Origin of the sequence: Mycobacterium sp. 4D054 (genome assembly GCF_052245755.1) — a bacterium.
GTDB lineage: Bacteria > Actinomycetota > Actinomycetes > Mycobacteriales > Mycobacteriaceae > Mycobacterium.
This window is the reverse complement of sequence record NZ_JBQQCF010000014.1, coordinates 1-111259: the sequence shown is the minus strand read 5'-3', so window position 1 is coordinate 111259 and position 111259 is coordinate 1. Positions and strand designations below refer to the sequence as shown.

General features: G+C 68.9%; 119 protein-coding genes, 1 tRNA gene, 3 pseudogenes and 1 riboswitch (1 of these 124 cut by a window edge). Of the genes and pseudogenes, 53 read left to right on the top strand and 70 right to left on the bottom strand.

From position 1 onward, the window contains the following. Both ACTWP6_RS12945 and ACTWP6_RS12940 read left to right on the top strand, forming a co-directional pair. Window positions 1–572: the 3' end of an MMPL family transporter gene (locus tag ACTWP6_RS12945; RefSeq protein ID WP_443187896.1), read on the top strand. The gene continues 1624 nt to the left of window position 1, outside the view; the window shows 572 of its 2196 coding nt (coding positions 1625–2196); its start codon lies beyond the left edge, outside the window; the stop codon is at window positions 570–572. 51 nt (window positions 573–623) lie between these two features. Next, window positions 624–1061 carry an ATP-binding protein gene (locus ACTWP6_RS12940; protein WP_443187895.1) on the top strand — a complete coding sequence of 146 codons (438 nt, stop codon included), beginning with the start codon at window positions 624–626 and terminating at the stop codon, window positions 1059–1061. On the opposite strand, the gene ACTWP6_RS12935 is transcribed toward ACTWP6_RS12940, so the two are convergent. The 5 genes from ACTWP6_RS12935 to ACTWP6_RS12915 form a co-directional block, all read right to left on the bottom strand. Continuing rightward, window positions 1058–1297 (bottom strand): DUF6480 family protein, encoded by a 240-nt coding sequence (locus tag ACTWP6_RS12935; RefSeq protein WP_443187894.1) that lies wholly within the window; start codon window positions 1295–1297, stop codon window positions 1058–1060. The genes ACTWP6_RS12940 and ACTWP6_RS12935 overlap by 4 nt on opposite strands. Beyond that, a complete protein-coding gene (locus tag ACTWP6_RS12930) occupies window positions 1294–1971 on the bottom strand; it encodes an IF2 family translation initiation factor (protein ID WP_443187893.1) in 678 nt (225 codons plus the stop codon). The genes ACTWP6_RS12935 and ACTWP6_RS12930 overlap by 4 nt, the downstream gene beginning before the upstream one ends. Before the next feature lie 24 nt (window positions 1972–1995). Beyond that, the gene (locus tag ACTWP6_RS12925; RefSeq protein ID WP_443187892.1) at window positions 1996–2532 is read right to left on the bottom strand and encodes a CsbD family protein; all 537 of its coding nucleotides are present in this window, start codon (window positions 2530–2532) and stop codon (window positions 1996–1998) included. A 73-nt stretch (window positions 2533–2605) separates the two neighbouring features. Continuing rightward, the gene (locus ACTWP6_RS12920) at window positions 2606–4363 is read right to left on the bottom strand and encodes a bifunctional serine/threonine-protein kinase/transporter substrate-binding domain-containing protein (RefSeq protein ID WP_260757005.1); all 1758 of its coding nucleotides are present in this window, start codon (window positions 4361–4363) and stop codon (window positions 2606–2608) included. A 301-nt stretch (window positions 4364–4664) separates the two neighbouring features. Continuing rightward, entirely contained in the window at window positions 4665–4862 is a 198-nt protein-coding gene (locus ACTWP6_RS12915; protein ID WP_260757004.1) for a hypothetical protein, read from the bottom strand. Between the two features lie 315 nt (window positions 4863–5177). Between ACTWP6_RS12915 and ACTWP6_RS12910 the strand changes: the two genes are divergently transcribed. From ACTWP6_RS12910 to ACTWP6_RS12895, 4 genes are all read left to right on the top strand, one after another. Then, window positions 5178–5846 carry a winged helix-turn-helix transcriptional regulator gene (locus tag ACTWP6_RS12910; protein WP_260757003.1) on the top strand — a complete coding sequence of 223 codons (669 nt, stop codon included), beginning with the start codon at window positions 5178–5180 and terminating at the stop codon, window positions 5844–5846. Window positions 5847–5979: 133 nt separating this feature from the next. Then, window positions 5980–7578 (top strand): aldehyde dehydrogenase (NADP(+)), encoded by a 1599-nt coding sequence (locus ACTWP6_RS12905; protein WP_443187891.1) that lies wholly within the window; start codon window positions 5980–5982, stop codon window positions 7576–7578. A gap of 32 nt (window positions 7579–7610) precedes the next feature. Continuing rightward, the gene (locus ACTWP6_RS12900; RefSeq protein WP_260757001.1) at window positions 7611–8540 is read left to right on the top strand and encodes a 5-dehydro-4-deoxyglucarate dehydratase; all 930 of its coding nucleotides are present in this window, start codon (window positions 7611–7613) and stop codon (window positions 8538–8540) included. 3 nt (window positions 8541–8543) lie between these two features. Beyond that, a complete protein-coding gene (locus tag ACTWP6_RS12895) occupies window positions 8544–9803 on the top strand; it encodes a glucarate dehydratase family protein (protein ID WP_443187890.1) in 1260 nt (419 codons plus the stop codon). A 28-nt stretch (window positions 9804–9831) separates the two neighbouring features. On the opposite strand, the gene ACTWP6_RS12890 is transcribed toward ACTWP6_RS12895, so the two are convergent. Then, a complete protein-coding gene (locus tag ACTWP6_RS12890) occupies window positions 9832–10734 on the bottom strand; it encodes a metal-dependent hydrolase (RefSeq protein ID WP_443187889.1) in 903 nt (300 codons plus the stop codon). 138 nt (window positions 10735–10872) lie between these two features. Here ACTWP6_RS12890 and ACTWP6_RS12885 point away from each other — a divergent pair, with 138 nt between their 5' ends. The 4 genes and pseudogenes from ACTWP6_RS12885 (at window position 10873) to ACTWP6_RS12870 (ending at window position 13511) form a co-directional block, all read left to right on the top strand. Then, window positions 10873–11265: a hypothetical protein gene (locus ACTWP6_RS12885; RefSeq protein ID WP_443187888.1), complete on the top strand. Its 393-nt coding sequence runs from the start codon at window positions 10873–10875 to the stop codon at window positions 11263–11265. Then, the gene (locus tag ACTWP6_RS12880) at window positions 11262–11891 is read left to right on the top strand and encodes a hypothetical protein (RefSeq protein ID WP_443187887.1); all 630 of its coding nucleotides are present in this window, start codon (window positions 11262–11264) and stop codon (window positions 11889–11891) included. Before ACTWP6_RS12885 ends, ACTWP6_RS12880 begins: the two co-directional genes overlap by 4 nt. A gap of 33 nt (window positions 11892–11924) precedes the next feature. Then, window positions 11925–12521, top strand: a pseudogene (locus ACTWP6_RS12875) (TetR/AcrR family transcriptional regulator). 90 nt (window positions 12522–12611) lie between these two features. Next, window positions 12612–13511: a LysR substrate-binding domain-containing protein gene (locus ACTWP6_RS12870; RefSeq protein WP_443187886.1), complete on the top strand. Its 900-nt coding sequence runs from the start codon at window positions 12612–12614 to the stop codon at window positions 13509–13511. A gap of 308 nt (window positions 13512–13819) precedes the next feature. On the opposite strand, the gene ACTWP6_RS12865 is transcribed toward ACTWP6_RS12870, so the two are convergent. After that, on the bottom strand, window positions 13820–14773 hold the full coding sequence (locus ACTWP6_RS12865) for a 2-hydroxyacid dehydrogenase (protein ID WP_443187885.1): 954 nt from the start codon (window positions 14771–14773) through the stop codon (window positions 13820–13822). A gap of 309 nt (window positions 14774–15082) precedes the next feature. Between ACTWP6_RS12865 and ACTWP6_RS12860 the strand changes: the two genes are divergently transcribed. Genes ACTWP6_RS12860 through ACTWP6_RS12820 form a run of 9 tightly spaced genes read left to right on the top strand, consistent with a single transcriptional unit; the run spans window position 15083 to window position 24516 of the window. After that, window positions 15083–16657 carry an ABC transporter substrate-binding protein gene (locus ACTWP6_RS12860; RefSeq protein WP_443187884.1) on the top strand — a complete coding sequence of 525 codons (1575 nt, stop codon included), beginning with the start codon at window positions 15083–15085 and terminating at the stop codon, window positions 16655–16657. A 27-nt stretch (window positions 16658–16684) separates the two neighbouring features. Further along, window positions 16685–17614 (top strand): ABC transporter permease, encoded by a 930-nt coding sequence (locus ACTWP6_RS12855; protein WP_260756991.1) that lies wholly within the window; start codon window positions 16685–16687, stop codon window positions 17612–17614. 21 nt (window positions 17615–17635) lie between these two features. Further along, complete coding sequence (locus tag ACTWP6_RS12850; RefSeq protein WP_260756990.1) at window positions 17636–18625, top strand: ABC transporter permease; 990 nt, start codon at window positions 17636–17638, stop codon at window positions 18623–18625. A gap of 11 nt (window positions 18626–18636) precedes the next feature. Next, on the top strand, window positions 18637–19659 hold the full coding sequence (locus ACTWP6_RS12845) for an ABC transporter ATP-binding protein (RefSeq protein ID WP_443187883.1): 1023 nt from the start codon (window positions 18637–18639) through the stop codon (window positions 19657–19659). Continuing rightward, window positions 19652–20665, top strand: a complete 1014-nt coding sequence (locus ACTWP6_RS12840; RefSeq protein WP_443187882.1) for an ABC transporter ATP-binding protein — start codon at window positions 19652–19654, stop codon at window positions 20663–20665. The genes ACTWP6_RS12845 and ACTWP6_RS12840 overlap by 8 nt, the downstream gene beginning before the upstream one ends. After that, window positions 20662–21384: a sulfite exporter TauE/SafE family protein gene (locus tag ACTWP6_RS12835; protein WP_443187881.1), complete on the top strand. Its 723-nt coding sequence runs from the start codon at window positions 20662–20664 to the stop codon at window positions 21382–21384. The genes ACTWP6_RS12840 and ACTWP6_RS12835 overlap by 4 nt, the downstream gene beginning before the upstream one ends. Window positions 21385–21394: 10 nt before the next feature. Continuing rightward, on the top strand, window positions 21395–22195 hold the full coding sequence (locus ACTWP6_RS12830; protein WP_443187880.1) for an IclR family transcriptional regulator: 801 nt from the start codon (window positions 21395–21397) through the stop codon (window positions 22193–22195). Between the two features lie 16 nt (window positions 22196–22211). Continuing rightward, window positions 22212–23549: an enolase C-terminal domain-like protein gene (locus ACTWP6_RS12825; protein ID WP_443187879.1), complete on the top strand. Its 1338-nt coding sequence runs from the start codon at window positions 22212–22214 to the stop codon at window positions 23547–23549. A 1-nt stretch (window position 23550) separates the two neighbouring features. Continuing rightward, window positions 23551–24516, top strand: coding sequence for a 2-hydroxyacid dehydrogenase (locus tag ACTWP6_RS12820; protein ID WP_443187878.1), 966 nt, complete (start codon window positions 23551–23553; stop codon window positions 24514–24516). Window positions 24517–24594: 78 nt separating this feature from the next. Here ACTWP6_RS12820 and ACTWP6_RS12815 read toward each other — a convergent pair whose 3' ends face one another. After that, on the bottom strand, window positions 24595–25764 hold the full coding sequence (locus ACTWP6_RS12815; protein WP_443187877.1) for a DUF7159 family protein: 1170 nt from the start codon (window positions 25762–25764) through the stop codon (window positions 24595–24597). Between the two features lie 103 nt (window positions 25765–25867). Between ACTWP6_RS12815 and ACTWP6_RS12810 the strand changes: the two genes are divergently transcribed. Next, window positions 25868–26953, top strand: a complete 1086-nt coding sequence (locus ACTWP6_RS12810; protein WP_443187876.1) for a DUF2855 family protein — start codon at window positions 25868–25870, stop codon at window positions 26951–26953. Here ACTWP6_RS12810 and ACTWP6_RS12805 read toward each other — a convergent pair. Next, window positions 26903–27861, bottom strand: a pseudogene (locus ACTWP6_RS12805) (AraC family transcriptional regulator). The gene ACTWP6_RS12810 and the pseudogene ACTWP6_RS12805 overlap by 51 nt on opposite strands. 165 nt (window positions 27862–28026) lie before the next feature. Between ACTWP6_RS12805 and ACTWP6_RS12800 the strand changes: the two are divergent. Further along, complete coding sequence (locus ACTWP6_RS12800; RefSeq protein ID WP_260756978.1) at window positions 28027–28248, top strand: hypothetical protein; 222 nt, start codon at window positions 28027–28029, stop codon at window positions 28246–28248. A gap of 17 nt (window positions 28249–28265) precedes the next feature. Here the strand turns inward: ACTWP6_RS12800 and ACTWP6_RS12795 are convergent, their stop codons facing one another. The 4 genes from ACTWP6_RS12795 to ACTWP6_RS12780 form a co-directional block, all read right to left on the bottom strand. Beyond that, the gene (locus ACTWP6_RS12795) at window positions 28266–29006 is read right to left on the bottom strand and encodes an SDR family oxidoreductase (protein WP_443187875.1); all 741 of its coding nucleotides are present in this window, start codon (window positions 29004–29006) and stop codon (window positions 28266–28268) included. Between the two features lie 87 nt (window positions 29007–29093). After that, the gene (locus ACTWP6_RS12790; protein ID WP_443187874.1) at window positions 29094–30533 is read right to left on the bottom strand and encodes a UDP-glucose dehydrogenase family protein; all 1440 of its coding nucleotides are present in this window, start codon (window positions 30531–30533) and stop codon (window positions 29094–29096) included. A 207-nt stretch (window positions 30534–30740) separates the two neighbouring features. Beyond that, window positions 30741–31565, bottom strand: coding sequence for a response regulator transcription factor (locus tag ACTWP6_RS12785; RefSeq protein ID WP_260756975.1), 825 nt, complete (start codon window positions 31563–31565; stop codon window positions 30741–30743). Between the two features lie 595 nt (window positions 31566–32160). Beyond that, window positions 32161–33456, bottom strand: coding sequence for a PE-PPE domain-containing protein (locus tag ACTWP6_RS12780; RefSeq protein ID WP_260756974.1), 1296 nt, complete (start codon window positions 33454–33456; stop codon window positions 32161–32163). 188 nt (window positions 33457–33644) lie between these two features. Between ACTWP6_RS12780 and ACTWP6_RS12775 the strand changes: the two genes are divergently transcribed. Then, on the top strand, window positions 33645–35417 hold the full coding sequence (locus ACTWP6_RS12775; protein WP_443187873.1) for a PQQ-dependent sugar dehydrogenase: 1773 nt from the start codon (window positions 33645–33647) through the stop codon (window positions 35415–35417). Between the two features lie 53 nt (window positions 35418–35470). Further along, entirely contained in the window at window positions 35471–35629 is a 159-nt protein-coding gene (locus tag ACTWP6_RS12770) for a DUF3349 domain-containing protein (protein ID WP_260756972.1), read from the top strand. Here the strand turns inward: ACTWP6_RS12770 and ACTWP6_RS12765 are convergent. Together ACTWP6_RS12765 and ACTWP6_RS12760 are read right to left on the bottom strand one after the other, a co-directional pair. After that, window positions 35595–36017, bottom strand: coding sequence for a nitroreductase family deazaflavin-dependent oxidoreductase (locus ACTWP6_RS12765; RefSeq protein ID WP_443187872.1), 423 nt, complete (start codon window positions 36015–36017; stop codon window positions 35595–35597). The genes ACTWP6_RS12770 and ACTWP6_RS12765 overlap by 35 nt on opposite strands. 80 nt (window positions 36018–36097) lie before the next feature. Continuing rightward, a tRNA-Tyr gene (locus ACTWP6_RS12760) sits at window positions 36098–36180 on the bottom strand. A 154-nt stretch (window positions 36181–36334) separates the two neighbouring features. On the opposite strand from ACTWP6_RS12760, the gene ACTWP6_RS12755 reads away from it, so the two are divergent. Then, the gene (locus ACTWP6_RS12755) at window positions 36335–36826 is read left to right on the top strand and encodes a YajQ family cyclic di-GMP-binding protein (RefSeq protein ID WP_260756970.1); all 492 of its coding nucleotides are present in this window, start codon (window positions 36335–36337) and stop codon (window positions 36824–36826) included. 8 nt (window positions 36827–36834) lie between these two features. On the opposite strand, the gene ACTWP6_RS12750 is transcribed toward ACTWP6_RS12755, so the two are convergent. Next, window positions 36835–37311: a WXG100 family type VII secretion target gene (locus ACTWP6_RS12750; protein WP_260756969.1), complete on the bottom strand. Its 477-nt coding sequence runs from the start codon at window positions 37309–37311 to the stop codon at window positions 36835–36837. 111 nt (window positions 37312–37422) lie between these two features. On the opposite strand from ACTWP6_RS12750, the gene ACTWP6_RS12745 reads away from it, so the two are divergent. Continuing rightward, window positions 37423–38448, top strand: a complete 1026-nt coding sequence (locus tag ACTWP6_RS12745; protein ID WP_260756968.1) for an NAD(P)H-dependent glycerol-3-phosphate dehydrogenase — start codon at window positions 37423–37425, stop codon at window positions 38446–38448. A gap of 2 nt (window positions 38449–38450) precedes the next feature. Here the strand turns inward: ACTWP6_RS12745 and ACTWP6_RS12740 are convergent, their stop codons facing one another. The 3 genes from ACTWP6_RS12740 to grcC1 all read right to left on the bottom strand — a co-directional run bounded on the left by ACTWP6_RS12740 (window position 38451) and on the right by grcC1 (window position 41029). Beyond that, a complete protein-coding gene (locus tag ACTWP6_RS12740) occupies window positions 38451–38987 on the bottom strand; it encodes a hypothetical protein (protein WP_260756966.1) in 537 nt (178 codons plus the stop codon). Between the two features lie 77 nt (window positions 38988–39064). Next, on the bottom strand, window positions 39065–39943 hold the full coding sequence (gene htpX / locus ACTWP6_RS12735) for a zinc metalloprotease HtpX (protein WP_260756965.1): 879 nt from the start codon (window positions 39941–39943) through the stop codon (window positions 39065–39067). 78 nt (window positions 39944–40021) lie between these two features. Next, on the bottom strand, window positions 40022–41029 hold the full coding sequence (gene grcC1 / locus ACTWP6_RS12730) for a nonaprenyl/(2E,6E)-farnesyl/geranylgeranyl diphosphat synthase (RefSeq protein ID WP_260756963.1): 1008 nt from the start codon (window positions 41027–41029) through the stop codon (window positions 40022–40024). Between the two features lie 21 nt (window positions 41030–41050). Here grcC1 and menJ point away from each other — a divergent pair, with 21 nt between their 5' ends. Both menJ and ACTWP6_RS12720 read left to right on the top strand, forming a co-directional pair. Continuing rightward, entirely contained in the window at window positions 41051–42307 is a 1257-nt protein-coding gene (gene menJ, locus ACTWP6_RS12725; RefSeq protein ID WP_443187871.1) for a menaquinone reductase, read from the top strand. An 88-nt stretch (window positions 42308–42395) separates the two neighbouring features. Next, window positions 42396–42812: a GAF domain-containing protein gene (locus tag ACTWP6_RS12720; protein ID WP_443187870.1), complete on the top strand. Its 417-nt coding sequence runs from the start codon at window positions 42396–42398 to the stop codon at window positions 42810–42812. Window positions 42813–42918: 106 nt separating this feature from the next. Here the strand turns inward: ACTWP6_RS12720 and ACTWP6_RS12715 are convergent, their stop codons facing one another. After that, complete coding sequence (locus tag ACTWP6_RS12715; RefSeq protein WP_443187869.1) at window positions 42919–43605, bottom strand: demethylmenaquinone methyltransferase; 687 nt, start codon at window positions 43603–43605, stop codon at window positions 42919–42921. Window positions 43606–43696: 91 nt separating this feature from the next. Here ACTWP6_RS12715 and ACTWP6_RS12710 point away from each other — a divergent pair, with 91 nt between their 5' ends. Next, the gene (locus tag ACTWP6_RS12710) at window positions 43697–44521 is read left to right on the top strand and encodes an SDR family oxidoreductase (protein ID WP_443187868.1); all 825 of its coding nucleotides are present in this window, start codon (window positions 43697–43699) and stop codon (window positions 44519–44521) included. Window positions 44522–44550: 29 nt separating this feature from the next. Here the strand turns inward: ACTWP6_RS12710 and ACTWP6_RS12705 are convergent, their stop codons facing one another. After that, window positions 44551–45678 carry a glycosyltransferase family 4 protein gene (locus ACTWP6_RS12705; protein ID WP_443187867.1) on the bottom strand — a complete coding sequence of 376 codons (1128 nt, stop codon included), beginning with the start codon at window positions 45676–45678 and terminating at the stop codon, window positions 44551–44553. A 117-nt stretch (window positions 45679–45795) separates the two neighbouring features. Here ACTWP6_RS12705 and ACTWP6_RS12700 point away from each other — a divergent pair, with 117 nt between their 5' ends. After that, on the top strand, window positions 45796–46482 hold the full coding sequence (locus tag ACTWP6_RS12700) for a DsbA family protein (protein ID WP_443187866.1): 687 nt from the start codon (window positions 45796–45798) through the stop codon (window positions 46480–46482). On the opposite strand, the gene ACTWP6_RS12695 is transcribed toward ACTWP6_RS12700, so the two are convergent. From ACTWP6_RS12695 to ACTWP6_RS12585, 23 genes are all read right to left on the bottom strand, one after another. Further along, window positions 46443–46970, bottom strand: a complete 528-nt coding sequence (locus tag ACTWP6_RS12695; protein WP_443187865.1) for a DUF3592 domain-containing protein — start codon at window positions 46968–46970, stop codon at window positions 46443–46445. The two genes, ACTWP6_RS12700 and ACTWP6_RS12695, sit on opposite strands and share 40 nt — an antisense overlap. Beyond that, window positions 46967–48604, bottom strand: coding sequence for a 2-succinyl-5-enolpyruvyl-6-hydroxy-3-cyclohexene-1-carboxylic-acid synthase (gene menD / locus ACTWP6_RS12690; protein ID WP_443187864.1), 1638 nt, complete (start codon window positions 48602–48604; stop codon window positions 46967–46969). Before menD ends, ACTWP6_RS12695 begins: the two co-directional genes overlap by 4 nt. Window positions 48605–48606: 2 nt before the next feature. Next, a complete protein-coding gene (locus ACTWP6_RS12685) occupies window positions 48607–49389 on the bottom strand; it encodes an alpha/beta fold hydrolase (RefSeq protein WP_260756953.1) in 783 nt (260 codons plus the stop codon). A 75-nt stretch (window positions 49390–49464) separates the two neighbouring features. Further along, the gene (locus ACTWP6_RS12680; RefSeq protein ID WP_443187863.1) at window positions 49465–50196 is read right to left on the bottom strand and encodes a DJ-1/PfpI family protein; all 732 of its coding nucleotides are present in this window, start codon (window positions 50194–50196) and stop codon (window positions 49465–49467) included. 17 nt (window positions 50197–50213) lie between these two features. After that, window positions 50214–51179 (bottom strand): GlxA family transcriptional regulator, encoded by a 966-nt coding sequence (locus ACTWP6_RS12675; RefSeq protein WP_443187906.1) that lies wholly within the window; start codon window positions 51177–51179, stop codon window positions 50214–50216. 53 nt (window positions 51180–51232) lie between these two features. Further along, window positions 51233–52189, bottom strand: a complete 957-nt coding sequence (locus ACTWP6_RS12670) for an o-succinylbenzoate synthase (RefSeq protein WP_443187862.1) — start codon at window positions 52187–52189, stop codon at window positions 51233–51235. 14 nt (window positions 52190–52203) lie between these two features. Then, window positions 52204–52578, bottom strand: coding sequence for a DMT family transporter (locus tag ACTWP6_RS12665; RefSeq protein WP_443187861.1), 375 nt, complete (start codon window positions 52576–52578; stop codon window positions 52204–52206). Between the two features lies 1 nt (window position 52579). Further along, window positions 52580–52894: a DMT family transporter gene (locus ACTWP6_RS12660; RefSeq protein ID WP_443187860.1), complete on the bottom strand. Its 315-nt coding sequence runs from the start codon at window positions 52892–52894 to the stop codon at window positions 52580–52582. An 11-nt stretch (window positions 52895–52905) separates the two neighbouring features. Next, a riboswitch (guanidine-III (ykkC-III) riboswitch) is annotated at window positions 52906–52973 on the bottom strand. Between the two features lie 134 nt (window positions 52974–53107). Beyond that, window positions 53108–54670, bottom strand: coding sequence for a long-chain-fatty-acid--CoA ligase (locus ACTWP6_RS12655; RefSeq protein WP_443187859.1), 1563 nt, complete (start codon window positions 54668–54670; stop codon window positions 53108–53110). A gap of 73 nt (window positions 54671–54743) precedes the next feature. Then, a complete protein-coding gene (locus ACTWP6_RS12650) occupies window positions 54744–55331 on the bottom strand; it encodes a TetR/AcrR family transcriptional regulator (protein WP_443187858.1) in 588 nt (195 codons plus the stop codon). A 7-nt stretch (window positions 55332–55338) separates the two neighbouring features. After that, on the bottom strand, window positions 55339–56298 hold the full coding sequence (locus ACTWP6_RS12645) for an oxygenase MpaB family protein (protein WP_443187857.1): 960 nt from the start codon (window positions 56296–56298) through the stop codon (window positions 55339–55341). Window positions 56299–56503: 205 nt separating this feature from the next. After that, entirely contained in the window at window positions 56504–57064 is a 561-nt protein-coding gene (locus tag ACTWP6_RS12640; protein ID WP_260757928.1) for a hypothetical protein, read from the bottom strand. Window positions 57065–57087: 23 nt separating this feature from the next. Next, window positions 57088–57831, bottom strand: coding sequence for a mannan-binding protein (locus ACTWP6_RS12635; protein ID WP_443187905.1), 744 nt, complete (start codon window positions 57829–57831; stop codon window positions 57088–57090). A gap of 71 nt (window positions 57832–57902) precedes the next feature. Beyond that, window positions 57903–58514 (bottom strand): tetratricopeptide repeat protein, encoded by a 612-nt coding sequence (locus ACTWP6_RS12630; RefSeq protein ID WP_260756944.1) that lies wholly within the window; start codon window positions 58512–58514, stop codon window positions 57903–57905. Between the two features lie 27 nt (window positions 58515–58541). Beyond that, window positions 58542–59792 (bottom strand): MlaD family protein, encoded by a 1251-nt coding sequence (locus tag ACTWP6_RS12625; RefSeq protein WP_260756943.1) that lies wholly within the window; start codon window positions 59790–59792, stop codon window positions 58542–58544. Continuing rightward, window positions 59789–61057, bottom strand: coding sequence for an MCE family protein (locus ACTWP6_RS12620; protein WP_396885057.1), 1269 nt, complete (start codon window positions 61055–61057; stop codon window positions 59789–59791). The genes ACTWP6_RS12625 and ACTWP6_RS12620 overlap by 4 nt, the downstream gene beginning before the upstream one ends. Further along, a complete protein-coding gene (locus ACTWP6_RS12615) occupies window positions 61057–62175 on the bottom strand; it encodes an MCE family protein (RefSeq protein ID WP_260756942.1) in 1119 nt (372 codons plus the stop codon). The genes ACTWP6_RS12620 and ACTWP6_RS12615 overlap by 1 nt, the downstream gene beginning before the upstream one ends. Before the next feature lie 22 nt (window positions 62176–62197). Next, a complete protein-coding gene (locus tag ACTWP6_RS12610; protein ID WP_260756941.1) occupies window positions 62198–63244 on the bottom strand; it encodes an MCE family protein in 1047 nt (348 codons plus the stop codon). Continuing rightward, the gene (locus ACTWP6_RS12605) at window positions 63237–64292 is read right to left on the bottom strand and encodes an MCE family protein (RefSeq protein ID WP_260756940.1); all 1056 of its coding nucleotides are present in this window, start codon (window positions 64290–64292) and stop codon (window positions 63237–63239) included. The genes ACTWP6_RS12610 and ACTWP6_RS12605 overlap by 8 nt, the downstream gene beginning before the upstream one ends. Next, complete coding sequence (locus ACTWP6_RS12600) at window positions 64289–65962, bottom strand: MlaD family protein (protein ID WP_260756939.1); 1674 nt, start codon at window positions 65960–65962, stop codon at window positions 64289–64291. The genes ACTWP6_RS12605 and ACTWP6_RS12600 overlap by 4 nt, the downstream gene beginning before the upstream one ends. Next, window positions 65963–66730, bottom strand: a complete 768-nt coding sequence (locus ACTWP6_RS12595; protein WP_396885385.1) for an ABC transporter permease — start codon at window positions 66728–66730, stop codon at window positions 65963–65965. An 88-nt stretch (window positions 66731–66818) separates the two neighbouring features. Then, window positions 66819–67664, bottom strand: coding sequence for an MlaE family ABC transporter permease (locus ACTWP6_RS12590; protein ID WP_260756937.1), 846 nt, complete (start codon window positions 67662–67664; stop codon window positions 66819–66821). A gap of 255 nt (window positions 67665–67919) precedes the next feature. Then, the gene (locus tag ACTWP6_RS12585) at window positions 67920–68573 is read right to left on the bottom strand and encodes a TetR/AcrR family transcriptional regulator (RefSeq protein WP_260756936.1); all 654 of its coding nucleotides are present in this window, start codon (window positions 68571–68573) and stop codon (window positions 67920–67922) included. 47 nt (window positions 68574–68620) lie between these two features. Between ACTWP6_RS12585 and ACTWP6_RS12580 the strand changes: the two genes are divergently transcribed. Genes ACTWP6_RS12580 through fadD8 form a run of 3 tightly spaced genes read left to right on the top strand, consistent with a single transcriptional unit; the run spans window position 68621 to window position 72440 of the window. Beyond that, entirely contained in the window at window positions 68621–69841 is a 1221-nt protein-coding gene (locus ACTWP6_RS12580) for an oxygenase MpaB family protein (protein WP_260756935.1), read from the top strand. Further along, entirely contained in the window at window positions 69816–70718 is a 903-nt protein-coding gene (locus ACTWP6_RS12575; protein ID WP_443187856.1) for an oxygenase MpaB family protein, read from the top strand. The genes ACTWP6_RS12580 and ACTWP6_RS12575 overlap by 26 nt, the downstream gene beginning before the upstream one ends. Window positions 70719–70775: 57 nt before the next feature. Continuing rightward, window positions 70776–72440, top strand: a complete 1665-nt coding sequence (gene fadD8 / locus ACTWP6_RS12570; RefSeq protein WP_443187855.1) for a fatty-acid--CoA ligase FadD8 — start codon at window positions 70776–70778, stop codon at window positions 72438–72440. Here the strand turns inward: fadD8 and ACTWP6_RS12565 are convergent. Next, entirely contained in the window at window positions 72429–73100 is a 672-nt protein-coding gene (locus tag ACTWP6_RS12565) for a FadR/GntR family transcriptional regulator (protein ID WP_443187854.1), read from the bottom strand. The genes fadD8 and ACTWP6_RS12565 overlap by 12 nt on opposite strands. 47 nt (window positions 73101–73147) lie before the next feature. On the opposite strand from ACTWP6_RS12565, the gene ACTWP6_RS12560 reads away from it, so the two are divergent. Continuing rightward, window positions 73148–74371, top strand: coding sequence for a CynX/NimT family MFS transporter (locus ACTWP6_RS12560; RefSeq protein ID WP_260756931.1), 1224 nt, complete (start codon window positions 73148–73150; stop codon window positions 74369–74371). 172 nt (window positions 74372–74543) lie between these two features. Here the strand turns inward: ACTWP6_RS12560 and ACTWP6_RS12555 are convergent, their stop codons facing one another. The 4 genes from ACTWP6_RS12555 to ACTWP6_RS12540 are packed head-to-tail and all read right to left on the bottom strand — an operon-like array spanning window position 74544 to window position 77621. Further along, a complete protein-coding gene (locus ACTWP6_RS12555) occupies window positions 74544–75131 on the bottom strand; it encodes an SAM-dependent methyltransferase (RefSeq protein WP_443187853.1) in 588 nt (195 codons plus the stop codon). A gap of 32 nt (window positions 75132–75163) precedes the next feature. Beyond that, window positions 75164–75931, bottom strand: coding sequence for a PIG-L deacetylase family protein (locus ACTWP6_RS12550; protein WP_443187852.1), 768 nt, complete (start codon window positions 75929–75931; stop codon window positions 75164–75166). Next, window positions 75928–76869, bottom strand: coding sequence for an acyl-CoA dehydrogenase (locus ACTWP6_RS12545; RefSeq protein ID WP_443187904.1), 942 nt, complete (start codon window positions 76867–76869; stop codon window positions 75928–75930). Before ACTWP6_RS12545 ends, ACTWP6_RS12550 begins: the two co-directional genes overlap by 4 nt. Next, a complete protein-coding gene (locus tag ACTWP6_RS12540; RefSeq protein ID WP_443187851.1) occupies window positions 76866–77621 on the bottom strand; it encodes a glycosyltransferase in 756 nt (251 codons plus the stop codon). The genes ACTWP6_RS12545 and ACTWP6_RS12540 overlap by 4 nt, the downstream gene beginning before the upstream one ends. Window positions 77622–77672: 51 nt before the next feature. Here ACTWP6_RS12540 and ACTWP6_RS12535 point away from each other — a divergent pair, with 51 nt between their 5' ends. The 6 genes and pseudogenes from ACTWP6_RS12535 to ACTWP6_RS12510 all read left to right on the top strand — a co-directional run bounded on the left by ACTWP6_RS12535 (window position 77673) and on the right by ACTWP6_RS12510 (window position 82287). After that, window positions 77673–78380: an HAD family hydrolase gene (locus ACTWP6_RS12535; RefSeq protein ID WP_443187850.1), complete on the top strand. Its 708-nt coding sequence runs from the start codon at window positions 77673–77675 to the stop codon at window positions 78378–78380. A 10-nt stretch (window positions 78381–78390) separates the two neighbouring features. Further along, window positions 78391–78468: pseudogene (locus ACTWP6_RS12530) on the top strand (deazaflavin-dependent nitroreductase); the annotation flags it as partial. A gap of 3 nt (window positions 78469–78471) precedes the next feature. Beyond that, window positions 78472–79395, top strand: a complete 924-nt coding sequence (locus ACTWP6_RS12525) for a 1,4-dihydroxy-2-naphthoyl-CoA synthase (protein ID WP_443187849.1) — start codon at window positions 78472–78474, stop codon at window positions 79393–79395. A gap of 56 nt (window positions 79396–79451) precedes the next feature. Then, window positions 79452–80336, top strand: a complete 885-nt coding sequence (locus ACTWP6_RS12520; protein WP_396885048.1) for an SDR family oxidoreductase — start codon at window positions 79452–79454, stop codon at window positions 80334–80336. Between the two features lie 6 nt (window positions 80337–80342). Further along, the gene (locus tag ACTWP6_RS12515) at window positions 80343–81878 is read left to right on the top strand and encodes a long-chain-fatty-acid--CoA ligase (RefSeq protein ID WP_443187848.1); all 1536 of its coding nucleotides are present in this window, start codon (window positions 80343–80345) and stop codon (window positions 81876–81878) included. 22 nt (window positions 81879–81900) lie between these two features. Continuing rightward, window positions 81901–82287 carry a VOC family protein gene (locus tag ACTWP6_RS12510; RefSeq protein WP_443187847.1) on the top strand — a complete coding sequence of 129 codons (387 nt, stop codon included), beginning with the start codon at window positions 81901–81903 and terminating at the stop codon, window positions 82285–82287. A gap of 107 nt (window positions 82288–82394) precedes the next feature. Here ACTWP6_RS12510 and ACTWP6_RS12505 read toward each other — a convergent pair whose 3' ends face one another. Genes ACTWP6_RS12505 through ACTWP6_RS12495 form a run of 3 tightly spaced genes read right to left on the bottom strand, consistent with a single transcriptional unit; the run spans window position 82395 to window position 84267 of the window. Further along, the gene (locus ACTWP6_RS12505) at window positions 82395–82694 is read right to left on the bottom strand and encodes a DUF3349 domain-containing protein (RefSeq protein ID WP_260757925.1); all 300 of its coding nucleotides are present in this window, start codon (window positions 82692–82694) and stop codon (window positions 82395–82397) included. An 11-nt stretch (window positions 82695–82705) separates the two neighbouring features. Beyond that, window positions 82706–82993 carry a hypothetical protein gene (locus ACTWP6_RS12500; RefSeq protein ID WP_443187846.1) on the bottom strand — a complete coding sequence of 96 codons (288 nt, stop codon included), beginning with the start codon at window positions 82991–82993 and terminating at the stop codon, window positions 82706–82708. Next, window positions 82990–84267: an inorganic phosphate transporter gene (locus ACTWP6_RS12495; protein ID WP_260756919.1), complete on the bottom strand. Its 1278-nt coding sequence runs from the start codon at window positions 84265–84267 to the stop codon at window positions 82990–82992. Before ACTWP6_RS12495 ends, ACTWP6_RS12500 begins: the two co-directional genes overlap by 4 nt. 224 nt (window positions 84268–84491) lie before the next feature. Between ACTWP6_RS12495 and ACTWP6_RS12490 the strand changes: the two genes are divergently transcribed. The 4 genes from ACTWP6_RS12490 (at window position 84492) to ACTWP6_RS12475 (ending at window position 88030) form a co-directional block, all read left to right on the top strand. Further along, window positions 84492–84821 (top strand): DUF3349 domain-containing protein, encoded by a 330-nt coding sequence (locus tag ACTWP6_RS12490; RefSeq protein WP_260756917.1) that lies wholly within the window; start codon window positions 84492–84494, stop codon window positions 84819–84821. A 44-nt stretch (window positions 84822–84865) separates the two neighbouring features. Then, complete coding sequence (gene menE / locus ACTWP6_RS12485; protein ID WP_443187903.1) at window positions 84866–85945, top strand: o-succinylbenzoate--CoA ligase; 1080 nt, start codon at window positions 84866–84868, stop codon at window positions 85943–85945. A gap of 42 nt (window positions 85946–85987) precedes the next feature. Further along, complete coding sequence (locus tag ACTWP6_RS12480) at window positions 85988–86602, top strand: MSMEG_1061 family FMN-dependent PPOX-type flavoprotein (RefSeq protein ID WP_443187845.1); 615 nt, start codon at window positions 85988–85990, stop codon at window positions 86600–86602. A gap of 81 nt (window positions 86603–86683) precedes the next feature. Next, a complete protein-coding gene (locus ACTWP6_RS12475) occupies window positions 86684–88030 on the top strand; it encodes a hypothetical protein (RefSeq protein WP_260756914.1) in 1347 nt (448 codons plus the stop codon). A 4-nt stretch (window positions 88031–88034) separates the two neighbouring features. Here the strand turns inward: ACTWP6_RS12475 and ACTWP6_RS12470 are convergent, their stop codons facing one another. Genes ACTWP6_RS12470 through ACTWP6_RS12460 form a run of 3 tightly spaced genes read right to left on the bottom strand, consistent with a single transcriptional unit; the run spans window position 88035 to window position 89983 of the window. Beyond that, the gene (locus ACTWP6_RS12470) at window positions 88035–88661 is read right to left on the bottom strand and encodes a class I SAM-dependent methyltransferase (protein WP_260756912.1); all 627 of its coding nucleotides are present in this window, start codon (window positions 88659–88661) and stop codon (window positions 88035–88037) included. Further along, window positions 88662–89330: a TIGR04282 family arsenosugar biosynthesis glycosyltransferase gene (locus ACTWP6_RS12465; RefSeq protein WP_260756911.1), complete on the bottom strand. Its 669-nt coding sequence runs from the start codon at window positions 89328–89330 to the stop codon at window positions 88662–88664. Continuing rightward, entirely contained in the window at window positions 89327–89983 is a 657-nt protein-coding gene (locus tag ACTWP6_RS12460) for a glycosyltransferase family 2 protein (protein ID WP_260756910.1), read from the bottom strand. Before ACTWP6_RS12460 ends, ACTWP6_RS12465 begins: the two co-directional genes overlap by 4 nt. Before the next feature lie 102 nt (window positions 89984–90085). Here ACTWP6_RS12460 and ACTWP6_RS12455 point away from each other — a divergent pair, with 102 nt between their 5' ends. Both ACTWP6_RS12455 and ACTWP6_RS12450 read left to right on the top strand, forming a co-directional pair. After that, on the top strand, window positions 90086–90769 hold the full coding sequence (locus tag ACTWP6_RS12455) for a response regulator transcription factor (RefSeq protein WP_260756908.1): 684 nt from the start codon (window positions 90086–90088) through the stop codon (window positions 90767–90769). Then, complete coding sequence (locus tag ACTWP6_RS12450) at window positions 90756–91781, top strand: sensor histidine kinase (RefSeq protein WP_443187844.1); 1026 nt, start codon at window positions 90756–90758, stop codon at window positions 91779–91781. The genes ACTWP6_RS12455 and ACTWP6_RS12450 overlap by 14 nt, the downstream gene beginning before the upstream one ends. Before the next feature lie 81 nt (window positions 91782–91862). Here ACTWP6_RS12450 and ACTWP6_RS12445 read toward each other — a convergent pair whose 3' ends face one another. The 4 genes from ACTWP6_RS12445 to ACTWP6_RS12430 form a co-directional block, all read right to left on the bottom strand. After that, entirely contained in the window at window positions 91863–92993 is a 1131-nt protein-coding gene (locus ACTWP6_RS12445) for an NAD(P)H-dependent flavin oxidoreductase (RefSeq protein ID WP_260756906.1), read from the bottom strand. 87 nt (window positions 92994–93080) lie between these two features. Continuing rightward, window positions 93081–94127, bottom strand: coding sequence for an NAD-dependent epimerase/dehydratase family protein (locus ACTWP6_RS12440; RefSeq protein WP_443187843.1), 1047 nt, complete (start codon window positions 94125–94127; stop codon window positions 93081–93083). After that, on the bottom strand, window positions 94124–94900 hold the full coding sequence (locus ACTWP6_RS12435; protein ID WP_260756902.1) for an S-methyl-5'-thioadenosine phosphorylase: 777 nt from the start codon (window positions 94898–94900) through the stop codon (window positions 94124–94126). Before ACTWP6_RS12435 ends, ACTWP6_RS12440 begins: the two co-directional genes overlap by 4 nt. A gap of 4 nt (window positions 94901–94904) precedes the next feature. Beyond that, a complete protein-coding gene (locus ACTWP6_RS12430; protein ID WP_260756901.1) occupies window positions 94905–95117 on the bottom strand; it encodes a hypothetical protein in 213 nt (70 codons plus the stop codon). 42 nt (window positions 95118–95159) lie between these two features. Between ACTWP6_RS12430 and ACTWP6_RS12425 the strand changes: the two genes are divergently transcribed. The 7 genes from ACTWP6_RS12425 (at window position 95160) to ACTWP6_RS12395 (ending at window position 101011) form a co-directional block, all read left to right on the top strand. After that, window positions 95160–96029: a 1,4-dihydroxy-2-naphthoate polyprenyltransferase gene (locus ACTWP6_RS12425; protein ID WP_443187842.1), complete on the top strand. Its 870-nt coding sequence runs from the start codon at window positions 95160–95162 to the stop codon at window positions 96027–96029. A gap of 84 nt (window positions 96030–96113) precedes the next feature. Further along, a complete protein-coding gene (locus ACTWP6_RS12420) occupies window positions 96114–97103 on the top strand; it encodes an AAA family ATPase (RefSeq protein ID WP_260756898.1) in 990 nt (329 codons plus the stop codon). 13 nt (window positions 97104–97116) lie between these two features. Further along, entirely contained in the window at window positions 97117–97977 is an 861-nt protein-coding gene (locus tag ACTWP6_RS12415; protein WP_260756897.1) for a DUF58 domain-containing protein, read from the top strand. After that, a complete protein-coding gene (locus ACTWP6_RS12410) occupies window positions 97967–98440 on the top strand; it encodes a hypothetical protein (protein WP_260756896.1) in 474 nt (157 codons plus the stop codon). The genes ACTWP6_RS12415 and ACTWP6_RS12410 overlap by 11 nt, the downstream gene beginning before the upstream one ends. Next, window positions 98431–99390: a hypothetical protein gene (locus tag ACTWP6_RS12405; RefSeq protein ID WP_260756895.1), complete on the top strand. Its 960-nt coding sequence runs from the start codon at window positions 98431–98433 to the stop codon at window positions 99388–99390. Before ACTWP6_RS12410 ends, ACTWP6_RS12405 begins: the two co-directional genes overlap by 10 nt. Beyond that, window positions 99387–100298 carry a VWA domain-containing protein gene (locus tag ACTWP6_RS12400; RefSeq protein ID WP_443187841.1) on the top strand — a complete coding sequence of 304 codons (912 nt, stop codon included), beginning with the start codon at window positions 99387–99389 and terminating at the stop codon, window positions 100296–100298. Before ACTWP6_RS12405 ends, ACTWP6_RS12400 begins: the two co-directional genes overlap by 4 nt. After that, on the top strand, window positions 100295–101011 hold the full coding sequence (locus ACTWP6_RS12395; RefSeq protein WP_443187840.1) for a hypothetical protein: 717 nt from the start codon (window positions 100295–100297) through the stop codon (window positions 101009–101011). Before ACTWP6_RS12400 ends, ACTWP6_RS12395 begins: the two co-directional genes overlap by 4 nt. Window positions 101012–101023: 12 nt before the next feature. Here ACTWP6_RS12395 and ACTWP6_RS12390 read toward each other — a convergent pair whose 3' ends face one another. Together ACTWP6_RS12390 and ACTWP6_RS12385 are read right to left on the bottom strand one after the other, a co-directional pair. Continuing rightward, entirely contained in the window at window positions 101024–101401 is a 378-nt protein-coding gene (locus tag ACTWP6_RS12390) for an ester cyclase (protein WP_443187839.1), read from the bottom strand. Window positions 101402–101513: 112 nt separating this feature from the next. Continuing rightward, window positions 101514–101852 (bottom strand): DUF4229 domain-containing protein, encoded by a 339-nt coding sequence (locus ACTWP6_RS12385; RefSeq protein WP_443187838.1) that lies wholly within the window; start codon window positions 101850–101852, stop codon window positions 101514–101516. Window positions 101853–101901: 49 nt separating this feature from the next. Here ACTWP6_RS12385 and ACTWP6_RS12380 point away from each other — a divergent pair, with 49 nt between their 5' ends. Then, window positions 101902–102081, top strand: coding sequence for a hypothetical protein (locus ACTWP6_RS12380; RefSeq protein ID WP_260756889.1), 180 nt, complete (start codon window positions 101902–101904; stop codon window positions 102079–102081). 25 nt (window positions 102082–102106) lie between these two features. Here the strand turns inward: ACTWP6_RS12380 and ACTWP6_RS12375 are convergent, their stop codons facing one another. From ACTWP6_RS12375 to ACTWP6_RS12335, 9 genes are all read right to left on the bottom strand, one after another. Then, the gene (locus tag ACTWP6_RS12375) at window positions 102107–103159 is read right to left on the bottom strand and encodes a MinD/ParA family ATP-binding protein (RefSeq protein WP_443187837.1); all 1053 of its coding nucleotides are present in this window, start codon (window positions 103157–103159) and stop codon (window positions 102107–102109) included. A 72-nt stretch (window positions 103160–103231) separates the two neighbouring features. Continuing rightward, window positions 103232–104206, bottom strand: coding sequence for a c-type cytochrome biogenesis protein CcsB (gene ccsB / locus ACTWP6_RS12370; RefSeq protein WP_260756887.1), 975 nt, complete (start codon window positions 104204–104206; stop codon window positions 103232–103234). A 28-nt stretch (window positions 104207–104234) separates the two neighbouring features. Continuing rightward, window positions 104235–105827, bottom strand: coding sequence for a cytochrome c biogenesis protein ResB (gene resB, locus ACTWP6_RS12365; protein ID WP_443187836.1), 1593 nt, complete (start codon window positions 105825–105827; stop codon window positions 104235–104237). Continuing rightward, the gene (locus ACTWP6_RS12360; protein ID WP_260756885.1) at window positions 105827–106615 is read right to left on the bottom strand and encodes a cytochrome c biogenesis CcdA family protein; all 789 of its coding nucleotides are present in this window, start codon (window positions 106613–106615) and stop codon (window positions 105827–105829) included. Before ACTWP6_RS12360 ends, resB begins: the two co-directional genes overlap by 1 nt. Beyond that, window positions 106612–107193 (bottom strand): TlpA disulfide reductase family protein, encoded by a 582-nt coding sequence (locus tag ACTWP6_RS12355; protein ID WP_443187902.1) that lies wholly within the window; start codon window positions 107191–107193, stop codon window positions 106612–106614. Before ACTWP6_RS12355 ends, ACTWP6_RS12360 begins: the two co-directional genes overlap by 4 nt. A 17-nt stretch (window positions 107194–107210) precedes the next feature. Further along, window positions 107211–107822 (bottom strand): histidine phosphatase family protein, encoded by a 612-nt coding sequence (locus ACTWP6_RS12350; protein ID WP_260756883.1) that lies wholly within the window; start codon window positions 107820–107822, stop codon window positions 107211–107213. Beyond that, window positions 107819–109117 carry a glutamate-1-semialdehyde 2,1-aminomutase gene (gene hemL, locus ACTWP6_RS12345; protein WP_443187835.1) on the bottom strand — a complete coding sequence of 433 codons (1299 nt, stop codon included), beginning with the start codon at window positions 109115–109117 and terminating at the stop codon, window positions 107819–107821. The genes ACTWP6_RS12350 and hemL overlap by 4 nt, the downstream gene beginning before the upstream one ends. 52 nt (window positions 109118–109169) lie before the next feature. Then, window positions 109170–109550 carry a nitroreductase/quinone reductase family protein gene (locus tag ACTWP6_RS12340; protein ID WP_443187834.1) on the bottom strand — a complete coding sequence of 127 codons (381 nt, stop codon included), beginning with the start codon at window positions 109548–109550 and terminating at the stop codon, window positions 109170–109172. A 54-nt stretch (window positions 109551–109604) separates the two neighbouring features. Continuing rightward, a complete protein-coding gene (locus ACTWP6_RS12335; RefSeq protein ID WP_443187833.1) occupies window positions 109605–111053 on the bottom strand; it encodes a cytosine permease in 1449 nt (482 codons plus the stop codon). Between the last annotated feature and the right edge of the window lie 206 nt (window positions 111054–111259).

The window sequence follows — 111259 nt, the reverse complement described above, 5'->3', positions numbered from 1 at the left end:
TCGCGTTCCGAGCGGCGATGGTGCCGCTGACCTCGATCGCCGGATTCCTGCTGTCGGTGTTCGCCGCACTCGGCGTGCAGGTGGCGGTGTTCCAATGGGGTTGGGGTGCCGGCCTTCTCGGCATCACGCCCGGGGAGACGATCAGCTTCCTGCCGATCATCGTGCTGGCCATCATTTTTGGGCTGTCCAGCGACTACGAGGTGTTCGTGGTGTCGCGGATCAAAGAAGAGCTCGGCACCCATTCCGGGCCGGACGCCGCGCTGGCCGCGGTCCGCACCGGGGTGGGCCTGTCGGCGCGGGTGGTGACGGCCGCGGCGCTGATCATGTTCGGGGTCTTCATCGCGTTCCTGGCCGGCAGCGACCCCATCATCAAATCGGTTGGCCTGACCTTGGCCGTGGGGGTGTTCCTGGACGCATTCGTGGTGCGGCTGACCCTGATTCCGGCGGTGATGGCGATGCTCGGCGACAAGATGTGGGCGCATTCGAAGTGGTTCGACAAGTACGTGCCTGACCTCGACATCGAGGGCACCGCACTGGAGGCCAAGCATCGCAGCCCGGTGACGACGTCTTGAAGTGACGAAATCCGTTGTCTGATCTTGCGAGAAGTCGGGTAGCCCCAAAACATGACTGTTATCTCGCCGCTGACGTCACAGACCTCCGAGCAACTGACGGTCAGCCGCGCGGCGACAGCGACCAACGCCGCCGAGCTGCGGCAGCGGTTCAGCGAATGGCTGCGTGAGCTCGGTGTCTCCGACGTCCAGCGCAACGACATCCTGATGGCCGTCAACGAGGCCCTGGCCAACTGCGTCGACCACGCCTACGCCGACCAGTCGGCGGCCGGGTCGATGACCGTGCGCGCCGACTTCGAACCCACCAACCAGTGCCTGAGTGTATGCATCACCGACCACGGCAGCTGGCGTGCGCCCAAACCCGGCCCGCAACCTCAGCACGACCGCCGCGGGCGCGGGGTGGCGCTGATGCAGGCGCTCGCCGACCACTGCACGATCAGCGGGCGCCGCGAGGGCACCACGGTGTGCCTGGACTACCGCTGCTGTTCCTAGCCCACCACGTCGATCAACAGAAAAATCGCCGTCGCCACGAACAACAGCACGAACAGCCCCACCACGACGAACGTGATGATCGCTCTCGGCGTCAGGTTGCGTCCGGCCGCGGGATCGGGGTTGGCCGTCGCCCGCGTCTGAGCAGAATCCGGAGGGGTGTCGCCCGGGGAAACACCCCCGGCACGCTCGGTGCCGGGGGTGTCCTTGGGATCGGGATCGGGAGGTAGCGCGGTCACAGGTCGCGCTTTCCGGCCGCCTGCCGCTTCTCCTTCTCGGTTTCGCTGAACTCCTCCAACCGGTCGGCGTGCGCCCGGGCCCCCGCGGCCGCACTGCGCTTGGACGCCGCGTCGTCGAGCTGCTTGTCGGCCGCCGAGGTGACGACCTTCTCGGCGGCACGGCTGCGGTTCTGTGCGCTGCGCTTGGCCTGTTCGGCGGCTTCGACCTTCTGGCCGGCCGCCTGGTCAACCTCCCGCTTGGCCTCCGCGGTACGGGAGGCGACGCTCTGCGCCACGTCCTGGGTGCGCTTGTCGGCCTTCTCCTGCGCGTTCTGCATCCGCTGACGGGCTTGCCGTCCGGCTTCCTGCGGTGCGGTGGCGGCCTTCTCGCGCTTTTCGCGCAGTTCGTCGGCGGCCTGCTGCTTCTTCTGGTCGGCCACCTCGTCGAGGCGCAGCGCCTCCCCGAGTGCGGCGGCCTTCTCGATCCGCACGATGCCCTGCTGCTCCAGTTCGCTGTCGCGCAGGAAACTCCCGGCGCTCGCGTCGACGGCGCCGATGGCACGCTCATAGAGCAGCTTTGCGGGTGCTTCGTCGTCGAACCGTGTCATGACCGTGTTTTCGAGCAGCCGCAGCGGCGTGCGCGCCAACCGGTACTGGAATCGCAGCACGGCGAACGGAAGGTCGGTGATCCTCATCGTCAACTCCTTGGTGTCGTCTGCTTAGTCGGTGCCCTCGGCGCGGGCCCGCAGCCGCTCAGCCTGGGCCTCGGCACTTTCGGCTTCCGCCGTCTGCTGCTGGTAGTCCGCAGCGGCCTCGTGGTACTCCTCGGCGGCCTCGGCGACCTGGGCCCGGCGCTCCGCGTCGGCCTGTCTGGCCTCCCGTTCGGCCGCAGCCTCGATCGTGTCCTGCGCCCGGGCCATGTCCTGGTGACCGGCCTGCTCGACCCGCTGCCGTTGCGCGGCCTGCTCGTTGCGCACCGCGCTCTCGGCGGAGGCGGCTTTCACCTCGGCCGCGGCGCGCTGCTGGGCGCCCTCGAGCTCGGCTTCACGGGCCACCTCGCGAGCCTCGGCGGCCTGCGCGTCGGCTTCGGCCTCGGTGCGGCTGGCTTCGCGGCGTTCTTTGGCCTCGGACTGCTGCAGCTGTCCCTCGGCGGTCAGGGAATCGTTGCCGGTGACCGCGCCGGCCACCTCTTTGGCCTTGCCCTTCACCGAATCCACGAAACTCTGTCGTGTCTGGGCGGCCTTGTCGTCGCTCATCGGCGTCTCCTTCGGATCGTCGTGAACCGCCGACGTACCCGCCCCGCGCCCGTTTACACCGGGGTGTGACGTATCACCTGGTGGCGCCGTTGACGACCGGCTCGTCGATCATGCCGCGCTCGACGCCCCACATCGTGGCGATGGCCCGGTACTCGCCGGTCTCCATCAGGTGCTCCAGCGCCAGCCGCAGCGGCTCGATCAATTCCGAGCCCTTGGCCACCGGCCACCCGTACGGGGCCGAGTCGAACACGTCCCCGGCGGAAACCAGGTCGCCGCGGCTGAGTTTGATCGCGAAACCGGTCACCGGGGAGTCGGCGGACATCGCGTCCACCTCACCCTTGATCAGCGCGGTGGTGACTTCGTCCTGGCTCTTGAAGACCACCATGTCGATCGGAGCCATCCCGGCCGCCGTGCACTGATCGCTCTTGCTCGGCAGTTCCTCGGTTTCCTGCAGGGTGGCTTCTGCCACACCGACTTTCAGTCCGCATGCCGATGCCGGCCCCAGCGCGGTGCCCGGCCTGCGGGCCCACTGGGTGCCGGCCTGGAAGTAGGTGATGAAGTCGACGAGCTCCTCACGCTCCTTGGTGTCGGTGACCGAGGACATCCCGACGTCGAACGTCCCGTCCACCACCGCGGGCAGGATCGCGTCGAACGTGGTGTCGCGGTAGTCGGGCACCAGGCCGAGTACCCGCGTCACCGCATTCATCAGCTCGACGTCGAACCCGACGAGCTGACCGTCGGCGTTCTTGAACTCCATCGGCGCATACGGCACGTTCACACCGATGACCAGGCGTCCGGACCCGCGCACGTCCGCGGGCACCATCGACGCGATCTCCGGCACCGCGCCGGCGGGCAGCTCGGAGGCGTCGTCGTCCTTCCACGGCGACCACGCCCACATCCCGACCGCGGCCACCGCGACCGCCAGCGTCGTGGCCGCCGCGACCAGCAGCGCCCTGCGCGGCTTTCTGGGTTGCGACCGGGCCGCGTGCCGCGAGCTGCCGGCACCCCGGCGGACCGGCGCGTTGAGCGCCCGCTTGGCCGCCTGGGCGAGTTCCCCGGCGCTCTGGTAGCGCTGGGCCGGCTTCTTGGCCATGCCTTTGGCGATCACCTCGTCGAACGCCGACAGCCGAGAATCGACGTCGGACGGCCGCGGGATCGGCGAGACCATGTGCCCGGCGATCTGCTGCTCCAGGCTGTCGGCGGGGTAAGGCCTTGACCCGGTGAGACATTCGTAGAGCACGCAGGTCAGCGCGTAGATGTCGGAACGGGCGTCGACCTCGCCGCCTTCGAACCGCTCCGGCGCCATGTAGGCCAGCGTGCCCAGCGTGCTGCCCGCGGTGGTCAACCCCTGTTCACCCGCGCTGCGGGCCAGCCCGAAGTCGATCAGGTACACGAAGTCGCGTCCGGTGATCAAGATGTTGGAGGGCTTGATGTCGCGGTGGATCAGGCCCAGCTTGTGTGCGGAGTCCAGGCCGTTGGCAACCTGCTCGACGATCGACACCGCGAACGCCGGGCCCAGCGGCTTGTCGGATTCCTGCAGCATGGTGCCGAGGTTGCGGCCCTCGATGAGCCGCATGTCCAGGTAGAGACGGCCGTCGATCTCGCCGTACCCATGGATCGGGACGACATGCGGGTCGTTGATGCCCGCGGCGGCCTGCGACTCGCGGCGGAACCGGGCCTGGAACGTCTCGTCCTGGGCCATGCTGTGCGGCAGCACCTTGAGTGCGACGACGCGGTCGGTCTTGGTGTCGTAGGCCTGGTAGACCTCACCCATGCCGCCCCGGCCGATCAACTTCTGGAGCCGATAGCGCCCGAATGTTGTCGCATTCACCGGTGCTCTCCTCGGCTGCGGCCAAACGGACTGTCGGTCGACGCTACGTGACGTTTGCCGGGGCTGCCCGGACGCATGTCAGTCGCCTTCCGTCCCGTTGCCCGATTTGAACGGCCCGGTCCAAGACGACGCCGACGGCGTGCTTCATGGGTGCAGCATTCTTACCACGATGCGGTGTCAGACGACACGCTCTGCCACATGGTTCACGCGCGACTACGCGCACGTTCGGGTATTCCGCTACGCCTTCCGTCCGACCGAAACGCCTCTGCCTCGCGTTTTGGTGCCGCCGAACCGGGCAGGGTCAGAGCCGGTACATCTCCCGGGCCATCGCCGAGCTCTCCATGAAACGGTCCCGCTGCGGCGGGTAGTGGCGCCTGCTGCGCAACTCCGGTCGCCCCGCGGCCGCGTCCTCGGCGTGGCCGACGGTGGTCGTGGAACGTTGCCAGAACCACGTCCAGCGCCAGCGTGGCCAGGGCCGCAAACCTGCGATCGATGCCATGTCGTTCACCCTTCTGTCGTGTGGTTTGTCCACGGGTCTGCGGTGGGGCTTCTCCACGGGTAATGCGGCAGCGCCGACTTCGATTCGCTTCGGGCGGCAATAGATGGCGCAACCGGGCCGACCACGCGGTAGGTCGCGGTCGGTGACGTCACCTCGTGGGCGATCTGGGCCCGCGCCAGTGCGTTCATCGCGAGGCCTTTCTGCAGGTTCAAGGCTTGCGCTTTCTGATGTTGAACGTAACATAAAATTTAGAAGTGCCCAACAGATATATGAGTTTTAGTAGGAATCGTGAGTGAAGTGGCTAGGATCGGGTCTGTGTCCCGACGCACCTACGCGCAGTTCTGCGGTCTCGCCCATGCCCTTGACGTGGTCGGCGAGCGCTGGACGCTGCTGATCGTCCGTGAGCTCGCCTCCGGGCCGAAGCGCTACACCGAACTCGCCGACGCGCTCGCCGGCATCGGGACGAGCCTGCTGGCCTCCCGGGTGCGCCAACTCGAGGCCGACGGTGTGGTGGTCCGCAAGCTCGCGCTCGATCAGCCCGGATCCGCCGTCGTGTACGAATTGTCAGATGCCGGAAGGGAACTCGCGGCCGCGGTGGTGCCGCTGGCCATGTGGGGCGCGCGCCATCAGATGACCGACGCCGACGTCGACGCCGAGATGTTCCGCGCCGAGTGGCTGCTGAGCTTCCTGGCCGCCGACATCCGCAAGGACGGGCCGCACGACCTCGATGCCGTCTTCGAGTTTCACGTCGACGACAGCACCGCCTGTCTGCGACTGCGCGACGGGCGGGCTCGCGTGACGCCGGGCCCGAGCGCGACCCCGAGCGCGGTCACGGTGCGTTGCTCGGCGGCCACCATCGCCGCGGTCGTCGGGCGGCGCACGACGGTCGCCGACGCGCTGACCGACGGGCGCCTCGAGGTGACCGGGGACCCGGCCGCGGTCACGGCGCTGCTCGGCGTGATCGAGCGCGTGCTCGCCCGCTGATTTCTCCGGCGAACGTGCATTCCAGCCTGCCGGAACGCAATTTCGCGGATGTAGAGCATTGATTCAAGGCTGGTATCAGTGATCGGGGAATCGGTCTTGGACAGGCATGGATATGCCTCCTACGGTCGAAGGCATGACTGCCACGATCTCCGGCACCGCCAGCCTCACCGGCCAGATGCTGATCGCCGGGACACCGGTGCGCGGCACCGGCACGGAAATCCGCGCGTTCGACCCGGCGGCGGGCACCGACCTGGATCCGGTGTACCGCTACGGCGACGCCACGCACGTCGACGCGGCCTGCGCCGCGGCCGCCGCCGCGTTCGGCACGTACCGGGCCACCACCGCCGAGCAGCGCGCCCGGTTCCTGGAGGCGATCGCCGCCAACATCGAGGCCGTCGGCGAGACGCTGATCGCGCGCGCAGTCGCCGAATCCGGCCTCCCGCAGGCCCGCATCACCGGCGAGGTGGGCCGCACCACCGGCCAGCTGCGGTTGTTCGCCGAGGTGCTGCGCGAGGGCAGCTGGAACGGCGCCCGCATCGACACCGCGCTGCCCGACCGCACCCCGCTGCCCCGCCCCGATCTGCGTCAGCGATTCGTTCCGTTGGGGCCGGTCGCGGTGTTCAGCGCGTCGAACTTCCCGCTGGCGTTCTCGGTGGCCGGGGGTGACACCGCGTCCGCGCTGGCCGCGGGTTGCCCCGTGATCGTCAAGGGACATGACGCCCACCCCGGCACCTCCGAGCTCGTCGGCCGCGCCATCAGCGACGCCGTCGCCGCGTCCGGCCTGCCCGCGGGCACGTTCTCGCTCCTGTTCGGCGCAGGCCCCGACCTCGGCATCGCGCTGGTCACCGACCCGCGCATCAAGGCCGTCGGATTCACGGGGTCACGCTCCGGCGGGCTTGCTCTCGTCGCCGCCGCGGCGGCCCGGCCCGAACCGATCCCGGTGTACGCGGAGATGAGCGCGATCAACCCGGTGTTCCTCCTCGAGGGTGCCTTGACCGGCCGCGGCGACGAACTGGGCCGGGCGTTCGTCGCGTCGCTGACGATGGGCTCGGGCCAGTTCTGCACCAACCCGGGCCTCGTGGTCGCGGTCGACGGGCCGGGACTGGACTCGTTCGTCGCTGCCGCCCGCGATGCGCTGGCCACCTCGCCGGCCACGCCGATGCTGAGCCCGAACATCGCCCGCAACTACGCCTCCGGGGTCCAGGCACTGGCCGGCACGGCCGAGCTGGTCGGCCGCGGTGAGCCCAGTATCAGCGAAACCTCCTGCCATGCCGCGCTGTTCACCACCGACGCGCAGACCTTCCTGGCCTCCGAGGCGCTGCAGGCCGAGGTGTTCGGCTCGTCGAGCCTGATCGTGCGCTGCGCCGACGTCGAGCAGATGCGGGCCGTCGCCGAGGGCATCGAAGGCCAGCTGACCGCCACCGTGCACGCCGACGACTCCGACCTCGAGGAGGCGGCCCGGTTGTTGCCGCTGTTGGAACTCAAGGCCGGCCGGATCCTGTTCGACGGCTGGCCGACCGGGGTGGAGGTGTGCCACGCGATGGTGCACGGCGGACCGTTCCCGGCCACGTCGGACTCGCGCACCACGTCGGTCGGCTCCCGGGCGATCGAGCGCTTTTTGCGGCCCGTCTGCTATCAGAACGTCCCGAAGTCGTTGCTGCCCAGCGCGATCGCCGACGGCAACCCCGACAACCTGTGGCGGCGGATCGACGGCCGACTCACCCAAGCCTGACCTCTTACCTCCCCACCTCCGAAAGGCCCGTCATGCGTCCGACCTTTGACAGTGTGCTGTTCTTCCCCGTCACCCCGATGACCGAGTCCGGAACCGTCGACCTCGACGCGCTGGCCCGCCACCTTTCCAAGGGCGTGGAGGCCGGTCCGGGCGGGGTATTCATCGCTTGTGGCACAGGGGAATTCCACGCCCTGGAGGTGCAGGAGTACACCGAGGTGGTGCGTACCGCCGTCGACGTGGTCGCCGGGCGCGTTCCGGTCTACGCCGGCGCCGGCGGCGCGGTGGCCCAGGCCAAGCGATTCGCGGCAGCGGCCGAGCAGGCGGGCGCCGACGGCCTGCTGCTGATGCCGCCCTACCTGGTCGAGGTGCCGCAGGCGGGACTGGTCGACTACACGCGGGAGGTCGCCGCGGCCGCCGATCTGCCCGTCATCGTCTACAACCGCAACAACGCCCGCTTCACCGAGGAATCCGCGGTCGCCGTCGCACAGATCCCCAACGTGGTCGGGTTCAAGGACGGCACAGGGAATTTCGACCTGGTCGCGCGCATCGTGCAGGCCGTCAAGACCAATGTCGACCCGGACTTCCTGTTCTTCAACGGGCTGCCCACCGCCGAGACCACACAGCTGGCCTACCGGGCCATCGGCGTTCCGCTGTACTCGTCGGCGACGTTCGCGTTCGCCCCTGATCTCGCGCTGGCCTTCTACAACGCGCTGGACTCGGGCAACGAGCAGCTCGCCGACGCGCTGCTCAACGCGTTCTTCATTCCGCTGGTCCGCCTGCGTGACACGGTGCCCGGCTACGCGGTGTCGCTGGTCAAGGCCGGCGTCACGATGGAGGGCGTCCCCGCCGGGCCGGTGCGCCCGCCGCTGGTGATGCCGAGCACCGACGACGTCGCCGAGCTCGCCGCGATCGTCGAGGCCGGCCGAGCGGTGCTGTCCGGTGCGCTGGCCCACGCGGTCTGACCGGTGACCGCGATCCGCATCACCGGCGCGCGCATCACCCCGGTCGCGTTCGCCGACCCACCGCTGCTGAACACCGTCGGGGTGCACCAACCGTACGCGTTACGGGCGATCATCCGACTCGACACCGATGCCGGGCTGGTGGGGCTCGGCGAAACTTACGCCGACACCCGCCACCTGGTCCGCCTCCAGGCCGCCGCCGACGCGATCACCGGTCTGGATGTGTTCGCGTTGAACGGTATTCGCGCGGCAATCGCTGACCGGCTGGAAGGCGACACCGCTGCTGTCGGCACCGCCGGGATGATCACCACGGCCAGCGCGGTAGACCAGGTGCTCTCACCGTTCGAGGTGGCGTGCCTGGACGTGCAGGGGCACGCGCTGGGACGGCCGGTGTCGGACTTGCTGGGCGGCAGAGTGCGTGACGCGGTGCCGTTCAGCGCCTACCTGTTCTACAAGTGGGCGGCCCACCCCGGCGCCGAGCCCGACGGGTTCGGTGAGGCACTCGACCCGGACGGGCTCGTCGCGCAGGCGCGGCGCATCGTCGGCGAATACGGCTTCACCGCAATCAAACTCAAGGGCGGGGTGTTCCCGCCCGAGGAGGAGATGGCCGCGGTCGAGGCGCTCTCGCGTGCCTTCCCGGGAACGCCGCTGCGGCTGGACCCGAACGCGGCGTGGACCCCGCAGACGTCGGTGAAGGTGGCGACCGGATTGGCCGGCATCGTGGAGTATCTGGAAGACCCGACGCCCGGGCTGGACGGGATGGCGGAGGTGGCCAGGCAGGCTCCGATGCCGCTGGCGACCAACATGTGTGTCGTCGCCTTCGACCAGCTGAAGCCCGCCGTGGCCAAAGACTCCGTCCGGGTGGTGCTTTCGGACCACCACTATTGGGGCGGACTACAGCGCTCCCGGCTGCTGGCCGGTATCTGCGACACGTTCGGGCTGGGGCTGTCGATGCACTCGAACTCGCACCTGGGCATCAGCCTGGCCGCGATGGTGCACCTGGCCGGCGCCACGCCGAACCTCACCTACGCCTGTGACACGCACTGGCCGTGGAAGACCGAAGACGTCGTCCGGGCCGGCACGCTGAGGTTCGTCGACGGGTCCGTACCGGTGCCCACCTCTCCCGGCCTAGGCGTCGAGATCGACGACGACGCTCTCGCCGCGCTGCACGAGCAGTACCTGCGCTGCGGGATCCGCGAGCGCGACGACACCGGGTACATGCGCACCGTCGAACCGTCGTTCGAGTTGCTCAGCCCCCGTTGGTGAATCGGCCCCGGGGTGCGTCGCCCGGGTTTTACCGTGAATACCACCGGGCCACAGCGGCGGGCTCGTCGTCGTACCTGCGGAGCCACCGCGCCGCGAAGGAGGGCAGAGTCTCGCGGTCGGGGTCGTGCCCGGGCGCCTGGGAGCGCACAAGGCCCAACAGCATCGCCGCCAGTTCGCGGCGCGGCACACCCGCATAGGTCGGCGTTTTGTTGACTTCTCTTGCCGCCGCGAGGCTTTCACGGATTGCGTGGTAGGACAGCCCCTTTGGCATCAAACGGCCGAGGTCGCCGCCGTCCTCGGCCGGCACGTGTGCCTGGAAGCCCTGGGAGACGATCGCAAGGATCTGAGCCAGGTGCCGAACCACGCCGGGCACCGCCTGTAACCGGTACAGGTAGCTGTCATGCACGGCGTTGTACACGATCAACGCCGAACTGCGGTGTTCGATCTCCTCGACGAAGTGCCAGAGGAACAGCGAGGCGACCCGGTCGTCGCTGGGACGAAAGAGTTTGTCCTCGTGATCGAGGAACACCTTGAAGTACGGCGTGAACGTTGCTTCGACGATTGCGGCGTAGGCCAGGCGCCAGGCGAGCGGCTTGGTCGCCGTCAGCCGATCGTAGGACTCGACGACCGCGTCGCGCGTCGCCTGCAACCCGGGCCACCGCTTGATCAGTGCTCTCAGATGACTTGCGTGCGCCGCCGAATGCTGCGCTTCCTGTCTGAGATAAGCCTCGGCTTCCTCGACATCGGCGGGACTGCGCATCAGCGGGATGGCCTCGCGGGTCGCATCGACGATGAACTTCTCGAACCCCGGCGCGAAGAAGGAGATCAGGTTGCACTGCATGCCGAATGCCGGGCGGTGCGGCTGCCAGTTGAAGGGCACCTCAGTGCTCGCGAAATCGAAGCGGACGCGCCTTACCCGTAGGTCCGTCATGAGTTTGAGGCTAAACAGACGGCCGACTCTTGACAAGACGTTATTCGATTTATGTATGGTCTATCTGTTTGGTCCTCCCTCCCAGAAGGACGCATTTGTCATACGTTGTGCAACTTTCGTCCAGGCAGGCAGGTAACCGTGGACCTCATCGTCTTCAACAACCCGGCCGAACTTCCGTGGCAGACCACCGTGTGGGATCTGATGCTGGTGACGATCTTCGCCGCAGCGGCGGTGTACAGCATCGACCAGTTCCGGCGAGGCCGAAGGATCTACAGCGTGGTACTCATTGCCGCGACGATCTACGGCCTGGTGCTGGAATTGGCGGGCATGGCCCTGCTGGACATGTATCAGCAGGGTGACTTCATGATCATGCTGAACTGGGAGGCTTTCCCGCTCTGGCACGACACCACCATGATGCCTGCGTACGTCGTCATCTTCTACCCGGTGTTCCTGTTCACCGGGTTCAAGGTGGTCGAGTCACTCGGAGTCCAAAGCGTTGGCAGGCAGCAGTTGTGGGCGGCCTCTTCATGATCGCGTTCGACGCTCCCTACATCATCGAAGGCAACCTGCGCCATGTCGTCTGGTGGACCTGGGATCCCGATTTCGATCTGTTTCAGTACTGGGTCGGCTGGCCGCTGGTCGACCTGTGCTGGCAAGGCATCTGGGACGCGCTGTTCATCTATCTCATGCTGTGGGCGATGCCACGGATCGACACGACCGCAGAAGGATTCATGCCACGCTGGTCATATGCGAAGGCACTGTTCGCGTTTCCGCCACTGGCAGCGCTCACGGTGTTGATCGTCGGACCTATTCTGATGTCACCGGTCACCGTTGCCACTGCGCTCGGCCTACCCCAATGGCCTGTCGTCGTCGCCCTGATCGCGGGTTATGTGATCGTCGCCGCCATCGCGCTGCGCACGGCGAGGCCTCTTCCTGCAGAGAGATTCACGCTCGCCATCGTGTTCATCTACGTGGGTACGATGGCCGCGATGGCGAGCGGCAACATCGTCCACGAACGCGGGCTCACTCAGTACATCGTGGTCCAGGCCGTGGGGCTTGCGGTCGTGGCCGGCCTTGCGCTGCTGCCGGTGAGTCTCCGGCGCCGCGTGATCGCATCCGACCTCCGCGAGAAGGCGGAAACCGTTGATGGGACTTAGCGAACCGACAACCCTGCCCATAGAAACTCATCGGTGCGTAGTCACGGCTGGTCGGGGAACGCACCCGCGACCGAGGAGGAGGACATCCGACGCATCCTCGATGCGACGGACGAGCGTGGCCGAAAAGGGCTCGGCGATGCGGATCGCCGACATCGCGCGGGCTCTCCGCGTCACCCGACAGACCGTCTACCGCTACTTCCCCGGCACCGAGTCACTCCTCGTCGCGAGTGCGATGCGCACAGCCCACGGTTTCCTCGACCAGTTGGCTGACCACACAGCGGCCTCACTGAGCCCGCAGCCGCCCTCGTCGAAGGCGTGGCATTCGCCGCCGAGGCACTCAGCGGGGACCGCCAGATCGAGCACCTCCTGCGCACGCGCAGCGACGGTGGGTGGTCGGTGTCACTGACGTCGGAAACCGCGCGGGTGTTCAGCCGCGCGATGTTGCATCGCCTCGACGTGGACTGGAAGAAGAACGGGTGTGACGAGGCCGCGCTGGATGAACGCGCCGAGAGCGGTCTGCGCCCGCTGGCTGGGGCCTGCGATCATCTTCCCGCGCTGGCCTGTGCGATGGATGCGTTGCGTCCACCCACAGGCACGCCGACCTCGCCTCGCCACGACACGGCATGCTGACGACCGAATCCGATTCTGTGGCCATCGGCCGCACCTACACTGATGCTCGCTCGCGGCGCTTCGCGCGCCGCTGATACGAGGAGTGCATCAGTGTTTTCCCTGGCGAGGTTGTCCTGCTTCGTCGCCGTCGCCGAAGAGCTGCACTTCGGCCGCGCCGCGGAACGGCTGCACATGACCCAGCCGCCGCTGAGCCGTCAGGTCCAGCAGTTGGAGAACGAACTGGGGGTGCAGCTGATCGACCGCACCACCCGTGCCGTCACGTTGACGCCGGCGGGCGCGGCGTTCCTGCCCGACGCGCGGCGCATCCTGCAGCTCGCCGAGGGGGCCGCCCAGACCGTCAAACGCATTCCGGCCGGCGATCTCGGCACCGTCGTCGTCGGCTTCACGGCGGCCTCGGCGCATGCGGTGCTGCCCCGGCTGCTGGAGCGCGCCCGAGAGCGGCTCCCGGATGTGAAGCTCGACCTGCGCGAGATGGTCACCGCCGCGCAGATCGACGGATTGATGACCGGCGAGCTCGATCTGGGGATGGCCCGCCCCCCGCTGAAACGCCCCGGTCTGGTGTCACGGCCGCTGCTGCACGAGCAGTTGCTGGCCGCGCTGCCCGAAGGACACCCGCTGGCCGACATGACGCGGGAGCTGACGCTGATCGACCTGGACGGGCAGGACTTCGTCATGTATTCGCCCGTGCAGGCCCGGTATTTCAACGAGCTGCTGATCTCGACGTTCACCATCGCGGGCACCACGCCGCGGTATGTGCAGTACGTGACGCAGGTGCACACCATGCTGGTGCTGGTCCGCTCGGGCATCGGTATCGCGTTGGTGCCGGCGTCGGCGGCGACACTGCATCCCGAGGGCGTGGTGTTCCGGACCATCGGCGCGTTCCGCGAGCGTCCGGTGGAGCTGGACGCGGTGTGGCGCGGCGACTCGACCAACCCGGCGCTGCTTCGGGTGCTCAGAGACGTGCTCCCGCAACAGGAATGGACCACCTGATACCCCGCCGAAATCGCATTCCATGCGGCCATTTCGGGGTTTGACACGCGTGGAATGCGATTTCGGCGATTACCGGAGCAGAGTGTTGAGCGCAGGTTCGGCGAGGTCTAGCGTCAAGAGGAGCCCAACAAAGGAGTTCGTCATGGCCTCCAACAGTTCGAATCAACCAGTGAAGAATCGCGACAACAAGCGTCCGGCGCCTCAGAACGACGGTCACTGCCGGTGCCAGTGCAGCAACTGCAGATCCTCGGCGCACTGCCGCAACGTGGCCGCCGGCTGCGCCATGCGTGGCTGATCTCGGCGGATTCTCAGACGGGTGTGACGAGCGTGCCCGTCTTGAGAAAGCTGTCCAGGTTGCGCAGGGTGAGCGCTTCCATCGCGGCGCGGGTCTGCACGGTCCCGCTGGCCACATGCGGTAGCAGCACGACGTTGTCCAGCCCGAACAGTTCCTCGGGCACCTGCGGCTCGTCAGCGAAGACGTCCAGACCGGCGCCGGCGAGCCGGCCCTGCACCAGCGCCGCGACCAGTGCCTCCTGATCGACGACGCTGCCGCGAGCGATGTTGATCAGATAGCCCTGCGGACCGAGCGCGTCCAGCACCTCGCTGCTCACCAGCCCCCGGGTGCCCGCACCACCGGCGGCCGCGACGATCAGCACGTCCACCCGCGAGGCCAGCTCCACCGGTGACGCCGCGTAGGTGTACGGCGAATCCGTCACCTCGTGCCGGTTGTGGTAGCTGATGGTGCAGCCGAAAGCGCTGAGCCGCACCGCGATTGCGGTGCCGATCCGGCCGAGACCGATGATGCCGACGTCGCTGTTGCTGACCTGACGGGTCAACGGGTACATGCCGTCGACGGGCCAGCGGCCGGCCCGCACGTAGCGATCGGCCGCCGAGAATTGGCGCAGCGTGTCGATCATCAGACCGACGGCGGTGTCGGCGACGCAGTCGGTCAGCACCTCGGGGGTGTTACTCACCCCGATACCGCGGGTGGCCGCGGCGTCGACGTCGGTGGTGTCGTAGCCGACGCCGAAGTTGACCACCGCGCCCAGATTGGGGAGCGCGTCCATCAGCACCGCGTCCACCCCGGTGCGTCCCGACGTCACGACCGCGGTGATCTCGGCGCCGTGTTCGGCGAGGAACGCCGTCCGCTCGGCCGCCTCGATGGGCAGCCGGCGGGCGGCGTAATTCTCGGCGAGCGTGCGCGTCAGCGACGACATCAACGGCCCCACCTGCAACACGGAGCGGTTCTGTGCGGTGCTCATAGTGGTTTTCACGGTACGGCGAGCTGCGGATACCGGTCCACGTCCAAATTGGCATGGACTTATGCCCAAAGCGCATGCCTGCGCCGATGGCTCGCAGCTGTGCGCGGCGCAAGCCCCCGCCTCGGCAATAATCTGCAGGTCAGAGCGTATTTCTCGGGATGCTGTGAGAATGCCCGGTGACCTTGCTGACCCGAAAAAGCGCCGTTTGAGCGGGGTTGACGCTGTTTTCCCGGCGCTCCTACGGTGTGGTTGCCATCACAGCCCGCATCTACATACGTAGACGTCACTATCCCCGGCCCGGGAGGATCGATGAACCCCAGCACCGTGTTCGAGCCCCGGCGGCAGGTCGCCGTGCTGGCCCTCGCGGCGGCCACCATCGCGGCCGGCGGCTGCACCGTCGCCAACTCCGGCGGCGGCGGGTACGACCCCGAGACCCTACGCATCGTGCTCCAGCAGGAACCCCCGACACTGGAACCCTGCGAGAGCTCGCTGACATCGACCGGCATCGTGGTCCGCTCCAACATCACCGAGCCACTGCTCGAGCGCGACGCCAACACCGGCGATTTGAATCCGCTGCTGGCCACTGAATGGCAGCAGACCAGCCCCACCGAATGGACGTTCACCCTGCGCGATGGGGTGACCTTCTCCGACGGCGCCCCGTTCACCTCCGAGGACGCCGCGTTCTCGATCGACCGGGCGGTCAACTCCGATCTACAGTGCAACGTCGACGGCTACGTCTTCGGTGACGAGGAGCTGAGCCTGCGCACCCCCGACCCCACCACCGTGGTGGTCGGCACCACCGAGCCCGATCCGATTCTGCCGCTGCGTATCTCGTTCATCGAGATGGTGCCGCGCACCACCAGCACCACCGAGAAGGTCCGCGAACCCATCGGCACCGGGCCCTACGCGATCGCGCGCTGGGAGTACGGCCAGAAGCTCACCCTGGCCCGCAATCCGGGCTACTGGGGCAGCCCACCCGCCTTCGCCAAGGCCGAATACCAGTGGCGCAGTGAGGGAAGCGTCCGGGCGGCGATGATCACCAACGACGAGGCCGACATCGCGGTCGGCCTGGGCCCCGAAGACGGTGCCGGCGATCTCGGAGTGCCGTTCCAGAACAACGAGACCACCGCGCTGCGCATGCAGGCCACCGAACCGCCACTCGACGACATCCGGGTGCGCCAGGCGATCAACTACGCGGTCAACCGCACCGGCATCGTCAAGGCGTTGTTCCGCGACCTCGGCCAGCCCGCCGCGCAACTCATCCCCTCCGGCGTCGTCGGATACAACGACGAGCTGCAGCTGTGGCCCCACGACCTGGACAAGGCCAGGGCGCTGATCGACGAGGCCCGGGCCGACGGGGTGCCCGTCGACCGCCGGATCCGGCTGATCGGGCGCACCGCGCAGTTCCCGAAGATCACCGAGACCATCGAGGTGCTGCAGAGTGAGTTCACCGAGATCGGGCTCAACGTCTCGATCGAGATGATGGACACCGCATCGCAATTGGAGTATCAGTTGCGGCCGTTCCCTCCGGACACCGGCCCGTATCTGCTGATGATCATGCACGGCAACCAGGCCGGCGACGCCGCGTTCACCCTCGACCAGTACATGCTGTCCGACGGCCCGCAGGCCGCGTACGGCACACCGGAATTCGACGCCAAGATCCGGGCGGCCGAGGCGCTGACCGGTCAGGCCCGCCAGGACGCGTTCGCCACGCTGTTCGCCGAGGAACCGCAGGAGATCACGCAGATGGCCTATATCGCCCACATGAAGGGGATCCTCGGCAAGTCCCGGCGCATCGACTACACCCCCAATCCGGCGACCGGCGACGAAATGCTGCTGGCCGCAATGACTCCGGTCGGCACCGACCGCACCGACCAGTCCTGACTCCGACGTTCAAGAAGGGCCGCCCTCATGTTCTCCTTCGTCCGGCGCCGGATGTACACCAGCGCACTGCCGTTGATCATCGTGTTGCTCGGCGTGTTCCTGCTCGCCCGGCTCACCGGTGACCCCACCAACCTGTACCTGCCCGAATCCGCGACGCAGGAACAGCGCGAGGCGTTCGCGGCCGCCAACGGGTTCAACGATCCGCTGATCACCCAGCTGGCTGACTACTTCTCCGGCGTCATCCACCTCGACTTCGGCTCCTCGCTGCGCACCGGCGAGTCCGCAGCCGAGATGGCGCTGCGCGCGTTCCCGGCGACCCTGCAGCTCGCACTGACCACGATGCTGCTCGCGATCGTCGGCGCCATCGTGATCGGCTGCTGGGCCGCCTACCGCCCGAACTCGCTCGCCGACCGGTTCTCGTCGCTGCTGTCGATGACGGCCGCGAGCATCCCCGACTTCTGGTTCGCCATCACCGGGGTGTGGCTGTTCGCGGTGCTGCTCGGCTGGCTGCCCACCTCGGGCACCGACGCCGGCATGCTGTCGTGGATTCTGCCGATCGCGACGCTGATGATCCGTCCGCTCGGCGTGCTGACCCAAGTCGTGCGCGGTGCAATGGTTTCCGCGCTGTCGGCGCCATACGTGCGGTTGGCGCGCAGCAAGGGCGCCGGCGACTTCCGAGTGGTCACCCATCACGCGCTGCGCAACGCCGCGGCACCCGCACTGACCGTCGCCGGCGACCTCGCGGTCGGCCTGATCAACGGCGCGGTCGTCGTCGAGGCCATCTTCGGCTGGCCCGGCATCGGCAAGCTGATGATCGACGCGATCCTGCAACGCGACTTCGCGGTGCTGCAGGCCGCCGTCCTGCTCACCGCGGTCAGCATCTTCCTGCTCAACATCGTCATCGACGCCTGCTACGCGCTGCTCGACGCGCGGGTGCGCGAGCCCGCCCGAGTCTGAGACGGCATAGGAGACCCCACCATGACTCAGATCGACCTTGTCCCGGTCAAGCCGACCACCGCGATCCTCGGCGCGGACGACACCGAAACCTCCCGCAAGCGGGGCGGATCCCCGTGGTTGCGGCTGCTGGTCCACGACCGCGTCGCCGCCGCAGCGGCCTGCATCCTCGGATTGGTGTTCCTCACCGCGATCTTCGGGCCGATGCTCGTCGGCGACCTGGCGACGAAGATCGACCTGGACAACTCCAACCAGCCCCCGTTCACGCTGACACACGGCTGGGCCAATGTCCTTGGCACCGACCCGCTGGGTCGCAGCATGCTCGCTCGCCTGATCGTGGCCTGCCAGACCACGCTGTCGGTGGCCGTTCCCGCGGTGATCATCTCGGCGGTCGTGGGCTCGGCGATCGGCATGTGGGCCGGCTACTACCGCGGCTGGCGGGAGACACTGGCGATGCGCGTGGCCGACGTGATCATGAGCTTCCCGTCGCTGCTGCTCGCCGTCGTCGTGCTCTACGTGTTCTCCCCCAGCGCCGCGAACATCGTGCTGGTGCTGGCGATCACCCGCATCCCGGTCTACCTGCGCACCGCCCGCGCCGAATCGGCCGAGTTGCAGAGTCGGGTGTTCGTCGACGCCGCGCGCACCTTCGGCGCCGGCGCCAACTCGATCATCTGGCGCCACGTGCTTCCGATCGTGCTGCCGACGCTGTTGACCGTCGCGACGTTGGACTTCTGCTACGTGATGCTGGCGGAAAGCTCCTTGAGTTTCTTGGGCATCGGCATCCAGCCGCCCGACGTCAGTTGGGGTCTGATGGTCTCGCAGGGCCGCACCTATCTGCACAGCGCGTGGTGGCTGTCCTTCTTCCCCGGCCTGGCCATCGTGATCACCACGGTGTCGGCGACGATCCTTGCCGCGTGGGCCCGGATCGCGACCGACCCCGCCCAGCGGTGGCGGCTGACCGTCCCGCAGAAGCGTCTGAGCACGTTCACCAAAACCGGAAAGCGCCTGCCATGAAAGGTCCGAGCATGACCGCACTCGTTGATCGCGACGTTCCCGTGGACTCCGTGGACGCCACACCCGTGCTCGACGTCGAGGGCCTGACCGTCGAGGTGCGTACCATCACCGGAACCCTGCGCGCCGTCGACGGCGTCTCCTTCCAGGCCCGCCGCGGTGAAACCCTGGCGCTGCTGGGGGAATCCGGCTGCGGCAAGTCCATGACGGCCACCGCGCTGGTGGGGCTGCTCGAGCCCGTCGCCGACATCGTCAGTGGCACAGCCAGGCTCGCGGACGTCGACCTGCTCAGCGCCGGCCGCAAGAAGCGCCGCGAGATGGCCGGCACCGAGCTGGCGATCGTGTTCCAGGACGCGCTCACCGCGCTCAACCCGCTCTATACCGTGGGAACCCAACTGGCCGAGCCGTTCCGGATTCACCACGGCCTCGGCGCCAAGGAAGCCAAAGGCAAGGCCGTCGAACTGATGACGCGCGTCGGGATCCCCCAACCCGAAACCCGGCTCAACTCCTACCCGCACCAGTTCTCCGGCGGCATGCGGCAGCGCCTGCTCATCGCGATGGCGGTGGCGCTGAACCCGAGCGTGCTGATCGCCGACGAACCCACCACCGCACTCGACGTGACGGTGCAGGCGCAGATCATGGCGCTGCTGCGGGATCTGCGCACCGAGTACCGCATGGCCGTCGTGCTGATCACCCACGACCTCGCGCTGGTCGCCGAGGAAGCCGACCGCGTGGCGATCATGTACGCCGGCAACATCATCGAGACCGGCACCGTGGCCGAGGTTTTCGCCGACCCCAAGCATCCCTACACCAAGGGCCTGCTGAACTCCGTGCCCGTCGACGCCCGTCGCGGTGACGCGCTCAAATCCATCGGAGGCACCCCGCCGGACCTGCACTCCATCCCTGAGGGTTGCGTCTACCAGGCCCGCTGCCCGCTGGCCGCCGACGTGTGCCGCACCACCCGCCCGGCGCTGACGGGCGTGGGTGCAGATCGCAAAGCCGCCTGTCACTTCCCGGAAGAGGTCTGCAATGTCTGAGATTCCCGACACCTTGCTCGAGGTCCGCGACGTCCGCAAGAGCTTCCGCGTGCCGCACGCCGGCAAGAACAAGCTGTGCGCGCTCGACGGCGTCACGTTTGACCTGCGGCGCGGCGAGACACTCGGGCTGGTCGGCGAGTCCGGCTGCGGAAAGTCCACGCTGGCGCGCACTTTGCTGATGCTCGAGCGTCCTGATGAGGGCAGCGTGCGGTTCGACGGGGTCGACCCGTTCAGCCTCAAAGGCGCCGACCTGCTCACGTTCCGCCGCCGCGTGCAGATGGTGTTCCAGGATCCCTACGCGTCGCTGAACTCCCGGATGTCGGCCGCCGAGATCATCGCCGAGCCGTGGCGCAGTCACAAGGGCATCATCAAGAATCGCCAGGACCGCGACATGCGGGTCCGGGGTCTGCTCGATCTGGTCGGCCTGGGCGCCAAGGCGGCAGACAAATACCCGCAGGAGTTCTCCGGAGGCCAGCGTCAGCGCATCGGCATCGCCCGCGCCCTGGCCCTGAACCCAGACGTGATCATCTGCGACGAGCCGGTTTCCGCGCTCGACCTGTCGGTGCAGGCCCAGGTGCTCAACCTGCTCAACGACCTCCAGGAGCAGCTGCAGATCTCCTACATCTTCATCTCGCACGACCTGTCGGTGGTGCGCCATGTCGCCGACCGGGTCGCGGTGATGTACCTGGGCCGGATCATCGAGAACGGGCCCACCGAGGCGGTCTTCGAGCGGTCCAACCATCCCTATACCGCCGCACTGATGTCGGCGGCGCCGACGCTGGACGGCACCCGGCGCAGACAGCGGATCCTGCTCCAGGGCGAGGTGCCTTCCCCGATCAACCCGCCGTCGGGTTGCCGGTTCCGGACCCGCTGCTGGAAGGCCACCGACGTGTGCGCGACGGCGACGCCCGCCGCCGCTGTGGACACCGGTGTCCCCGGCCACAGCGCGCTGTGCCACCACCCGCTGCCGCTGGAAGGGAGTGCCCGTGAAACCGTACCGGCATGAGTGTCACGGCCTATTGCGTTCTCGCGACGGCGATCCTGCTCGCCTCTGCGCTGCAGGCGTCGATCGGATTCGGCATCGGGATGTTCGCCGCTCCGGTCGTCGCGCTGGTGGACCCGGCGCTGATTCCCGCCACACTGATCATGGTGGCGACGCTCGTCACGCTGATCGTCGTGGTGCGCGAACGGGAGTCGATCGACCTGCGGGGCACGGGCTGGGCGCTGGTCGGCCGGGTTCCGGGGACCGTCGCCGGGGCGCTGCTGCTCGCTGCGCTTCCGCACCGCGCGTTATCGATCCTGCTCGCCGGCGTGGTGCTGGGCGGCGTGGTCCTGACCAGCAGCGGGTGGATCCCCTCGCCGCGGAGGCGCAATGTCGTGGCCGCCGGTGCGGCGTCCGGACTGCTCGGTACCGCGACCGCGATCGGTGGTCCGCCGATGGCGCTGGTGTGGCAACGCAGCAGCGGCGCGCAGCTGCGCGGCACGATGAGCGGCTTCTTCCTGGTCGGTTCGCTGCTGTCGCTGGGGATGCTGGGCCTCACCGGCGCGGTCGACCACCGCACCTGGTGGGGCTTCGCGGTGATGGCACCCGCCGCGGTGGCCGGTTACCTACTTTCCACCGTCATGAACCGGCATCTGAATCCGCAGCGGTTGCGCTGGTTGGCGATCGGGGTGTCGGCGACGGGCGCCGTGGTGCTGATCGCGCGGGAGCTGCTCTCGATGTGAGGGGTGCGGCGTGACCGAACCCGACCTGTCGGTGCGCAAGGTCAAGTCCGCGGTCCGCACGGTGGAACTGCTCGAGTACCTGGCCGCCCGGCCCGATGAGCCGGCGCGGCTGCGCGAGATCAGCGACACACTGGGTATGCCCCGCAGCAGCGCCCACGCGTTGCTACGCACCCTGGTCCGCGAAGGCTGGGTGCGCTCAGATCCCACGGGAACGCTGTACGGCATCGGGATTCGCGCTCTTCTGGTGGGCACCAGTTACCTTGACAGCGACCCGTACCTGCCGTTGATCATCCCGTTCCTCGACGAGCTGCGCGCCGAGTTGGACGAGACGTTCCACCTCGGTCGCCTCGACGGCACGGACATCGTGTACCTGGCGACCCGCGAATCCACCAAGTACACCCGCACATCCAGCCGCGTGGGCAGGAGGCTGCCGGCCTACGCCACGTCGCTCGGTAAGGCGTTGCTGGCCGAACGATTCGGCGCCCGGCGTGACGAGCATGTCCCGTCCACCCTGAAAAGCCTGACACCGCGCACCATCACCGACCGCTCGCTTCTCGACGATGTCCTCGACGAGGTCAGGATCCGGGGCTACGCGTGTGATGACGAGGAGAACACCGTAGGCCTACGTTGTTTCGCGGTGCCGTTGCGCTACTGCAAGCCCGCCCAGGACGCCATCAGCGCGTCGGTGCCGGTGGGACGGCTCGACCCGCAACGTGAACGTGACATCGTCGACGCGCTGCGCACCATGGGAGACAAGGTGTCTCGCGTGGTGCGCCCGTTGGCCAACGGCGACAAGTGGTTCGCGTCATGACAATCGGAGGAAACGCATGAGCACACCCGTCGTCACCGACGTCACCGTCATCCCCATCGCGGGTCATGACAGCATGCTGCTGAACCTGTCCGGCGCCCACGGACCGTTCTTCACGCGAAACCTGGTGATCATCCAAGACTCGTCGGGGAACACCGGTGTCGGCGAGGTGCCGGGCGGCGAAGCGATCCGCGCCACCCTGGAGGAGGCGCGCGCGATCGTCACCGGCCGCCGCATCGGGGACTACCATGCCGTGCTCGGTGACATCCGCCGGGTGTTCGCCGATCGTGACGCCGGCGGCCGCGGCGCCCAGACGTTCGACCTGCGCGTCACCGTGCACGCCGTCACCGCAGTGGAATCCGCGCTGCTGGACCTGCTGGGTCAACACTTGGAGGTCCCGGTGGCCGCGCTGCTCGGCGACGGGCAGCAGCGTGAGCGGGTGCAGGCGCTGGGCTACCTGTTCTTCGTCGGTGACCGCGCCCGGACCGACCTGGCCTACCGCTCCCCCGCCGATGAGGCGCCCGACGCGGACGAGTGGTTCACCGTCCGCCACGAGGAGGCACTGACCCCGGAGGCGGTGGTGCGGCTTGCCGAGGCCGCCCACACCCGATACGGTTTCGCCGACTTCAAGCTCAAGGGCGGTGTGCTGCCCGCGCCCGAGGAGGCCAAGGCCGTCATCGCACTCGCCGAGCGTTTCCCGGACGCCCGGATCACGCTGGACCCCAACGGTGGATGGCTTCTCACCGATGCGATCAGAACCTGCCGTGAGCTGACAGACGTGCTGGCCTACGCCGAGGATCCGGTGGGGCCCGAGGGCGGATTCTCCGGGCGCGAGGTGATGGCGGAGTTCAAGCGGGCGACCGGGCTGCCGACCGCGACCAACATGATCGCCACGGACTGGCGGGAGATGGGTCACGCCATCCGTTCCGGGGCCGTGGACATTCCGCTGGCCGATCCGCACTTCTGGACGATGGCGGGGTCGGTGCGCGTCGCGCAGCTCTGCGATGCCTGGGGACTGACGTGGGGTTCGCACTCCAACAACCACTTTGACGTGTCGTTGGCGATGTTCACCCACGTCGCCGCTGCCGCGCCCGGTGACATCACCGCGATCGACACGCACTGGATCTGGCAGGATGGTCAGGCGATCACCACCGACCCGTACCGCATCGTCGACGGCTACCTGACCGTGCCGGACGCTGCGGGCCTGGGCGTGCGGCTCGATGAGGCCGCGGTGGCTGCGGCCCATGAGCTGTATCGACGCGAAGGTTTGGGTGGCCGGGACGACGCGGTCGCGATGCAGTACCTGATACCCGGGTGGACGTTCGACGCCAAGCGGCCCGCGCTGGACCGGGACTGACGTGAACATCGTTGTCGCGGACCCCAACCTGGTACCGCATCGCGAACGCTTCGAAACGGCGGTGCCGTCGGGGTCCGAGGTGCACTGGCACATCGGTGGCGTGCCGGATCAAGCGCTGCGCGACGCCGAGGTGTTCATCGGTTCGCGATTCACCGCAGACATGGCCGCGATGGCCAAGACCCTGCGGCTGGTGCACCCCGCGGCCGCGGGGACCGACAAGATCGATCTGGCTGCACTGCCCTCGGACATACTGGTGGCCAATACTTTCCACCACGAGCGGTCAATCGCCGAGTACGTGGCGGGCGCTACGGTGATGCTGCGCCGAGGATTCCTCGCCCAGGATGCGCAGCTGCGGCGGGGTGTCTGGGCCACCTCGGTGTACGACCGGTCGATTCCGCAACCCACCACACTGAGCGGCGCCCGCATCGGGTTCGTGGGCTTCGGGCACATCGGGCGGTACTCGTGGAAACTGCTGCGCGCGTTCGGATGTACGGCTGCGGCAGTGACCGGTTCAGGCCGCGTCGCCGATGAGTGCGGGTTGGACTGGGTGGGCGACACCGGCCAGTTGCAGCGGCTGCTGCGCGACTGCGACGTTGCCGTGGTATCAGCGCCGCTGAACCGTCACACCGAGGGCATGATCGGCGCAGTCGAACTGGAGGCGCTCGGCCCGGACGGGGCATTGATCAACGTGGGCCGCGGCGCGCTGGTCCAGGAGCGGGCACTGTACGACGCGCTGACCGGCGGCGCCATCAAGGGTGCGGCCATCGACGTCTGGTACCGGTATCCAGCCGACGGATCAGGTTGCCCGCCAAGCGTTCTCCCGTTCGGTGAGCTGTCCAACATTCTGATGACGCCGCATTCTTCGGGTGTCACCACCGACACGTTCACCGGCCGCGTCGACGACGTCGCCGCCAACATCGGGCGGCTGCAGCGCGGCGAACCGCTGCACAACCTCATCCCCCACTGACCGCCGAGATTGCGTCCAGCGCGGGATTTTCCCGACTTGACGCGCGTGGAATGCGATTTCGGCGAACTAGTGCCGTGATCAGTACTGCGGTTCGTGGAAGCGGTTGATGATCGGGAGGCGCTCGATGATGCGATCGCGCAGACGCGGCTGCGGAGCCGGCGGCACCTGCGGCACCACGGCCGGCACCTGCGCGGGCGGGGCGGCCGGCGGCACGTAGGCCGGCGCAGCGGGAGCCGGCGGCAGGTAATTGGCCGGCGGCGCAGGCGGCACATAGGCCGGTGCGGGCGGGATCACCGGCGCCGGCGCGGCGGGCTCCTCGTATACCGGGGGCGGGGCCTCGGGCAGTGGGGGCGCGACGGCCTCGGGGGCCGGCAGCTCGACGGCGACGGGCTCGGCCACCGGCGGCGGGGGCGGCGGGGCCTCCGGCTCGGGCGCCTGCGGGGCGGCCTTGGCGGGCTTGGGTGGTGCCACGGGCTCGGCGGTCGGCTCGGTCACCGCGCGCGCCATCTCCGGGGCCGGATCGTCGGGGGTCAGGCTCATGCCGACCGCCACCGACAGCGACACCACGAACGTCACCACCGCGGCGGCCAGCACCGAGACCAGCGTCGCCGTCGGTGACAACCTGCGCCGCCGCGGTGCGGCCTCCGCGTCGAGGAGCGACACCGCCGATCCGGCCGCCAGCGCCGCACCGCGGGCCAGCGCGAGGTCGGCCTCGTCGGCGGAGACCACCGGCACCTGCAGCCGCTGCTGCAGCGCGGCCACCACGTCGGCGACGTCGCCGGAACCGAGCACGAAGACGGCGTCGGGATCCAACCCGTCGACCTCGGCGAGCGCGGACGGGTCCACCCGGTCGGCCGTCACGCCGTCCGGTGTCACCGCGGCGATCAGCGAGGTTCCGGGCTCGGCGATGCACACCACCACCCGCTCCAGGCCGGCCAGGTCGGCGATACCGCAGGCCAGAGCCTCGGCGGCCTCGACGTCGGACACCGCGATGACGTTCTCGACCGCGCGGTCGGTCAGCGCCTGCCACACCGCGCTGGCGGTGCTCTCCGCTTCGATGGTCCAGGTCAAACCGATCGCGTGCACCGGCCGGTCCAGCAGCCGAACCACCAGAGCGGCGGCGCTGAAGGCGTCGTCGACGGGCACGGTGCCGCGGTCAACAGTGCGGCTTTCCCCGCTCGTCGCATCGTCGACGAGGACCCAGCGGATCGATGACGCCGTCATCGACAAACCGAGTACGAGGTCCATAGTTGAGCTACCAATCTTCCTGAGACTGGTTCTCGACATTACCGCGACAGATCGCCACGGCACAGCCGCCGCCGATCAGGCCCTCGGGGTTACCATCGCTGCGGTGACGACGCGGCTCGTGATCCAGCGGCACGACATTCGGCAAACCCGCTGGCAGGACACCCCTTCGCCGGCTCTGGGCGACGGTGCGGCGCGGCTGCGCATCGACAAGTTCGCGCTCACTGCGAACAACATCACTTACGCCACGTTCGGCGAGCTGATGAACTACTGGCAGTTCTTCCCCACCGGCGATCCGGCCACCGGCTCGCTGCCGGTCTGGGGCTTTGCGGCGGTGGCCGAGTCGCACTGCCCGGGTGTGGCGGTCGGTGACCGGTTCTACGGCTACTACCCCGTCGCCGACGAGGTGGTGCTGTATCCGGAGCCGGTCGACAATGGCGGGTTCACCGACGCCGCCGGCCACCGCAGCGGTCTGCACCCGGTCTACAACCGGTATGTGCGATGCAGCGCCGACCCCGGCTATGTCGCCGAGTTCGAGGAGCAGCAGGCGTTGTTGCGGCCGCTGTTCTCCACGTCGTTTCTGCTCGACGACTTCCTGGCCGACAGCCGCTTCTTCGGCGCCGACACCGTGATCCTGTCCAGCGCGTCGAGTAAGACGGCCTACGGCACCGCGTTCTGCCTGTCGCGGCGTGCGGGGGACGTACGCACCGTCGGGCTGACGTCCCCGGCCAACCTGGATTTCACTCGCTCACTGGGCTGCTACGACAATGTCCTGACCTACGACGACGTCGAAGCGCTGCCCGAGTCGCCGGCGGTGTACGTCGACTTCAGCGGCAGCGCATCGGTGCGGGCCGCGGTGCATCACCGGTTGGGCGAGCGACTGGTCTACGACTGCGCGGTCGGCGGCACCCACTGGGACGCGCTCGGCGGCGACGCCGGCCTGCCCGGTCCGGCCCCGATGCTGTTCTTCGTTCCGGACTGGGCCGCCAAGCGTGTCTCTGAATGGGGCCAGGCGGCGCTGCTGGAGCGCGTCGCGGCAACCTGGATCGCATTCATGGAACCGGTGAGCCACGCCGAGGACCCGTGGCTGACGGTGGTGTCCGGCCATGGCCGCGACGCCGTCGACGCGTGTTACGCAGCGCTACTGGACGGCACGGTTCCCGCCCGCGAGGGCCACGTCCTGTCGCTCTGACCGCCCGCGGGCGAACTCCGTCGGCGAGCAGCCCGCCGCCCGGTTGAACGCGGTGGTGAACGCCGTCGCCGACTGGTAGCCGACCCGCCGCGCCACCTGCGCCACCGACGGTCCTCCGCTGCGCAACAGATCCTTGGCCATCGCCACGCGCCACTCCAGCAGGTACTGCATGGGCGTCATTCCCATTGTGCGCGTGAACCTTTGGGCGAACACCGCTCGGGACACCGCCGCCGCCCGGGCGAGTTGCTCGACGGTCCAGCCGTGCGCGATGTCGGCGTGCAACTGCTGCAGCGCGGGGGCGAGCACCGGGTCGGCGAGCCCCGCAACCAGCCCGCGTCGGGGACGGTCGAGATCCGTCGCGGTGTGCACCCGGACCGCCTCGATCAGAAGCACTTCGACGAGCCGCGGAGGATGGCGTCCCGGCACGGGCCGTTGGCATCGGCTTCCTCGATGATCAGCTCAGCGAGGCGGTGCAAGCGCTGCGCGCCGGCCTGGTCGGCCCGCACCAGGATCAGTGGCGGCAACAAGGCGACCAGCAGCGTCGCGTTGGCGGGATCGAAGCGGAAGTAGCCGCCCAGCATGCGCATCGTGACCGGTTCCATGGCGCCGCCGTGCCGGGTGTGGCGGGAATGGTCGAGCGTGCTCGGCGTCGGGGCGATGCCGCTGTCCGCGCCGAGCGTGAACTCCGGGGTCTGAGGCAGCAGCAGGAAATCGCCCTGGTGCAGCTCGACAGGGTCAAGCCCGTCGGCATCGAGCAGGCACGAGCCCTGCAGCATCAGGCAGAATGCGGGGCCGCCGTACCGAGGTTTGCGAACACTCCATCGACCGCCGCCGGTGATGACCTTCGACAGCACGGCCTCCGGGCTCAGCAGGGACATCAACTCGTCCATCGGCTCGGCGTTGCCCACACGCAGACGCTAGCGCGCCGTCCACCGATCGGGGGACAAACGTTTCCACCGGCGCATCCACCGGTAGGCGGACAGACGCCGCGGCGCCGGGCGGGCATTCTTGGTTCATCGCCGGAACACTCCGGCCGACAACCTCAACGATCAACTCGCACAGGAGAATCCACTATGAACAAGCTCACCCGCATCATCGCACTGCCGCTGGTCTCGGCCGGCATCCTCGCCGGAACGCTCGGTCTGGCCGGCACCGCCGGCGCGGCGGTGAGCTCCAACAGCACCAACGGCAGCCACTCCATCGTCGCCACCCCCGACAAGCACAGCAACAACCCGACCATCAACACCTGGAAGCAGCGGCACCGCCACCACCACAACAACCACTGGCGCCACTGAGGGCCGCGCCGGTTCGGCTAGCGGGCGGCCAGGGCGACGGCGTCCGCTCCGGCGGCGTACCGGAGCCGATCGGAGGGATCGGTGGCCGCTTCGAGAACGACGTCGGCGACATCGCCCGGGGTGGTCACCGCCCCGGGCGATTCGAATGCCGCCAGGATCGGCGCGGCGAAGGCCTGGTAGTCGGCGGGGATCAGGCCGGCCATCCGCTGGGACCCGTTGCCCGCGAACTGCGTCGACGGCCCGTAGCCCGGCTCGACGAGCTTGGCGCGCACGCCGAAGTACGCGAGTTCCAACGCGAGGGACCCCGTGAACCCTTCGATCGCGGTCTTGCTCGCGGTGTAGGCGGCTGCCAGTGGCATCGCCGCCAGGGTCACACTGGAGGTGACGTTGATGATGACGCCCGACCGCTGGGCCCGCATCTGCGGTATCACCGCCTGTGTCATCGCCATCACGCCGAACGTGTTGGTTTCGAACAACTCTCGGACGGTCCGCGCCGGGGTGGCTTCGAAGGCGCCAACCGCACCGATTCCGGCGTTGTTGACCAGCACGTCGACCGGGCCCGCGGCCTCGACGGCGGCGGCGATGCTGTCCGGTTCGGTCACATCGAGCGCGAGGATTCGCAGCCGGTCGGACCGGGGGAGCACGTCGACGCGCGGGGATCGCATGGTGGCGACGACCTGCCAGCCTTCGACGAGGAAGCGCCGGGCCGTGGCGAGGCCGTAACCGGACGAGCAGCCGGTGATGAGAACGGTGTTCATGATTGAGAAGTCAAGCCGTCGTGCGGCCGCCGCTCAACGCCGCGGCGTCTGGAAGTTCTTCGCGATCGTCTCGGCTCCGATAATCGACTATCCGGTGTCGGCCACGTCGCCCCACGACCGGAGCCGCTGCATGACGATCTCACTCCACACCTTGGACGACGAAATCGACTGGGTCTGTACGGGGTGGCCGCCTTCGGGATAGGTGACACCCCTGCCCATTCCGCGGTACTGCCATCCCGCACCGCGCCACCGTTGCGGGTCCAGGCAATTCCGTCCGTCGATGATCCGGCGTTTGTGCACCACCGGCTCCAGGTCCGCGGGCCGGAGCTCCCGGAACTGCTGCCACTCGGTCAGGACCAGCACGACGTCGGCGTCCCGGCACGCCTCGACCGCATCTGGCGCGTAGTCGAAGTTCGGGAACACCGCGCGGGCGTTGTCCATGGCGTGGGGGTCGAACACGCAGATCGAGGCGCCCTCCGCGTGCAGCTGGCCGGCGATGTTCAGCGCGGGTGAGTCGCCGACGTCGTCCGAATCGGGGGTGAACGACGCTCCGAGCACGGCGACGCGGGCACCCGCGAGCCCGCCCCCGAGCATGTCGCGGGCCAGACCCACCATCCTTGACCGGCGCCGCACGTTGATGCTGTCCACCTCGCGCATCAGCATCAACATCTGATCCGCTCCCGCCTCGCCGGCGCGGGCCATCACCGCGCGAACGTCCTTCGGCAGCGCTCCCCCGAACCCGACGCCGGCGTCGAGCAGGTCGCGGCCGATCCGCGGGTCGCGCCCGACCGCGTCGGCCACGAAGCAGACGTCCGCACCGACCGCATCACACATCTCCGAGACCGCGTTGATGAACGAGATCTTGGCAGCCACAAAAGAGTTCGCCGTCGCCTTGACCATCTCGGCGGTGGTCAGGTCGGTCACCAGCAGCGGCACGCCGGCGTCGACGAACGTGGCGTACACACCCCGCAGCACCCGTTCGGCATAGTTCAACCGATCGGTCTCGACGCCGAGCACGATCCGGTCGGGGGCCAGGGCGTCCTGAACCGCGTGTCCCTTGCGCAGGAAGTCGGGATTCCAGCCCAGATTGACGGCGTATCCCGCCGGGGCGAGCTGGCGGAGCCGGGCACTGACCTGCCTGGCGGTACCCACCGGCACCGTCGACTTACCGAAGACCACCGCCGGCTTGGTCAACCGGGGCGCCAGGTGGTCGACGACGGTGTGCAGCGCGGTGAGGTCGGCGCCGAGTTCCCCGGCCTTCTGCGGCGTGCCGACGGTGATGAAGTGAACACGGGCGAACGTCGTGGCCTCGTCGTAGGAGGAGGTGAATAGCACGGCTCCGCGCTGGACGTGCCGTCGCAGCAGTTCTGCCAATCCCGGTTCGTAGAACGGTGTTTCGCCTGCCTGCAGGCGAGTCAATCTGGGCAGGTCGACGTCGACGACCATGACGTCGTGGCCGAGCTCGGCCATGCACGCCGCATGGGTGACACCGAGATGCCCTGCCCCGAAGACCGCGATCCGAGCCACTTCCGTCAAACCCCTTCGGCATAGCTCGGCAAACACCTGTGACGACTCATGTTGACCGCAGCCCCTCTCCCGCGAGTGGTGCCGGCCGGATCGAAGCGACGATCCCGTGGAGGCCGTAGCTAACGATCCGACCGACGTGCTCCACTATCCGGTGGCACCCGCAGGCGGTACATAGACCGTTGGAGCCAATTTCGGCTCAGATCTGGACTAGTCCGCCGGTTCCGTCTCGGTCACACGGACCGTCCGGAACCGCGCGGCGGCCTCCGCTCGATTGGCCACCCCGAGCTTGGTGAGGACGCTGTGGACATGGTTTTTCACGGTGTGGACCGCGATGCAGAGCCTGTCGGCGATGTCGCGGTTGGAAAGACCTTGCTCGAGCATCCGAAGGATCTGGACCTCGCGGGCGGTGAGGACTAGTTCCTTGGCCGCCGGTTCCCGTTGAGAGGCCAGGCTGGAAAGCCGGCGCAGCAGGATCGCCGACACTTTCGGCGAACAGAGCATCTCCCCTTGAGCAACCCGGCTCATGACGGTGAGCAGGTCGTCGAGTGATTCGTTGCGCAGGTGGTATCCGGCGACGCCGGCCTCCGCGCAGGCGACGATGCCGTCGTCATCGTCCTCGGCCATGCCGAGCACGATCACCCTTGTGCGCGGGTCGACCTCGAACACCGCGTGCAACAGCACCACACTGTCGCGGGTGTTGATGTTCAGCAGCACCAGTGCCGGCGGGCTGGCGGTCAGAGCGGTGAACAGCGAAGGCAGATCCCACGCCACGCACACCGAGCCCGCACCGTTCCTGCTGAACACCGCCGCCAGGTTCTCCCGGTTCAGTGTGCAGTCATCGATGATCAGCACACTCGAATCACACAACGACCGGCACTCGGCGCCGGACGCCGCGGCGACCGGCGAACCATTGGTGGTTGCCGGGGCCGGTGCCGGCTGCGTCGGCGGCGACTGCCATGCCACCCCGTCGCGCAGCGCATCCCGCAACGGGCTCGGCGACAGCGGGCGTTGATACACGCATTCGGTCGACATACCCCGCCCGTCTCGCCCCGGCCGGCGGCGCACCGCGATCACCGCCGAGCGCGACCCCCAGCCAGCTGGATTTGCTGATGATTGCTCAGTTCCTACAAGTTTCGCCGGCATTCCTAACCCCCGATAGGTCAAACCAACGTCCTGACATCATCGGACGCAACGTAATTGTGGCCCACGCAGGAGGTGGCTGCGCCGCTTTCGCTGCCGCCATTTTGCAGGTAGTTGCACATGATGCTTAGTTGCCAGATATTCCCATTAGCGTATGCATATCCGGTTGACGCCGGATGATACGGACATATTTGTATCTGGGATTGTCGTTACACACAGTGGTTGAACTGCAGAAATAGTGTTCAGCAGGTAGGTCCAGTACCAGATCTGCGGCCTCGATCAGATGTCCCAGATCCGATCTAGCTCTTGAGAAATGTTTGCCAGATTTGCAATCATCCGCACAAAATCGAGAGAAGCGGCGGGCGTTGCACCTTAGCCCCGCGGCTGGGAGCGGCCCCGGTGGGCAAGCCTGGAAGCCACCACAGCGACCATCCAGCAAGTCTGCAGGGCTCTGGCAGGTGCAATCGTTGCTCGTGGACCTGTGCCCTCAGGCGGCCTCGCCGGCGTCGGCACCGGTGTCCGACGGCGCCGTCGCCGGTTCGTCGTCCTCGGTCGACTCCTCCGGCCCGTCCTGCCCGTCGCTCTCCCCGGCCCCGTCATCGACCGGGGTGGTCTCCGACTCTTCGTCGACCACCGCCGACGTGTCGATGTCGTCCGCAACGTCGTCATCGTCGGCCTCGATCGCCTCGGTGGCGCTGTCGTCGCCGGGCTCTCGGACCTCGTCGCTGAGGTTCTGGACCTCGCTGATCTCGACGGCCTCGTCATCGCGGCGGCGCTGGGTGTCTTCGTCGGTATCTGCCGCCGGACCTTCGGGCACCTCGGACTGCTCCTCGACCACAGGCTCGGTCTTGGTCGGCGGCGTGAGCGGCGCGAAGAACGTGGAGCGCTTCGGCACGCTGTAATCGCTTCTGTCGTAGGCGAGTTCGATGAACTTGCGCAGCGGGGCGTCCAGCGCGGCGATGACCGGATCGGGCAGCCACGCCACCGGCATCAGCAGCGGCACCGGATAGGTCTTGAGCACGTAGTAGTGGGTGTTGGAGTCCGCGTCGAACTGGTAGTAATCCGAATCCCCGGACTCCTTGGCGTCTTCCAGCTCCCCGGCGGTCAGGTCAAGCTGAATGTTGCCGTGTACGAAGATGATTCCCATGATCGCGTTCGCGATTGCCACTGGGTTCCACAAATAGGTCGGGAAGTCGGCCCACCCGTCGTACTGGCGCACGACGTCGTGGGTGAGGTCCCCGTTGTTCGGGGTGGCGCCGTCGAAGGTCAAGTCCACGATCGGGACAGTGATCCCCTTGAAGCGCTGCATCACACCGCCGTTGGGCCGGTTCGGGTTCGCGACGAGAACGTAGGTGTTGCCGGTGTGCGCGCCCTTGTACTGAGATGCGACGACCGCGCCCTGGGAGAATCCGAAGATCACATCACCGGCGGCCGGGTCCCGGGCTTCCAGCGCCCCAACACCCTGGCGCACCGACTTGTTGAACGTCAGGTCGCGGAAACCGCCGTGTGAGACAGGCCAGAAACCGCCGTTGTAATCGACTTTCTGGTAAGGCGAGTCCGGCGGCGTCACTCCGGCGCCGTCGATCACCCTCCCGATGAAGTCCTGGTACATCTGCTCGCTGGGCAGGTAGCCGATGCTGGTGCCGCGCAGATAATGCAGTGACGCCGTCAGCGCAGGAGCGACCGACACCGCGGGCGCGACGCCGATCGCGGCGGCGCCGGCCAGTGCGACGCCGGCGGTACCGACCGCCGATACCGCTGCCTTGATGCTCTTCTTGCCCATATGTCCCCCTCCAGCGCCGCCGCTGTTCTGCAAGCCCACCGAGTGTAGGCAGATCAATTTGCTGACGCCAAGGACGGATTTTTGCTGGAACGCGGCGAAACGCAGTGATCTAGAAGCTCGGTGCCTAGAGTTCGATGAGTTGTGTACGTCGTGCTCGGACAGGCGGTGTGCTTTCGCGAGGAGGCGGCATGGGGGGATCGGGCGGGTACGCGCGGCACGTGGGGCGGATCGGTGGTCTGGCGTTTGCTCTCGGGGTGGGCACTGCGCTGCTGACCGGCACGGCGGTGGCGGCCGCGGGAACGGGTGAGCCGGGGACGCCGACGACGAACTCGTCGGCATCGGCACCGGACGGCACGGATTCGGGACCGGCCACCGACTCCCCGACAGCGTCGCTCGGCGGGTCCGAGGAGCCCGACGACGTCGAGGACGACACCGACGTCGCGGCCGACGATGCCGATGCCGAGGCCGAGTCGGAGGACACGAAGGCCGACGACGCTGCCGAACCCGAACCCGAAACTGACAGCGAGACGGAGCCGGAAGCCGAGGGCGAGGGTCCGGATACGACGTCGCGTGCCGAGGGCGGGTCACCGGACCCGTCGTCCCGCACCGCCGCCGGAGTCGCCGCCGAGGTCGAGGAGCCGAGTTTCTTCGAGAAGCTGTTCTCCAACACGTCGCCCACACTGGATCACCGGCCCGCCGAGGACACCGTGATCGAGGGCCGGGTCGTCGGCGACCTGCGGGCCCACGACCCGGACTCGTCACGGCTGACCTATACCGCGACCAGGCCCCAGCACGGCTCCGTCGTCGTCAACGCCGACGGCACCTTCCTTTACACACCCGGCGACGATTACCCGGGGCAGGACACGTTCCAGGTCACGGTCAGCGACGCTCGCAGCGGCTTCCACATCCACGGCGCCGCAGGTCTGCTCAACTTGTTCACCTTCGGGCTGCTCGGTAGCAGCGGGCACCGCACCACACAGACCGTGTTCATCGGCTACGACCGCGCCACGGTCGTCGACGGCCTGGCCTCGCCGGTGGATTTCCGCTTCCTGCCCGACAGTCGCATCCTCGTCGCCGAGAAGGCCGGCGCGATCCGGGTCGTGGAGAACGGCGTGCTGCGCGCGGACCCCCTGATTCAACTGGCGGTGCGCACGGATTCCGAACGCGGCATCGCCGGGCTGGCCGTCGATCCGGCGTTCGCGACCAACGGCCGGCTCTACGTGGCGTACGTCGCGGCCGACACCACCCGAAACACGTTGGCCCGGTTGGTCGTCACCGGTGACACCGCGACCCTGGACAAGGTCCTGGTCGAGTCCTCGCTGTCAGCGGCGCCCAACCACCACGGCGGCGCGCTCGACTTCGGCCCCGACGGCGCGCTGTACTGGGGTGTCGGTGACAACGCCGTCGGCGCCAACGCCCAGAACCTCGGCAACATTCACGGCAAGATCCTGCGGCTGCACACCGACGGCAGCGTCCCCGCCGACAACCCCGTGATCAACGGCGCGCGCACGCACATCTACGCGTACGGGTTGCGCAACCCGTTCCGGCTCACGTTCACCCCGACCGGGCAGCTGCTGGTGGCCGACGTCGGGAACGCGGCCTTCGAAGAGGTCAACCGCATCACCGCGGGCGGCAACTACGGCTGGCCGAGCTCGGAGGGCGTGTGCACCGCCGGGTGCGCAGGTAAGTCGGATCCGGTGTTCACCTATCCGCGCGGCGGCGGCGCGGCGATCACATCGGTGGCCGTCTACCAGGGCCGGGTGTTCATCGCCGACACCGTTCAGGGCTGGATTCGGACGCTGACCTGCACACCGGACTACACCTCGTGCGGGGACGTGCGAACCTTCGACCCCACGGCGGGTGCCACCGTCGTGCTGGCTGCGGGGCCCGACGGCAATCTGTACCAACTCACGTACTCACCGGGCCGGCTCGTCACGATCACACCGGCGACGTCGGTTTGACGACGGCCGTCGGCGGGAACAATGGCGCCACATTCGACCCGCAGGAGGTGGACATGCCAGGCCCGTTGCTCAAGGTGCTCGACTTCTGCCGCGCCGGATATCCGCCCACGGGCGTTCCGGCGCACGGGTACGTCCCGCTGATCGCGCTGTACGGACGCCGCGACGCCGACGCTGCGATCAGCTCGACCGCACCAGCTCGACGACGGGGATGACCCGGGAAGTCAACGTCTGGTAGTCACCGAACTGCGGTTCCGCGGCGACCTGCTTGGCGTAGATCTCGTCACGCTCAGCGCCCGTCAATGTGCGTGCCGTGGCCTGAAACGTCTCGGCGCCCAGCTCGATGGTGACGTGGGGATGCGCGACCAGGTTGCGGTACCAGTCGGGGTCGGTGTCGGAGCCGCCCTTGCTGGCGAAGACGAAAATGCGGCCGTCGTCGAGCAGCGGGACCAGCGGCGCGATGCGTTCGATGCCCGACCTGGCGCCGATGTGGTGGACGAGCACGAGCGGCTTGCCCTCGAATATGCCGCCGGCCATGCCGCCGGTGGCGCGGAACTCGTCGATCACCGCGCGGTTCATCTCGTCGAACGCTGCTTTATCCATGTCCGGTATGGACGCCTCGGCCTGCGGTCGATATTCCCGGCGACGAAATCAGGCCCCCTCGAAAGGGGGCCTGACCAGCGTGGCAGGTAGTGGATTCGAACCACTGTAGGCGTAAGCCGACGGATTTACAGTCCGCTCCCATTGGCCGCTCGGGCAACCTGCCGGGGTACTGCATGTGCGCTGCACAGCGCGCTCAGCAGGATACAACGAGGACGGTGCCCGACTACAAATCGCCGGGTGGGGGGCGGTGTCCGGCAGGTCGCGGGCAGCGGCCAAGATGGACCCCAGCACCGACACCCGAGGGAGGGACGAGTCCAATGGCGGATTCATCGTTCGACGTCGTCAGCAAGGTCGACCGCCAGGAAGTCGACAACGCGCTCAACCAGGCTGCCAAGGAGCTGTCGACCCGCTTCGACTTCCGCGGCACCGACACCAGCATCGCCTGGAAGGGCGAGGAGGCCATCGAGATCGTCTCCTCCACCGAGGAACGGGTGAAGGCCGCCGTCGACGTGTTCAAGGAGAAGCTGGTCCGTCGGGACATCTCGATGAAGGCCTTCGATGCCGGCGAGCCGCAGCCCAGTGGCAAGACCTACAAGGTCAGCGGCACCCTCAAGCAGGGCATCTCCAGCGAGGACGCCAAGAAGATCACCAAGATCATCCGCGACGAGGGCCCCAAGGGCGTCAAGGCGCAGATCCAGGGCGACGAGATCCGCGTCAGCTCGAAGAAGCGGGACGACCTGCAGGCCGTCATCGCGCTGCTCAAAGGCTCCGACCTCGACGTCGCGCTGCAGTTCGTCAACTACCGCTGACGACCCACTCAGCGCAGCACGCCGCGCAGGCCGGCCGCGGTGCCGGCATCGATCCGGTCGAACAACTGCAACAGCCGCCGGATCAGCGCGGTGAAGCCCGGCTCGAACCCGCGGAGCAGCGACGGGAACTGCGGGGCGATCGCGTGACCGGCGTCGGTCACCGTCCACCCCGACGCCCGTAACGCCTCCACCAGCCCGGTCAGCCCGTCGCGCGCCTGAGCCAATTGCGCGCCACCGGAATCCAGTGTGCGGCGCACCGCCTCCAGCCGCTCTCGAAGTCGCACCTGCGCGGCCAGATTCTGTTCGGCCTGATCGACGGTCACCTCACCAGAGGCACCGCGCCACGCACCACGCAGCCGTTGCACGGACCGGCGCTGCTGCGCGATCAGCTCGTCGAGCTCACCGATCTTGGCGCCCAGATCGGCCGCCGCGCCCGTCAGGCTCCGCGGATCGAAACCCTCGACCGTCGACACCGTGAACGGCACCAGCAACCCCCTCAGCAGTCGAGTCCCATTATCGCCGCCGCGAGGGCGGGGTTGGTGCACGTATTCCAAACCAGCCCTCGCACCGGGGGTCTCGTCCTAATGTGATGTCCCATGGCACCAGCGCAACGTGAGCCCAGAGTCGTCGTTCTCGGAGGGGGTTCGTGGGGCACCACCGTCGCCTCTATCTGCGCCCGGCGCGGGCCGACACTGCAATGGGTGCGCTCGGAGGAGACTGCGGCCGACATCAACGAGAACCACCGCAACTCGAAATACCTTGGCGACGAAGTGGAATTGGCGCACACGCTGCGCGCCACCACCGACTTCACCGAGGCCGCCGAGTGCGCCGACGTGATCGTCATGGGGGTGCCGTCGCACGGGTTCCGCGGGGTGCTGACCGAGCTGGCCGCGCACCTGCGGCCATGGGTGCCGGTCGTGTCGCTGGTCAAAGGCCTCGAGCAGGGCACCAACTACCGGATGAGCCAGATCGTCGACGAGGTCCTGCCCGGGCATCCGGCCGGAATCCTGGCCGGTCCCAACATCGCCCGCGAGGTCGCCGAGGGCTACGCCGCGGCCGCGGTGCTCGCGATGCCCGACCAGCATCTGGCCGCCAACCTCGCACAGTTGTTCCGCACCAAGCGGTTCCGGACCTACACCACCGACGACGTGGTCGGGGTCGAGATGGCCGGGGCGCTCAAGAACGTCTATGCGATCGCGGTCGGCATGGGCTACTCCCTCGGGATCGGCGAGAACACCCGGGCGATGGTGATGGCTCGAGCGGTGGCCGAGATGTCCAAGCTCGGGGTCGCGGTCGGCGGTAACCGCGACACGTTCGCCGGCCTGGCCGGCATGGGCGACCTCATCGTGACGTGCACGTCGCAGCGCAGCCGCAACCGGCACGTCGGCGAGCAGCTCGGGCAGGGCAAGTCCGTCGAGGAGATCATCGCGGCGATGAACCAGGTCGCCGAGGGCGTGAAGGCCGCCAGCGTGATCATGGAGTTCGCCGACAAGTTCGGCATCGCGATGCCGATCGCGCGCGAGGTGGACGGCGTGGTCAACCACGGTTCGACCGTCGAGCAGGCCTACCGCGGGTTGGTGGCCGAGAAGCCCGGCCACGAGGTGCACGGCACGGGGTTCTAGGCCTAGTTGAAGTACGGGTTGGTGCCCTCGGGCCGCGCCAGCAGCGGGTTCACCTGGTTGACGATCCAGGAGCCGCCCGGGCTGACGACGAAGCCGGCCTGGTTGCGGCTGTCGACGCAGGAGGTCAGGGTGCCGTCGCCGCCGCAGCTGACGGTGCCGAAGCTCAGTCGCGTGTTCGGTGGCAGCTCGTTGACCGGCCCGCCGAAGATCGGCGCCGGCGCCGACGCCCAGCCCGGCACTGAACCGGAGACACCGCTGACCAGGTTCGCGCCCTGCGGCGCGCCCGGCAGCACGCCGTTGCAGCCGTAACCGCCGGAGCGCTGCAACATGCAGGTCAGGCCGTTGGAGCTGAACGCGTACGCGGTGCCTTCGAGCACGGCGTAGTCCTTCGGGTTGGCCGGCGGATAGGCGTTGATGTTCGGGGCGGGCGGAGGCGGTGGGGGCGGTGCCGGCTGCGCCGCGGCCACACCCGACGCACTGAGGACACCGGCCGCGGCCACACCCAGGGCACCCACGACGATTCTGCTGCGCACGCTCACAGCCTAGATGTCGCCGGAAACCCCGGCAGCGTTAGCGGAGGTAGTGAGCACAGGGTCGGCAGTGGGTGGCCGGTGTGTCAGTACTGACCCGGTCCGCGTCCGGCCATCGCTTCCAGCCGCGCGATTCGATCGGCGACCGGCGGGTGGGTCGAGAACATCTTGCCGATCTTCTCGCCGGCCCGGAACGGGTTGGCGATCATCAGGTGGGCCTGGTCGGCCAGCTGTGGCTCGGGCGGCAGCGGGGCGCGCTCCACGCCGGCGCTGATCTTGCGCAGCGCGCTGGCCAGCGCCAGCGGATCGCCCGTCAGCTCGGCGCCGGACTGGTCGGCCTGGTATTCGCGAGACCGGGACACCGCCAGCCGGATCACCGTCGCGGCGATCGGTCCGAGCAGTGAAACCAGAAGAATAGCAAAGGGATTGGTGCCGCCGTCCCGGTTGCCGCCGAACATGCTCGCGAAGAACGCCAGGTTGGCCAGCGCGGTGATCACCGACGCCATCGCGCCGGCCACACATGAGATGAGAATGTCGCGGTTGTACACGTGGGACAGCTCGTGGCCCAGCACCGCGCGCAGCTCGCGCTCGTTGAGGAGCTGCAGGATGCCGGTGGTGCAGCACACCGCAGCGTTGCGCGGATTGCGTCCGGTGGCGAACGCGTTGGGCGCCGCGGTGTCACTGATGTAGAGCCGGGGCATCGGCTGACGCGCCGTGGTGGCGAGCTCGCGCACGATTCTGTACATCGCCGGCGCCTGCATCTCGTTGACGGGCTGGGCGTGCATCGCCCGCAGGGCCAGCTTGTCGCTGTTGAAGTAGACGTAGGCGTTCATGCCGATGGCGAACAGCACCGCCAGGAACATGATGTTGCGCCCGAACATGGCGCCGACACCGACGATCAGACCTGAGAACAGCACCAGCAACAGAAACGTCTTGGCCCTGTTGGCGTGCGGATGCCAAGTCATCTAGCGAGCCCTCCTCAACACCACCTGCATGATCTTCGTCCAGACAACGACCGACCACCCCGCCCGGGTTCCGCGCGGTCAACCGTGCCGATTGATGGTGTACTGCACCAGCGTGGCCAGCGCCTGGCGGCCGGGTCCGTCGGGCAGCAGCGCGAGCTCATCCTCGGCCTCGCGGGCGTAGGCCGCCACAGTCTCCTTGGCTTTCCGGATGCCGTCGGACGCGCGCAGCAGCCGCAACGCCTCGGCGAGATCGCCGTCGTCGGTGACCGGCTGAGCCAGCAACTCCCGCAGCCGGTCGGCGTCGGGCCCGGTCTCGCGCAGCGCGTACAGAACCGGCAACGTGTGCACACCTTCACGCAGGTCGGTACCCGGCACCTTGCCGGACTCGTCCGGGTCGCTGTCGATGTCGATGATGTCGTCGGAGATCTGGAACGCGGTGCCGACGATGCCGCCGAGGCGGGCCAGCCGCTCGATCTGCTCCTCGTCGGCGCCGGAGAAGGTGGCCCCGAACCGGCCGGAGGCCGAGATCAGGCAGGCCGTCTTCTCGTAGACCACCTTCAGGTAGTGGTCGACCTCGTCGACATGGTCGGCGGCGCCGCGGGTCTCCCGCATCTGACCGGTGACCAGCAGCGCGAAGGTGTCGGCGATGATCCGCACGGCGTCGGGTCCCAGCCGGCTGACCAGCCGGGACGCGGTCGCGAACAGATAGTCGCCGGCCAGGATCGCGATGTTGTTGCCCCAGCGGGCGTTGGCGCTGGGGGCACCGCGACGGACCTGCGCCTCGTCCATGACGTCGTCGTGGTACAGCGTGGCGAGGTGCACCAGTTCGATGACAGAACCGGCGACGGTGACCTGCCAGGCGTCCGGCTCGGGGCCCAGTTGCGCGGACAGCACGGTGAACAGCGGTCGGAAGCGCTTGCCGCCGGCCTGGAACAGATGCTGCACCGCCTCGGCCATCAGCACGTCGGCCTTGCCGAGCTCTTCGGACATCAGTGCTTCGATACGGTCAACTCCGTCGCGGACATCCTGGGCGAACTCCGCGTCGCCGAAGTCCACTCCCGCCACCACGTTCGCCGGTGTCCTCACACAGCCAACATACTGGGAACCATGAACTCAGCGGCGGGCAGTAGCGAAGCGACCCGGGGTTCGGTCGCGGCCGATGTGGTCGTGGTCGGGGCCGGGCCCGCCGGCTCGTCGGCGGCGGCCTGGGCTGCCCGTGCCGGTCGCGAGGTGCTGGTGATCGACTCCGCGCAGTTCCCCCGCGACAAGGCGTGCGGCGACGGACTGACCCCGCGCGCGGTCGCCGAACTGCGCCGACTGGGGTTGCAGCCCTGGCTGGACGGCCGGATCGCCCACCGCGGGCTGCGGATGTCCGGGTTCGGCGCCGATGTGGAGGTGGCATGGCCCGGGCCGTCGTTTCCGTCGTTCAGCAGCGCAGTGCCGCGCACGGAACTCGACGAGCGGATCCGGCTGGTCGCCGTCGACGAGGGCGCGAAGATGATGCTCGGGGTCAAGGCCGTCTCGGTGGAGAAGGACACCTCGGGCCGGGTGACGGGTGTGGTGCTCGACTCCGGCGAGGTGGTGCGCTGCGCGGATCTGATCGTCGCCGACGGCGCCCGCTCGACGCTGGGGCGGGCGCTGGGTCGCGAGTGGCACAAGGAGACCGTGTACGGGGTGGCGATCCGCGGCTACATCGCGTCGCCGCGCAGCGACGAGCCGTGGATCACGTCGCACCTGGAACTGCGCTCCCCCGCCGGAGAGGTGCTGCCCGGATACGGCTGGATCTTCCCGCTGGGCAACGGCGAGGTGAACATCGGCGTCGGCGCGCTGGCGACCTCGAAGCGTCCCGCCGACGCCGCGCTGCGGCCCCTGATGAACTACTACACCGGGCTGCGCCGCGACGAGTGGGGATTCTCCGGCGATCCCCGGGCCGGGCTGTCGGCGCTGCTGCCGATGGGCGGTGCCGTGTCGGGGGTGGCCGGCCCGAACTGGATGCTGATCGGCGATGCGGCGGCGTGTGTGAACCCGCTCAACGGCGAGGGGATCGACTACGGGTTGGAGACGGGCCGACTCGCGGCCGAGATGTTGGGTACGGGCCCGTACACCGCGGCCTGGCCGGCGATGCTGCACGAGCACTACGCCCGCGGGTTCTCGATCGCGCGGCGGCTGGCGCTGCTGCTGACGTTCCCGCGGTTCCTGCCCGCGGCGGGGCCGGTGGCGATGAGGTCGTCGGCGTTGATGAAGATCGCGGTCCGGGTGATGGGCAACTTCGTCACCGACGAGGACGCCGATGCGGTGGCGCGGGTCTGGCGGGGTGCGGGCACGCTGTCGCGCCGGATGGACGCCCGCCGCCCGTTCACGTGACACCCCCTCCCGTTGCGCGAGCGTGCGTGTCTGCGGGCGACACGCCGTCATCATCGGTAACTTCGCGCACGCTCGTCGGGCGACGGCCGTGACGTCCGTCTACCGCGCACCGTTGCGGTCGCGTCGCGACGACATCGATCCCGCGCTGACGTTCGAGCGCGCGCTGTCGTTGGGGCTGTGCGGGTTCGGCGGTCACGGCGACGCCGAGCGGGTGGCGCGGCGGGTCGAGCGATTCGCGGCGGTGCCGGACGGTTCGCTGGTGTGGACCCGCGGGCCCGAAGGGCTGTATCGGCTGGGACGCCTCGACGGTTCCTACTTCTACGACGCCGACGGCGAGGACGTCGACCTCGTCCACGTCCGGCCGTGCCGGTGGCTGGACTCCCCGGTCGACGAATCCCGTTGCCCGGCAGCCGTCGTCGCGACGTTCGGGCGCGGAGGACGCAACTTCCAGCAGATCCACGACGACCGCGTCGGCGAGGAGTCGATGCGCCTGTGGCGGGACTGAGCGGCGCGGGGCGCGGCTGCGCGAGCGTGCGTGTTGTCGTGTTTTTTCGCGGCGTGTCGGCCGCAGACACGCACGCTCGCGGGAAAGGAGGGCGGGGTAAGCGGGTTCAGGATTTGGTGGCGGCGTGCAGCGCGACGATCCCGCCCGTCAGATTGCGCCAGCGCACCTTCGACCAGCCGGCCGCCTCGATGCGCCGGGCCAGCTCGCGCTGATCCGGCCAGGCCCTGATCGACTCGGCCAGATACACATACGCATCCGGATTGGACGACACCGCCGACGCCATCGCCGGCAGCGCCCGCATCAGGTACTCCTTGTACACCGTCGCGAAGAGCCCGTTGGTCGGCGTGGAGAACTCACACACCACCAGCCGTCCGCCCGGACGGGTCACCCGCGCCATCTCCCGCAGCCCCGCCGAATGGTCGACGACATTGCGCAGTCCGAAGCTGATCGTCACCGCGTCGAACACCCCGTCGGCGAACGGCAGCCGGGTGGCGTCCCCGGCGACCTTGGGCACGTCGCGTGACGCGCCGGCCGCCAGCATGCCCACGGAGAAGTCCCCGGCCACACACCACGCGCCGGAGCCGGCCAGTTCGACCGTCGACACCGCCGTCCCGGCGGCCAGGTCCAGCACCTTGTCCGACGGGCTCAGCCGCAGCGCCTCGCGGGTGGCGCGGCGCCAGAACCGGTCCTGTCCCAGCGACAGCACGGTGTTGGTCAGGTCGTAGCGGCGTGCGACCCCGTCGAACATCGACGCCACTTCATGGGGATCCTTCTCCAGCGACGCGCGGTTCACGCAGCCGAACGTATCAGGCAGACCGCTGGCAGTTGGCTGTGCGCTCGGTGCCCCGGGAATGGTTGGCGACCCGCCGGGCATTGATCCGGGCATGAGCGAAAAAGTCTGGTTCATCACCGGTGCGTCGCGCGGCTTCGGACGCGAGTGGGCGATCGCGGCGCTTGAACGCGGTGACAAGGTGGCCGCCACCGCCCGTGACCTGTCCACCCTCGACGACGTGGCCGCCGAGTACGGCGACGCGCTGCTGCCGCTGAAGCTCGACGTCACCGATCACGACGCCGACTTCGCCGCGGTCGCGCGGGCCCACGACCACTTCGGTCGGCTCGACATCGTCGTCAACAACGCCGGCTACGGACAGTTCGGGTTCATCGAGGAGCTCTCGGAGAAGCAGGCCCGCGACCAGATCGAGACGAACGTGTTCGGCGCGCTCTGGATCACCCAGGCCGCACTGCCCTACCTGCGCGAACAGCGCAGCGGCCACATCATCCAGGTGTCCTCGATCGGCGGGGTCGTGGCCTTCCCCAACCTCGGCGCCTACCACGCGTCCAAGTGGGCGCTGGAAGGGTTCTCCCAGGCGTTGGCCCAGGAGGTCGCCGAGTTCGGCGTACACGTCACCCTGATCGAACCGGGGGGTTTCGCCACCGACTGGGCCGGGCCGTCGGCCAAACACGCCACCGCGCTGCCGGCCTACGCCGACGGGCACGCCAGGAACGAGCAGATGCGCGCGTCACGGACGGCACGCCCGGGCGATCCGCAGGCGTCGGCCCGCGCGCTGCGCAAGATCGTCGACAGCCCCGACCCGCCGCTGCGGGTGTTCTTCGGGGAGCTGCCGCTGGAGCTGGCCAAGGCCGACTACCAGAGCAGGCTGGCGGAGTGGGAGAAGTGGCAGCCGGTGGCGATCGAAGCCCAGGGGTGAGGGCGCGGCGCGCGATGTGACCGGGCCGCCTACGCCGCGCGCAGGCGGCGGGCCCCCAGCACCGCGTCGTAGTGCCCGAGCAGCTCGTCGCAGATCGCCGGCCAGGTGCGGCCCAGCACGCTGCGGCGGGCGGCCACCGAGTAGCGGCGACGTTCGGCGATCAGGTGATCGACCGATGCCGAGAGCCGGTTCTCGAATTCGGTTACCGGGAGCAGGAATCCAGTGCGGTACGGGGTGACCAGATCGCGAGGCCCGCCGGCGTCCGGCGCGACCACCGGCAGTCCGGAGGCCATCGCCTCCTGAACCGCCTGACAGAAGGTCTCGTGCTCACCGGGATGAACGAACACGTCCATGCTGGCGTAGGCGGCCGCCAACTCGTGCCCGTACAGGGCACCGGTGAAATGCGCTCGGGGAAGGAGGTTTTCGAGTTTCGCGCGGTCCACGCCGTCACCGACCACGACGAGCTGCAGATCGTCGCGCGCGTGTAGTGCGGCCAGCCGCTCGACGTGCTTCTCGGGCGCCAACCGGCCGACGAAACCGATGACGGGCTTGCCGTCGGGCGACCACGAGCGGCGTAGCTGCTCGTCGCGTGCCGATGGCGCGAAGCCCGTCACATCGACCCCACGGGCCCATTTGTGGACTCGGGGAATCTGATGTGCGGCAAGGCTTTCGATCGCTGCACTGGACGGCGCCAGGGTGCGGTCGGCCTTGGCGTGCAGTCGGCGGGTCCAGGCCCATGATGCCTGCGAGAGCATGCCCACCCCGTAGCTCTGCGCGAAGCCGGCGACGTCGGTCTGGAAGACGGCCACCGTCGGGACACCGAGACGCCGCGCGGCGTGCACCCCACCCCACCCGAGCAAGGCCGGGGAGGCCAGATGCACCACGTCAGGCGCGAATCCGCGCAGCACCCCGACCATCCGCGGCCGCGGGACCCCCAGCGGCAGCGAGGTGACCTTTGGGAGCATCATCGACGGAACCCGGTGCACTCGGACCCCGTCGTGCACCTTGTCGGCGGCCGGGTGCCCGCGCGGGGTGTCCGGAGCGATCACCAGCGCCTCGTGGCCGGTGCGACGCAGATGTTCGATCACGCGGAGCACCGAGTTGGTGACCCCGTTGACATTCGGCAGGAACGATTCGGCGACGATGGCAACGCGCACACGCCGACGGTGACATCGTCAGCTGTCGGCGAGGTTGCGCGCAGGGATATGTCACACGAATTGCCGGTGCGCGGCCAAAAGCGGGCCCCGGACCGTCATCGCGACAAGGATGGGCCCATGCACTGGACACGACCTCTGGCCGCGCTTGCGGCGCTCGGGTTGCTGACGACGGCGCTCGGATGCACCACCGAGGTCAGCGGCGCCGCCCGCGTCGACGCGACCGCGACGCCGCTGGCGCTGACCGAGGACGGGTTCGGCATCGTCGCAGGCTTCGACGACGCGCCCGCCAAGATCGAGATCTACACCGAGCCGCAGTGCACGCACTGCGGCGACCTGCAGTACGACTTCGGCGACCAGCTCGCCTACCAGATCACCGTCGGCGCGCTGCAGGTCACCTACCGGCCGCTGACGTTCCTCGACACCAGCTACGACGGGTACTCGGCGCAGGTGGCCAACGCGCTGTTCCTGGCCGCCGACGCCGTCGACAACTCCGCGGCCACCGGCACCCAGCTGCAGCGCTTCGTCCACGAGCTGTGGGTCAACCAGCAGCCCGGCGGCCCGGAGTTCACCGGCCAGCAGCTGCGCGACATGGCCGGCAGCGCGGGTATCGCCGATGCCGTGGCCGACCACATCGCCAGCGGCTCGGAGGCCGTCGACGTCGTCGAGATGGACGACACCAACTTCGATCTGCTGTTCGACATCGACCGCACCGAGACCGGCACCCCGACCGTGTTCGACCTCAACGCCGGCAAGAAGCTCGACATCTACGACGACGACTGGCTGACCGACCTGGTCGCGCGGTAGCGGCGTTCGATCAGCGCGGTGGCGCCCAGCGCGGTACCCGCGACCAGCCAGCCGAGCACCGCGATAGACCCCGCCGGGATGATGGCCAGCGCGGCATTCCGGTCCTGCACCCGCACCAGATCCGGGTCGTTGACGTCGTATTCGACGTAGATGCGCATGCCGTCCTCGAGTTTGGACGGGTACAGAACACCGAGTTCGGGTCGGTAGGTAATCCGGTCCGGGGTGACGAACTCGATGGTCGAGCGCCGGTCACCCGCGTCGAGCACGGTGGCTTCGGCCACTCCGAGATGCCGTTCGATCTGGCGGTCGTTGCGCCACGCGCCGAGCACCAGCAGCACCGACTGAAGCGTCACCAGACACGCGACGACGACGATGCCGATCCTGACCCGGCGCACGATCCGCGCCCGCCGCGGCTCCCCCGGATCGCCGTACAGGTGCGGAAGAACGAACTGCCACAACGCCTTCAGGCGTCGCACCAGGTCGGTCACAGCAGGGCAGCCCGGATCGACGCGTGCAGCTCCCGCAACGAAGACCTGTCCGCCTTGACCTCCAGGACGCGCATTCCGTCGACGTCCTCGTCCAGCGCGTCGGCGAGCTGACCGGCGTCGATCTGGCGGCTCTCCACGTGATAGGCCCGGCACAGCGCACCGACGTCGACATCGTGCGGTGTGCCGAAGATGCGCGAGGACACGTCGAAGAACCGCGGGTCGCCCTGCTCCAACAGCTCGAAGATGCCGCCGCCGTTGTCGTTGGACACCACGATGGTCAGGTTCTGAGGGGTCGGCTCGGTGGGCCCGATCAGCAGACCGGAACTGTCATGCACGAACGTCAGGTCGCCGATCAGCGCGACCGTGCGCCCGCCGCCGCGCTCGTGGGCGAGCGCCGCGCCGATCGCCGTCGAGACGGTCCCGTCGATACCCGCGACGCCGCGGTTGGAGCGCACCTTCACCTCGGCGGTGTTGAAGCCGACCAGCGCGATGTCGCGAACCGGGTTCGACGCGCCGAGCACCAGCTGATCGCCGGGCCGCACCGTGTCGGCGACGGCGGCGGCCACGTGCAGACCCGTCGTCAACGGATGCGCGGCGAGCTGCCCGCGCACCGCATCGACGGCGCGCCGGCCGGCCTCGGCACACCGGCGCAGCCAGTCCTGCGACGGCGCGCCAGAGGTGATCGCGCGGGTGCCGGTGGCCTGCGAGTTACCCGACACGTCGGGCCAGCGCGGACCGGTGGTGAGCGCGAACACCGGCACCGCCGGGTCGGCGAGCAGCGCCGAGACCGGCCGGTGCAGCGTGGGCCGGCCCAGCATGATGACCTGCTTGGGGCGCAGCAGCCGCAACGCCAGCGGATGCAGCGGATTCTGCGCGTACGGAGCCGTCGGCTCGGCGACCGTCGGCAGGTGGGCCAGGTTCGGGTGCACACCCGCGCCGTGCCCGGCGATCACCACGGTGTCCGGCGTCAGGTCGATGTCCAGGGGTTGGTCGAACGTGACCGGAGGTGTGTAGGTCCACGGCTTGCCGTCGGGGCGGCCGTCCGGCGCGTAGGGCGTGGCGGGGTCCTGCGCGTCGGGCACCAGCGGCTCACGCAGCGGGATGTCGAACTGGACCGGCCCCGCGTTCGCCGACCGGGATCCGGTGGCCGCCACCAGGACTCGGCATGTCGCCGAGCGCCATTGGGCGTTGAGCGAATCCATGTCGGCCAAGTCCTCGGCCAGGCCGAGGCTGATGTTGGCGCGCACCTGGGTGCCGAAGTAGCCGAGTTGCTCGAAGGTCTGGTTGGCGCCGGTGCCCAGCAGTTCATAGGGCCGGTTGGCCGACAGCACGATCAGCGGCACCCGCGCGTAGTTCGCCTCGACCACCGCCGGGCCCAGGTTGGCGACCGCGGTGCCGGACGTCATCGCCACACACACCGGGGCCCGCTCGGCTACGGCGAGCCCGATCGCCAGGAAACCGGCCGTCCGCTCGTCGATCCGCACGTGCAGCCGCAGCCGGCCGGCCCGGTCGGCGTCGTGCAGCGCGAAGGCCAGCGGCGCGTTGCGCGAGCCGGGGCACAGCACAACGTCGCGGACGCCGCCGCGGATCAGTTCGTCGACGACCACCCGGGCCTGCGCCGTCGAGGGGTTCACCACTACAGGGTATCGGCGAAGAAATTGAGGATCGCGGTGTTGACGACCTGCGGCTTCTCGATGAAGCCCAGGTGGCCGGTGCCCGGGATCTCCAGGAACTGCCCGTTGGGCAGCGCGTTGGCGACCTCGCGACCCAGGTGGGACGGCAGCACGACGTCGTCGGCGAACCCGATCACCAGGGCCGGGGTGGTGACGTTCTGGTAGGCCGCCAGCCGGCTGCCCTGCGGGGCGATGTCGAGCTGGGTGCGGATACCGGGGGTGGGCTTCTGCGGCCACATGGTGAACATGTCGATCCAGTCCCGCACGGCGTTGTCATCGTTCAAGGTTTTCGGTGAAAAGCTCTCCAGCAGACGCACTTTCGCCTCGAACTCGACCGGGAGCGGGGCGCCGGCCTGGGCCAGTGCCCGCTCGCCCTGCCAGAAGAAGTCGCGGGTGCGGTCGTGGCGGCCGCGGGTGGCCATCAGCACCGCCGATCGGACCAGCTCGGGGCGGGCCACCATCAGCTCCTGGGCGATATAGGAGCCCATCGAGACCGCCACGATCCGCACCGGGCCGAGCCCGAGGTGCTCGATCAGCGCAGCGGTGTCGCCGACCATCGTCTCGGTGGTGAACCCCGATGCGTTCTCGGTCGCGCCGATGCCGCGGTTGTCGAACGTCACACACCGGTAACCGGCGCGGGCGAAGACGGGCACCTGGTGCAGATGCCATGTGCGCCCGGCGCCGCCACGGCCTGCGATGAACAGCACCGGCTCCCCCGAGCCGCGATCGTCGAATGCCAGATTCACCCCGCCGACGCTACTGGAAGCCCGCGAGGCGCCGAGAGTGCGCTCGACAGTGCCGGTCGGGCCGTCATCACGCTCTCAGCGCACTTTCGCGACCGGCTTTCCACGCCGAATCCGCTTGAGCGCGGCGTCCCACAGCAGCGCGGTGGAGGTGGCCAGCGCCGCCGGTTTGACCATCTCCTTGCCCATCAGCGCGGTGGCCAGCGCCTTGGTCGACGCCGAGGCCTTCGACATGTGCCCGGAGTCGAACGGCGGCTGCGGGTCGTACTCCATCGACAGCTGGATGGCCTTGGCTCTGGCCTCGCCGGCGATGCGCCCGGCCAGCCACAGGCCCAGGTCGATGCCCGCCGACACTCCCGCCGCGGTGACGGTCTTCTCGTCGGCGACCACGATCCGCTGGTCGCCGACCGGCTGCGCGCCGAGCGTCTTGAGCACCGGCAGCGCCGCCCAGTGCGACGTGGCGCGCTTGCCGTCGAGCACCCCCGCGGCGGCCAGGATCACCGACCCCGAGCACACCGACGTCGTCCACGTCGACGTGCGGTGCGCCCGCCGCACCCAGTCGAGCACCTTCTGGTCGCGGGCGTGCTCCATGGTGGCGAAGCCGCCGGGGATCAGGATGATGTCCGGCGACGGCGTCTCGTCGAAGCTGTGGGTGGCGCCGATGAGCAGCACGTGCGAATCGGCGGCGATCGGACCCGGCTCGTGCCAGACGAATCGGACCTCGACGTCGGGCAGCCAGCGGAGGCTCTCGTAGGGTCCGATGAAGTCCAGGGCGGTATACCCGGGATACAGCATGATGGCGACCTGCATGGTCCCTCCTCGATCTCTCAGGCGAATGTTCTGCGGTACCGGTCAGGTGATACGCCCAAACGGCGAACGAAGCTGCGGCGCAACGTCTCCGCCGACCCGAAGCCGCAGCGCGCGGCGATCACCGTGACGGTGTCGTCGGTCTCCTCCAGTTGGCGGCGCGCCGCTTCGGTGCGGACCCGTTCCACATACGCGCCGGGCGCCTCCCCGACCTCGTCGGTGAACACCCGGGTGAAGTGGCGCGGGCTCATCGCGGCGCGCCGGGCGAGCTCCGAGATGCTGTGCGCACCACCGGGTTCGGACTCGATCGCCTCCTGCACGTCGCGAATCGGGGTGCGCCGGGCGCGGGGCATCCACACCGGCGCGGCGAACTGGGTCTGGCCGCCGGGCCTGCGCAGGTACATCACCAGGTAGCGGGCGATGGTCTGTGCGGCCTCGGTGCCGTGATCCTCCTCGACCAGCGCCAGCGCGAGGTCGATACCGGAGGTGACGCCCGCGGCGGTCCACACCTTCTCCGAACTGCGCACGAAGATCGGATCGGGATCGACGGTGACCGCCGGGAACTCGGCGGCCATGTGGGAGGCCGACGCCCAGTGCGTGGTGGCCACGCAACCGTCGAGCAGTCCTGCCTGTGCGGCCAGCACGGCGCCGTTGCATACGCTGACCACCCGGCGGGCGTTCGGTGTGACAGCCGCGACCCAGTCGATCAGCGCCGGGTCCCGGCGCGCCGTCTCGACACCCCAGCCGCCCGGCAGCACGACGGTGTCGACCGGGTCGCCGGGGTCGGGCAGCGGCTCGGCGACCAGGGTCAATCCGGTGCCGGTGCTGACCGCGACACCGTCGACGGACACGACCCGGACCGCGTATCCGTCACCGAGGCCCTGCCCGCTGACGTACACCGAGGCACTGGTGAACACGTCGAAGGGGCCGACGAGGTCGAGCGCCTGCACGCCGGGGAATCCGACGATCAGCACGGTGCGCGCCATGCCCCCAGTGTCGGCCAGGGACGGGATGGCGTCCAGGTCATGCACCCCACAGATCAGGACAGCAGCGGAAAGCACTCCCGGACCCGGTCGATCCACCACTGCCTGCGGTCCGGCGGGGCGGCCAGCGCCGCGACCCGGTCGGGGTCGGGGGTGACGGTCGCGGCGGGCAGGTAGCCGTCGGCCGGGATGACGGACGCGGCGACGTCCTCGACGAACAGTCCGCCGGTGCCGAGCCCGCAGGCGTGCCCGAGTGCGGGCAGCGCGGCCGCGGCGACCAGCCCGACCCCGATGCCGACCGCGGAGTCCAGCGCGCTGGAGACCACGACGGGGATGTCGATCTGCGCGGCGATCTGCAGCATCGCGTGGACACCGCCCAGCGGGGCGACCTTGAGCACGGCGACGTCGGCGGCGCCGCTGCGGACGACGTGCAGTGGGTCGTCGGCCTTACGGATGCTCTCGTCGGCGGCGACGGGGACGTCGACCCGGCGGCGTACCTCGGCCAGCTCGGACACGGTGCGGCACGGTTGTTCCAGGTACTCGAGCGGACCGTCGGCCGTCAACGCCCGCGCCGCCGCGACCGCTTCCTCGACGGTCCAGCCACCGTTGGCGTCCACCCGCACCGTCGGCACCACGGCGCGCACGGCGTCGACCCGGGCCACGTCGTCGGCCAGCGTCTGGCCGGGTTCGGCGACCTTCACCTTCGCGGTGCGCGCGCCGGGGAAGCGCGCGAGCACGTCGGTGACCTGCGCCGCCGGGACGGCCGGCACCGTCGCGTTGATCGGGATGCGGGCACGGCGCGGCGCGGGCAGCGGGCGATAGGCGGCCTCGATGCCGGCGGCCAGCCAGTGCGCGGCCTCCGGCGGCCGGTATTCGACGAACGCACCGAACTCGCCCCAGCCGGTGGGGCCCTCGATCAGGGCGAGTTCGCGGGTGGTGATGCCGCGGAAGCGGACCCGCATCGGCAGCGCCACGATGTGCAGCCGCTCAAGGACGTCGGCGAGTTCCACCACCGCTTCATCGTGCCTCAGCGGCCGGCCTGCTCCAGCACCAGCGGCAGGGGTTCGGCGTCGGGCCTGTCGGCGCCCGACGGCAGCATCTTGAGGCCGACGACGGCGACGATGATGCCGCTCACGAAGATCAACTTGGCGGCGGAGACGTCCTCGGCACCGGTGGCCATCGCATAACCGACGGTCAGGGCCGCACCCAGGCCGGTCCACACCGCATAGGCCGAGCCGATCGGGATGTGCTTGACCGCCCAGCCGAGGCCCCAGATGCTCAGCACCATCGCCACCAGGAACACCACGGTCGGGCCCGGCCGGGTGAAACCGTCGGACTCGCCGAGCGCGGTCGCCCACACCGCTTCCATCACCGCGCTGACGATCAGGATCGTCCACGGCATGTCAGCTCACCACCTTCAGTCCGACGACACTGCCGACGAGCAGCAACAGCAACAGCAGGCGCGCCGTGGAGGCCGCCTCCCTCTTCGTCGTGATCGCCCAGAGCACCGTCAGCGACGCGCCGATCCCGACCCACACGGCGTAGGCCGTCCCCGTCGGCAATGTCCGCATCGCGTACGCCAGGCCCGCCAGGCTCGTGGGCATGGTGATCGCGACGACCAGGACGGGCCGCCACCGCCGGAAGTTGTTCGACATGCCGAGCGCGGTCGCCCAGACGGCCTCGAAGAAGCCGCTGACCACCAGAACCAGCCAAGCCACAAGACCTCCTCAACGAGTCAGTCTTGTCGCTGCGGGTACTGCTCCCTCGTCCGCCAGCACCCGGAATTGGGCGCTGCACCGGCCACGTTACCCAACAGTTTCAGGCCGGTCATGTCCCGGAAACAAATGGTGACCGGCATCTCCGGGTGCGGCCGGAGGGGACGGGCGGCGCGGGGCCGCCGACTCAGCGCAACCGCAAGCCGGGGTCCGGGCCTATACCGTGGTGCGGTCGCGGCCCTCCCAGTGGGGCTTGCGCAGCTCCTTTTTCAGGATCTTGCCGGTGGGGTTGCGCGGCAGCTCGTCGGCGATGTCGACCGACTTCGGACACTTGTAGGCGGCCAGCCGCTCGCGGGCGAAGGCGATCAGCTCGCCTTCGGACGCCTCGCCCTCCAGGACGACGACGGCCTTGACGACCTCACCCCACTTCTCGTCGGGGACGCCGATCACCGCGACCTCGACGACGGCCTCGTGTTCGGCCAGCACCCGCTCCACCTCGATGGAGTAGATGTTCTCGCCGCCGGAGATGATCATGTCCTTGAGCCGGTCCTCGACGAAGATGTAGCCGCCCTCGTCGACGCGGCCGATGTCGCCGGTGCGGAACCAGCCGTCGTCGGTGACGGCCTCGGCGGTCGCCTCCGGCTTGTTGTGATAGCCCTTCATCAATTGCGGTGAGCGGAACCATAGTTCGCCTTGCGTGCCGGTCGGGACGTCTTCCAGGGTGTCCGGATCGACGACACGCACCTCGGCGTTGGGCACCAGCGTGCCCGCACTGGACAGCCGCTCCTCTTTCCCCGGGTCGCGGTGCGCTTCGGGCAGCAGGTGGCTGATCACGCCGCACAGTTCGGTCAGCCCGTAGGCCTGCATGAAATCGGTGTCCGGCCAAGCCTGTAACGTCTGACGCAGCAGCGGCAGCGGCATCGGCGACGCTCCGTAGGCGAAGGTCTTGAGCGACGAGAACAGTTTCACCGCGTCCTCACCGGCCTCGAGCACCTTGGCCAGCACCGCCGGCACCAGGAATGTACGGTTGGCGCCCTTGAGAATCGCCCCGGCCAGGGTCATGCCGTCAACGTCGCGGGTCATCACGCTCGGGAAGCCGTCGTGAATTCCGAACTGCACGTACGACGATCCGCCGACGTGGAACAGCGGCATCGCCACCATGTTCTTGTCACCCTCGTCGAACTCGAAGCCCTCGTGGGCATTGAGGGTATGGGCGATGATGTTGGACTGGGTGAGCTCGACACCTTTCGGGCGGCCCGTGGTCCCCGACGAGTACATGATGATGCACACGTCGTCAGGCTGAACCTCCGACGAACGTTCGGCGGGGGTGGCGGCTGCCAGCAGGTCCTCGTACTCGTCGTCTCCTTCGGGCTTGACGGAGATGACATGGTCGATGTTGGTGAGCTTGTCGCGGATGCCGTCGACCGCGTCCTTGAACTCCTGACCCACGATGAGCAGCTTCGCGCCGGAATCGTTGAGCACATAGTCGAGTTCGTCGGCGGCCAGCCGGAAGTTGATGATCGCGTTGGCCGCGCCCAGCGATGCCGCGGCGAAGGTGAGCTCGACGCACGCCGGGTGGTTCTTGTCGAGGAAGGCCACCACGTCGCCCCGCGTGACGCCCCGCTCCTTCAGCGCACCGGCGAGGCGGCGAACCCGTTCGTTCCACTGCGACCAGGTCCAGGACCGGTCGAGGTAATCCATGGCTTCGTCGTCGGGTTTGGTGGTCGCCCAGTGTGCGAGGCGTTCGTCGAGGAATTGCGGTGCGGACAGGTCGGCCATGGGCAGAAGCGTGCCACGCTGATGCGCGCCGCTGAGCGGATTCGCACAATCGCCCACAACGACTTCACAGAATTCAGTGCACGAGCGGCGCGAGGTGGGTGCGGGCGTAGCCGGCGACGGCCTCGTCATCTGTGACGTCGAGGACGGGGGTGCTGACCTGGACCAGTGAGGCGGCGAGCCGGATGTGGATGTCGGCGACGGCGAGCAGCCTATCGTCGGGCATGGTGGCCCCGGCCGCCCGCAGCGCCTTGGCCATCGCGGTGGCCGCACTGACCAGGAACAGCCTTGCCTCCTCGACCATCTCGGTGGTGGCGGTGAACTCGCCGTCGAGCTGAAGGAACCTGCGCATCACCGGTTCACCGGTGAGCAGCCGTACCCCTTCGCGGAAACAGGCGACCGCGGCCTGCTGGGGTCCGGAGTCGATGGCCACGGTCTGCAGTCGCGCCATCGCGAAGTCGAAAGTCTGCCGCCCCAATTCGGTGATCAGTGCGTCGCGGCTGGGGAACCTCCGGTACAGCGTGCTGCGGCTGACGCCGGCCTGGCGGGCGATCACGTCCATGTTGAGGCGGCTGACGCCGACGAGCGCGACCTCTTCGGCCGCGGCCTTGAGGATCGCGGCTTCTTGTTCGCCGGGGGTGTTCCTGGTGCGCGCGCGCCGCATCGGCAGGTCAGCCCGCCGGGCAGCGGCCAGGTGGCGGCGCGAACGAATCAAGGGCGACTGAACGGTGCAGCCGTACCAGCTTCTCGTATTCGATCCTGTTGCGGGCCAACGGGATTAGTAGCACTCTGTCGGGCAGGGTGCGCCACGCCAACTGCAGCAGCCGGGTGTAGAGCGCGAACTCGCGGTCGTGGCGCGTATCCCACCGGAAGCCGGTCATGTCGCGGATACCGGGGTGCAGGATGCCAAACGAGCACACGGTCACCACCCTGCCGGCCAGCGGCCGCAGCGCCAGCCAGCCGGGGGTCAGCGCCAACCGCAACGCCGGCGGCAGCATCAGCGTCGGCAGCGGAAGCCTGGTGAGGTTTTCGGTGACCTGGCGCAGGAACGGATTCGACGCGAGCTCTCCGTCGACCATCGACTCGTAGTACTGCTCGGCCTCGGTGTAGGTCGCGGGCAGCTTCGCGTTCTTTCCCGGCAGCTCCAGCGACCGGAAGCCCTCCAGCAGTTGCTGATACGCCGCTTCCCGCTCGTCCTCGGTCAACGTGATCCCGGTGCACGGGGTGAACGAGTTGAGCACCACGAACAGTCCGCTGACCGCGATCCAGTTCCACAGCTTGCGATCCAGCGCGCTGTAGCGCACGTCAGCGAAGTCCCCGGCCCCGCGACCGCGCACCTCCCGGTGCATCCGCTTGAGCCGCTCGCCCTCCGCCGCGCGGTCCGCCGCGTCGCCCCAGATCGCCAGCAGTGCCGAAAACCCGCTGCGCACACCGCGATCAGCGAAGTTCGAGGCGAACCGCCCGGTCTTGTCGACCGCGGCCGCCACCGGCACCAGCGCGATCTCGTCGAATGCGGCAGCGCCGAAGAGTCCGCTCAGCACGCTGCCGGAGTGCTTGCGGAACTCGTGAAGGACTTTCGGCCGGATGTTCTCGGCGGAGCTGGGTGAGGACTGCTCGACGACCGCGACCATTGCGCCTCCCGAACCTTGTCGTTGACACAAAGACTAGCCGTATGTGTCAACATGTCAATGGTGGGCGCCGCGGGCCGGGCGCGAGCGTGCGCGATGTCGGTGCGAGCGTGCGCGATGTCGGTCATTTGCGCGGTGTGTCCGCCGCAGACACGCACGCTCGCGGGGGTGTGGTGCTTGCGGGGGGTGGGGTGCTTGCGGGGGTGGGCTATGCGCCGGTGCAGACGCCGGAGTCGCGGATCACGGTGCCGTAGACGTTGGCCGTCGCGATGTTGGCGTTGATCTGCCCCGATGGCATCCGCTGTTTGATCTTGTCGCTGATCTGGGTGAACTGATACCACAGCCGGTAGATCGAATCACCGTGGAACAACGGCGAATACTCGCTCTGGTCCGGATAGTTGACGATGAACAGGGTATGGGCGCGTGGGTCCAGAAACGCGGCGGACTGGTCGAGGTTGGCGGCGACGATGTCACCGGCCTGGGTGACTCCGGCCCGCGACCAGTCGTCGCCCTGTTCGGCGAGGAAGCGCTGGAATCCGTACACCTGGTCCATCAGCGGGCCGTACTGGGCATTGATCCACTGACAGGATTCGCGCTGGGCGGTGATCTGCTCAGGGGTGACGCGGATCTGCCAGAGGTTGTACGGGAACGGCGTGTAGTCGGGCTGCCAATCCGACGGGTAGGGGGTGAAGACGGGCAGTGTCGGCGTTGCAGGCTCGGCGTGACCGACCGGCGCAACAGCCAACAGCCCGGCCAATACTGCCGCCATCCCCGCCGCCCGTCGGAACACCGCTACGCTCCGCCGAATTCGGGACGCAGGATCGGCGCCAGCGCCGCCAGCGGGATGTGCGCCTGGACCGTGCCGCCGTCCATCGACCACTGCATGATCCCGGGGGTGAAATTCGTCGGACGGTCACGCCCCACCGGATAGTCCGGCATGTAGATGATCAGCTCCTCGGGCGTCAGCGCCCACGCCTTGTACGCACCGGAGTACACCTTGTCCGGGGTCCAGCGATCGATCACGAACGGGTACGTGCGCGGCTGGTGAGCCGGGGGCGCCACATCCAGTGCCTGCTCGACGAACGGCTGCGCCAGCGGCGGGATGGCCGTCAGCGGATCCAGCCCCGGCTTGACGAGATCGGCCAGTTGCAGCCTGCGGCCGTCGGCCATGTCGAAGGTGAAGGTGCGGTAGGCGTTGTTGAAGTCGGGTCCGTCGGCGTGATAGGTCTCGCGGAACACCACGCTCACCACGTCACCGCGGCGGAAGATCTGGTAGTTCCCCTCGCCGAAACTGTCCGCGACCATCTTCACGCCCGCGGTTCTCCAGTTGTTCATCAGCGTGCTCAGATAGTCCCGGATGACCGGCCCAGCCGCGGAATGGTCGACGAGATCGCCGGGAATCGCGATCTTGATGTCGCGGACCGCCTTGCGCTCGGACGGCACTGTGGTTCGACAGTACTGACCGTCCCACTGCCCGCCCATCTCGCCGCAGAACGACGGCGCCGATGCGGCGGCAGCGGGGGCGCCGATCGTCATCGTGGCGACCGTGGCCGCCGCGGCCAGTACCGGACTCAGCAGGCGCATGTGGCACGTCTCCTCATGGATCCTCAGGGAAGCTCGACTTTACTTGCGCGCCAACGGCCGTCGATGTAGTCCATGGTCATCTTGATGCGGCTGCGGTCGATGCGCGGATCCGGCACGTTGGTGTTGGTGACCGACTGGTCGACGAACAGCAGCACGACGGCCTTGTCCTTCGACGCCGACTGGACCGCAGATTCCAGCACTACGCCGTGGGCGGCCGCCTTGTTGTCGATCAGCAATTGCCGCAGCTCTGTACTCGACTGCGAATACATGTCCTTGAACTCGCCGGTCGCTCCGTCGAGCACTGCGTCGAAGTTCTCGTCGACCTTCGACGAGTCGATACTCGTCAAGACCTGCGCGTACTCCGCGGCTGCTTGCCGTGCCTGTTCGCCGGCTTGTGCGATCTGCCGCTCCTGCCACAACTGCCAGCCCAGGAAGCCGACCGCCGCCAGCAGCACGACGAACGCCGCGGCCACGGCTGCCCGCACCACTCGGCTTCGCCGACCGTCCCTGGTGCCGGTCGTGTCGGGCTCGTCTTTGGCCCCGGACTCGGCGGCAGGAGGTTCGGACTGCTCTGCGGCGTCTACGGCGTCCGGCTTCTTGCCGGTGTCGTGGTCTTCGTCGGTGCTCACGGACATCATCATCTCCTAGCGGACGGTCTCGGTTCAGCGGGGCGGCTCGATGGGAAGCGTCGGGCCACCGTAGGGCGTCGGAATCGTGTAGCGCCCCTTCGGGGTTGGATCGGTCTGCCGGCCGAGATCGGCGCCCGGGGGTGGTCCGGCGGTGTCGTCACCGGCGGGCCGTGGCGCGTTCTTGGCACCGCGGACCAGCACCCCGGGATGGTCGTCCCGGCAGTAGGTGTACATGAACGGTTCCGGGAAGTCCGCCGACGACGGAGGCAGCTTCGGGGTGCCGTAGTCGCAGGTGTAACGCGGATAGATCTCAGCGTTCCCCCACAGCCCGCCGTCGTGCATCGCGGTGCCGAGGGCGTCGAGAACCGACGTGCGGTGCGTCGGGAACAACGCGTTCAGCGCCGGTACCCGCAGATACAACAGCCGAGACGTGGTGGTGAGATTGCCCAGCAACTGGACCATGGTGTCGGAGTTGTCGAGGAACAGGTTGTCGACGGCCGCCAACGCGGCGGGAGTCTGATCGGTCAACCGGCGGTAGCCCTCGCGCATGCTGTTGATGCCCTCGAAGGTCTCGGCGAGATTGTCGGAGGCGACGTCGATTCCGGGGTTCTTGTCGGCGACCATGGTGAAAACCACCCGGCTGGTGCGCAGCAGGGAGCTGGTCTCGGGCAGGACCGAATCGAGGGTGGACAGCAGGAAGGTGCCGCCGTCGACGATGTCGGCGAGCTTCTGCGGCCCGGCTTCACTGAGGCTCAGTTCTCTCCTGATCAGTTCGAGCTTGCCGACGTCTGCCTGAGCCAGCGCTCCGTCGGCGTTGGCCAGCAGTTCGGCCAGGCTGACCGGGACGGTGGCCCTGCCCGACCCGACCACGGCGCCGTCGGCCAGGAACGGACCCGTCTGCGCCTCGGGGACGAAATCGATGTACTGCTCACCGGCCGGGGACAGCCCCGACACCCGCACCGCCGAGGATTCCGGAATCTGCACCGTCGACTCGACATTCACGATGGCATTTACGCCGGCCGGGGTGATGTCGAGCCGTTCGACCCGGCCGATCTGCACACCCCGTAGAGTCACGTCCTGGTTGGGCAGCAGCCCCGCCGACTCCGGCAACTCGACGGTGAGCCGGTAGCTCGACGCGAACGGATTCACCCGTAAGGCACCGAACAACAGGTACGCGACCGCGACGACGAGCGTCACGACCAGTGCGAGCGCCGACAGCCAGGTGCGACGCCGATAGCCGTACCGGACGACACCGACGATCCGGTCCGCGGCACCGGCGATCATCGTGGAGCCTCTGCCGGCAGAAGGGCCGGTGCTTGTGCCGGTGCCGGTGCTTGTGCCGGTGCTTGAGCCGGTGTCGCCGCCGGGGGGACGGCGATGATCTCGCCGGGTTCGGTCGGGCTGGGGATCACCGGGATCTGCGGGACGCCGGGCCCCTTGCCCACGACCCGCTCCTGCAGCCGCCACAGTGTGTACTTCAGCGTGCCGACCAGCTGATGCCAGTCGTGCCGCTTGGGTCCGTGCAATCCGGAGTCACCCGCGAACCCGATGTCGGGGATCGATCCCAGGACCAACCGGTCGAAGCTGGCATCCAGCGCGATCGCGTTGCTCGTCATCGACTTGATGAACGGCGGCATCAAGCGGTTGAGCGCATACAGGGTGGCATCCGGCGCCACCGCGACGTCGTTCCAGGCGCCGGCGATGGTGTTGGCGTCCGCGATCACGCTGCGTCCCGTGGTGTCGGTTCCTGCGATCGACGGGAACTTGCGCAACTGGTCGGAGACGTCGCCGACCTGGGTCAGCAGATCGGCGATCTGCGTGGTGTGGGCCGCCAGCGTGTCGGTGGCCGGACGCGCCTGCGCCATCACGTCGCTGATCACCTGGTTCTTGGCCGCGATCTCCGAGGCCAGCCGTGAGGTCTCGGTCATCGCGGTCGAGATCTCTTCCGATCGGGCGTTGAGCTTGCCGAGCGTCCGGTTGGTCTTGTCGATCAGGTTGCCGAACGCCTGGCCCTGGTCACCGGTCGCCTTACCCAGACCGTTGATGATGTTGGTGAAGTTGCGCACCGCACCGCCGTTGACCAGGATCGCCGCGGAGCCCAGCACCGATTCGACGGTCGCGGCGGCCGTCGTCGAGTCCAATCCGATGGTGTCGCCGTCCTTGAGCAGCGGGACACCCGGTTCGACGCGGCTGGGCGGTTTGATGGCGATGAACACATCTCCGAGTGGGGTCGCCGATCGCAGTTCGGCGGTGCTGCCCTGCGGCAGCGCCACCCCGTCCATGATCCGCAGGGTGGTCACCGCGGTGTAATTGCGCGCCGCGATCGACTCCATCTGACCGACGTCCGCACCGGCGAGTTTCACCTTCGCGTTGGCCGGCAGATTCAGGGCGTTGGTGAACACCGCATTCAGCCGATATCCGCCGGATCCCACGTTGGGTGCCGGGAGCGGCAAGCTGGCCAAACCCTCAGTGGCACAACCGGAAACGGTAAGACAGGTGGCCATCGCCAGGGCCGCGGCAACCCTGCGGCGACTCCTGATCGTCGCCATCACTTCTGCCCCATCGCCGCGAGCCCATCCAGCATGTAGCTCAACCCGAAATCCGGTCCGAAGTCCTGCAGAGTTCCCGTGCTGCACCCTAGTTGCCGCAGGCCCATCATGTTGCAGACCTCCTTGATCAACTGGTTGTCGAACAAGACCTTGTCGGTGACCACCTTCACCCTCAGGGCACCGTTCTTCTGGTCGGCCACGTTGTAGAGGTTGTCGAGCGTCATGGGCGCGACGTCGAGCAACTCCATGAGATCGCGCTCGTGATCGACGGCGGTGTTCAGCACGACATCGCCATTGGCCACCAGATCCTTGATGGAATCCCGGTGGGTTTCCAGCACCTCGCCGGCCTGGTCGAGCACTTCGTTGATCTTCTTACCGGTGGTGCCGCTGCCGAGATCCTCGTCAGCCAGGATCTGGCTCAGTGCGCGCACCGACGAGCCGAACTCCCGCATCATCGCGTCATTGCGCGCGGCGGCATCCGACAGCGAGCTCACATTGCGGACGATGGTGGTCAGCTGGTCCTTGGTCACGGTGCCCCGATCGGAGCTGAGCCGCAGCGCATTCGACAGTTCGCCGAGTGCGTCCTTCATCTGCTGGCCGTTGCCGTCGACGACAGCGGCGCTCCCGTCGACCACGTCGGCGATCGGCCCGTTGCCCTTCCCGTCCCCGCGCAGCGAGACCGCGAGCTTGTCGAGAACGTCGAGCACACGGGCGAATTCGACCGGTGTCCGGGTCCGGTTCAAGCCGATGGTGTCGCGGTTCTGCAATGTGGGGCCGTCCTGATACGGCGGCGTCAACTCGATCTGCCGATCGGTCAGGATCGAGTTCGAGATAGTGGCGGCTTGCACATCGGCGGGAATCTTGACGTCCTTGTCGACGGTGAAATCGACTTCGACGTATCCACCCTTCGGGGTGATCTTGGTGACCTTGCCTACCGGCATCCCGAGCACTGCCACCGTGTTGCCCTCGTACAGGCCTGCCGCGCTGTCGAATTGAGCGGTCACGGTGATGGTGTCGAGCCGGTCCGTGGTGAATCGCACGGCCATGGCGGTAACCACCACCGCCACCGCCACACCGATGGCGGCGATCGCGATGATCCTGGATCTGGCGCTTCTCACCCTCGCTCCTCGCGTGCGCGGCTCATTTGCAGTCCTGGAAGTACTCGATCAGGCCGAACTGCTTGGCTCGACCGCTGATCGCACACATCCAGGAGTCGATCAGCAGGCCGTTAGAGGCGTTGAAGTCGATCGCGTTACCGGTGCCGGTGATGTTGGTCAGGTTGCGCAGCGCGATCGGCGCGGTCTGCAGGATGCTGCGCACCATGGCGTCGTTCTTTCCGAGCAGGGTGGACAGTTCGCGCACGTTGGTGAGCAGCTCCTCCAACTCGGGACGGTCGTCGATCACCGTCCCACTCAAGTTCTGCACCAGGTTCGTAAGTGCGTCCATCATCGCCTGGAACGTGGCGCGTCGTGCGACGAACTCCCCGAGCAGCGAATTGCCCTGATCCACCAGATTTCCGATGGTCGCCTGCTGGCGGCGCAGCGTGGTGCTGACCATCTCGGTCGTCTTCAGCAGCTCACCCAGCTGGTCACGGCGCTGCGCGATGATCGTCGACAGTGTGTGCGTGTTCTCCAGCGCCTGCGGGACCACCGGGGGCAGGGTTTCCAACTGCTTGCCCAGGATCGCCAACGTCTTGGCGAACTGGTCGGAGTCCACCTGCTCGTAGGTGGTGGCGACGTCGGACAGCGCCTCTTGCAGGTCGTAGGGCACCTCGGTGTGCGTTAAGTCGAAGGTGTTGTCCGGCAACGATCCCGGACCGTCGGGATAGATCGCGAGGTAGCGCGACCCCAGGATCGTAGTGACCTTGATCGAGGCCCGTGAATCCTCGCCCAGGACGACGTCGTCGCGGATTTTCAGACCCGCCTCGACGTGATCCCCGGCGAGCTCCATGCTCGTCACTTCCCCTACCGGGATGCCGGCGACGGTGATCGGCTGGCCCGGTTGCAGCGCTGCGGCCTGCAGGAAGCGCGCGGTGTAGTGGCGGTAGCCGAAATCGGCGACTCTGAACAGCAGCAGCGTCGCGACGAGCACCACGACCACCGCGACGGCGACGACACCCAGCCAGATGGCGCTGTAGCTCTCCAGCGGGCGCCGCCGGCGCCGCGTCTTCGGGGTTTGATCAGCCATTGGCCATGTTCCTGCACTTCGGGGTGTAACGGGCTTTGTTGCCGGGCGTGGCGGCGGCGACGACGATCGGGGTGACGTCGTTGAGTCCCGGGAAGAATGCGGTGCCGTCCAGGTTGCACGCGTAGGCGTTGGCGTAGGTGCCTTCGCCGGTGATGCGCGCGAATCCCTTGAGCAGCAGCGGAAGATTGGCGCCGACGAACGCCAACTGCGGTTCGATCCCGACCATGTGCTTGGCGAACCCGGGCTGGCGCTGCACGAGTTCGTTCAGCGGCGTGTACACCTCGTCGGAGATCGTCGAAAGTTGGCGCATCACTTTGGCGATCGAGCCCATCGAATCGATCAGTTCGGGGCGCCGTGCGTCGAAGGTCGACACCACCGACCGGGCCTGGCCGACGATGTGGTCGAGATCGTCGTTGTGCCTGGCGAGATTGGCCACCACCACGTTGAGGTCGGTGATCACGCCGCCGAGTTCCTCGTCCCGGCCGGCGAACGCGTCGGTCAGCTGTGCCGTCTGGTCGATCAGCGCGGTGATCGAGCCCTCGTCGCCCTGCAGCGACTGGATGACGCCCTTGGTGAGGTCGTCGGCGTGCTTCGGGTCGAGCACGCTGAACAGCGGCTCGTATCCATTGAGCAGCGTGCCCACATCGAAGGACGGATCGGTCTGTTCGACCGGGATGACGCTGCCGGCCGGAAGCGGTTCCGGCTCGCCCAGGTTACCCAGCGACAGCCCGAGGTACCGCTGCCCGACGATATTCTGGTAGGTCACCGACGCCACCGTGCTGCCCAGCACCTGCTGGTCGGCCTGCACCACGAAGGAAACCTTGGCCTGTTTGCCTTGCAGCTCAATGCTTTCCACCCGGCCCACCCGCACGCCGGCCATTCGCACGTCGTCGCCTTCGCGCAGCCCGAACACGTCGGTGAAGATCGCCGCATACGGCACCGTGGATCCGGCGACGTCGCGGCGCAGCGTGACATAGACCAGCCAGGTCAACGTCACGGCCACCGCCATGAACAGCGACAGCCCGACCAGTGCGCCACGGGATCTCATCGGGGCTCCTCTCCCGGGGCCGGCGGTGCCGGCGAGACCGTGGTCCCGCGGGCGACCGGCCCGAGCAGCAACTGGGTCGCCGGAGTGACCGGCCGGCCGGTGATGACGCTGAGCGTCGTGCGCTCATACGGGCTGCCGACGGGGCCGACGTTCCCGCCGAACGACCCCGGCTGAGCCGGCAATACAGCAGACGCCGGGGCGGCTTCGGCGGGCAGCGGCGGGGCCGGCGCGGGAGCAGCCGGAGCCGGTCCGATGGGAGGCGGCGGCGGACGTCGGGCCGAGTCAGCGGGTTTGGGCGCCACCGGCGCCAGCGGAGACTGATTCACCGGAGGCGGCGGTATCGGGATCAGCGCGTCGTTCGCCGTTCCGGGAACCGGAGGCGCAGGCGACATCCACGGCGGCAGTGGCGGATTGGGGTCGGCCAGGTTCGGATTCGGGTTGATCAGCGGCGGTCCCACAGCCACCAGGTTCCCGTTCTCGCCGACCACGGTGCCCGGCGGGGGCGCCAGATCCGCGGGCGGCTGATAGTTCTGCGGCAACAGCACATCCGGCAACTCCGGCCGTGTGACCACCAGCGGTGCGGTGTAACAGCTCGGCCCCTTCAATTCCCCGTATCGCGGGCAGTCGGCGCGGGTGTAGGTGTAGGTCGGGGTCAGCGAGATATTCATGCGCATGTTGCCGATATCGCGCTCGGGTCGCCACACCTCGTTGAAGAACTTGTCGGACAGCCCGTTGATCTTGAGGAACGCCGGCAGCCAGTGATGCGACGTGTCGGCCAGATTCCCGATGACCGGCGTCAGCTCCGACGTGATCTTGACCAGCCGGTCGGTGTGGTTGTTCAGCGCGGTGTGGGTGGTCCCCATGGTGTGCAGACCGCTGCTGACCAGCGCGTCGAGCTGAGCCCTCTGCTCCACCAGGGTCCGCATCGGTCCGACCGCGATGTGCAACGCGTCCAACAACTCCGGCGCGGTCGCCCGCAGTCCCCTGGTGGCGTCGACCAGAGCCGACACCGTGGTCGGCCCGGGATCGGTCGCGACGATCCCGTCGATCTCGTCGACGAGCCGGCTCAGCTGTGCACCGCCGGCGAGCAGCTCGCTGCGGCGGTCCTCGGTCGCCGCGTTCACCGCGGCCAGGATGCCCACCGTCTTGTCCTCGCGGCCGCGCCCGGTGGCCGCCAGGATGTCGCGCAATTTGCTGATCGTGGTCTGGAACAGCACGGTGGGCAGTTCGGTGTCCTCCGGGATGTGCGCACCGGCGGTGATTGCCGCGCCCGGGCTCACCCCCTCCGGCGAACGGTCCACCAGCTGCACCGATGAGACCGCGAACACGTTGCTGGGCACCACCCTTGCGGTGACGGTGGCCGGTATCGACGCGGCGTACTCCGGGTTCAGGTTGATGTGAACGAAGTTCGGGTTGCCGTGCGCGGCCGGCGTGACACTGTCGACGGCGCCCACCAACACGCCGTGGTACTTGACGTCGGAGCGTTGCGGCAGCCCGTCGCCGACGTTGACGAGATTCGCCACCACGCGGACGAACGGGTCGAGGCGGCCCGTCGCCTTGACCAGCAGGGTCGACGTGATCAGCGCTGCCACAAGGACAACCGCGATCCCCCCACCGAACAACTGGCGATCGGTGGGTCCGCGCCCGTCCAGGTCAAAGGAATTCGCCACCTACCCTCCGAACCTCGCTCCGGCGTCGACGTTCCACAGCGCCATGGTGAGCAGCATGTTGACGATGATCACCACGGTGATACTGGCCCGCATGGCGTGTCCGGCGGCAACGCCGACGCCCTCGGGGCCTCCGCTGGCGTAGAAGCCGTAGTAGCACTGGATCGTCGTGGCGATCCACACGAAGACGATGGCCTTGAGCAGCGAGTAGAGGATGTCCTGACCCGACAGCATGAGCGTGAAGTAGTGCAGGTACGAGCCCGTCGCCCCGCCGCTGATCACCCGCACCACCACCTGCGTCGTCAGATAGCTGACCGCCAGGCAGACGACGTAGAGCGGGATGACCGCGATCACCGAGGCCATCAGCCGGGTGGTCACCAGATACGGGATCGGCCGGATGGCAAGAGAATCCAGCGCGTCGATCTCCTCGGCGATGCGCATGGACCCCAGCTGCGCGGTGAACCGGCAGCCGGCCTGGGTGGCGAACGCCAACGACAACGCGATCGGGGCCAACTCGCGGGTGTTCACCAGTGAGGAGATGATCCCTGTCGCCGGGCCCAGCCCCAGCAGGTCCAGGAAGTTGTATCCCTCGATGCCCACGAGCGCACCCACGGTCACACCGAGAACGATCGCCACCCCCGCGGTTCCGCCGCCCACCACCAGAGAGCCGTTGCCCCAGGCGATGTCCGACAGCAGGCGGACGAACTCGGCGCGATAGTGCCGCAGCGCCAACGGGATCGCCACGATCGCCCGCACGAAGAACACCAGCATGTGGCCGAGCCGCCCGATCGGCGGCGTGACCTTCCCGCAGAGGCGGACGAACGGGGCCAGCAGCGGCGGTACGAAGGTCGACGCCACGTCAGAGCCCAACCCTCGGGAACAGCATGATGTAGAGCTGGCTGATCGCGACGTTGACGACCATGAGGATGAGGATCGACTCGACCACGGCGGCGTTCACCGAATTCGCGACGCCGGTGGGGCCGCCCACCGTGGCCAGCCCCTTCTGACACGACACCACGGCGACGATGGCGCCGAAGATCACCGCCTTCACCAGCGCCACGATCATGTCGCCGGTCGTCGTGAACGAGGCGAAGGTGGCGACGAAGCTGCCCGGAGCACCGTTCTGGAAGTACACGTTGAACAGGTAGCTGGCGAGAAAGCCCACGAAGCACACGACTCCGGTGAGCGCCACGCCGATCATGATCGCCGCCGCGAAGCGCGGGACCACCAGGCGGCGGATCACCGAGACACCCATGACCTCCATCGCGTCGATCTCCTCGCGCATCGTGCGCGATCCGAGGTCGGCGGTGATGGCCGAGCCGACCGCCGCGGCCATCAGGATCGCCGCGGTCAGCGACGCGGCCTGCCGGATCACCGCCAGCCCGCTCGCGGCGCCGGCGAGCGAGGTGGCGCCCACCTGGCCGGCCAACAGCGCGAACTGGATCGACAGCGTCACCCCGATGGGCAGCGCCACCAAAACGGTCGGCAACACCGCCGTCCCCGCCATGAACGCGCCCTGCCGGATGAACTCCTGCCACTGAAAGCGCCCGGTGAACAGGTCGATCAGGAAATACTGGAGGGTGCGAACACCGAGGATGAACTGGTTGCCGACCGTCGCCAACGACGCCAGCGGGTGACGCTTGACGTAGCCGCCGGCCCAGTCGGTGATGACGGTGGCTCCGTCACCCTTTGCGTCGGCGCTCATCCGCGCTGAACGACCATTTACTTAATGCCTTCGATTTTGCTCGTGCCAACCTCGGTGGTCGGCGTGTTTTCTGCAGTTGAGAGCGTTAATTGACGCCTGCGGCACCCGCCGAACCCGTCGCATTCCCGCCCTGTCGGCATGAGTATGCCCATTAGCTTCTCCGATAGGCAAGGAATCAGCAAAATCCCCGCCTGCGGCGGACGAATTTCTGACACGAGCGGCGGCTCGCATTCAATTCGCGTTCTGAGGCGCTGGTCACCGCGACGGGAAACGGTCCGGCGGCGGGGCCGGCCAGGGTCGCAGATAGTTCAGTGCCATCAGCGTGATCTCGTCGATGAACTTCTCCCGCTCGATCGGCGGCTGGTCGAGGATGTAGCGCACACAGAGGTGTTCGACCATCCGAACCAGCATCCAGGCCGCGGTGTCGAGTGTCGCGTCGGCCCGGACCTGCCGCTTGTTGATCGTCAGATAGGCCACCGTCAGCTCTCCGATGCGCTGTTCGAACGCCACCAGCTTGCTGGCCGCACCCAATCGCGGCGTCTGTTCCATCACCGCCCGCAGGAACTCGGGGTGCACGTCGAGAGCGTCGACCAGTGCGGCGATCGACTCGCGGACGTAGTCGGGCGCGGGCTGGTCCAGCCGCTCGGACACCCGCGCCGCCACCCGGGCGGACAACTGGTCGCTGAACCGGTCGATGACCGCGGCGGCGATCGCGTCTTTGTTCGGAAAGTACTGATAGAGCGACCCCGGGCTGATGCCCGCCGCGGCGGCGATGCGGTTGGTCGAGGCGCCGTCAAATCCATGCGTGATCAGCATCTGCTCACCGGCGTCCAGGATGCGGTCCACCATGGCGCGGGACCGTTCCTGGCGGGGCGCCCGACGGAGCCGGGACGACGGATCAGCGCTCATGCGTACGCGAATTGAACGCGAATGATCGCTCGTGTCAGCATGGCGCCATGGTGACACAGGAAACCGCCGCCGTATACCCCCGCCGGTTCATGGAGGGGGAACGGCGCAACCGCAGGATGGGTCGGCCGCTGCGCGCACTCACCCGTACCGTCCGGCTCGACTCGACGCTGACCACCAAAATCGGCAGGCGCCTCATGCACCGCGACGAGGTCGGGGCGGCGCTGGTGGCGGCGATGAAATCCGAGGGCCCCGACCGGGTGAGCATGGGCCAGTTCAAGCTGGCCCTCGAGCACGGTGTCGACGCCGTGCCGAATTGCCCCGCACCGCTGCGCGACTTCTTCGCCGTCGTCGAGAACACCCCGGCCTGGGTCGATTTCGACCTCGTCAACCGGGGTGCCGCCGCGTACCGGCGCCTCGGCACCAACGCCGCAGACGTGATGCTGCAGCTGTCGCTGATCGGCGGGTACCGGTTCGGCGGTCCGACCGACCTGCTCGTCGAAACCGGCGGGCTGACCGGCCGCACGACCGTGCGACGGCTGGCCGAGACCCAGAAGTGGGCCGTCGCCGTCTCCGAGCCCGATGCGATGCGCCGCGACGGCGAAGGCTTCAAACTCACCGTGCACGTTCGGTTGATGCACGCACTGGTCAACCATCAGTTCGAGCGCAACGGCCGCTGGGACATCGAGCGTTGGGGGCTGCCGATCAACCAGACCGACCAGGCCGCGACCCTGGGCCTGTTCAACGGTGCCTTACTGCTCGGGGTGCGGATGCTGGGTGTGCGCGTCAGCCCCGCCGAGTCCCGCGCCATCATGCATCTATGGAAGTACGTCGGCTGGCTGATGGGAGTCGACGAGGACTGGTTATGCGACAACGAAGCTCAGCAGCACCGGCTGAACTACCACCTGCTGGTCACCCAGTCCACCGTCAGCGCCGCCGGGCCGGCACTGGCCAATGCGATCGTCGACGCACAGCGCGAGCTGCACTACCCCAACGCCGCCGCGCTGCGCGGCGCCTACCACCGGGCCAGGCTGCTGAGCATGCTGCGGTTCTTCCTGCGCGCCGAGGGCATGGCCGACCTGGAACTACCGCGGGCACTGCCCTGGGCCGTGCTGCCGGCGATCGCCAAGAACACCGTCCGCTATCAACTGCTGTCCCGCACCTGCCGGGGCCGGGCCTACCTGGAGCGGTGGGGCGACCGGTCACGGAATCGCCAGCTGGACAAGTACTTCGGGGAGCAGCAGCATGACGTCGGCCGACTCCCCGGCTGAGGACGCCCTCGGTCCGTCGTCGCTGCTGTGGCGCTGGGCCGGGGACATGCGCATCGCGTTCGAAGGCGGCACCGCGGGGTTGCTGCAGACGATGCACCCGGCGATCGGGCAGGGGCTGATCGACCACTCCGACTTCTTCGACGACCCCGTCGACCGCGTCTTCCGTTCACTGCCAGGCATTCTCGGCACGGTGTATGACGGGGACCTGGCCGAGGCGACGGGACTGCGAGTCCGCGACTTTCACCACGACATCAAGGGCACCCTGGCGGACGGGCAGCGCTATCACGCGCTGCACCCGGAGACGTTCTGGTGGGCGCACGCAACCTTTCAGCGGATGGTGGATCGGCTGGCGATGCACTGGGACTCGCACGGGCTGACCACACAGGAGAGCGAGCAGCTCTACGCCGAGGGCCGCGAGTGGTACCGCCGCTACGGGATGACCGCGAGCGTCGTACCCGCCGATCGCGCCGCGTTCGAAGGCGAGGTGGACCGCTACTGCCGTGAGGTGCTGCAGCCCAACCCGGCGTCGGATTATCTGATCGAGTTCATCGGCAGGCGGGCGATCCCGGACATGAGTGCCTCCCCCGATTATCCGAGCCATCCCCGGCTGCGTCCGCTGGCCGACGCGCTGCTGCCCACCCTGCCGGTGCGGATGGCGCTGGCCCCGCCGATGCGGCTGGTGATCTTCGGCGGCCTGCCCGCCCTGGTGCGGGACCGCTTCGGCATCCGCTGGACGCGCGGCGACGAACGGCGCTACCGCGCGATCCGGTCGGCCATCCGCACGGGCTGGCGGTATCTGCCCGGGTCGCTCGCGTGGTATCCGGCGGCGCGCAAGGGGTGGCTGCGGGAGCTGGGTCACGTCCCGGCCCGCTTCTGACCGTCCGCCGCCGAACTCGCATTCCACGCGCAAAAGTTCGCCGTAGCCCCACGTGGAATGCGATTTCGCGGGGACCGGCTGACTGGAATTGGAACACGTTCTAGTCTGGTCGGCATGAGTGATCAGCTGCGCCATTTCCTCCACTCCGGCCACCTCACCGTCGGCGCGCTCAAGCGCCACAAGGACAAGCCGGTGCTGTTCCTCGGGGACACCACCCTGACCGGCGGCGAGCTGGCCGACCGCATCAGCCAGTACATCCAGGCGTTCGAGGCGCTGGGGGCGGGAACCGGCGCGGCGGTCGGACTGCTGTCGCTGAACCGTCCCGAGGTGCTGATGATCATCGGCGCCGGCCAGACACAGGGTTATCGCCGCACCGCGCTGCATCCGCTGGGCTCCCTCGACGACCACGCCTACGTGCTGTCCGACGCCGAGGTCACGTCGCTGATCATCGACCCCAACCCGATGTTCGTCGAACGTGCCCTCGGCCTCGTGGAGAAGGTGCCGTCGCTCAAGCAGGTGCTGACCATCGGGCCCGTCCCGCCCGAATTCGCCGCCGCCGGCGTGACCGCTGTGGATCTGACCGCCGAGGCCGCCACGTACCCGGCCAAGCCGCTGGTCGCCGCCGACCTGCCGCCCGACCACATCGGCGGCCTGACCTACACCGGCGGCACCACCGGTAAGCCCAAGGGCGTCATCGGCACCACGCAGTCGATCACCACCATGACCACGGTGCAGCTGGCCGAGTGGGAATGGCCGGAGAACCCGCGCTTCCTGATGTGCACGCCGCTGTCTCACGCCGGTGCGGCGTTCTTCACGCCGGTGATCGTCAAGGGCGGCGAGCTGATCGTGTTGACGAAGTTCGATCCGGCCGAGGTGCTGCGCGTCATCGAGGAGCAGAAGATCACCGCGACGATGCTGGTGCCGTCGATGATCTACGCGCTGATGGACCACCCGGATTCGCACACCCGCGACCTGTCGTCGCTGGAGACGGTGTACTACGGCGCCTCGGCGATGAACCCGGTGCGCCTGGCCGAGGCGATCCGCCGGTTCGGGCCGATCTTCGCGCAGTACTACGGCCAGTCCGAGGCGCCGATGGTGATCACCTACCTGTCCAAAAAGGACCACGACGAGAAGCGGCTGACCTCGTGCGGGCGGCCGACGCTGTTCGCCAAGGTGGCGCTGCTCGGCGAGGACGGTCAGCCGGTGCCCCAGGGTGAGGTCGGCGAGATCTGCGTGGCGGGGCCGCTGCTATCGGGCGGGTACTGGAACCTGCCGGAGGCGACGGCGGAGACGTTCCGGGACGGCTGGATGCACACCGGCGACCTGGCCCGGGAAGACGAGGACGGCTTCTACTACATCGTCGACCGCACCAAGGACATGATCGTCACCGGCGGGTTCAACGTGTTCCCCCGCGAGGTGGAAGACGTCGTGGCCGAACATCCTTCGGTGTCCCAGGTGTGCGTCATCGGCACCCCGGATGAAAAGTGGGGCGAGGCGGTGACGGCCGTGGTGGTGCTACGGCCCGACGCCGACCGTTCCGAGTCCGCCGTCGCGACGATGACCGCCGAGATCCAGGAGTCGGTCAAGGAGCGCAAGGGTTCGGTGCAGTCACCCAAGCAGGTGATCGTGGTGGACTCGGTACCGGTGACCGCGCTGGGCAAGCCGGACAAGAAGGCCGTGCGGGCGCAGTTCTGGGAAGGCGCGGGGCGTTCAGTCGGCTGAGCCGACGCCTGCCAGGATCCGGTCCAGGAACTCCCCTGCCGTCCGGCCGGCTCGTTCAGCGTCTCCGGCGGCGATCTGATCGAGCAGCACGCGGTGATCGCAGCGGTCTACCGGCACATGCTGCGTCGTCACGACGCTGGCGGTGACCGCCTCCATGAGTCCGCAGTAGAGCTCGATGAGGGTGCGGTTGCCGGAGGTGCGCACCACGGCGAGGTGGAACTGGGCGTCGACGCGGGCGTACCCCTCGGTGTCGCCGGCGGCCCTGTGCTTGTCGCGGCGGGCCAGCAGTGCGCGCATCTGGTCGACGTCGGCCTTTGTGCGATGGGCGGCGGCCAGGCGTGCGGCCTCCACCTCGAGCGCCCTTCGCACTTCGAGCACTTCGCGCAGTTCGGTGCCGCACAGGCGGCGCAACGCTCCGGACACCTCGCTGGTGGCGCGCACGTAGGTGCCGTCACCCTGACGGACCTCGAGGATTCCGGCGTGTGCCAGCGCGCGGACCGCCTCACGTACCGTGTTGCGTCCGACCCCGAGTGTCTGGACCAACACGGTTTCGTTGGGTATCCGCTCCCCGACCGGCCATTCGCCGGCGAGGACGGCATGCCTGAGTTGCTCGATGACCTGCTCGACCAGACCTGCCCGACGCGCAGTGCTCAATGGCACACGTAAACCCTTTCGTCCAATCATGGGATGTATGGCACGGTAGCAAGATGCACACCGACCGGCAGACCATCACCGCGGATTCGACGTCCCACGCGTCGAGCCGGGTACCCGGAGTCGCCGGCGGCGTGTTACTGGCGCTGGCCGTTGTGCTCACCGCGCTGAACCTGCGTCCCGCCGTCACCAGCATCGCGACCGTGCTGGGGGACATGCGCGCCGAGCTGGGGGTCTCGGCCACCTGGGCCGGACTGCTGACCACACTTCCGGCGCTGTGTTTTGCCGGCGCCGGCTTCGCCGCACCATGGCTGGCGTCCCGCATCGGCCTCGGACGGACCATCTCGGCGGCCATGGTGGCCCTGACCGCGGGTCTTGCGTTGCGCGTGGTGGACGGACCCCGGGTCGTCCTGGGCGCCACGCTGGTCGCGTGCGCCGGCATCGCCCTGGCCAACGTTCTGATCCCGGTCGTCATCAAGGGATCGTTCCCCGCCCGAATCGGGCTGATGACCGGCATCTACACCGCGGCGCTGCAAGGCGGCGGAGCGCTCGGATCGGCGGCCACGCCCGGCCTGGAGGCTCCGCTGGGCAGCTGGCGCGAGGCGCTGGCCGCCTGGGCGGTCGTCTCGTTCCTCGCGCTCGCGGTGTGGATCCCGGCCACGCGCCGGCACCGCGACGCCTGGGCGGCCCACACTCGGCCCACCGCCGGGCGTCGGTCACTGCTCGGCAACCCGCTGGCCTGGACGGTCACCGCGTTCTTCGGCAGCCAGTCGTTCCTGGCCTACATCGTGATGGGGTGGCTGCCCCAGGTCTTCATCGACAACGGCGTCGACAAGGTCAACGCCGGCCTTCTCGTCGGGCTGACCTCGCTGATCGGTGTTCCGTTGTCGCTGCTGATCGCACCGCTGGCCGCGCGCAGACCCAGCCAGAGCGCATGGATCGTCGCGGTCGGGGTGTTCGGGTTCGCCGGGGCGGTGGGCCTGATGGTGGCGCCGGGCGCACAGCCGCTGCTGTGGAGCGTGTTGATCGGCATCGGGATGAGCGCGTTCTCCATGGCGCTCGCGGTGCTGGGTCTGCGTGCCCGCACCGCCGAGGAGACCGCTCAACTGTCGAGCATGGCGCAGGGGTTCGGGTATCTCGTCGCCGGAACCGGACCGTTCCTGTTCGGACTGCTGCACGACGTGTCGCACGGGTGGACGGTGCCGTGGGTGATGTTCCTGGCCGTGTACGCCGTGCAGATCGTGGCCGGCGCGCTGGCCGGGCGCGGCCGCTACGTGTGAGGACGCCGGGGTACCGGATGATGACGAAATTGTTGATTTTGTGGTCGAGGCCGGATGTGCGCGGGGTGCTGGGCGGCTGACTCCGTCGGCGCGAGCGTGCGTCGTTGCCGGATTTATCGCGGCGTGTCGGCTGCCGACACGCACCCTCGCCCTCTGAAGGCGGGAGAGAGGGTCAGGCGCCGGGGACGGCGGTGCGGGCGGCCACCGACGTCGCGCCGGCGGTGTCGAACACGTCGATCACCACGTCGGTGTCGCGGTACCCACCCAGATGATGCAGTCCGTCGGTGGCGCCGATGATGTCGTGGGCGTGGTCGCCGTTCATCAGATAGTCCTCGACGTCGTGGCGCCAATGTGCGGCGAGCACGGTCGCCGCTGGTCGCAGGCGGGGTACCTCACGGTCCAGGACCTCCCGCAACGTCGCCGGCGCGAGGTAGTAGCAGACCTCCGAAAGCACCACCAGGTCGAAAGGCCCGGCGGGCCAGGGCCCATCGAGTGAGCCGCGCAGCAGCGTCACCTTGTCCCGCACACCTGCGCCGAGCAGTCGGCGGTGTGTGGAATCCAGTGCCGCCACACTGACGTCGGAGCTGGTGAGGTGATCGCAGCGGCCGGTCAGCCTCTGGGTGAGCACGCCGACCGAACAGCCCGGCTCGAAGGCATGCCGGTAGCGGGCGTACGGCAGCAACGCCACGGTGATGTCGTACTTGCGCCGCTCATACCACCGGCTTTCCAGCCGCCATGGGTCGGCCGCCTGCGCATACATGCGGTCGAAATAGCTGTCAGGAAGCCGGGGAGTCAGCGGAAGACCACCTCCCCCACCGCCAGCTGCCTCGACAGGACATACGGCGGCAACACCGGCTCCGCGCCGGGCGACGGTGGCGTGAACTGACTGAGAAAGCACTGCGCGGCAGTGAGTTTGCGTTGCGACGCGACCGGCGTGAGGGGCACGGTGTAGGTGCGCTGCCACGGCACCGCCCCGTCATCCGGCAGCGCCCAGTGCCACATCCACACCGGATACTCGACGAGCGTGACGCCGGTGCGCTGCGCGGCCACCGCGGCGGCCCGGCCGACGGCTTCGTGGTCAGGGTGCCCGTCGCCCCGCCATGTCGCGGCGCACCAGGTTCCCGGCGACCGGTCGGCCAGGATCTCGGTGAGCAGATCGGAGAGCCGCTGTTCGTGGTGTGCGAGCTGTCCGTCGGGCAGCCCCAAACTGATCGGCGGCGCCACCCCGAGTACCCCTGCTGCCCTCTGCAATTCGGCTTTTCGGGTCTTCTCCAGCCGATACCGCTGCAGCGGTGACGCATCCGGAAACGCGGCGCCGCCGTCGCTGGACGACACGATCTGCACCGGCACACCGGCTTCGGCCAGCGATGCCACCGCCCCGCCGAATCCCAGGGTCTCGTCATCGGGGTGGGCGCCGACGACCACCAGTTCGGCGCAGTCGCGCAGATCGAGCCGGGGCAGCGACAAGCCGGCCGAAGTCCACACCTGTGCGGCGGTACCGCCTTCGGTGAGCGGGCAGGCGGCCAGCCTGGCGGTGTTGTCCAGCTGGGCGGTGGTCACGTCGCCTCCCCGGCCAGCGCGCCCAACCGCTCCAGATCGCGTTCGGCGTGACTTTGCCGGACGTAGACGCTCAGGTCGGCCACCCGCTGGGCGTGCACGGGGTCCGCGCACAACGGCGTCGGGCCGAGCGCGCGGGCGGTGCGGGTGAGGGTCTCGTCGACGGCTGTCTCCACCACGGCGCGCGCCCGGCGAGCCAGCAGTTCCGCGCGTCCGGCCTTGTCGGCCGGATCGGCGTCGACTTCGGCCGCGGTCACCGTCAGCGTCGCCGCGGCAGCGCTCAGGGCGGCGTCGACCGCACCCAGATGCGCCGCGGTGTGCGCGTCGCCCCGGCCGCCACGCACCCGGTCGTACAGCGCCGCGGCGACGGCCCGGGCGCCGCCCAGCCAGCACGCCGCCACCCCGACCGCACCGTGCCAGAAGCCGGGCCGGCTCAAGTACTCACCGGGTGCACCGACGGGGGTGGCCGGTGCGCCGTGGAATTGCACTGAGCGCGTGTCAGATTCGGCCATGCCCGCATTGCTCCACCGGCCGGGCAGCGCCCGCACCCCGGGGCCGGACAGGTCGACCCCGTACAGGCCACGCTCTCCTGACGGCAGTCTCGCGGTGACGAGCGCATGTGAGCACAACCCCGCCCCGGAGCACCACGTCTTGGTGCCTTCGAGCAGCACCTGGGCTCCCTCGACGATGGCGGTCAGTGATGCCTCGCTGGACTCGGCCGCCCACACCCCCCACAGCTGCCCCGGCGGCGGCGTATCTCCGCAGAGTTCGGCCAGGATGGCGACCGCGTCAGTGTGGGCCTCGGCCAATCGTGCTGCGGTGAGGTCGAGTTCGGCGAGCGCGGTGAGCTGCGCCCACCGTTGCGCGGTGCGGCCGCGGCCGGGGAGCGGCAGGTCCAGGTCCCCTCCGGCGAGCCAGTCGAGGACCAGGCCGGCGTTCACGCGCTCAGCCCCGTCGGACACGGGTCGTCCGAGTGTTCGGCCCCGTCGAGGTCACGCAGGTGCTTCGCGAAACCGTCTGGGGCGCGGCCGTTCCGACGATCCGACGTCGCCACCGACAGATTCCGGTCGCGGTGCACCCGCAGTCCCGCCGCTTCGAACCGTTCCACCAGGTCGACGTCCTCGCTGCTGGGCAACGCGCGGAAGCCGCCGACGCTCCAGTAGGCCGATGCCGCGAAACCCATGTTGGCGCCGTGGATGTGACCGTGTCCCTGTCCGGGGGCGCTCTTGGCACGGTAGGCACGCAGATACCGGCGCGCCAGCGCCGGCGAGAAGTGGCGCCACACCGGGACATGCACCACGCCGAGCACCATGTCCGCGTCTGCGTGACGGTCCGGATCGGTCATTCGGACCAGCCAATCGGAGTCCACGACGCTGTCGGCGTCGGTGGTCGCGTACCACGCGTCGGCTCCGACGAGGGCCGGCAGTGCGCGCGCGTATTCGAAGCCGGCGGCCCGGGCGGCCCCGACGTTGCCCGCGTCGATGGTCACGAAGTGAACGTCGGGGCCGAATCGCCCGGCCAGCGCGTCGCTGCCGTCGTCACACGAGTCCAGGACGACGACCGTGGTGACCGGGTTCGGCACGCACAACGCCGCCGTCGTCACCGCGCGCAGGCAGCCCGGCAGGTGGGCCGCCTCGTTGTGCGCGGGCACCACCACGACGACGGGTTCCGGCAGGTCGTCGAACACAGTCATGGGCGCTAGTTAGCCAATCAGCGAAGATTTCACACCTGGCAGGATGGTGGGGTGGCTGACCTGCAGGCGGTGCTGTTCGACTTCTCAGGGACGCTGTTTCGGCTCGAAGAGGACGACGGCTGGTTCGTCGAGATGGAGCTCGACAGCCCGATGACCCCCGAGGGCAACCGTGAGATCGACGAGCACGTGCAGGCCGAGTTGATACGCCGCCTGACCGCGCCGACCGGCCGGTCGGTGCCCATGACACCCGATGCGCTGCAGGCGTGGATGAACCGCGATCTGGCCCCGCACCTGCACCGTGAGGCCTATCTGCACGTGCTGCGTGAGTCAGGACTCGCCGATCACCACGCGGAGTCGCTGTACAGCAGGGTGATCGACCCGGCCTGCTGGACGCCGTACCCCGACACCGCGGCCGTGCTCGACGGTCTGAGCCGGCGCGGAATCAGAACCGCGGTGGTCTCCAACATCGCGTTCGACATCCGGCCCGCGTTCGATGCGCTCGGCGACCAGGCCCACGTCGACGAGTTCGTGCTGTCGTTCGAGGTGGGCGCCGTCAAACCCGATCCGGCGATCTTCCAGACCGCGCTGGATCGGCTGGGCGTGCCCGCCGAGCGGGCGCTGATGGTCGGGGACAGCGACGAAGCCGACGGCGGTGCCCGCGCGCTGGGGTGCGCGTTCGCGCTCGTCGATCCGTTGCCCACCCGGGAACGCAGGGACGGGTTGCTCGCGGCCCTGCGGGCCCACGGCATCGAACTGTGACGACCGGGCCCTGGTGACCGGATCCCATCCCGACGAGTTCGAAGCGTTGGTCGGGCGCTGCCCGGTATTCCGCTTCGATAACGTTTGAGAGGTGTCTGACCCTGCGAGCAATCCGTTCGACGCCGGCCTGTGGGAGCCGGTGGCCGGTTTCGATGTCCTGACCGACATCACCTACCACCGCCACATCGACGGTGGTGAACGCAAGCCGACGGTCCGGGTGGCCTTCGACCGCCCCGAGGTGCGCAACGCGTTCCGCCCGCACACCGTCGACGAGCTCTACCGCGTCCTCGACCACGCCAGGATGTCCTCCGACGTCGGGGTGGTGCTGCTGACCGGCAACGGACCCTCGCCGAAGGACGGCGGCTGGGCGTTCTGCTCCGGCGGCGACCAGCGCATCCGCGGCCGCAGCGGCTACCAGTACGCGTCCGGGGAGACCGCCGAGACCGTGGACCCGGCGCGGGCCGGACGGCTGCACATCCTCGAGGTGCAGCGGCTGATCCGGTTCATGCCCAAGCCGGTGATCTGTCTGGTCAACGGGTGGGCAGCCGGCGGCGGGCACTCGCTGCACGTGGTGTGCGACCTGACGCTGGCCAGCCGCGAGCACGCCCGCTTCAAGCAAACCGATGCCGACGTCGGCTCCTTCGACGGCGGCTACGGGTCGGCGTACCTGGCCCGCCAAGCCGGCCAGAAATTCGCCCGCGAGATCTTCTTCCTGGGCCGGCCCTACACCGCCGAGCAGATGCACGCGATGGGCGCGGTGAACGAGGTGGTCGACCATGCCGAGCTGGAAAACGTCGCGCTGCAATGGGCTTCAGAGATCAACGGCAAGTCGCCGCAGGCCATCCGGATGCTCAAGTACGCGTTCAACCTGCCCGACGACGGCCTGGTGGGCCAGCAGCTGTTCGCCGGTGAGGCCACCCGGCTGGCGTACATGACCGACGAGGCGGTCGAGGGCCGCGACGCGTTCCTGGAGAAACGCGACCCGGACTGGTCGCCGTTCCCCCGCTACTTCTAGGCACCGAACCCCGTGGACGTGCAAGGCGATTTCGCGCTGGAAATAGACTCCGGTCCGTGAGTAGCAGGAACCCGCTGCGGCGGCTGGCCGAGCAGGTCGTGCTGACCAGCATGCGCCCCCCGATACTTCCCACGCTGCTGAACCGGGCCGGCCGGCAGCTCGTCGACCTGAGAGGCAAGCGCGTTCTGCTGACCGGGGCATCGTCGGGCATCGGTGAGGCCGCCGCGGAGAAGCTGGCCCGCCGCGGAGCCACCGTCGTCGTGGTGGCCCGGCGCGGTGACCTGCTTGACGAGGTCGTCACCCGCATCACCGCCGCCGGCGGGCAGGCGAGCGCGCACGCGTGCGACCTGTCCGACCTGGACGCCGTCGACGCGCTCGTCGCGACGGTCTCCGACCAGCTCGGCGGTGTCGACATCCTGGTCAACAACGCCGGACGGTCCATCCGACGGCCGCTGGAGGAGTCGCTGGAGCGCTGGCACGACGTCGAGCGCACCATGATGCTGAACTACTACGGACCGCTGCGCCTGATCCGCGGGTTCGCCCCCGGCATGCTCGAGCGCGGCGACGGCCACATCATCAACGTGTCCACCTGGGGTGTGAAGACCGAATCCCCGCCACTGTTCGGCGTTTACAACGCCTCGAAGGCGGCGCTGTCGTCGATCAGCCGCATCATCGAGACCGAATGGTCCGACCGCGGCGTGCAGTCCACCACGCTGTACTACCCGCTGGTGAAGACACCGATGATCGCACCGACACGGGCGTACGACGGGCTGCCCGGACTGTCCGCCGACGAAGCGGCGGGCTGGATCGTCACCGCCGCGCGCCACCGCCCGGTCCACATCGCACCCCGCATCGCGGTCACCGCGCACGCGATGAACAGCGTCGCGCCGGCGGCGGTGGACACCATCATGAAACGCCAACGGATGCAGCCCAAGGACTGAAAAGCGTTGTTCCGCAACCTCGCCGACATCGTCCGCGGCCACGGACGGCAGCGCCCCGGCGCGCCGGCGCTGGTGGCCGGTGACACCACGGTCACCTACGGGGAACTCGACGACCGGTCCAACAGGGTCGCCCAGGCGTTCCTGGGATCCGGTGTCGGATCCGGCGACCGGGTCGCGTTCGTGGAGAAGAACGGCATCGAATTCTTCGATGTTGCTTTCGGTTTGGCGAAGATCGGGGCGGTCGGCGTGCCGGTGAACTGGCGGCTGGCCGCCCCGGAGATGCGTCACGTCATCGTCGACTCCGGAGCCCGCATCGTCGTGGTCGGCGAGGAGTTCGCCGGTCACCTCGAAGCGATCGAGGCGGAGTTGGACGCCGACATCGTGGTGATCGGCAGCCACGCCCGCTGGCCCGCGTTCCACGAGTGGGTCGCGGAGCATCCGGCCGTCGACCCGGGCGTGGTCACCGGACCCGACGACCTGGTGTTCCTGATGTACACCTCGGGCACCACCGGCCTGCCCAAGGGCGTGATGCTGAGCAACACCAACTACGTCTGCAAGACCGGCGGGGTGGCCGGCCCGTGGCAGTTCGACGCCGACGCCGTCAGCCTGGCGGTGATGCCGCTGTTCCACATGGCCGGCTCCGGGTGGGCGCTGGCCGGTTTGTGGCAGGGCGCGAAGACCGTCGTGCTGCGCGACGTCGAACCGGCCGCGATCCTGGATTCCGTTGCGCGGCACCGTGTCACCAACATGCTGCTGGTGCCCGCGGTAATCCAGTTCCTGCTCGACACCGACGGGGTCGACACCGTCGACTTCTCGCATTTGCGGGTCATCGTCTACGGCGCGTCACCGATCAGCGACGACGTGCTGGTCCGCGGCATCGAACGATTCGGCGGGATCTTCGCCCAGGTGTACGGCATGACCGAGACCACGGGCTCGATCACCCAACTCGACGGTCCCGACCACGTGCCGGAACTGTTGCGCTCCTGCGGCAAACCGTATCGGTGGGTGCAGATCCGGATCGTCGGCGAGGACGGCGCTGACGTCGCACCCGGGGGCGTCGGTGAGGTGTGGACCCGTTCGGCGCAGAACATGCTCGGCTACTGGAACAACCCCGATGCCACCGCGGCGACGCTGACCCCGGACGGTTGGCTCAAGACCGGCGACGCCGGCTTCGTCGACGCCGACGGCTACCTGTTTCTGCACGACCGGATCAAGGACATGATCGTCTCGGGCGGCGAGAACGTGTACCCGGCGGAGGTCGAGAACGTGCTGATGACCCATCCGGCCGTCGCCGACGTCGCCGTCATCGGGGTGCCGGACCCACGGTGGGGCGAGGCGGTGAAGGCCGTCGTGGTCGCCGCCCCCGGTGCCGACCCCAGCGAGGCCGAACTGATCGCGTTCGCGCGCGACCGACTGGCGGGGTACAAACTGCCCAAATCCGTCGACTTCGTCGCCGTGCTGCCCCGCAACCCGAGCGGCAAGCTGCTCAAACGCGCCCTGCGCGAACCGCACTGGGTCGGAGCGGGCCGACAGATCGGCTGAGTGGCGTGGTAGACACACTGGCATGGAGATCCTGGCCAGTCGCGTGCTGTTCCGTCCCAGCGACTACGCCCGGTCGGTGGCCTTCTACCGCGACGGCCTCGGTCTCGCAATTGCCCGCGAGTATCCGGGCGGCATGGTGTTCTACGCCGGCCAGGCGCTGATTGAGCTTGCCGGGCACGGCGCCCCCGCCGGCGGCGCGCCGCCGTTCCCGGGCGCGTTGTGGCTGCAGGTGCGCGACCTGTCGGCGACCCAGAACCAACTGCGGGAGTGTGGAGTGCCGATCATGCGGGAGGCGCGGCGCGAACCGTGGGGGCTGCACGAGATGCATGTCACCGATCCGGACGGCGTCACGCTGATCTTCGTCGAGGTGCCCGAGGATCATCCGCTGCGCCGCGACACCCGGGGCTGACTCAGCGGGGCGACGATCAAGCGGCGAGGCACGAGCCGCGTTGAGGAGTCCCGCAATCAAGTTCAGCGGGGAGGCAGGAGCCGCGTTGAAAAGTCCCGCAATCAGGTTCAGCGCGCCGGCGCCGCCAGCGGCCAGCCGACCGACGCCAGCCGCGCCGCGACCTGGTGCACTTCTTCGGGGTTGGGTTCCTTATCGGTGACCAGATGGATCGCCGCGCGGATCTCTTCGGGCGTCACCGTGTCGGAGTCGTTGCCCTTGAGCACCGTCTGGGCGACCTTGATGACCTCGTCCTCGGTCAGGGTCCGTGCCAGCAACGCCAGCAGGGCGAAGTAGTCCGTCTGCGGGACGCCCTGGGGGTAGCCCTGGTGCAGCCAGCCCAGGATGTTGGTGAACGCGCTCTCGGCCATGGCCACTCAACTCACTTTCCAGGCAGGAACGGGAAGAGGTCGACGCCGGTGTGGTGGATGATCGTGGCCCGCGTGATCCACAGGACCGCGGTCAGAATCACCGCACCGACGAACACGAACAACGCCACCCCGAGGAACTTCAGCAACGGGTTCGACGCGGCCGCCGCGGTGCCGTCGGATCCGTCGGAGCCGTCGGAGCCGGAGAATGCCACCAGTCCGACGGCGAAGACGGCGGGCAGCCCCGCGCCGAGCAGGAGCCCGATGCCGAGCACCTTGAGGATGCTTTCCAGGTACGTCATGTCAGCGTGGTTTCCTTCACCGTCGCAGCAGGCTTGGCCGCCGGTTCGGTCTCGGTGACCGAGGCGCGCAGTTCGGCGGGGACCACCGAGTTGGTCGCAGCGTCCCAGTCGGCGTTGACGTTGCGGTGGTCGACCTTCTGATGCTGCGCGCGCCACCACAGGTAGAACGACAGGGCGCACAGCAGTACGAAGATCAGGCCGTCACCGGCCAGCGACGAACCGGTCAGCGACTCGACACCGTGAGACAGCCAGAACGACAGCGCGCCGACGACACCGGCGGCGGGCAGGGTGATCAGCCATGCCACCGCCATCCGGCCGGCGACGGCCCAGCGGACCTCGGCGCCCGGCTTGCCGACGCCGCTGCCCAGGATCGAACCGGTGGCCACATGCGTGGTCGACAGCGCCATGCCTGCGGCGCTCGAGCTCAGGATGATGGCCGCCGACGACGCTTCGGCTGCCAGCCCCTGCGGCGACTCGATCTCGACAAGCCCCTTGCCGAGGGTGCGGATGACGCGCCACCCACCCAGGTAGGTGCCCAGGCCGATGGCCAGCGCGCACGACGCGATGATCCAGAACGGCAGGCCCTGCTCCTTGACGTCGCCGGTGAGGTGGCCGGTGGTGATCAGGGCCAGCGCGATCACACCCATGGTCTTCTGGGCGTCGTTGGTGCCGTGCGACAGCGCGACCAGCGACGCGGTGGCGATCTGACCCCATCGGAAGCCCTGTTCCCGGCGCTTCTTGGCGACGTTGCGGGTGATGCGGTAGACCAGCCAGGTGCCGCAGCCGGCCACCAGGCAGGCGATCAGCGGCGCCGCGATCGCCGGGATGAGCACCTTCGCGGTCACGCCGGACCAGTTCACCCCGGCCAGCCCGATGGCGGCCAGACCGGCCCCGATCAGACCGCCGAACAGCGCGTGCGACGAGCTCGACGGGATGCCGAACAGCCAGGTGAGCAGGTTCCACAGGATGCCGCCGATCAGACCGGCGAAGATGATCGTCAACCCCGTGGACGCGTCGATCGACGGGATGAGTTGACCGGTCTTGCCGTCCTGGATCTTCAGCACCGAGGTGGTCACCGTGACCGCGACCTCGACGGACAGGAACGCGCCGACCAGGTTCAGGATGCCGGCCAGGATGACCGCCGTCTTGGGCTTGAGCGCGCCGGTCGCGATGGACGTCGCCATCGCGTTCCCGGTGTCGTGAAAGCCGTTGGTGAAGTCGAACGCCAACGCGGTGGCGATCAACAGCACCAAGATGATCAGCTCTGCGCTCATGGCGTTGATTCTGCTGCCCGGCCAGCGGTTTTGACTAATCTTTGACAACTCGTGTCGAGGCCGCGACGTGGTCTTTTTCCGGCTGCCGGCGCGGTGTTCATCTACTGTTCATCTTCTCAGGGGTGCCCGTTCGTGCCCCGCAGCTGAGAGCGGCTCCCCGGCGGCGCCGCGGCTACCATCGAACTGCCGAGGGCTACTTCGCGCCCCCGGCGGGGAGTGGATTCGTGACCAGATTTCTCGCCAGAATCGTGGCGTGGATCGCGGCCGGATATCCGGAGGGGGTGCCGGGGCCGGACCGCGTGCCGCTGCTGGCCTTGTTGCGGCGCCGGTTGACCGACGACGACGTGATGACCGTCGTCAGCGAACTCGTCGCCCGTGCTGATTTCCGCGAGCAGGGATCGGCCGACATCGGCCCCGTCGACATCGGGGTGCTGATCACTGCGATCACCGACGAACTGCCCTCCCCCGAGGACGTCGAGCGGGTCCGCGCCCGGTTGTCCGCGCAGGGCTGGCCACTCGACGACCCGCGCGACGACATGGAGGAGGAGCGATAGCCGTCCTGAGCGCGGTCGAGTTCGGCGCCGGTGACGAACTCCCGATCGTCCGCGACGTCCTGGACGGCCGCGCCTGCGTCCTGCCGGTTCCGGCTGACGACGCCCGTCAGGCCGGGGTGCTCGCCGCCGCGCTGCGTGCCGGCGAGGCCATCGACGATGCCGTCGGGGTGGTGCTGTCCACCTCGGGCACTACCGGAACCCCGAAGGGCGCGATGTTGACGGTGCGGGCGCTGACGGCGAGCGCCGAGTCGACGCACGCCCGGCTCGGCGGGCCGGGACGCTGGCTGTTGGCGCTGCCCGGCTACCACGTGGCCGGGTTCCAGGTGCTGGTGCGCAGCGTGCTGGCCGGCACCACGCCGGTGGCGGTCGCCCCGTCGTTCACGGCAGCGGACCTGGTGGCGGCGATCGAGGCGATGGGTACCGGGCGGCGCTACACCTCGATGGTGGCCAACCAGTTGGACAAGGCGCTGCGCGACCCGGACGCCGCGCGGGCCCTGGGCGGCCTGGACGCCGTGCTGATCGGTGGCGGCCCGATGCCGCGCGGGGTGGCTGAAAAAGCTGCGGCGGCAGGGGTTTCGGTGGTCCGCACGTATGGCATGAGTGAGACATCCGGGGGCTGTGTGTACGACGGGACGCCGCTCGACGGCGTCACGGTGCGGGTGGACGACGACGGCCGGATCCGGTTGGGCGGGCCGACCGTCGCCGCCGGCTACCGCAACCCCGTGACCCCGGACCCGTTTGCCGAGCCCGGCTGGTTCCTCACCGACGATCTTGGCGCAGTGGATGATTCAGGGGTGCTTCGGGTACTGGGAAGGGTGGACGACGCGATCAGCACCGGCGGGTTGAAGGTGCTGCCCGGTGTCGTCGAATCGGCTCTGTCGAGTCACCCCGCGGTGGCCGAGTGCGCGGTCTTCGGTGTCGCCGACGAACGCCTGGGACAGCGTGTCGTCGCCGCGGTCGTCACTGCGGCGGGCACGTCGGTCACGTTGGAGCAGTTGCGGTCTCACGTCGCGGCCACCTTGCCGTCGACGGCGGCGCCGCGGCAGCTTCACATCGTCGACGCCTTGCCGCTGCGCGGCATCGGCAAGGTGGACCGCCGCCAACTCGTCAGGCGGTTCGGGTGAGGTGCGGCCCACATCCGCGCCCGGACCCCGCACAATGAAGACATGAGCCGTGAGGTCACCTCGGTCGAGGAACTGCGTGAGATCGTCGGGCATCCCAACGCCGCGGTGGCGAACAAGGTCCGCGACCGCCTGTCACCGGCCGTGCAGGACTGGCTGTCGCATTCCCCGCTGGGGTTCGTCGCGACGACGGATGCACACGGCCGGATCGACGTCTCCCCGAAGGGTGACCCGGCCGGTTTTGTACACATCGTCGACGAGCGCACCATCGCGATCCCCGAACGCCCCGGCAACAAGCGCGTGGACGGTTATCTGAACGTGCTCGAACGTCCCCGGGTCGGCACGCTCTTCGTGATCCCGGGCCGCGGGGACACGCTGCGGATCAACGGCAGTGCCCGCATCCTGGCCGACGCCGACTACTTCGACGCGATGACGGTGCGCGGCAAGAGGCCGATCCTGGCGTTGGAGATCGCCGTCGAAGAGGTGTTCTTCCACTGCGCGAAGGCGTTTCTACGATCGGGGGCGTGGCAGCCGGAGAGCTGGAATCCGACCGCGGTGCCGAGCGCGGCGGAGCTGGCCGCAGCGGTGTACGCCGGCGCCGACCTCGACGAGATGCGCCGGCGTCTCGACGAGGACAACATGCGCGAGGTGCTCTATTGACGGGCGGCGCGAGCGTGCGCGAACTCGCGACATCTGACGGCGTGGCGGCCTCTGACACGCACGCTCGCGCAGTATGGGGGGATGCGTAGGGAGGTCGGTGCGGCGGCTGCCGGTCTGGTGCTGGTGGTCGCCGCGTTCGTCGTCCCCCATCTCGACCTGGGTGTCGTCACCCCACTGATCAACGCCACCCCTGCGCGGATCCGCAGTTTCGCCGACACCGCGCCGATCTTCGGCTGGTGGAACGCCCACGTCGGGCCGGGCACGATACCGGCGGTCGCGATCGCGTCCGCCGCCGTGCTGTGGGGGCCGACCGTCGCCCAGCGGCTGCCGTGGCGGTGGCTGCCGTGGACGACCTGGGCGGTGTCGTGCGTATGGGCGTTCAGCCTGGCGTTGGTGGACGGCTGGCAGAGGGGCTTCGCGGGCCGACTGACAGCACGCCACGAATATCTGCGGCAGGTGCCGACCGTCGACGACATCCCCGAGGCGGTGCGCAGCTTCTCCGACAGAATCCTTGACTATCAACCGGATTCGTGGATCACCCACGTTTCCGGGCACCCTCCGGGCGCTTTGCTGACCTTCGTCTGGCTCGACCGCGTCGGACTGGGCGGCGGCGCCTGGGCGGCTACGCTGTGCGTTCTGGTCGGATCGAGCATCGCGGCCGCGATCATCGTGGCCGTGCGCGCCCTGGCCGACGAGGACACCGCACGCGCCGCCGCGTCCTTCGTGGCGGTGGCACCGACCGCGATCTGGATCGCGGTGTCCGCAGACGGCTACTTCGCCGGTGTCGCGGCGTGGGGCATCACGCTGCTGACACTCGCCGTGACGCGATCGGCACGACTGCCCGTGCTGGTGGCGGTGGGCTCCGGGCTGCTGTTGGGATGGGCGGTCTTCCTCAACTACGGCCTGGTGTTGATGGCCCTGCCCGCGGTGGCCGTACTGCTCGGTGCCGCGAACTGGCGGGCGGCTCTGGGCGCTGCGATCCCCGCGGTGGCCGCCGCGCTGGTCGTCGTCGTGGCGTTCGCCCTCGCCGGGTTCTGGTGGTTCGACGGCTACCTACTGGTGCAGGAACGCTATTGGCAGGGCATCGCCAACGATCGGCCGTTCCAGTACTGGGGCTGGGCGAATCTCGCCTCGGTGGTGTGCGCCATCGGCCTGGGCAGTGTGGCCGGCCTGAGCAGAGTGTTCGACATCGCCGCCCTCAAACGCCGCTCGGGCCTGCACCTTCTGATACTCGGCGCGCTGCTCGCGATCGCGTTCGCCGACCTGTCGCGGCTCAGCAAGGCCGAGACCGAACGGATCTGGCTGCCGTTCACGGTGTGGCTGGTGGCCGCCACCGCCTTGCTGCCGCGGCGTTCGGCGCGGTGGTGGCTGGCACTCAACGTGACCGGCGCGCTGGCCGTCAACCACCTGATCCTGACCAACTGGTAGCCGCTCACGCGATCAGCTGCGCGACGACCCGAGGGCCGATCCGGTGTATGCCGGCGACGGCGAACCCCGCCTCGGCCGCCAGCGACCCGACGCAGTCGACGCCCACCGAGGCCCAGCGGAACCATGGTCCGACAGCACGGACAGACTCGAGGCGAATCCATCCGATATCGATCCCCGTTGTGGCGCTATCGAATTCAGCGAGACATCGTCCGCCCCGGCAAAGTAGCTCCGCCGCTCGGGAGAGGATCCGGTGCGGGTCTGCACCCAGGCCCACGTTGCCGTCGGCGAGAAGCACCGTGTGCCAGCGCCCGGTGGCCGGCAGCCGCCCGAAAACGTCGCGGCGCAAGACCGGAGCGCCGCTGTCCCTGGCCAGCTTCACCGCCGTCGTCGACAGATCCACTCCCAGCGCGGGCAGTCCGCGCCGCACCAGCGTCGCGACCAGACGACCCGGGCCGCAGCCCAGATCGAGAGTCGGCCCCTGGCACAAGTCGAGCACCGCATCGTCGAATGCCGCGTCGGCGCCGGGCCCACCGAGCCAGCTGCGCACGGGCAGTCGTTCGACGCGGCCGTCGTCGCGGCGAACCCAGCAGTGCTCACCGCCGAGCGCGCGGTCGTAGAGTTGCCCGAACATTCAGCCCTCCCGAGCCGTGACCGTCGCGGTGACCCGGCGGAACCGCGAGGTCGGTGGGCAGACGTCCCGGACCGCGTCGATGTCGTCGATGGTGTCGACGTCGGTGAGCTCGTCCCCGAGTGCCACCTGTAATCCTCTGCGCCGCAAGGCCTCCAGGGTGCGCCGACCGGTGTCGGGTACCGACATCGGCACGTCGCGCAGGCACCCGGCACTGCCGGCGTCGCGCACGCCGAGCACCCACCAACCGCCGTCACGGGCCATGCCGAGGACCGCGTCGCGACCTGCCAGCAGGTCCGCGCACCCGGCGAGCAGATCCGGGCTCACCTGCGGCGTGTCCATCCCGATCTGCAGCACCGGCAGTCCCCCGGCGCCGGCATCGGCGTGTGCGTTGGCCAGCCTCTCGGCAAAGCCGGCGCCGCGCTGCGGGATCACCGCGAAATCGGCGAGCCGACAGCGGATCTCGTCGGTACAGCGCGCGTCGCGCAAATGACCTGTCAACGCCACCACCCGCGCCTGCACCGGACAGGCTGCCACCGCGTCGAGCGTGTCCAGCAGCGCAGCCGCGGCGATGTCGGCGGCAGCGCCGTCACCGACCGCGGCGGCCAGCCTCGTCTTCGCCAGCCCGGGCACCGGCGCCTTGGCGACCACCAGAACGCTGACCGGGATCATGACATCGCCCGCCAGAAGTCCCAGGCCGCGACCGCCGAGCCCCGCACCGATCCGCTGACCTTCGACGTGCCACCGGTGCGGGGTCCGTAGGCGACGTCACGCTCGGTGACCGACCAGCCCGCGGCGGCCGCGCGCACGAGCAGCTCGAGCGGATATCCCGAGCGCCGATCGGTCACCCCCAGCGACAGCAGGCCATCCCGCCAAGCCACCCGCATCGGGGCGATGTCGTGCACCGCCAGCCCGTGACGGTGCCGCAATCGCCAGCACACCGCGTCCGTGCCGAGGCGCGCATGCCACGGCCAGATCAGGCCCGGGACCGGGCGGCGCCTGCCGGTCGCCAGGTCGGCGCCCCGAACGAGGTCGGCGACCAGGGCGGGCAATTCACGGGGATCCAGAGACCCGTCGGCGTCGAGCACAGCCACGATCGGGGTCGCCGACGCGACCACCCCGGCGTGCACCGCCGAGCCGTACCCCGGCCGGGGTTCGGTGACGACGTCGGCGCCGTGCCGGCGCGCCACCTCGGCGGTGCCGTCGGTGCTGGCGTTGTCGACCACCAGCGGCGCATAGCCGTCCGGTATCGCCTCGAGGACGCCGGGCAGTGAGGCCGCCTCATCGCGACAAGGCAGCACCACCGTGACGGCGCATTCTGGCACTTCCTCCACGCTAGGCCGGCAGCGATGGCCGCGCGAGGGGCAACCCTGACGAAATGGTGACAGCACCGCAGGTCGGGACGTCTGCGCGCTACCCTCGGTGTGGTGACCCGGGTGCTCATCGCCGACGACGACGACGTCGTTCGCGACGTCGTACGCCGCTACCTGGAGCGTGACGGCCTTGAGGTGTTCACCGCCCACGACGGCACCGAGGCGCTACGGCTCCTCGGATCGCGGCGCATCGACGTCGCCGTGCTGGACGTGATGATGCCGGGCCCCGACGGTATGACTTTGTGCCGCACGCTGCGTCATCGCGGCGAGCATTCCGTGCCGGTGATCCTGCTGACCGCCCTCGGCGAGGAGGAAGACCGCATCGCCGGGCTGGAAGCCGGCGCGGACGACTATCTGACCAAGCCGTTCAGTCCGCGGGAGCTGGTGTTGCGGGTCAAATCGGTGCTACGCCGCGCGCCGGTCGCCGGCGGCGCCCCTCCCGTCGACCTCGTGTCCGGCGATCTGACGGTGACGACGGCGTCGCGCACCGTGACCGTCGCGGGCACACCCGTCAGCCTCACCAACCGTGAATTCGATCTGCTGCTGTTCTTCCTGACCCACACCGACGCTGTCTTTACCCGCGAGGACCTGCTCAAACAGGTCTGGCACTGGGATTTCGGCGATTTGTCGACGGTCACGGTCCACGTCAAGCGACTGCGCTCCAAGCTGGGCGACCGGCACCGGGTGCAGACCGTCTGGGGTCGCGGCTACATGTGGACCTCCGGTGCCGACGGCTGACTTCTGGGAAATCGTCGGATGGGCGCTGGCGTGCTCGGTGCCCGTCGTGCTCGTCGGGGCAGCGGTGATCCGGCTGGCCCGGTCGTGGTCGTTGGCGGTGAGCATGGTGGCGCTGGTGCTGATCCCGGTGCTCGCCACGCTGGCCGGGGTGCTGGGCGCCAGCGGATTCATGATCACCCAGACGTTCGAGCGCACGGCCGCCGTGTTGGTGGTGGTGTCGGTGGTGACCATCCCGGCGGCGATCATGCTGGGCCGGTTCCAGGCCCGGCGCACGGTGTGGGAGGCCGAGATCCGCGACTCAGAGCGCGCCGCCGAACAGTCGCGGCGACGGCTGATCGCGTTCGTCAGCCATGACCTGCGGACCCCGCTGGCCGGGATCCGCGCACTGTCCGAAGCGATCGCCGACGGGGTGGTCCCTGAGGACGAGGTCCAGGTGCACGCCAAACACATTGAGCACGAGTCGATTCGGCTTTCAGAGATGGTCGACGACCTGTTCGAGATGTCGAAGATCAACGCCGGTGCACTGACGCCGTCATTCGACCGGGTGGCGCTCGACGAAGTCGTCGACGACGTATTGGCCGCGCACCGGATCGCCGCCGAACGTGCCGGGGTTCGGCTGGTGGCGAACATCCCCGAGCAACCGGTGCGGACAGTCGGCAGCGACCGCGCGCTCGTGCGGGTGCTGTCCAATCTGGTGGCCAATGCGATCGCGCACACGCCGTCGGGGGGAACGGTCGAGCTGGCCCTGGGCACCGACGGGGACAGCGCCTGGGCCCGAGTCGACGACACCGGCGTGGGCATCGACGAGGCGGACCTGCCGCGGGTGTTCGACGTCGCCTACCGGGGTTCCAACAGCCGTGTGCCGCGCAGTGATTCGTCGCTGCCGAGCGGTTCGGGGCTCGGGCTCGCGATCGCGGCCGGGCTCGTGCAGGCCCACCATGGCGCGCTCACCGCGCACAATCTGCCGACGGGCGCCCGCTTTGAGGTGCGCCTGCCCTTGGCCGCCGACTAGCCTTTCGGGCTTTCGCGAGACCGCCACCACGGTAGCGAAGCGGCCTCGGCAACTACCGTGGTGGCGCTTTCGCGAGGTGGCTCAGCCGGGCAGGGAGTTGTTCAGGCGTTCGGCGGCGGCCAGGTAGTCCTCGATGAACTCGCGTACCACCTCGCGGGCCGGCTTGACCTTGTTCATCAGGCCGACACCCTGGCCGACGAAATACGTCGCGAGCGCCTGCGCGCCCTGGTGTCCCTGCGAGGCCAGCACGTCGATGCGGCGGATTACCGGCTCGCACAGCATCGACTGCAGCGGCAGCCCCAGTGGCTGGTGCCCGTCCCTGGCCGGCGCCCAGGCATCGGTCCAGTCGGAGACCAGCTGCCGCGACGGCTTGCCCGTGCGGCCCGCCGACCGCACGGTGTCGCGCGACGTCGCGGCCAGCATCTTGGCCACTGTGTGCGGCGCCGTCTCGGCTTCCTCGGTGGTCAACCACACCGAGCCTGTCCACGCGCCGGATGCGCCCATCGCCACCATGCCCGCCATCTGGCGGCCGGTGACGATGCCGCCCGCCGCCAGCACCGGGATGGAAACGCCCAGCGCCGCCAGTCCTTCCAACACCTCGGGCACCACGACCAGCGTGCTGACCTCGCCGCAGTGCCCACCGGCCTCGGTGCCCTGCGCGACGATCAGATCCACCCCGGCGGCGGCCTGCTTGACCGCGTGCTCCTTCGCCCCGACCAGCGCCGCGACCGGAATCCCCCGCTCCTTGCCTGCCTCGATCATGTAATCGGGCGGCACGCCCAGAGCGTTGGCGATCAGCTTGACCGGGTGGGTCAGCGCGACGTCGAGCAGTTCACGGCCGGTGTTCCCCGACAGTGACGAGCCGCCGAGGCGCCGGTTCGGTTCGGGTTCGATGTCGTGGGCGCGCAGCAGGTCGTCGACGAAGTCGCGGTAACTCTGCGGGATCCGATCGGCGAGGTCTGCGCTGGAAAGCTTCTCCCCTTTGCCCTCGAACTTGGCCGGCACGATCAGATCGACGCCGTAGGGCTTACCGCCCACCGCGTCATCGATCCACGCCAACTCCTGGTCCAGTTGCGAGGGGCTGTACGCCGTTGCGCCGAGCACACCGAAACCGCCGGCATTGGTCACCGCGGCGACCACGTCTCGGCAGTGGCTGAAAGCGAAGAGCGGAAAGTCGATACCGAACTGTTCACACAGCGCTGTGGACGTCATCGGCCCAGTATGGCTTGACGACCGACGAGCGCTTGCGCGCGGAGCGACATTGACGACGAGCGCTTGCGCGCGGAGCGCCTACCGGTGTCACGATGCCGGTGCGGGTCCCCGCAACGGCGCCGTCGCGAACTCGCGCAACCCGTCGGCCGGGTCGACGACCGCGCGAAAGCCGAGGACCTCCGCGGCTTTGGCCGGGTCGGCGACGATGTGGCGGACGTCGCCGCTGCGGTACTGACCGGTGACCACGGGCGCGACGTCCCCGCGCGTCTCGCACAGTGTGGTGGCGAGGCCGAGAATCGAGACCGGTGTGCCCGAGCACACATTGACGGCCTGGAATCCGTCGAGGCCCCGTTCCACCGCCGCCACGTTCGCCGCGGCGACGTCGTCGACGTGGACGAAGTCGCGCATCTGCCCGCCATCCTCGAAAACCCTTGGTGCATCTCCTAATTCGAGAGCAGATCGGAAGATTGCCGCGACGCCGGAGTACGGGGTGTCGCGCGGCATGCCGGGCCCGTAGACGTTGTGATAGCGCAGCGCCGCCACCGATCCGCCCGTCGCCTCGCTCCAGGCCAGCGCGTAGTGCTCCTGGGCCACCTTGCTGGCCGCGTACAGACTGCGCGGCCGCAGCGGCGCGTCCTCGCCGACCAGGGCCCAGTCGACCCGCTCGCCGCCGATCGGGCAGCGGTGGTCGAACACGCCGCTGTCGAGGTCCTCACGTTGGCGCGGCACCGGGTCGACTTCCCCGTGGGCCGGGCAGACGTAGCGGCCCTGGCCGTAGACCACCATCGACGACGCCAGCACCAGCCGCCGGCAACCGGCGGCGAACATCTCCGCGAGCAGCACCGCGGTCGCGAAGTCGTTGTGGGCCGCGTAGGACGGGGCGTCGGCGGCATCCACCCCGGCGCCGACCACCGCCGCCTGGTGACAGACCACCTCGGTTCCCGCGACCACCTCGGCGACGGCGTCCGCGTCGCGCACGTCGACGCGGCGCACGTCGGCGGGCGGGGCGGCATCGTGGCCGTGCGCGGCGGGCAGCATCGCGTCGACGGCGACGACGTCGTGCCCTGCAACGGCCAACCGCTCTCGGATACGGGTGCCGATGAAGCCGGCCGCACCGGTGAGCAGCACCCTCATGGCAGGTCGAACGGGAGCTGCACGCCCTCGTGAGCCAGGCAGTGGGTACATGTGCGCTCGGCGTCGACCTGGTCGATGGCCTCGTGCACCAACTGCTTGAAGGGCACCATGTTGCGTTCGAACTCCGCGAACACGTCCACCGCCTTGACCCCCTGCCCGCTCTCGATCCCCGCATCCAGATCGGTGACCAGAGCGATTGCGGCGTAACACATCTCCAACTCGCGGGCCAGCACGGCCTCGGGGTAGCCGGTCATGTTGACCAGCCGGAAGCCCTGGTCGGCGAACCACCGGCTCTCGGCGCGCGTCGAGAACCGCGGGCCCTGGATCACCACCATCGCGCCGCCGTCGACGACCCCCGGCAGAGGTGTCACCGCGGCGCGCAGCGTCGGGCAGTACGGGTCGGCGAACCCGACGTGGATGCCGCCGGAGTCGAAGTACGTGTCGGGCCGGCCCGTTGTCCGGTCGACGAGCTGATCGGGCACCACCATCGCCCCCGGGCCGAGCTGCGGGTCGAGGCTGCCGACCGCACACGGCGCGAAGATGCGCCGCACCCCGAGCGCGCGCAACGCCCACATGTTGGCCCGGTACGGCACCGTATGCGGCGAGAACTCGTGGCGCACACCGTGTCTGGGCAGAAAGGCCACCTCGTGGCCGCCGACGGTTCCTACGGTGATCGCCGCGCTGGGCGCGCCGTAGGGCGTGTCCAGGTCGACGGCACGCGCGTCAGGTCCGAAGAACGAGTAGAAGCCGCTGCCTCCGATGACTCCCAGCACCGGGTTACGCGTCGTCCTCGTCCTGCTGCGACGCGGCGCGGCGGGCGCCGTCGCGGATCTCGAAAACGTCGGTGGCGAAACCGCCGATCGTATTCGCGACGTCCTTGACCGCCGTGGTGATGATCGAGGTGACCTCACCGACAGCCGACGCGCCGGCCGCGACGATCTCCTGGACCGCGTCCTTGCCGATCTCGGTCTTGCTCAGTCGCTCGTCCATGCGCCCAGTCTGCCACGGTCGGCACCTGCAAGACTGACCGTCGTGGCCAATTTCGCCCAGTGGGTCGAGGGGGCGCGTCCCCGCACGCTGCCCAACGCCGTCGCGCCCGTCATCGCCGGCACCGGCGCCGCCGCGTGGCTGGACGCCGCGTCGTGGTGGAAGGCGTTGCTCGCGTTGATCGTCGCGCTCGGCATGGTCATCGGCGTGAACTATGCCAACGACTACTCCGACGGGATCCGCGGCACCGATGACGTGCGGGCCGGGCCGCTGCGGCTGGTCGGTTCGAAGCTCGCGGCGCCCAGGTCGGTGCTGACGGCCGCGGTGGTGAGCCTGGCGGTCGGTGCGCTGGCCGGTCTGGTGCTGGCGTGGTTCTCGGCGCCGTGGTTGATCGCGGTCGGTGCGGTGTGCATCGCCGGGGCCTGGCTCTACACCGGCGGCTCCAAGCCCTACGGCTATTCCGGGCTCGGCGAGGTCGCGGTGTTCGTGTTCTTCGGGCTGGTCGCGGTGCTGGGCACCCAATACACGCAAGCGCTGCGCGTCGACTGGGTCGGGGTGACGCTCGCGGTCGCGACGGGCTGCCTGTCCTCGGCGGTGCTGGTGGCCAACAACCTGCGCGACATCCCGACCGATGCCCAGACCGGCAAGATCACGCTGGCCGTGCGGCTCGGCGACGCCAAGACGCGGGTGCTGTTCCAGGCGCTACTGGCGGTGCCGTTCGTGCTGACGCTGGTGCTGATCGCGGCCACCCCGTGGTGCGCGGCCGGGCTGGTGGCGCTGCCACTGGCGGTGCGCGCCGCCAAACCCGTGCGCGCCGGCTCCGGAGGGAAGGACCTGATCCCGGTCCTCAAGGACACCGGCCTGACGATGCTGGTGTGGGCGGTCGCGGTGACACTCGCGCTGGTCCTCGGGTAGCGAAGCCGGCGCGCTGGGGCACCCTGAGCGTCGGTTTGCGCGTCGGATTCGCGTGGTACAAGCAGCGGGATGAATGCTGCGCCGATGCCCCGCGAGTCCGCCGACGATGTCGACGAGGCGCGGGGGGTTCTCTCCGCGCTCGCCGACGCGTTCTCGGCCAAGGTGGTCGGGCAGGAACACCTGCGCGAGACGTTGCTGATCGGGCTGCTGACCGGCGGGCACATCCTGCTGGAAAGCGTGCCGGGGCTGGCCAAGACCACCGCCGCGCGCGTCATCGCCGAGGCGATCGACGGGCAGTTCCGCCGTATCCAGTGCACCCCTGACCTGCTGCCCAGCGACATCGTCGGCACTCAGGTCTACGACGCGGCCACCACCTCGTTCGTCACCCAGCTGGGACCGGTGCACGCCAACGTGGTGCTGCTCGACGAGATCAACCGCTCCAGCGCCAAGACCCAGAGCGCGATGCTGGAGGCGATGGAGGAACGCCAGACCACGATCGCCGGTGTCGTGTACCCGATCCCCGAACCGTTCCTGGTGATCGCGACGCAGAACCCGGTCGACCAGGAGGGCACCTATGCGCTGTCGGAAGCGCAGACCGACCGGTTCCTGCTCAAGGAGATCGTGCGCTACCCGTCCCCCGAGCAGGAGGTGGAAGTCCTCACCCGCCTGGACGCGGGCCTGTTCGACAGGGAGCACCCCAGCACACCGGTCGCGTCGCTGGCCGACATCCGCCGGCTGCAGCGGGTCACGCGCGAGGTGTACATGAGCAGGGACCTGATGCTCTACGCCAGCCGCCTGGTCGGGGTGACCCGAGAACCCGGCCACTACCTACCCGGCCAGATCGCCCGGCTCATCGAGTACGGCGCCAGCCCCCGCGCCACCATCGCGCTGTGCACGTCGGCCAGGGCGCTGGCGCTGCTGTCGGGCCGCAACCACGTCATCCCGGGCGACATCGCCGATCTCGCCCACCGCGTGCTGCAGCACCGCCTCATCCTGGGGTTCGAGGCGGCCAGTGCCGGCGTCACCCCCGACGTGGTGATCGACGCCGTGCTGCGTGCGGTCCGGGTGCCCTGAGCGGCGGCTCCCGATGGGTAAGCTTCTCAACCGGGCCCGAGCCCAGTTCGGCGCCGACACCCGTGGCCTCCTGCAGGGCGGTCGTCACGCGCTACTGCACACCCGCACACTGGAATTCGACGAACTGCGACCCTACGTACCCGGAGACGACGTCCGCGACATCGACTGGAAGGCATCGGCGCGCTCCGGCGCGGTGCTGATCAAGCGCTTCGTGTCGGAGAAGCACCACAAGATCCTCCTGGTCGCCGACGCGGGCCGCAACATGCACGCTCTCGCGCCGGGGAGAGAACTCAAATGGACTGTGGCGCTGAATGTCCTGGGCGCGTTGGGGATGATCACGCTGGGCCGGGCCGACGAGATCGGGATGGTCTACGGAGATGCCCGCGGCAGCATCCGCGTGCGCCAGCGGCGCGGCGAGAACCACATCGAGAGCATGCTGCAGAACTACCAGGACCACACGGCGCGGCCTGGCCCCAGTGACATCGTGTGCCAGTTGACCTATGTGGCAACGCATTACCGCCATCCGATGTTGGTCGTCGTGGTCTCTGACGAACCGGAGCCCGACGACCGGCTCGGCGACGTGCTGGACCGGCTGACCGGGCGGCACGACCTGATGTGGGCGATGGTCGCCGACCTGCCCGCGGTGGACGCCGAGGACGGCGGCTACGACGTCGCGACGGGCCGCCCGGTGCTCGGCTCCGCCGCGGTGGATCCGCGCGTCGTCACCGCGTACCGCCGCGCCGAGGAGCGGCGAGTCCAGCACCTCGCCGAGTTCATGGCTGCCCGCGCCGTCTCTTATGCGACGATCCCGGGCAGTCGCCAGATCCGCCGGGGTATCACCGAGATGACCAGGGTGTGGTCGCGTGCCGGATGACCTGTTGGAATTCGTCAGCGGGCCGCCCCCCTTCTCGATTCTGTGGCTGTGGCTCGGACTTGTCTTGCTGCTTCTCGTCTTTGGCTGGTACACAGCGGTTTTGATTGCGACGATGCCGTCACAGAGCCTGCGGGGCATCCCCGGGGTGCGTGCGCTGCACGCCAGGGTGCTGCGGCAGCGCTTCGCGCACTCAGCGCGGGCGGTCACCCGGCGCCACCGGGCAGGTGAGCTCTCGACCGAGCAGGCAGGCGCGGCGCTGAGCCGCACGCTGCGCAGTTTCCTGCACCAGGCGACCGGCGTTCCGGCACAGTTCATGCAGCTGCGCGCGGTGGCTGCCGGTGATCTCGCCGCCGCGGCCCCCGTGCTGGAAGCGCTGGGCGAGGCGCAGTTCGACAAGGCGTCGACCGCGGACGTGGGCCGGCTCGGGGAACAGACCGAAGAGCTGATCCGATCGTGGAGCTGACATGGTGGCCGGTGGTGGCCTTCGGGTTCGGCGCCCTGCTGCTGGCCGCCGCTCTGACGGTGCTGGTGCCGGTCCGCCGCGGCCGCGAACGGCAACTGCCGCTGGCCCACACCGCACGGCTGACCGAGCTGCCCGAGTACCGCGCCGTGGTGCGACGGCAGACCCGCGCCGCGACGCTCGCGCTCACGCTCCTCGTCCTGCTGTTCGCGACGACCGTTCTGGCCACGGCCCGTCCGACCGGAACCTTCTGGAATGCGGAGGCTTCGGAACCGCGCGACGACATCATGCTGTGCGCGGGGGCCCCCGCCACCGACGAGGCCACGGCGGGGTTCCTCGACTACTTCGCCCGGCAGGCCACCGGATACGGGTCCGAGCGCATCGGCGCCACGTCGGTGAACCGGCGCCTGGTGCCGCTGACCCGGGACCACCAGTTCGCCGCGGGGCGGCTGGCTGAGTTCTCGCGCGGCGGCCCGGCGGCGCCGCGGTTCGCGGTGCCGGTGGAGTACGACGACTACGCTCCCACAGTCGCCGACGTGCTCGCCCTGTGCCTGACCGGATTCCCGGACTTCCAGCAGCCCGGTGACACCCGGCGGTCGCTGATCTACCTCGGGCCCGGTTCGCTGCGGGCACCCGGTGACGACCGGCCGTCGCTGTTCACCGACGCCCAGGTCACCGACATGGCACGGCGGGCCGGCGTGCAGATCAATGCGATCGCGACCCCGGGCCGCGACACGTCCGCGCTGAGTGCGGCGGCAGCGGCGACCGGAGGGCAGTTCTTCCGGTTCGACGCCGAGGCCGTCGACGGTCAGCTCGACGCGATCCGTGCGGCCCCGCCCGCCGGGCCTCCCGGCGGTGTCGACGCCCGGGTGGACTCCCCTGTCGTCGTCCTGGTGATCGCGCTGGGACTCTCGGCACTGCTGGGTGTGGCGTTGTTGGCGGTGCGGCGATGACGTTCGATCCGGTGCTGCCCCCGCTGGTGTTGGCCGCCGCCGCGGCGGCGCTGATCGTGCTGCGGCTGCTCGGTGTCCGGGCCGCCGCGGGCGCGGGAGGCCGCGCGGTCCTGCGGTGGTCGACCACGACGGTGGCGATGCTGCTGCTGCTACTGGCCGCCGCGCGACCGGTCAGCGCAGCGACCGCCGACACCGACACCGGGCATCCGCGGCCGGGCGGGGCCAACGTCTTCCTCGTGGTCGACCGGTCGGCGGACTCGGCGACCGTCGGCACCCCGCGGATGTCGGCGATGCGCGACGACATCGAGCGACTCGTCGACGCGCATCCCGGTGCCCGGTTCGCGCTGATCACGTTCGCCTCGCGGCCCGCCGTCGAGTGGCCGCTGTCTGACGACACCTGGAGTCTGCAACCCGTCGTCGAGACGCTCACCCCGATTCCCGGCCCGAGCGCGGCCGACACAGAGGTCAACGCCGCGGCGGCCGCGAACGTGCTGCGCTACCAGCTGATCGCGGCGGGCCAGCAGTATCCGTCCGCGGAGAACCTCGTCTACTACCTTGGCTCCGGGGCACCGGAATCGACGGCGCCCCAGGGCACGTTCGACACCCCCGCGGTCGACGGCGGAGCCGTGCTCGGCTACGGGACCGGACGCGGCGAGGCCACGCTGCGTGACATCGCCGGCCGGTTGGGGGTGTCTTACGTCCAGCGTGGCGGCGGGGACCCGCTGCCCGCGGCCGTCGCGCCGACGGACTCCGCGGCGGCGCCGTCCGAGGCCGCCGACAGTCCCGGACGGGTCGAGTACTACTGGGTGCTCACCCTGCTGGCCGGCCTGCTCCTGCTCGCGGAGATCTTCCTGACCGCCCGGGACCTGCTGCGCGCCAGGGCCACGCGCCGGGAGGTACTGCAGTGACGCGCACGCCGGCCCGGATTCGCCTGCGGAGACGCCTGCTGCTGGCGTCGGCGCCTATCGCGCTGGCCGCGATCGTCGTCGCCGTGAAGTTGATCTCGGTGGTGGTGGTCGGCGGTTCGGCGCAACAGCACTACGCGAGCGGGGACATCGGCGCGCTGCGCCAGGACGTGTCGCTGCTGCGGGTGTTCGACGTCGTCGAACCCGGCACCACCGCGTTCGCCGCCGGCGGGCTCGCGGTGCTCGAAGACCGGCTCGACGTCGCGGACACCGAGTTCTCCGCGGCGCTGGCGCGCACCGAGCCGGGCCGATCGTGCGCGGTGCGAGTGAACCTCGCGTTGGTGCGCGAACGGCAGGGCGACATCGACGCGTGGGAGGCGCGCTCGGAGGTGGCGCGGCAGCGGTATACCAGCGCGCTGACTGTGATCGCGGACGCGCCTGCAAACTGCTTCGACGGCAACGACGACCCCGATCGGGAGCGCCGCGCCATCCGCGAGGACGCCGACGAGCGGATCACCGCCAAGATCGAGGCTCTCGGCTCGGTGGCACCCCTCGCACCACCGGTGCCGCCTCCCGCTGCCGTCACCGTCGCCCCACCCGCGCCGCCGATCACGGCGCCCGACGTGGCCGGTCCGACGGGAGAACGTCGCCTCGACCGTGGCGGCGATCCGCTCGAAGCCCTGCGGCAACTGCTGCGCGACGCCGCTACCCAGTGACCGTCAGGCCCGTCAGGCCCGCGAGGTGCCGTTCCAGTACTCGACGATCCTGCCGTTGGCCACCCGCAGCAGGTCGTTGCCGGTGAAACGCGCCGGTCCGTCCCGCCCCGAACCGGTGGCGATCCACCGCGCCGCGACCAGGTCGCCGTCGGTGATCGGACCGACCTCCACCACGAACAGCAGTTCTTTGAGCGCGGCGCGGGTCTCGTCGACCACGGCCTGCAGTTCGTCCGGCCCGTAAACGTCCCTGGTCGGCCAATGGCCCACGAAGTCCGGTGACACCAGCTCCGCGGCGATGCTCTCGCCGGCCCACAGCTCCCGGATCCACCGCTGGTACAACCGCTGTCCGACCATGACCTTGGGGCTACTGATACCTCTGTGGCTCGTCATGCCCCCAGGACGGGTCATGACCTGCGGATTGTTCATGACATTTCTGTTACCCGCGTTCGGGCACAGCTAAGCCCACGAATTCACCGTGACGTTACGTTCTCGACGCGCAGCGTCAGGTGTCGGTCTTGCCGTCGCGACCGGCGGGCCGGCCATCGGCACCTCCGCGCAGCCGCGACTGCAGCTGCTCCCTGTCACGGCGCCGCTGTTCGTCCCACACCGCGATGCTCTCGTTGGCACGCCGCCTCAGCGGCGTGAACACCCAGATTCCCACCGGCAACCCGATCACGATCGCGAACAACAGCGCGACCACGACGGGGAATTCACGGATGCCGGCCAGGTGCCCGACACCGAGAATGGCCGCCGTCAGCGCGACGACGAGCACCAGCCGTGCGGCGGTGTAAGCCAGCACATCAACAATGAGCCGCGAGGTCGGGCGTGGGTCCTTCGACACGAAAGCGAGCCTACCGACGGCGCGTATATTGACAGGAAGGAGGTTTTGAGTGGCGTATTTGCTCCTGATGCTCGTTTTGGCCGCACTGGTCTACGTGGGCTGGCGGGTGAGCCGGATGAACGCGAACCGACCGCGGCACCGGGTGATCGGACCGGACGACGATCCGGAATTCCTGCGACGGATCAATCCGCGCGACGACCAGCCGCGTCCCGACCAGCCCCGGCCTTGACACTGATCGACGTTCGGCCCGACCGCTAACCCACCGGGTCGGCGCGCCGCGCCCGCGGGAAGCCCTCGGCGACCACTGCGGCCAACTCCAGCAACGATTCCCGGGTGTCCCCGCGCAGCCGCTCCAGGCTGATCTCGGCGCCCTCCTCCAGATGCGGGTCGAACGGCACCTGACACACCGCGCGGCACCGCCGGGCGAAATGATCCACGACCTTGTTCAGGTCCACCTTCGAGGCGCCACGCTTCGACCCGCGCCGCACGCCGTTGATGACGGCGATCGAGTTGCGCACCATGTCCTCGTGGCCATGTGCGTCCAGCCAGTCCAGCGTCGCGGATGCGCTACGTGCCCCGTCGACCGAACCGGAGCTGATCACCACCAGCACGTCGGCCTTCTCGATGACCCCTGACATCGCCGAGTGCAGCATGCCGATGCCGCAGTCGGTCAGCACCACGCTGTAGAAGCGCTCGAGCACGTCGACCGCGCGGCAGTAGTCGGCGGCGCTGAACGCCTCCGACACCGCAGGATCGCTCTCCGAGGCCAGGACTTCCAATCGGCTCGGCCCCTGCGAGGTGTAATGCCGCACGTCGCTGTAGGAGGCGATCCCTTCGGCGTCGCGCAACAGATGGCGCACGGTGGCCGAGGTCTCGACCGGCACCTTCTGGCTCAGGGTGCCGCGATCGGGGTTGGCGTCCACCGCGATCACCCGGTCGCCGCGGGTGGTGGCGAACGTCGCACCGAGCGTTGCGGTGATCGTGGTCTTGCCGACACCACCCTTCTGCGACAGCATCGCGATGCGGTAGCAGCCCCGCAGCGGCTGTTGCACCTGCGCGACAAGGGTGTTGCGGCGCAGCACTTTCGGGTTCTCCCCGACGTCGATCAGCTTGCCCGAGCCCCAGTACAGCCACTTGCGCCAGCCCGACGACGGGCCGCGGTTCGCGTGGCCCAGCAGCGCGACGGTCGACAGATCCAGATACGGCGCCGGGTCGGCGGCGACAACCGGCGGCGGGTCGGCGGCGACGACCGGCGGCGTCCCCTCGGGCGGGGTGGGCGCCGTCCATTCGGCGGGAACTGGCGCCATGGGATCGGAAAACCGTTGCTGTGCCCGAAAACTCCCCGGCGCGTCCACCAACAGTCAGTACCCTCTCCCGGCTCAGCCGACGCCCGCATACGAGTGCAGGCCCACCGTCACCAGATTGATGAAGAACAGGTTGAACACCATCGCGACGAACCCGACGATGTTGATCCAGGCTGCTTTTCTGTCCCGCCAACCGGCGGTCGAGCGGGCGTGCAGATAGGCCGCGTAGACGACCCACGCGATGAACGACACCGTCTCCTTGGGATCCCAGCCCCAATAGCGGCCCCACGCCTCCTCGGCCCAGATCGCCCCGAAGATCACCCCGAACCCGAACACCGGGAAGGCGAAGATCGTGGTCCGGTAGGCGATCCGGTCCAATGTCTGGGCGTCCGGCAGCTTGGCCACGATCCGCCCGATCGCATCGGCGCGGTCGGGGTCGCCCAGCCGCGACATCTTCAGCAGGAACAGGATGCTGGCCACGCCGGCCACCAGGAACACCCCGGAACCCAGGCTGACCACGGACACGTGGATCGGCAGCCAGTAGGACTGCAGCGCAGGCATCACCGGTGCCGCGTGCGAGTACAGCCACTTGCCGGACACGGTCAGCAGGATGAGCACCGGGACGAGCACGAACACCCACAGCGAGCGGTATTGCGGGCGGCGCAGCACCCAGGCCGCGGCCACCAGACCGCAGAAGCTGGTCAGGTTGATGAACTCGTACATGTTGCCCCACGGCACCCGTGAGGTGGACAGTCCGCGCAGCACGATGCAGGCCAGCAGCAGCGCGATCCCGACGTAGACCAGCGCCACCCCGGAGGTGCCCAGCCGCTCGTCGAACGGACGCCGCGGCGCGTCGATGACGACGCCGGGGGCCGCGCTGTCGCGGCCCACGCCTCCGGCGGTGACCAGCTCGCGACTCTCGGCCTTGCGGCTGCGGCTGTAGGACAGCTCCACGGCGAGCAGGAGCAGCGCCGCGAGCAACACCAGCACCGAGGACGTGAACGCCCAATCGGAGTACCGGGCCAGCCCGATGTCGATGCTCGTACTCACAGCCGCCTCATTCGCTCGCGAGCTTCACTCATGCGCGCTCCGCCTTCTCTTCCCGTGCCGGCGCGGTAGTCCCGGTGCCCTCCACGGCAGTGAGAACCCGCGCCGTCAGCCGTTCGAACTCGTCGCCCCACCCGGAGTTGTCGGTGCGGGCCAGGCCGCCCAGCTCGACGTTCACCGTACCCGCCGGTCCGTCGGTGATCCGCACCCAGACGCGGCGCCGGCGTATGACCAGCGAGACCAGCAGCCCGCCCATCATCGTCATCGAGAACACCAGCACCCAGATCTGGGCGGGGTCGTGGGAGACCTGCAGGTTGACGAACGGGACCGCGCCGTCGAAGCGGATCACGGTGCCGTCTTCCAGGCGGGTGTCCTCGCCGGCCTTGAGGTTGACGCGCGCCATCTTCGTCAGCCGGCCCTGGCCGATCATCCGCTCGTCCAGGGTGAACAGCGACTGGGGCCGGCCGGTGTCCAGACCCGTGTCGCCCTTGTAGATGTCGATGGCGACAGCCGGGTCGTTCATCTCGGGGAAGCGGGATGACAGCAGGGTGCCGTCGAGTTGCGCGGTCGGCGCGAACAGCCCCTGGATCGCGATCTGGCTGCGGCGGCGCTGCAGTTCGTCGGCGTAGGTGCCGCCGGGCGGATCGAAACGCATCGCCCCCGACGACAGGAACGTGATCTGGTCCTCCGGGCGCCACTGCAGAGTCTGCGTGCGGCTCTGCCCGTCCGGGAAGGTCACGGTGAACGTCGGCGCGTAGCCGTGGCCCTGCAGATAGACGCGGTCACCGCCGACCCGGAGCGGCTCGTTGACCTTCAGCAGGTACGGCCGCCAGGTTCCGGTGTCCAGATCGTCGCCGGCCTGGTATTCGATGTTGGCCTGGAAGCCGACTGCCTGCCCGTTCTCCAGGTAGGTGGCCTCGAAGTCATTGACCCGCACGCACATCGGGTACAGCGAGGTGCCGTCGACGGTGTTGCCCGCGCGGAAGGAGTCGAACGCGGCCGGGGATGCCGAGCAGAAGCCGGGGCCGCCGTTGGCGACGACGATGACGTTGCCCTCGTAGCTGAACATCTTTCCAGCGGCGATCGCGACGAGCAGGCCCAGCAGCGAGAAGTGGAAGACGATGTTGCCGAACTCGCGCAGGTAGCCCTTCTCGGCGGAGACCTCTGTCGCGTCGCCGTCGCGACGGGTGGTGCGGCGCCAGCCGCGCAGCGCGCCGTCCACGGCGGCCGCCGCGGCTTCGGCGTCGGCGGCGGGGACCTCCGCGCTGTGGTGCTTGGGTAGTCGGCCGAGGTTGCGCGGCGCCGCCACCGGGGTGGCGCGCAGGCTGCGGACGTGCTCGACCATGCGGGGGGTCAGACAACCCACCAGCGAGACGAACAGCAGCACGTAGATCGCGGTGAACCAGAAGCTGGAGAATACATCGAAGGCCTGCAGCCGGTCCAGCAACGGGCCCAGGGTCGGGCGTTCGGCGATGTACTCGGCGACCTTGGCCTCGTTGAGGTTGCGCTGCGGCAGCAGCGCGCCGGGGATCGCCGCGAGAGCGAGCAGGAACAGCAGCACCAGCGCGGTGCCCATCGACGTCAGGGTCCGCCAGGTGTTGCGGATCAGGGCCAGGAGTCGCATCAGATCGGCAGCCTGACGTCGCTGACGAACGCGTCGCGCACCCAGGACACGAACTCGTTCCACAAACCGGTGACCAGTGCGGTGCCGACCAGGATCATCAGCACCCCGCCGAGCACCTGGATGGTGCGGGTGTGCCGGCGCAGCCAGCCCAGCCCCGCCACCGCGCGCTCCGACCCGAAGGCCAGCAGCACGAACGGAATTCCCAGCCCCAGGCAGTACGCCACAACGAGCACCACCCCACGCGCGACGTTGCTGCCCTCGGTCGCCGACGCCACCGCGATCACACCGGTCAGCGTCGGGCCCAGGCACGGGGTCCAGCCGAGTGCGAACACCGCGCCGAGCAGCGGCGCCCCGCCGAGCGTGGAGATCTGGCGCGGCGTGATCCGCGTGTCACGCTGCAGCACCGGCACCAGGCCGATGAACACCAGACCCATCAGAATCGTGACCACCCCGCCGAGGCGTTGCAGCAGAAGCTGATTGGTGATCAACGTCGTCGTCATCCCGAGCACGGCGACCGTGCCGAGCAGGAACACCACCGTGAATCCCGCCACGAACAGTCCCGCCGCGCCGGCGACCCGCAACCGCGCGCCCTGGATCGTCGTCTGGCCGGCGGCTCCGCCCGGTCGGTCATCGACCCCGACCACCGCCGCGAGGTAGGACAGGTAGCCGGGCACCAGCGGGATCACACACGGCGAGGCGAACGACACCAGGCCGGCCAGCGCGGCCAGTCCCATGGCCAGCAGCAGCGGGCCGCTGGTGGTCAACTGATCGATCTGGTCCAGGTTCATCGTTCCGCCGCCAACCGCTCGACGATGGGCTGCAGGTCCTCGGCGAGCAACTCGCGAAGAAACACCGCCGCCACCCGGTGCTCCCGGTCCAGCACCACCGTCGACGGGATCACCGTGGTGGGATAGCGCCCGCCGAACGCGATCATCGTGCGCATCGGCGGGTCGTAGATCGACGGGAAGGTCACCCCGCGGTCGATGATGAAATCCCGTGGGGCGTCGACGTTGTTGTCGCGCACGTCGATACCGAGGAATGCCACCCCCTGGTCCCGGGTGGCCTCATACACCTTCTGCAGCTGGGTGATCTCGGTGCGGCATGGGCCGCACCACTGTCCCCACACGTTGATCACCACCACCTTGCCCGCGAAATCGTCCAGCGAGATGGTCTTGTCGGGATCCATCAGATCTGGACCGGACAGCGGTCCCGGCGTGCCGCGGTCGCCGGGCGGGTCGTAGAAGATGTCGGTCTGACCGCCCGGGGCGACGAATTCGAAGCTGCCGCCCTGGGCGACGGCATCACTGCCGGTGGCGCATCCGGCGAGCACAGCGGTCGCCGCGCACGCTGCGAACAGCGCACGCATCAGGGCCACCACCCGGTTCACCGCCCGGCCAACTCCGCATACCCCCAGCCGACACAGGTGGCGCCGTGAAAATAGAACGACGTGACCGACGCCAGGTTGCACATCCGCCGGGTCGGGAAATGGTGCAGCGGACGGTCGGTCATCGCGCGGCGCAGCGTCTCGACGGGAAGCTGATGGCTCACGCACACCGCCTCGTGGCCGTCGGCGGCCTCCCTGGCCCGGAACACCGCGCGCTTCATCCGAGTGGCGATCTCGGTGTAGGGCTCCCCCCAGGACGGCAGGCGCGGGTTGCGCAGGTGCCACCAGTTACGCGGATCGCGCAGTGCCCCGTCGCCAGGGGAAACTCGCTGCCCCTGGAAGACATTCGTCGACTCGATCAACTCCTCGTCGGTGTTGATCTGCAGTTCGTGGCGGGCGGCGATGGGTGCGGCGGTCTCCTGCGCGCGTTCCAGCGGAGACGCCACGACGTGGGTGATGTCACGGGAGGCCAACCAGTCCGCGACCGCGTTCGCCTGCGCCCGGCCCCGGTCGGACAGGTGATAGTCGGGCAGCCGGCCGTAAAGGATCTTTTCGGGGTTGTGCACCTCGCCGTGGCGCATCACATGCACCACCGTGTGATTGGTCGTCATGCGGTGGCCTGCGCGGCCGCACGCGCCGCACCCGGCAGGGCGGCGACGATCTTGTCGAATGCGTCGTCGTCGAGAGCCGTTGAAACGAACCAGGTTTCGTATGCACTCGGCGGCGGGTAGACGCCCGCGTCGAGGAGGCCGTGGAAGAACGCCGGGAAGCGCCACGTTTCGGTGGCCCGTGCGGCGGCGAAGTCGGTCACCGGCTCGGCGCCGAAGAACACGCTGAACATGTTGCCCGCCCGCGGGATCTGGTGCGCCACACCGGCTTTGGTGAGCGCATCACCGATCAGGCCGACCAGCCGGTCGGCGTTGGCGTCCAGCGCGGCGTAGGCGGCGTCGTCGGCAGCGCGCAGTGTGGCCAGCCCGGCAGCCATCGCAACCGGGTTACCGGACAGCGTGCCCGCCTGGTACACCGGGCCCAACGGGGCCAGCCGGTTCATCACCTCGGCGCGGCCACCGAACGCCGCGGCCGGCAGCCCGCCGCTCATCACCTTGCCGAAGGTGAACAGGTCGGCGTCCACCGGATCGACGCCGTACCAGCCGGCACGGCTCACCCGGAAGCCCGTCATCACCTCGTCGACGATGAGCAGCGCGCCGTGGGCGGCGGTGATGCGGCGCAGTTCGGCGTTGAACCCGGGCAGCGGCGGCACGGTGCCCATGTTGCCGGGGCTGGCCTCGGTGATCACGCAGGCGATCTCGGCGCCGAAGCGGGCGAACACCTCCTCGACCGCGGGCGCGTTGTTGTACGGCAGCACGATGGTGTCGGCGGCTGCCGCGCCCGTCACCCCTGGAGACGACGGCAGGCCCAGGGTGGCGACCCCCGATCCGGCGTCGGCGAGCAGGGCGTCGCTGTGGCCGTGATAACAGCCGGAGAACTTCACGATCTTGGCGCGGCCGGTGAAGCCGCGGGCCAGCCGGATCGCGCTCATGGTGGCCTCGGTGCCGGAGTTGACCAGCCGGAGCAGTTCGACCGGATCCACGCGGTCGATGATCTCGCGGGCCAGTTCGGACTCCGACGGGGTCGGGGCGCCGAACGACAGCCCGTCGGCGGCTACCCGCTGCACCGCCTCGACGACGGCAGGGTGGGCGTGGCCGAGGATCATCGGGCCCCATGAACACACCAGGTCCACGTAGCGGTTGCCGTCGGCGTCGGTCAGCCAGCACCCCTTGGCCGAGGTGATGAAGCGCGGCGTGCCGCCGACGGAGCTGAAGGCCCGCACCGGCGAGTTGACCCCGCCGGGGATCACCGAGGACGCGTCGGCGAACAACTTCCCGGACAGGTCGGTACTGCTCATGCCGACCAGTGTCCCAGCCGGGCCGAAATCGTCCAACTACAGGGTGTAGTGGTCATCCCGCCGGGGTGAGGGCGAACACAGGATGGTCGGCGTCTGCGGGCAGGCGCCGCCAGTAGCCCTGCACGGCCTTACCCGCCTGCGGGCGATAGACCGCCAGGATGGGCGCCCGCTGCTCCACCGGGATCTCGGTGGCCAGAAACGCCGCACCATCCAGCGTCACCTGCGGATTCGCCCGGACGTTCTTCACCCAGTCCGACTCACCCCGCGTGGATACCAGGTACTTGACGCCGCCGACCTCGGGCACCACCACCGGGATGCGGTGGGGCCGGCCACTACGCCGCCCGGTCACCGTCAGCGTCTGCCCCACCCCGAAGGCCATCGCGAAGCGGTTGAAGATGCGCCTCGTGAACCAGGGAGGCTTCAAGTAAGCCACGACACACGAGTCTGCTCGTCGATGCACATGCGCCGCAATGGCCGATGGCTCAGTTCAGCCAACGGTTACCCGCGCCCGACGGGCCCGCGGGATCTCCAGCGCGGCGTACAACGTCCCGGCGGCCAGACCGCCGGCGAGCCAGGACAGGTCCACACCGCCCAGCGCGGTGGCGATCGGGCCCTGCATCACCGGCACCATCCCGTACATGAACAGCCAGGTGAAGACGATGCCGACCGCGAGGGAGATCAGCGCGCTGGGACGCACGACAGGCAACGCGGATTCCCCCGGCGGCGCGAGCAGCGCCTCGGCGTCGACCTGCCGGCGGGCCACCGCGAACCAGTGCACCAGCATCACCGCCGCCCACGGGGCGAGCCAGCCGACGATCCCGACGAGCCAGGCGTCGATGGTGTGCGCGAAGTCCCCGTTGAGCACGAAATACACCACACACGCCATGGCGACCACGCCGATCACGACGTTGAGCACCCGGCGGTTGACCCGGATGTCGAGCGCCTGCGTGGAGACCGCGCAGGTGTAGATGTTGAGAATGTTGGTGGCCAGCGGGCCGTGCACCACCAGCAGCAGCACCGGGATCGCCAGCACGCCGTAGGCGTCGACGATGATCTCGCCCGGGTCCGACGACGTGCTCAGGGTCGCCAGGGTGGCGCCCAGCGCGCCCAGCCACACCACCGGGATGAACTGGCCCAGCGCGCTCGCGGCGAAGAGCTTGCGGGCCGGCACCGACGTCGACACGAACCGCGAGTAGTCGGCGGCATAGCCCAACCAGGTGATGCCCCACCCGATTCCGATCGCGGTCATGACGGCGGTGATCGCGGCGAAATGCTCGGCCGGCGTCAGCGCGGCATCGCCGGCGTAGCCCCAGTCGACGTCGAGACCGAGCCAGGCCACCCCCGTCATGGCGACCAGCACAGCGACCGTCGGCGGCACCGTCCAGCGCTCGAACGCCGCGATCACCCGGTAGCCGAACCACGCGATGACCACCTGGATGCTCATGATGACGCCGGCCACGATGATGCGTGCGGCGTTGTTGCTCAGACCGGGATCGACCAGGCCGATGCGACCGAGCAGCGCCATCACCAGATCGAGCACGATCCAGGTGTTCACGGCACACCACCCGATACAGACCAGCGCCTGCACGGCGGCGGGGACGTAGGCACCCCGGCGGCCGAATACCGCGCGCGCCAGCACCATTCCGGTGACGCCGGTGCGCTGTCCGATCACGACGAAGATCCCGAACAGCGACATGCCGATCGCGTTGCCGACCGCCAGCACCAGGATCGTCTCGACCAGCCCGAGACCCATCGTCACGCCGAGCGCGCCGAGGATCCAGTTGATCGGGGCGATATTGGCCCCCGCCCAGATCCAGAACTGGCCGCGCAGGTCGGTGGTCTTCGCCGATTCCGGGATGACGGTCAGCTCGGCTTCCAGGTCGTGCTGCCCGTGTGGCGGACCCGGCGGCGCGGGCGCGGTGTCGACTGAGGTCATGGCGACTTCCTGATTCATCGGAGGGGTCGAGTCGCGCCACGCTGCGCCGGTGGATTCATCCTGAGCTCACTTCGATATCGGTCAAGTCCAGGGGCGTGGTGTACGACGCCTGTCGTGTGATTCTTCGAGTTAATGGTTCAGGCGGTCAGTGCCGCGGGGGTGGCCTCCTGTTCGGTCGGGGTGTCGTTGACGGCGCGTGATTTGCT

Excerpts from the sequence above, each read along its gene's own strand:
- ACTWP6_RS12785 (WP_260756975.1), bottom strand. The coding sequence starts at position 31,565 with ATGTCGACCGAATGCGTGTATCAACGCCCGCTGTCGCCGAGCCCGTTG.
- ACTWP6_RS12590 (WP_260756937.1), bottom strand. The coding sequence starts at position 67,664 with ATGAGCGCCGACGCAAAGGGTGACGGAGCCACCGTCATCACCGACTGG.
- ACTWP6_RS12350 (WP_260756883.1), bottom strand. The coding sequence starts at position 107,822 with ATGACGACCAATCACACGGTGGTGCATGTGATGCGCCACGGCGAGGTG.
- ACTWP6_RS12640 (WP_260757928.1), bottom strand. The coding sequence starts at position 57,064 with ATGGCGGCAGTATTGGCCGGGCTGTTGGCTGTTGCGCCGGTCGGTCAC.
- ACTWP6_RS12855 (WP_260756991.1), top strand. The coding sequence starts at position 16,685 with ATGTTCTCCTTCGTCCGGCGCCGGATGTACACCAGCGCACTGCCGTTG.
- ACTWP6_RS12890 (WP_443187889.1), bottom strand. The coding sequence starts at position 10,734 with ATGACGGACCTACGGGTAAGGCGCGTCCGCTTCGATTTCGCGAGCACT.
- ACTWP6_RS12500 (WP_443187846.1), bottom strand. The coding sequence starts at position 82,993 with ATGACGTACCTGGAAAGCATCCTCAAGGTGCTCGGCATCGGGCTCCTG.
- ACTWP6_RS12835 (WP_443187881.1), top strand. The coding sequence starts at position 20,662 with ATGAGTGTCACGGCCTATTGCGTTCTCGCGACGGCGATCCTGCTCGCC.
- ACTWP6_RS12900 (WP_260757001.1), top strand. The coding sequence starts at position 7,611 with ATGCGTCCGACCTTTGACAGTGTGCTGTTCTTCCCCGTCACCCCGATG.
- ACTWP6_RS12780 (WP_260756974.1), bottom strand. The coding sequence starts at position 33,456 with ATGGGCAAGAAGAGCATCAAGGCAGCGGTATCGGCGGTCGGTACCGCC.
- menJ (WP_443187871.1), top strand. The coding sequence starts at position 41,051 with ATGAACTCAGCGGCGGGCAGTAGCGAAGCGACCCGGGGTTCGGTCGCG.
- ACTWP6_RS12430 (WP_260756901.1), bottom strand. The coding sequence starts at position 95,117 with ATGGACGAGCGACTGAGCAAGACCGAGATCGGCAAGGACGCGGTCCAG.
- ACTWP6_RS12580 (WP_260756935.1), top strand. The coding sequence starts at position 68,621 with ATGGTGACACAGGAAACCGCCGCCGTATACCCCCGCCGGTTCATGGAG.
- ACTWP6_RS12540 (WP_443187851.1), bottom strand. The coding sequence starts at position 77,621 with ATGACTGTGTTCGACGACCTGCCGGAACCCGTCGTCGTGGTGGTGCCC.
- ACTWP6_RS12700 (WP_443187866.1), top strand. The coding sequence starts at position 45,796 with ATGCACTGGACACGACCTCTGGCCGCGCTTGCGGCGCTCGGGTTGCTG.
- ACTWP6_RS12420 (WP_260756898.1), top strand. The coding sequence starts at position 96,114 with ATGCCCCGCGAGTCCGCCGACGATGTCGACGAGGCGCGGGGGGTTCTC.
- ACTWP6_RS12505 (WP_260757925.1), bottom strand. The coding sequence starts at position 82,694 with ATGGCCGAGAGCGCGTTCACCAACATCCTGGGCTGGCTGCACCAGGGC.
- ACTWP6_RS12585 (WP_260756936.1), bottom strand. The coding sequence starts at position 68,573 with ATGAGCGCTGATCCGTCGTCCCGGCTCCGTCGGGCGCCCCGCCAGGAA.
- ACTWP6_RS12650 (WP_443187858.1), bottom strand. The coding sequence starts at position 55,331 with ATGCGGCGCGCGCGCACCAGGAACACCCCCGGCGAACAAGAAGCCGCG.
- fadD8 (WP_443187855.1), top strand. The coding sequence starts at position 70,776 with ATGCGATTTCGCGGGGACCGGCTGACTGGAATTGGAACACGTTCTAGT.
- ACTWP6_RS12930 (WP_443187893.1), bottom strand. The coding sequence starts at position 1,971 with ATGAGGATCACCGACCTTCCGTTCGCCGTGCTGCGATTCCAGTACCGG.
- ACTWP6_RS12925 (WP_443187892.1), bottom strand. The coding sequence starts at position 2,532 with ATGAGCGACGACAAGGCCGCCCAGACACGACAGAGTTTCGTGGATTCG.
- ACTWP6_RS12665 (WP_443187861.1), bottom strand. The coding sequence starts at position 52,578 with ATGCCGTGGACGATCCTGATCGTCAGCGCGGTGATGGAAGCGGTGTGG.
- ACTWP6_RS12605 (WP_260756940.1), bottom strand. The coding sequence starts at position 64,292 with ATGAGATCCCGTGGCGCACTGGTCGGGCTGTCGCTGTTCATGGCGGTG.
- ACTWP6_RS12865 (WP_443187885.1), bottom strand. The coding sequence starts at position 14,773 with ATGAGCACCGCACAGAACCGCTCCGTGTTGCAGGTGGGGCCGTTGATG.
- ACTWP6_RS12915 (WP_260757004.1), bottom strand. The coding sequence starts at position 4,862 with ATGGCATCGATCGCAGGTTTGCGGCCCTGGCCACGCTGGCGCTGGACG.
- ACTWP6_RS12415 (WP_260756897.1), top strand. The coding sequence starts at position 97,117 with ATGGGTAAGCTTCTCAACCGGGCCCGAGCCCAGTTCGGCGCCGACACC.
- ACTWP6_RS12360 (WP_260756885.1), bottom strand. The coding sequence starts at position 106,615 with ATGAACCTGGACCAGATCGATCAGTTGACCACCAGCGGCCCGCTGCTG.
- ACTWP6_RS12595 (WP_396885385.1), bottom strand. The coding sequence starts at position 66,730 with ATGCTGGTGTTCTTCGTGCGGGCGATCGTGGCGATCCCGTTGGCGCTG.
- ACTWP6_RS12880 (WP_443187887.1), top strand. The coding sequence starts at position 11,262 with ATGATCGCGTTCGACGCTCCCTACATCATCGAAGGCAACCTGCGCCAT.
- ACTWP6_RS12850 (WP_260756990.1), top strand. The coding sequence starts at position 17,636 with ATGACTCAGATCGACCTTGTCCCGGTCAAGCCGACCACCGCGATCCTC.
- ACTWP6_RS12355 (WP_443187902.1), bottom strand. The coding sequence starts at position 107,193 with ATGCGTGCGCTGTTCGCAGCGTGCGCGGCGACCGCTGTGCTCGCCGGA.
- ACTWP6_RS12770 (WP_260756972.1), top strand. The coding sequence starts at position 35,471 with ATGCCAGGCCCGTTGCTCAAGGTGCTCGACTTCTGCCGCGCCGGATAT.
- ACTWP6_RS12765 (WP_443187872.1), bottom strand. The coding sequence starts at position 36,017 with ATGGATAAAGCAGCGTTCGACGAGATGAACCGCGCGGTGATCGACGAG.
- ACTWP6_RS12445 (WP_260756906.1), bottom strand. The coding sequence starts at position 92,993 with ATGACGTCCACAGCGCTGTGTGAACAGTTCGGTATCGACTTTCCGCTC.
- ACTWP6_RS12610 (WP_260756941.1), bottom strand. The coding sequence starts at position 63,244 with ATGGCTGATCAAACCCCGAAGACGCGGCGCCGGCGGCGCCCGCTGGAG.
- ACTWP6_RS12675 (WP_443187906.1), bottom strand. The coding sequence starts at position 51,179 with ATGGCGCGCACCGTGCTGATCGTCGGATTCCCCGGCGTGCAGGCGCTC.
- ACTWP6_RS12940 (WP_443187895.1), top strand. The coding sequence starts at position 624 with ATGACTGTTATCTCGCCGCTGACGTCACAGACCTCCGAGCAACTGACG.
- ACTWP6_RS12825 (WP_443187879.1), top strand. The coding sequence starts at position 22,212 with ATGAGCACACCCGTCGTCACCGACGTCACCGTCATCCCCATCGCGGGT.
- ACTWP6_RS12575 (WP_443187856.1), top strand. The coding sequence starts at position 69,816 with ATGACGTCGGCCGACTCCCCGGCTGAGGACGCCCTCGGTCCGTCGTCG.
- ACTWP6_RS12775 (WP_443187873.1), top strand. The coding sequence starts at position 33,645 with ATGGGGGGATCGGGCGGGTACGCGCGGCACGTGGGGCGGATCGGTGGT.
- ACTWP6_RS12510 (WP_443187847.1), top strand. The coding sequence starts at position 81,901 with ATGGAGATCCTGGCCAGTCGCGTGCTGTTCCGTCCCAGCGACTACGCC.
- ACTWP6_RS12795 (WP_443187875.1), bottom strand. The coding sequence starts at position 29,006 with ATGAACACCGTTCTCATCACCGGCTGCTCGTCCGGTTACGGCCTCGCC.
- ACTWP6_RS12645 (WP_443187857.1), bottom strand. The coding sequence starts at position 56,298 with ATGGTCGCGGTCGTCGAGCAGTCCTCACCCAGCTCCGCCGAGAACATC.
- ACTWP6_RS12755 (WP_260756970.1), top strand. The coding sequence starts at position 36,335 with ATGGCGGATTCATCGTTCGACGTCGTCAGCAAGGTCGACCGCCAGGAA.
- resB (WP_443187836.1), bottom strand. The coding sequence starts at position 105,827 with ATGCGACTCCTGGCCCTGATCCGCAACACCTGGCGGACCCTGACGTCG.
- ACTWP6_RS12635 (WP_443187905.1), bottom strand. The coding sequence starts at position 57,831 with ATGACGATCGGCGCCCCCGCTGCCGCCGCATCGGCGCCGTCGTTCTGC.
- ACTWP6_RS12800 (WP_260756978.1), top strand. The coding sequence starts at position 28,027 with ATGAACAAGCTCACCCGCATCATCGCACTGCCGCTGGTCTCGGCCGGC.
- ACTWP6_RS12655 (WP_443187859.1), bottom strand. The coding sequence starts at position 54,670 with ATGGCCGACCTGTCCGCACCGCAATTCCTCGACGAACGCCTCGCACAC.
- ACTWP6_RS12845 (WP_443187883.1), top strand. The coding sequence starts at position 18,637 with ATGACCGCACTCGTTGATCGCGACGTTCCCGTGGACTCCGTGGACGCC.
- ACTWP6_RS12840 (WP_443187882.1), top strand. The coding sequence starts at position 19,652 with ATGTCTGAGATTCCCGACACCTTGCTCGAGGTCCGCGACGTCCGCAAG.
- ACTWP6_RS12470 (WP_260756912.1), bottom strand. The coding sequence starts at position 88,661 with ATGTTCGGGCAACTCTACGACCGCGCGCTCGGCGGTGAGCACTGCTGG.
- ACTWP6_RS12745 (WP_260756968.1), top strand. The coding sequence starts at position 37,423 with ATGGCACCAGCGCAACGTGAGCCCAGAGTCGTCGTTCTCGGAGGGGGT.
- ACTWP6_RS12440 (WP_443187843.1), bottom strand. The coding sequence starts at position 94,127 with ATGAGGGTGCTGCTCACCGGTGCGGCCGGCTTCATCGGCACCCGTATC.
- ACTWP6_RS12335 (WP_443187833.1), bottom strand. The coding sequence starts at position 111,053 with ATGACCTCAGTCGACACCGCGCCCGCGCCGCCGGGTCCGCCACACGGG.
- ACTWP6_RS12390 (WP_443187839.1), bottom strand. The coding sequence starts at position 101,401 with ATGACGAGCCACAGAGGTATCAGTAGCCCCAAGGTCATGGTCGGACAG.
- ACTWP6_RS12620 (WP_396885057.1), bottom strand. The coding sequence starts at position 61,057 with ATGGCGACGATCAGGAGTCGCCGCAGGGTTGCCGCGGCCCTGGCGATG.
- ACTWP6_RS12625 (WP_260756943.1), bottom strand. The coding sequence starts at position 59,792 with ATGATCGCCGGTGCCGCGGACCGGATCGTCGGTGTCGTCCGGTACGGC.
- ACTWP6_RS12400 (WP_443187841.1), top strand. The coding sequence starts at position 99,387 with ATGACGTTCGATCCGGTGCTGCCCCCGCTGGTGTTGGCCGCCGCCGCG.
- ACTWP6_RS12710 (WP_443187868.1), top strand. The coding sequence starts at position 43,697 with ATGAGCGAAAAAGTCTGGTTCATCACCGGTGCGTCGCGCGGCTTCGGA.
- ACTWP6_RS12905 (WP_443187891.1), top strand. The coding sequence starts at position 5,980 with ATGACTGCCACGATCTCCGGCACCGCCAGCCTCACCGGCCAGATGCTG.
- ACTWP6_RS12630 (WP_260756944.1), bottom strand. The coding sequence starts at position 58,514 with ATGTCCGTGAGCACCGACGAAGACCACGACACCGGCAAGAAGCCGGAC.
- htpX (WP_260756965.1), bottom strand. The coding sequence starts at position 39,943 with ATGACTTGGCATCCGCACGCCAACAGGGCCAAGACGTTTCTGTTGCTG.
- ACTWP6_RS12555 (WP_443187853.1), bottom strand. The coding sequence starts at position 75,131 with ATGTATGCGCAGGCGGCCGACCCATGGCGGCTGGAAAGCCGGTGGTAT.
- ACTWP6_RS12860 (WP_443187884.1), top strand. The coding sequence starts at position 15,083 with ATGAACCCCAGCACCGTGTTCGAGCCCCGGCGGCAGGTCGCCGTGCTG.
- ACTWP6_RS12680 (WP_443187863.1), bottom strand. The coding sequence starts at position 50,196 with ATGCAGGTCGCCATCATGCTGTATCCCGGGTATACCGCCCTGGACTTC.
- ACTWP6_RS12475 (WP_260756914.1), top strand. The coding sequence starts at position 86,684 with ATGCGTAGGGAGGTCGGTGCGGCGGCTGCCGGTCTGGTGCTGGTGGTC.
- ACTWP6_RS12560 (WP_260756931.1), top strand. The coding sequence starts at position 73,148 with ATGCACACCGACCGGCAGACCATCACCGCGGATTCGACGTCCCACGCG.
- ACTWP6_RS12465 (WP_260756911.1), bottom strand. The coding sequence starts at position 89,330 with ATGATCCCGGTCAGCGTTCTGGTGGTCGCCAAGGCGCCGGTGCCCGGG.
- ACTWP6_RS12480 (WP_443187845.1), top strand. The coding sequence starts at position 85,988 with ATGAGCCGTGAGGTCACCTCGGTCGAGGAACTGCGTGAGATCGTCGGG.
- ACTWP6_RS12375 (WP_443187837.1), bottom strand. The coding sequence starts at position 103,159 with ATGGCGCCAGTTCCCGCCGAATGGACGGCGCCCACCCCGCCCGAGGGG.
- ACTWP6_RS12495 (WP_260756919.1), bottom strand. The coding sequence starts at position 84,267 with ATGAGCGCAGAGCTGATCATCTTGGTGCTGTTGATCGCCACCGCGTTG.
- ACTWP6_RS12815 (WP_443187877.1), bottom strand. The coding sequence starts at position 25,764 with ATGGACCTCGTACTCGGTTTGTCGATGACGGCGTCATCGATCCGCTGG.
- hemL (WP_443187835.1), bottom strand. The coding sequence starts at position 109,117 with ATGAGCAGTACCGACCTGTCCGGGAAGTTGTTCGCCGACGCGTCCTCG.